The organism is Mycobacterium marseillense (assembly GCF_010731675.1).
In the GTDB taxonomy this organism is placed as follows: domain Bacteria; phylum Actinomycetota; class Actinomycetes; order Mycobacteriales; family Mycobacteriaceae; genus Mycobacterium; species Mycobacterium marseillense.
The window spans coordinates 171,315-286,657 of the sequence record NZ_AP022584.1; the positions used below are offsets into that span (position 1 = coordinate 171,315).

General features: G+C 67.3%; 93 protein-coding genes, 1 tRNA gene and 2 pseudogenes (2 of these 96 cut by a window edge). 51 read left to right on the forward strand and 45 right to left on the reverse strand.

Annotated elements, in window-relative coordinates:
* A protein-coding gene (locus tag G6N26_RS00740; protein ID WP_232067633.1) for a cytochrome P450 crosses the window boundary here: on the forward strand, window positions 1-117 show its 3' portion. It extends 1,098 nt beyond the left edge of the window; the window shows 117 of its 1,215 coding nt (coding positions 1,099-1,215); its start codon lies off the left edge, out of view; the stop codon is at window positions 115-117.
* A 279-nt stretch (window positions 118-396) separates the two neighbouring features.
* Here G6N26_RS00740 and G6N26_RS00745 read toward each other — a convergent pair whose 3' ends face one another.
* On the reverse strand, window positions 397-576 hold the full coding sequence (locus G6N26_RS00745) for an aromatic acid exporter family protein (RefSeq protein ID WP_067166674.1): 180 nt from the start codon (window positions 574-576) through the stop codon (window positions 397-399).
* Window positions 577-928: 352 nt separating this feature from the next.
* Window positions 929-1,861 carry a LysR family transcriptional regulator gene (locus tag G6N26_RS00750; RefSeq protein WP_083016420.1) on the reverse strand — a complete coding sequence of 311 codons (933 nt, stop codon included), beginning with the start codon at window positions 1,859-1,861 and terminating at the stop codon, window positions 929-931.
* A gap of 1,021 nt (window positions 1,862-2,882) precedes the next feature.
* Here G6N26_RS00750 and G6N26_RS00755 point away from each other — a divergent pair.
* From G6N26_RS00755 to G6N26_RS00780, 6 genes are all read left to right on the forward strand, one after another.
* A complete protein-coding gene (locus G6N26_RS00755) occupies window positions 2,883-4,076 on the forward strand; it encodes a PucR family transcriptional regulator (RefSeq protein WP_232067518.1) in 1,194 nt (397 codons plus the stop codon).
* A gap of 528 nt (window positions 4,077-4,604) precedes the next feature.
* Window positions 4,605-4,940, forward strand: a complete 336-nt coding sequence (locus G6N26_RS00760) for a hypothetical protein (protein ID WP_067166665.1) — start codon at window positions 4,605-4,607, stop codon at window positions 4,938-4,940.
* Window positions 4,941-5,088: 148 nt separating this feature from the next.
* The gene (locus tag G6N26_RS00765) at window positions 5,089-5,511 is read left to right on the forward strand and encodes a hypothetical protein (RefSeq protein ID WP_225323238.1); all 423 of its coding nucleotides are present in this window, start codon (window positions 5,089-5,091) and stop codon (window positions 5,509-5,511) included.
* 184 nt (window positions 5,512-5,695) lie between these two features.
* Complete coding sequence (locus tag G6N26_RS00770) at window positions 5,696-6,850, forward strand: NAD-dependent formate dehydrogenase (RefSeq protein WP_067166661.1); 1,155 nt, start codon at window positions 5,696-5,698, stop codon at window positions 6,848-6,850.
* 136 nt (window positions 6,851-6,986) lie between these two features.
* Window positions 6,987-8,441, forward strand: a complete 1,455-nt coding sequence (locus tag G6N26_RS00775) for a catalase (protein ID WP_083016427.1) — start codon at window positions 6,987-6,989, stop codon at window positions 8,439-8,441.
* Window positions 8,442-9,187: 746 nt separating this feature from the next.
* On the forward strand, window positions 9,188-10,954 hold the full coding sequence (locus G6N26_RS00780) for a GMC family oxidoreductase (protein ID WP_067166650.1): 1,767 nt from the start codon (window positions 9,188-9,190) through the stop codon (window positions 10,952-10,954).
* A 341-nt stretch (window positions 10,955-11,295) separates the two neighbouring features.
* Here the strand turns inward: G6N26_RS00780 and G6N26_RS00785 are convergent, their stop codons facing one another.
* Complete coding sequence (locus G6N26_RS00785) at window positions 11,296-11,445, reverse strand: hypothetical protein (RefSeq protein ID WP_155524101.1); 150 nt, start codon at window positions 11,443-11,445, stop codon at window positions 11,296-11,298.
* A 96-nt stretch (window positions 11,446-11,541) separates the two neighbouring features.
* Here G6N26_RS00785 and G6N26_RS00790 point away from each other — a divergent pair, with 96 nt between their 5' ends.
* Window positions 11,542-12,738 carry a cytochrome P450 gene (locus G6N26_RS00790; RefSeq protein ID WP_067166644.1) on the forward strand — a complete coding sequence of 399 codons (1,197 nt, stop codon included), beginning with the start codon at window positions 11,542-11,544 and terminating at the stop codon, window positions 12,736-12,738.
* Here G6N26_RS00790 and G6N26_RS00795 read toward each other — a convergent pair.
* Complete coding sequence (locus tag G6N26_RS00795; RefSeq protein ID WP_083016431.1) at window positions 12,735-13,772, reverse strand: Acg family FMN-binding oxidoreductase; 1,038 nt, start codon at window positions 13,770-13,772, stop codon at window positions 12,735-12,737. The two genes, G6N26_RS00790 and G6N26_RS00795, sit on opposite strands and share 4 nt — an antisense overlap.
* Before the next feature lie 276 nt (window positions 13,773-14,048).
* Here G6N26_RS00795 and G6N26_RS00800 point away from each other — a divergent pair, with 276 nt between their 5' ends.
* Entirely contained in the window at window positions 14,049-15,458 is a 1,410-nt protein-coding gene (locus G6N26_RS00800) for a WS/DGAT/MGAT family O-acyltransferase (RefSeq protein WP_083016525.1), read from the forward strand.
* Between the two features lie 52 nt (window positions 15,459-15,510).
* Here the strand turns inward: G6N26_RS00800 and G6N26_RS00805 are convergent, their stop codons facing one another.
* Window positions 15,511-16,233 (reverse strand): helix-turn-helix transcriptional regulator, encoded by a 723-nt coding sequence (locus G6N26_RS00805; RefSeq protein WP_083016435.1) that lies wholly within the window; start codon window positions 16,231-16,233, stop codon window positions 15,511-15,513.
* A 97-nt stretch (window positions 16,234-16,330) separates the two neighbouring features.
* Here G6N26_RS00805 and G6N26_RS00810 point away from each other — a divergent pair, with 97 nt between their 5' ends.
* Entirely contained in the window at window positions 16,331-17,101 is a 771-nt protein-coding gene (locus G6N26_RS00810) for a DUF2249 domain-containing protein (RefSeq protein ID WP_083016439.1), read from the forward strand.
* 31 nt (window positions 17,102-17,132) lie between these two features.
* Here G6N26_RS00810 and G6N26_RS00815 read toward each other — a convergent pair whose 3' ends face one another.
* From G6N26_RS00815 to G6N26_RS00835, 5 genes are all read right to left on the reverse strand, one after another.
* Complete coding sequence (locus G6N26_RS00815) at window positions 17,133-17,324, reverse strand: ferredoxin (RefSeq protein WP_067166628.1); 192 nt, start codon at window positions 17,322-17,324, stop codon at window positions 17,133-17,135.
* A gap of 39 nt (window positions 17,325-17,363) precedes the next feature.
* Window positions 17,364-17,837: a hemerythrin domain-containing protein gene (locus G6N26_RS00820; RefSeq protein ID WP_083016442.1), complete on the reverse strand. Its 474-nt coding sequence runs from the start codon at window positions 17,835-17,837 to the stop codon at window positions 17,364-17,366.
* 33 nt (window positions 17,838-17,870) lie between these two features.
* Window positions 17,871-18,311 (reverse strand): OsmC family peroxiredoxin, encoded by a 441-nt coding sequence (locus G6N26_RS00825; RefSeq protein WP_083016445.1) that lies wholly within the window; start codon window positions 18,309-18,311, stop codon window positions 17,871-17,873.
* A gap of 94 nt (window positions 18,312-18,405) precedes the next feature.
* Entirely contained in the window at window positions 18,406-19,542 is a 1,137-nt protein-coding gene (locus G6N26_RS00830) for a mandelate racemase/muconate lactonizing enzyme family protein (protein WP_083016449.1), read from the reverse strand.
* A gap of 20 nt (window positions 19,543-19,562) precedes the next feature.
* Window positions 19,563-20,543: an Acg family FMN-binding oxidoreductase gene (locus tag G6N26_RS00835; protein WP_083016453.1), complete on the reverse strand. Its 981-nt coding sequence runs from the start codon at window positions 20,541-20,543 to the stop codon at window positions 19,563-19,565.
* 130 nt (window positions 20,544-20,673) lie between these two features.
* On the opposite strand from G6N26_RS00835, the gene G6N26_RS00840 reads away from it, so the two are divergent.
* Window positions 20,674-21,411 (forward strand): helix-turn-helix transcriptional regulator, encoded by a 738-nt coding sequence (locus tag G6N26_RS00840; RefSeq protein ID WP_083016457.1) that lies wholly within the window; start codon window positions 20,674-20,676, stop codon window positions 21,409-21,411.
* Window positions 21,404-21,841, forward strand: a complete 438-nt coding sequence (locus tag G6N26_RS00845; RefSeq protein WP_067166610.1) for a group III truncated hemoglobin — start codon at window positions 21,404-21,406, stop codon at window positions 21,839-21,841. Before G6N26_RS00840 ends, G6N26_RS00845 begins: the two co-directional genes overlap by 8 nt.
* A gap of 76 nt (window positions 21,842-21,917) precedes the next feature.
* Here G6N26_RS00845 and G6N26_RS00850 read toward each other — a convergent pair whose 3' ends face one another.
* Complete coding sequence (locus G6N26_RS00850; RefSeq protein ID WP_232067519.1) at window positions 21,918-22,325, reverse strand: cupin domain-containing protein; 408 nt, start codon at window positions 22,323-22,325, stop codon at window positions 21,918-21,920.
* Window positions 22,326-22,377: 52 nt separating this feature from the next.
* Here G6N26_RS00850 and fdxA point away from each other — a divergent pair, with 52 nt between their 5' ends.
* On the forward strand, window positions 22,378-22,725 hold the full coding sequence (gene fdxA / locus G6N26_RS00855) for a ferredoxin (RefSeq protein ID WP_067166603.1): 348 nt from the start codon (window positions 22,378-22,380) through the stop codon (window positions 22,723-22,725).
* 135 nt (window positions 22,726-22,860) lie between these two features.
* On the opposite strand, the gene G6N26_RS00860 is transcribed toward fdxA, so the two are convergent.
* From G6N26_RS00860 to G6N26_RS00875, 4 genes are all read right to left on the reverse strand, one after another.
* Window positions 22,861-23,328, reverse strand: a complete 468-nt coding sequence (locus G6N26_RS00860) for a GreA/GreB family elongation factor (RefSeq protein WP_067166600.1) — start codon at window positions 23,326-23,328, stop codon at window positions 22,861-22,863.
* Between the two features lie 72 nt (window positions 23,329-23,400).
* Window positions 23,401-24,675, reverse strand: a complete 1,275-nt coding sequence (locus G6N26_RS00865; protein WP_083016464.1) for an NAD(P)/FAD-dependent oxidoreductase — start codon at window positions 24,673-24,675, stop codon at window positions 23,401-23,403.
* Between the two features lie 241 nt (window positions 24,676-24,916).
* A complete protein-coding gene (locus G6N26_RS00870; RefSeq protein WP_083016466.1) occupies window positions 24,917-25,546 on the reverse strand; it encodes an Rv1733c family protein in 630 nt (209 codons plus the stop codon).
* A gap of 182 nt (window positions 25,547-25,728) precedes the next feature.
* The gene (locus tag G6N26_RS00875; RefSeq protein ID WP_083016469.1) at window positions 25,729-27,252 is read right to left on the reverse strand and encodes a PucR family transcriptional regulator; all 1,524 of its coding nucleotides are present in this window, start codon (window positions 27,250-27,252) and stop codon (window positions 25,729-25,731) included.
* A 327-nt stretch (window positions 27,253-27,579) separates the two neighbouring features.
* Between G6N26_RS00875 and G6N26_RS00880 the strand changes: the two genes are divergently transcribed.
* Window positions 27,580-28,677 carry a 3-keto-5-aminohexanoate cleavage protein gene (locus G6N26_RS00880; protein WP_083016472.1) on the forward strand — a complete coding sequence of 366 codons (1,098 nt, stop codon included), beginning with the start codon at window positions 27,580-27,582 and terminating at the stop codon, window positions 28,675-28,677.
* Between the two features lie 34 nt (window positions 28,678-28,711).
* Here the strand turns inward: G6N26_RS00880 and G6N26_RS00885 are convergent, their stop codons facing one another.
* From G6N26_RS00885 to G6N26_RS00935, 11 genes are all read right to left on the reverse strand, one after another.
* Window positions 28,712-29,467: a slipin family protein gene (locus tag G6N26_RS00885; RefSeq protein WP_120312636.1), complete on the reverse strand. Its 756-nt coding sequence runs from the start codon at window positions 29,465-29,467 to the stop codon at window positions 28,712-28,714.
* A gap of 11 nt (window positions 29,468-29,478) precedes the next feature.
* Entirely contained in the window at window positions 29,479-30,105 is a 627-nt protein-coding gene (locus G6N26_RS00890) for a hypothetical protein (RefSeq protein WP_067166582.1), read from the reverse strand.
* Window positions 30,106-30,107: 2 nt separating this feature from the next.
* Window positions 30,108-32,432: a nitric-oxide reductase large subunit gene (locus tag G6N26_RS00895; protein WP_067166579.1), complete on the reverse strand. Its 2,325-nt coding sequence runs from the start codon at window positions 32,430-32,432 to the stop codon at window positions 30,108-30,110.
* A 130-nt stretch (window positions 32,433-32,562) separates the two neighbouring features.
* Entirely contained in the window at window positions 32,563-33,048 is a 486-nt protein-coding gene (locus tag G6N26_RS00900) for a hemerythrin domain-containing protein (RefSeq protein ID WP_067166577.1), read from the reverse strand.
* A gap of 61 nt (window positions 33,049-33,109) precedes the next feature.
* A complete protein-coding gene (locus G6N26_RS00905; protein ID WP_067166574.1) occupies window positions 33,110-33,436 on the reverse strand; it encodes a hypothetical protein in 327 nt (108 codons plus the stop codon).
* Entirely contained in the window at window positions 33,436-34,827 is a 1,392-nt protein-coding gene (locus G6N26_RS26310; protein ID WP_083016475.1) for a PPE family protein, read from the reverse strand. Before G6N26_RS26310 ends, G6N26_RS00905 begins: the two co-directional genes overlap by 1 nt.
* A gap of 350 nt (window positions 34,828-35,177) precedes the next feature.
* Window positions 35,178-35,507: a hypothetical protein gene (locus tag G6N26_RS00915; RefSeq protein ID WP_067166565.1), complete on the reverse strand. Its 330-nt coding sequence runs from the start codon at window positions 35,505-35,507 to the stop codon at window positions 35,178-35,180.
* 217 nt (window positions 35,508-35,724) lie between these two features.
* Window positions 35,725-36,972, reverse strand: coding sequence for a hypothetical protein (locus tag G6N26_RS00920; RefSeq protein WP_083016477.1), 1,248 nt, complete (start codon window positions 36,970-36,972; stop codon window positions 35,725-35,727).
* A complete protein-coding gene (locus G6N26_RS00925; RefSeq protein WP_083016480.1) occupies window positions 36,972-38,318 on the reverse strand; it encodes a condensation domain-containing protein in 1,347 nt (448 codons plus the stop codon). The genes G6N26_RS00920 and G6N26_RS00925 overlap by 1 nt, the downstream gene beginning before the upstream one ends.
* The gene (locus tag G6N26_RS00930) at window positions 38,318-39,961 is read right to left on the reverse strand and encodes an ABC transporter permease (RefSeq protein ID WP_083016483.1); all 1,644 of its coding nucleotides are present in this window, start codon (window positions 39,959-39,961) and stop codon (window positions 38,318-38,320) included. The genes G6N26_RS00925 and G6N26_RS00930 overlap by 1 nt, the downstream gene beginning before the upstream one ends.
* Window positions 39,962-39,994: 33 nt before the next feature.
* Window positions 39,995-41,386, reverse strand: coding sequence for a condensation domain-containing protein (locus tag G6N26_RS00935; RefSeq protein WP_067166556.1), 1,392 nt, complete (start codon window positions 41,384-41,386; stop codon window positions 39,995-39,997).
* Window positions 41,387-42,322: 936 nt separating this feature from the next.
* Between G6N26_RS00935 and G6N26_RS00940 the strand changes: the two genes are divergently transcribed.
* Window positions 42,323-43,990, forward strand: a complete 1,668-nt coding sequence (locus tag G6N26_RS00940) for an NAD-dependent malic enzyme (RefSeq protein ID WP_083016485.1) — start codon at window positions 42,323-42,325, stop codon at window positions 43,988-43,990.
* Here the strand turns inward: G6N26_RS00940 and G6N26_RS00945 are convergent.
* Window positions 43,984-45,625 (reverse strand): annotated as a pseudogene (locus G6N26_RS00945) (diflavin oxidoreductase). The gene G6N26_RS00940 and the pseudogene G6N26_RS00945 overlap by 7 nt on opposite strands.
* 103 nt (window positions 45,626-45,728) lie before the next feature.
* On the opposite strand from G6N26_RS00945, the gene G6N26_RS00950 reads away from it, so the two are divergent.
* The 4 genes from G6N26_RS00950 (at window position 45,729) to G6N26_RS00965 (ending at window position 49,707) form a co-directional block, all read left to right on the forward strand.
* Window positions 45,729-46,520, forward strand: a complete 792-nt coding sequence (locus tag G6N26_RS00950; protein WP_083016487.1) for an iron reductase — start codon at window positions 45,729-45,731, stop codon at window positions 46,518-46,520.
* A 260-nt stretch (window positions 46,521-46,780) separates the two neighbouring features.
* Window positions 46,781-48,103, forward strand: a complete 1,323-nt coding sequence (locus G6N26_RS00955; RefSeq protein ID WP_083016489.1) for a PPE family protein, SVP subgroup — start codon at window positions 46,781-46,783, stop codon at window positions 48,101-48,103.
* A 144-nt stretch (window positions 48,104-48,247) separates the two neighbouring features.
* Window positions 48,248-48,994, forward strand: coding sequence for a maleylpyruvate isomerase family mycothiol-dependent enzyme (locus tag G6N26_RS00960; RefSeq protein ID WP_083016491.1), 747 nt, complete (start codon window positions 48,248-48,250; stop codon window positions 48,992-48,994).
* A gap of 95 nt (window positions 48,995-49,089) precedes the next feature.
* Window positions 49,090-49,707: a TetR/AcrR family transcriptional regulator gene (locus tag G6N26_RS00965; RefSeq protein ID WP_083016493.1), complete on the forward strand. Its 618-nt coding sequence runs from the start codon at window positions 49,090-49,092 to the stop codon at window positions 49,705-49,707.
* On the opposite strand, the gene G6N26_RS00970 is transcribed toward G6N26_RS00965, so the two are convergent.
* Both G6N26_RS00970 and G6N26_RS00975 read right to left on the reverse strand, forming a co-directional pair.
* Window positions 49,704-50,069, reverse strand: coding sequence for a cupin domain-containing protein (locus G6N26_RS00970; protein WP_083016495.1), 366 nt, complete (start codon window positions 50,067-50,069; stop codon window positions 49,704-49,706). The two genes, G6N26_RS00965 and G6N26_RS00970, sit on opposite strands and share 4 nt — an antisense overlap.
* Window positions 50,070-50,111: 42 nt before the next feature.
* On the reverse strand, window positions 50,112-50,822 hold the full coding sequence (locus G6N26_RS00975) for an SDR family oxidoreductase (RefSeq protein ID WP_083016527.1): 711 nt from the start codon (window positions 50,820-50,822) through the stop codon (window positions 50,112-50,114).
* 106 nt (window positions 50,823-50,928) lie between these two features.
* Between G6N26_RS00975 and G6N26_RS00980 the strand changes: the two genes are divergently transcribed.
* On the forward strand, window positions 50,929-51,789 hold the full coding sequence (locus G6N26_RS00980; RefSeq protein ID WP_083016498.1) for a LysR family transcriptional regulator: 861 nt from the start codon (window positions 50,929-50,931) through the stop codon (window positions 51,787-51,789).
* 308 nt (window positions 51,790-52,097) lie between these two features.
* A complete protein-coding gene (locus G6N26_RS00985; protein ID WP_067166532.1) occupies window positions 52,098-53,156 on the forward strand; it encodes a 3-deoxy-7-phosphoheptulonate synthase in 1,059 nt (352 codons plus the stop codon).
* A gap of 23 nt (window positions 53,157-53,179) precedes the next feature.
* On the opposite strand, the gene G6N26_RS00990 is transcribed toward G6N26_RS00985, so the two are convergent.
* Window positions 53,180-54,826: a (2,3-dihydroxybenzoyl)adenylate synthase gene (locus tag G6N26_RS00990; protein ID WP_083016501.1), complete on the reverse strand. Its 1,647-nt coding sequence runs from the start codon at window positions 54,824-54,826 to the stop codon at window positions 53,180-53,182.
* Window positions 54,827-54,921: 95 nt separating this feature from the next.
* On the opposite strand from G6N26_RS00990, the gene G6N26_RS00995 reads away from it, so the two are divergent.
* The 10 genes from G6N26_RS00995 to G6N26_RS01040 all read left to right on the forward strand — a co-directional run bounded on the left by G6N26_RS00995 (window position 54,922) and on the right by G6N26_RS01040 (window position 77,655).
* On the forward strand, window positions 54,922-58,425 hold the full coding sequence (locus G6N26_RS00995; RefSeq protein ID WP_083016505.1) for a non-ribosomal peptide synthetase: 3,504 nt from the start codon (window positions 54,922-54,924) through the stop codon (window positions 58,423-58,425).
* Between the two features lie 8 nt (window positions 58,426-58,433).
* Window positions 58,434-59,192, forward strand: coding sequence for a thioesterase II family protein (locus G6N26_RS01000; protein WP_067166521.1), 759 nt, complete (start codon window positions 58,434-58,436; stop codon window positions 59,190-59,192).
* Entirely contained in the window at window positions 59,189-60,529 is a 1,341-nt protein-coding gene (locus tag G6N26_RS01005) for a beta-ketoacyl [acyl carrier protein] synthase domain-containing protein (protein WP_372460803.1), read from the forward strand. The genes G6N26_RS01000 and G6N26_RS01005 overlap by 4 nt, the downstream gene beginning before the upstream one ends.
* Window positions 60,529-63,582: a mycobactin polyketide synthase MbtD gene (gene mbtD, locus G6N26_RS01010; protein ID WP_083016508.1), complete on the forward strand. Its 3,054-nt coding sequence runs from the start codon at window positions 60,529-60,531 to the stop codon at window positions 63,580-63,582. Before G6N26_RS01005 ends, mbtD begins: the two co-directional genes overlap by 1 nt.
* Window position 63,583: 1 nt before the next feature.
* On the forward strand, window positions 63,584-70,159 hold the full coding sequence (locus G6N26_RS01015) for a non-ribosomal peptide synthetase (protein ID WP_083016512.1): 6,576 nt from the start codon (window positions 63,584-63,586) through the stop codon (window positions 70,157-70,159).
* Window positions 70,156-74,586, forward strand: coding sequence for a non-ribosomal peptide synthetase (locus G6N26_RS01020; protein ID WP_083016515.1), 4,431 nt, complete (start codon window positions 70,156-70,158; stop codon window positions 74,584-74,586). Before G6N26_RS01015 ends, G6N26_RS01020 begins: the two co-directional genes overlap by 4 nt.
* Window positions 74,583-75,872, forward strand: coding sequence for an NADPH-dependent L-lysine N(6)-monooxygenase MbtG (mbtG, locus tag G6N26_RS01025; protein ID WP_120312720.1), 1,290 nt, complete (start codon window positions 74,583-74,585; stop codon window positions 75,870-75,872). The genes G6N26_RS01020 and mbtG overlap by 4 nt, the downstream gene beginning before the upstream one ends.
* Window positions 75,853-76,068: an MbtH family protein gene (locus G6N26_RS01030; RefSeq protein ID WP_083016529.1), complete on the forward strand. Its 216-nt coding sequence runs from the start codon at window positions 75,853-75,855 to the stop codon at window positions 76,066-76,068. Before mbtG ends, G6N26_RS01030 begins: the two co-directional genes overlap by 20 nt.
* Before the next feature lie 248 nt (window positions 76,069-76,316).
* On the forward strand, window positions 76,317-76,853 hold the full coding sequence (locus G6N26_RS01035) for an MTB12 family secreted protein (protein WP_067172068.1): 537 nt from the start codon (window positions 76,317-76,319) through the stop codon (window positions 76,851-76,853).
* Between the two features lie 283 nt (window positions 76,854-77,136).
* Window positions 77,137-77,655 carry an MTB12 family secreted protein gene (locus G6N26_RS01040; RefSeq protein ID WP_067172054.1) on the forward strand — a complete coding sequence of 173 codons (519 nt, stop codon included), beginning with the start codon at window positions 77,137-77,139 and terminating at the stop codon, window positions 77,653-77,655.
* On the opposite strand, the gene G6N26_RS01045 is transcribed toward G6N26_RS01040, so the two are convergent.
* The 3 genes from G6N26_RS01045 to G6N26_RS01055 form a co-directional block, all read right to left on the reverse strand.
* Window positions 77,649-78,554, reverse strand: a complete 906-nt coding sequence (locus G6N26_RS01045; protein WP_067172069.1) for a sigma-70 family RNA polymerase sigma factor — start codon at window positions 78,552-78,554, stop codon at window positions 77,649-77,651. The genes G6N26_RS01040 and G6N26_RS01045 overlap by 7 nt on opposite strands.
* Window positions 78,551-79,147, reverse strand: a complete 597-nt coding sequence (locus tag G6N26_RS01050; RefSeq protein WP_067172056.1) for a carboxymuconolactone decarboxylase family protein — start codon at window positions 79,145-79,147, stop codon at window positions 78,551-78,553. Before G6N26_RS01050 ends, G6N26_RS01045 begins: the two co-directional genes overlap by 4 nt.
* An 84-nt stretch (window positions 79,148-79,231) precedes the next feature.
* Window positions 79,232-79,546, reverse strand: coding sequence for a type II toxin-antitoxin system VapB family antitoxin (locus tag G6N26_RS01055; protein ID WP_064933122.1), 315 nt, complete (start codon window positions 79,544-79,546; stop codon window positions 79,232-79,234).
* Between the two features lie 217 nt (window positions 79,547-79,763).
* Here G6N26_RS01055 and hrcA point away from each other — a divergent pair, with 217 nt between their 5' ends.
* The 8 genes and pseudogenes from hrcA to era all read left to right on the forward strand — a co-directional run bounded on the left by hrcA (window position 79,764) and on the right by era (window position 88,041).
* Complete coding sequence (gene hrcA, locus G6N26_RS01060) at window positions 79,764-80,795, forward strand: heat-inducible transcriptional repressor HrcA (RefSeq protein WP_067172058.1); 1,032 nt, start codon at window positions 79,764-79,766, stop codon at window positions 80,793-80,795.
* A gap of 57 nt (window positions 80,796-80,852) precedes the next feature.
* On the forward strand, window positions 80,853-82,001 hold the full coding sequence (gene dnaJ, locus G6N26_RS01065) for a molecular chaperone DnaJ (RefSeq protein WP_067172060.1): 1,149 nt from the start codon (window positions 80,853-80,855) through the stop codon (window positions 81,999-82,001).
* A 13-nt stretch (window positions 82,002-82,014) separates the two neighbouring features.
* On the forward strand, window positions 82,015-82,776 hold the full coding sequence (locus G6N26_RS01070) for a 16S rRNA (uracil(1498)-N(3))-methyltransferase (RefSeq protein ID WP_083016519.1): 762 nt from the start codon (window positions 82,015-82,017) through the stop codon (window positions 82,774-82,776).
* 146 nt (window positions 82,777-82,922) lie between these two features.
* Window positions 82,923-83,980: pseudogene (locus G6N26_RS01075) on the forward strand (PhoH family protein).
* Between the two features lie 20 nt (window positions 83,981-84,000).
* Window positions 84,001-84,534, forward strand: coding sequence for an rRNA maturation RNase YbeY (ybeY, locus tag G6N26_RS01080; RefSeq protein WP_008255587.1), 534 nt, complete (start codon window positions 84,001-84,003; stop codon window positions 84,532-84,534).
* A gap of 50 nt (window positions 84,535-84,584) precedes the next feature.
* A complete protein-coding gene (locus G6N26_RS01085) occupies window positions 84,585-85,799 on the forward strand; it encodes a hypothetical protein (protein ID WP_263643845.1) in 1,215 nt (404 codons plus the stop codon).
* A 42-nt stretch (window positions 85,800-85,841) separates the two neighbouring features.
* Window positions 85,842-87,149 (forward strand): hemolysin family protein, encoded by a 1,308-nt coding sequence (locus G6N26_RS01090; protein WP_083020481.1) that lies wholly within the window; start codon window positions 85,842-85,844, stop codon window positions 87,147-87,149.
* Window positions 87,142-88,041 carry a GTPase Era gene (era, locus tag G6N26_RS01095; protein WP_083020480.1) on the forward strand — a complete coding sequence of 300 codons (900 nt, stop codon included), beginning with the start codon at window positions 87,142-87,144 and terminating at the stop codon, window positions 88,039-88,041. Before G6N26_RS01090 ends, era begins: the two co-directional genes overlap by 8 nt.
* A 176-nt stretch (window positions 88,042-88,217) precedes the next feature.
* Here the strand turns inward: era and G6N26_RS01100 are convergent, their stop codons facing one another.
* Both G6N26_RS01100 and G6N26_RS01105 read right to left on the reverse strand, forming a co-directional pair.
* A complete protein-coding gene (locus G6N26_RS01100; protein WP_083020479.1) occupies window positions 88,218-89,675 on the reverse strand; it encodes an aminotransferase class I/II-fold pyridoxal phosphate-dependent enzyme in 1,458 nt (485 codons plus the stop codon).
* Between the two features lie 78 nt (window positions 89,676-89,753).
* A complete protein-coding gene (locus tag G6N26_RS01105) occupies window positions 89,754-91,256 on the reverse strand; it encodes an amidase (protein ID WP_083020478.1) in 1,503 nt (500 codons plus the stop codon).
* Between the two features lie 61 nt (window positions 91,257-91,317).
* Here G6N26_RS01105 and recO point away from each other — a divergent pair, with 61 nt between their 5' ends.
* The 3 genes from recO to G6N26_RS01120 all read left to right on the forward strand — a co-directional run bounded on the left by recO (window position 91,318) and on the right by G6N26_RS01120 (window position 93,518).
* Window positions 91,318-92,115 carry a DNA repair protein RecO gene (recO, locus tag G6N26_RS01110; RefSeq protein ID WP_067170309.1) on the forward strand — a complete coding sequence of 266 codons (798 nt, stop codon included), beginning with the start codon at window positions 91,318-91,320 and terminating at the stop codon, window positions 92,113-92,115.
* 105 nt (window positions 92,116-92,220) lie between these two features.
* Window positions 92,221-93,090 (forward strand): decaprenyl diphosphate synthase, encoded by an 870-nt coding sequence (locus G6N26_RS01115; RefSeq protein WP_083020477.1) that lies wholly within the window; start codon window positions 92,221-92,223, stop codon window positions 93,088-93,090.
* Window positions 93,090-93,518, forward strand: a complete 429-nt coding sequence (locus G6N26_RS01120) for a hypothetical protein (protein ID WP_067170284.1) — start codon at window positions 93,090-93,092, stop codon at window positions 93,516-93,518. The genes G6N26_RS01115 and G6N26_RS01120 overlap by 1 nt, the downstream gene beginning before the upstream one ends.
* A gap of 91 nt (window positions 93,519-93,609) precedes the next feature.
* On the opposite strand, the gene G6N26_RS01125 is transcribed toward G6N26_RS01120, so the two are convergent.
* Entirely contained in the window at window positions 93,610-94,005 is a 396-nt protein-coding gene (locus G6N26_RS01125) for a Fur family transcriptional regulator (protein WP_067170281.1), read from the reverse strand.
* On the reverse strand, window positions 94,002-94,403 hold the full coding sequence (locus G6N26_RS01130) for an ArsR/SmtB family transcription factor (protein ID WP_067170278.1): 402 nt from the start codon (window positions 94,401-94,403) through the stop codon (window positions 94,002-94,004). Before G6N26_RS01130 ends, G6N26_RS01125 begins: the two co-directional genes overlap by 4 nt.
* Window positions 94,404-94,610: 207 nt before the next feature.
* On the opposite strand from G6N26_RS01130, the gene G6N26_RS01135 reads away from it, so the two are divergent.
* The 3 genes from G6N26_RS01135 to G6N26_RS26485 all read left to right on the forward strand — a co-directional run bounded on the left by G6N26_RS01135 (window position 94,611) and on the right by G6N26_RS26485 (window position 98,272).
* Window positions 94,611-96,002 (forward strand): glycine--tRNA ligase, encoded by a 1,392-nt coding sequence (locus G6N26_RS01135; RefSeq protein ID WP_083020482.1) that lies wholly within the window; start codon window positions 94,611-94,613, stop codon window positions 96,000-96,002.
* 252 nt (window positions 96,003-96,254) lie between these two features.
* Window positions 96,255-97,484 carry a PPE family protein gene (locus G6N26_RS01140; protein WP_067170274.1) on the forward strand — a complete coding sequence of 410 codons (1,230 nt, stop codon included), beginning with the start codon at window positions 96,255-96,257 and terminating at the stop codon, window positions 97,482-97,484.
* A 500-nt stretch (window positions 97,485-97,984) separates the two neighbouring features.
* Window positions 97,985-98,272 carry a hypothetical protein gene (locus tag G6N26_RS26485; RefSeq protein ID WP_372460802.1) on the forward strand — a complete coding sequence of 96 codons (288 nt, stop codon included), beginning with the start codon at window positions 97,985-97,987 and terminating at the stop codon, window positions 98,270-98,272.
* Between the two features lie 48 nt (window positions 98,273-98,320).
* Here the strand turns inward: G6N26_RS26485 and G6N26_RS01150 are convergent, their stop codons facing one another.
* Window positions 98,321-100,297: a TPM domain-containing protein gene (locus G6N26_RS01150; RefSeq protein ID WP_083020476.1), complete on the reverse strand. Its 1,977-nt coding sequence runs from the start codon at window positions 100,295-100,297 to the stop codon at window positions 98,321-98,323.
* 87 nt (window positions 100,298-100,384) lie between these two features.
* Here G6N26_RS01150 and G6N26_RS01155 point away from each other — a divergent pair, with 87 nt between their 5' ends.
* The 3 genes from G6N26_RS01155 to dnaG all read left to right on the forward strand — a co-directional run bounded on the left by G6N26_RS01155 (window position 100,385) and on the right by dnaG (window position 104,330).
* Entirely contained in the window at window positions 100,385-101,662 is a 1,278-nt protein-coding gene (locus G6N26_RS01155) for a deoxyguanosinetriphosphate triphosphohydrolase (protein ID WP_083020475.1), read from the forward strand.
* 67 nt (window positions 101,663-101,729) lie between these two features.
* On the forward strand, window positions 101,730-102,347 hold the full coding sequence (gene sodC, locus G6N26_RS01160; protein ID WP_082991422.1) for a superoxide dismutase[Cu-Zn]: 618 nt from the start codon (window positions 101,730-101,732) through the stop codon (window positions 102,345-102,347).
* A gap of 30 nt (window positions 102,348-102,377) precedes the next feature.
* Window positions 102,378-104,330 (forward strand): DNA primase, encoded by a 1,953-nt coding sequence (dnaG, locus tag G6N26_RS01165; RefSeq protein ID WP_067170259.1) that lies wholly within the window; start codon window positions 102,378-102,380, stop codon window positions 104,328-104,330.
* Here the strand turns inward: dnaG and G6N26_RS01170 are convergent.
* Window positions 104,314-104,592: a hypothetical protein gene (locus tag G6N26_RS01170; RefSeq protein ID WP_067170256.1), complete on the reverse strand. Its 279-nt coding sequence runs from the start codon at window positions 104,590-104,592 to the stop codon at window positions 104,314-104,316. The two genes, dnaG and G6N26_RS01170, sit on opposite strands and share 17 nt — an antisense overlap.
* Window positions 104,593-104,789: 197 nt before the next feature.
* Between G6N26_RS01170 and G6N26_RS01175 the strand changes: the two genes are divergently transcribed.
* Window positions 104,790-104,862 (forward strand) — tRNA-Asn (locus G6N26_RS01175).
* A gap of 157 nt (window positions 104,863-105,019) precedes the next feature.
* Here G6N26_RS01175 and cysE read toward each other — a convergent pair.
* From cysE to G6N26_RS01200, 5 genes are all read right to left on the reverse strand, one after another.
* Complete coding sequence (gene cysE, locus G6N26_RS01180; protein ID WP_067170253.1) at window positions 105,020-105,703, reverse strand: serine O-acetyltransferase; 684 nt, start codon at window positions 105,701-105,703, stop codon at window positions 105,020-105,022.
* Window positions 105,704-105,705: 2 nt separating this feature from the next.
* A complete protein-coding gene (cysK, locus tag G6N26_RS01185; RefSeq protein ID WP_067170249.1) occupies window positions 105,706-106,638 on the reverse strand; it encodes a cysteine synthase A in 933 nt (310 codons plus the stop codon).
* Between the two features lie 494 nt (window positions 106,639-107,132).
* Window positions 107,133-107,936 carry a trehalose 2-sulfotransferase gene (stf0, locus tag G6N26_RS01190; protein ID WP_067170246.1) on the reverse strand — a complete coding sequence of 268 codons (804 nt, stop codon included), beginning with the start codon at window positions 107,934-107,936 and terminating at the stop codon, window positions 107,133-107,135.
* Between the two features lie 163 nt (window positions 107,937-108,099).
* Window positions 108,100-108,354: a hypothetical protein gene (locus G6N26_RS26010; protein ID WP_372509318.1), complete on the reverse strand. Its 255-nt coding sequence runs from the start codon at window positions 108,352-108,354 to the stop codon at window positions 108,100-108,102.
* 150 nt (window positions 108,355-108,504) lie between these two features.
* Window positions 108,505-112,749, reverse strand: a complete 4,245-nt coding sequence (locus G6N26_RS01200; protein ID WP_083020523.1) for a bifunctional nitrate reductase/sulfite reductase flavoprotein subunit alpha — start codon at window positions 112,747-112,749, stop codon at window positions 108,505-108,507.
* Window positions 112,750-113,079: 330 nt separating this feature from the next.
* On the opposite strand from G6N26_RS01200, the gene G6N26_RS01205 reads away from it, so the two are divergent.
* Together G6N26_RS01205 and G6N26_RS01210 are read left to right on the forward strand one after the other, a co-directional pair.
* The gene (locus tag G6N26_RS01205) at window positions 113,080-113,547 is read left to right on the forward strand and encodes an LppP/LprE family lipoprotein (protein ID WP_067170239.1); all 468 of its coding nucleotides are present in this window, start codon (window positions 113,080-113,082) and stop codon (window positions 113,545-113,547) included.
* Window positions 113,548-113,876: 329 nt separating this feature from the next.
* The gene (locus G6N26_RS01210; protein ID WP_067170236.1) at window positions 113,877-115,295 is read left to right on the forward strand and encodes an MFS transporter; all 1,419 of its coding nucleotides are present in this window, start codon (window positions 113,877-113,879) and stop codon (window positions 115,293-115,295) included.
* On the opposite strand, the gene G6N26_RS01215 is transcribed toward G6N26_RS01210, so the two are convergent.
* Window positions 115,285-115,343: the 3' end of an acyl-CoA dehydrogenase family protein gene (locus tag G6N26_RS01215; RefSeq protein WP_067170233.1), read on the reverse strand. Its footprint extends 1,894 nt past the window's final position; the window shows 59 of its 1,953 coding nt (coding positions 1,895-1,953); its start codon lies beyond the right edge, outside the window; the stop codon is at window positions 115,285-115,287. The two genes, G6N26_RS01210 and G6N26_RS01215, sit on opposite strands and share 11 nt — an antisense overlap.

Genomic DNA, 115,343 nt, shown 5'->3' on the forward strand with positions numbered 1-115,343 from the left:
ATTGTGCTGAGCACCCTGCTTAACCGCACCAGCTGGTTCGATGTGACGGACATCGGAATGTGGTTGCCTAGCATCTTGGTTCGTCGTCTCGAGCGTTTGGAGCTTGTCACGCAGTAACTTGTTCCGGCTGGCGGTTACCGGGCGCCGAGTGTCGCTACCCCGCAACGGGATCAACGTCGACCAAGGGATCAACCTCTTATGGCTTCGATCGTCCACGCCGGCAGAAGTGGCGCTCGGGTCAGAAAGTGATCGCTTTGTCCGATGGCGCGAAGTAGTGCCTGTGTCCGCAGGATGCAACACCCCATGCGCACCATCGCCAATATTTCGTACCAGTCGAGTTCGACGAGCGGTCGACCGACCATCTCCTCGTAGCGTCGACTGGCTTCGGCACAGGTATCAACACCAGTTGCGGGTGGCGCCAATAGGCACCGCCGCACACACGGAGACGAACACCGCAGCGGTGATGGCAATCGGGCCACTGCCGAACAGACGATGCGCGCCGGTGCCTAACGCGATCCCCAGCGTCACGCCGATCATCATTTCGACGGCGAGTTCGGCCCGTACCACGTCGCTCACCCACAGGCACACCGCCGCGGCAATTGGTGCGAAGAATGGCTACTCATGGCCAAGGACATAGTGGGCGCGATACCACGCGAGGCCGCCGGCAACTGCCGATTGCGCAGCCGGCCACAGTAGGCGTCCCGATCGCTTCATCCCCGACAGTCCGACCGCAGGGATCAATGCAAACAATTTCATGATGTTGACAGCCCCGTTCGGAGTCGATGAACTCGTGCTAATGGTCCCTGGAAGTTGTCGCCGAAAAGCGGTCTCAGCTGTCGTGCGTTGGTGCCGTCAGTCGCAAGGCGGCGCCACTGTCACATCTGCGCTATCGTGCTGTGCTGCACCGCCGTTGGGGGCCTACATCCGGTTAGCGGCGATTGACACCCCCGAGTCGTTCGGTGAAAAACTGGTCCAACGCAAGAGCTTGTGCGCTTTGCATGAACGCAGCCACCAACGGGGATGCATGTCCAGCGGAGTTGCTAGCGACCACGATAGGCGTTGTGACGATAGGGTCGATGAGCTCGATGGCGCGTAGGTCGGCACCCATCAGCGTTGTCCATAGCCAAGTGTGCGGAACGATGCAGGCCCTGTCGCCGCTGGCTGCTTGCGCGAGCAGTGTGCTCACCGAGTCGGTTTCAACTCGAGGAGTCAGACTGATGCCGAGGTCGGCGAAGGTTCCATCGACGATCTGGCGGACGCGTATCTCTGGTGTGAGCAACGTCAGTGGCAGCTTGGCCGCATCCGACCACGGCAGTGTCGTGGTGCTGGCGGGCACCATGCCGATCGGTGCGATGAGGAAATATCTCTCTTCATATAGGGGCAAAAAATCTAACCCGGCGATCTCCTCGTCCTGGGCGCCGGGAACGATCGCGGCGTCGAGTTCGAAGTCGCGCAGCCGGCGGTACAACTCTGAGGTTGCAAGGTGTGAGCGGACTTGAACCCGAACCATCGGATGCTGTGAACAAAAGCCTGACAGCACCAAAGACGAGGTAGTTGAAGCAGTCGGTATGGTGCCCAAGCGAAGCATTCCGGTGACCCCGGATCGCATGCCTCGCATTTCGGCCTTCAACGCCGCATGCTCAGCAACCACCCGCTTCGCCCATGGCAGCAACCGTTCCCCTTCGGGAGTCAGTCCGACAAAGTTGTTTCCACGCTCGATGAGTGTGACATCGAGTTCGCGTTCGAGTTTGGCGATCGCGGCCGACAGCGCAGGTTGCGACACGTGGCAGCGCAAAGCCGCCCGGCCGAAGTGGCGCTCCACGGCGACCGCCACAAAGTACTCCAGCTGACGGAAAAGCACCGGCGCCTCCTTGCAAACTGCGCTGTTGAGCTTGCCTGCTGGTGTGGCAACAAGGCTAGCGTGACGGGATCAACTGACGCTGAGCACTTAAACTTTCTGGGCTTGGGCTAGGGATAGCTACGGAGCCGTATCCAAGATTTCTGGCTGCCCATTCGCCGCGATTTGGCGGCGGCTACAAAGGCGAACGAAGTCAAGCGTCGCGGCCGGTTGCACGCGGCAAAAGGCCTTGAGACACCCCAACGGCGACGGCGCGGTCGTTGGGGCCATCTGGGGCGACCAGGACGGCGTCGGTTGAGGTGAGGGCGGATCGTGGCTTTCCTGGGGGTGCTGGCTGACCACTTGGTTGCTGTCTGCGGACGACTGCAGCGTGCGACCACTTCAAGTGAGCACCGAAAGCCGAAACCGTTGCCTCGCTTGGCAGTACTCCGATTACTGTGTTCAAATACGCGCCGTGCCGTTTTTATATGCCTAAGGCCGCTTGCGGCTCGCCATTCTGGAATGGAATTCGTTGACCTGCGAGCGATAGACCAGATCAATCGCCATCATCCAAATGATCAATCGTGGATAGCCGCATTTTCCTTGAGACCTTGCTCGGCCTAAGCGTAGTAAGGAAAAGCGACATCTAGGTGCGCGAGCATGCTCGACCTGATGACCATCAATGACAGGGTGGTGGGGGTTGCAATAGTGCGTCCTCGGCGCCACGGATGAGTACTTTGCCGGCTGGGAGCCAGTCGGAAATGACGTTCATTTGCGGGCTTTACGGAATTGTCCAAGGGGGGCAGGTTGCGGCGATCGACGGACTCTAGCCGGATGTACCCGGTTGGCTACTCGCCGCTGGGAAAATTGGCACGTCGCGACTCATTACCTGCGCGCAAAACATCACCCACGTGCGACTTTGCTCGGCGGTGTGTGGCCGTGCGAGGCGAATCCGGCGATGGCATGCGCGTTGGCGCAACCGGGTGACGTAAGCGGGTCCCCGGGACCCGGACAAGAGGTCGAGGCGGAAAATGAGGATGACGCGGTGGTCGAGGTCCAGTCGTCGACGGTAGGTGCTGCGGACGCGCTAGGCGGCATCGCGCCGGTGGTGGTTTCGCATGCATTCATCGATGCGTTGCTCGGCGAACAGGATGAGCTCCACCGGTGGCTTGGCGCGGCAGTACGGCAACGCCTCGTGTCGTATTGCCTGATACCGGCCGAATCATTTGACTTCGAGATGGGCGTCGTGCTCCGCCAGGTCTTCGCGGCGGCGAGCAGCCGCCAAGCAACATTGAACGAACAAGACGAAGCGGACCTGGCAGCAATCGGTGAGCAGCGAGCGCGCCAAGGCGTCCCCGTTGACGACATGCTTCGCGCATGGCGAGTCGCCACCGAGGCAGCTGTAAATTATGTGCGCAAGCTGGCGCAACGCGACGACGTCAGCGAGTCGAGGGCGCTGGAATTCCTTGAGTGCGTATTGCGGTGGTCCGATCTGGCCCTCGTCGTAACGACACGGGCGTACCGGCGCGCGGAGCTCGCGCTGGAGCGTGCGGCCGACGAGCGTGATGTGCGGTTCGTCCGCGGGACCCTGTTAGGCACGATTCCCAGCGTCGAGTTGCGCATGAAAGCCGAGGTATACGGGCTGGACCCTGATGGTGAGTATGTCGCTTTTCGCGCTCGAATCGATGACGACACTTCTCGCCGCCAGCTGGAAAAGGCGGTGGGCTTTCATGATCCGCTGTGCGAAAGGCGCGGACTGTGCGCCGATGTCGACGGCGAAGTCGTTGGGTTCATGACCGAGGCACCGCCCACAGACCTCGACGGCATCATTGGATTCGGGCACCCAAAGCCACTGGAACAGCTCGTTGAGTCCTACCGCCTGGCGACGCGCGCATTGGTGACCGCACAGGCGTGCGGACGTCGCGGAACCTACGACATCGTCGCGTTGGGTCTGCGCCCAGCCGTCGCGATGGACGTCGACGTAGGCGAATCGCTGCGCAGGCGCTACCTCGAACCGCTCGCTGCGGCGAGTTCGCCTGGTGAACTGATGGCTACCCTGCGGGCGTACTTGGCGTGCGGAATGCACGTGGAGCGAACCGCGACGCGGTTATTTGTTCACCAGAACACCGTGCGCTATCGCATCGCGCGTTTCGAGGAACTGACGGGCGCGGACCTCGGCAGTACCGAGGTTGTGCTCGAACTCTGGTGGGCACTCGAGTTCTCGGCGATGCGTTTGTAGCTGATCGCCGAAAGCCAGTCCTACATCCCCCAAACGGTTCGCGTCGCGCGCAATTCGCGTCAGCACCAGACACCGCTGGATGCGAAAAGGCTGTCGTATAGGGCGAAGCGGTTACGAGAAAGCCTGGCGCCGTATGCCAGCACCGCCGAACGGCAGGCGAGGAACTGATGGCCACTACGAGTCAATTGCCACCCACATTGGGTCGTGCACGCTGTGGTATGGGCCTTGACATTCGATGTTGTAGCGCCCACCAAAGCCGAGCAAAGAATCAGCGAGAAATCTTGGAAACGGCTCCGTAGCCATTGGCGCTCCGTCCACCGACAGTTAGAGGCGAGACCGCGATGAGTGACCGCAGGCAGGGTGCGGCTCGTCGCACTACCTGCAGGTAGCTATCGCGTCTGAACGGGAAGTCTCGGCGCTCTGGGGTGGTCACGTGGATGACATCGAAGGCATCGCGTGCGCGAATGCCCAGAGTCTGCCCCGCCTCACCGACAAACGGTTGTATTGTCACGGCGCTGGGCCGCGGCCATGAACCGGCGGCATGCGCGGCCGGCCCGGGCGGCTGTGTTTGTTTTCGGCGTCCTGGGATTCAACCAAGCCATCGCCCATGCTGACCCTGTCGAGCCGAACGTCCTCAACTATGCGGTCGTTGCGGCGCCAGTGGTTTGCCGCACTCTCAACGAGGATCCGACCATCCTTGGGGTCGCCGGGCTGATGCAAGCCGTGATCGTGAAGACGGGATTAACGGCGTACCAAGCTGGTGAGGTGGTCACTCTGTCCGTGATCAATGAGTGCCCTTGGCACACGGCACTTCTGAATCAAATCGCAACCGATTACGCTCCGCAAAGACTGCGATCGGCATGACTGCCGCTGGCATCGTTCCGCACGCCACCCGCACTACGGCGTCACACCAGGAGTCGCTGCGATGCACTGAGACCCGACCATCTGCCACAACGGGCATTTGCCGAACGACACCGTCATGGTTACTCGCGAGGAATAGGAGGCCTAGACAATGAGCACAGCACGCGAGATGGTGCGCCACGGGCTACTGTTGGACGCCCTCGGCGATCCCGTCGATCTCAATGCCGTCGATTGGCATGTCAAACAACACAATCCGACGGCAACAGCGACAGAAGTGCAAAACGAGACCTTGGAGGTCATTCGCTCGCTGGTCAGCGATGGGCTGTTCAGACTGGGCAAAGAGACTGTGCTCGGCGAACATCTGGGCGGAGTGGCCACCGAAGGGGAACGCTTCGTTGCCTGGAACCAGTCTCTGGACCATGCACTGCACAAGATTTCCCACGTTTACGTCAAACACTACGACGATCCCGAGAAGTGGATGTACACCGCGTTTTTGCAACTCACCGACAAAGGCGAGCAGCTCGCACGATCCCTTGAACGCAACGACATCGAGTCCTACCGAGGCCTCGAATGACGGCGGCGAAGCTGCCGCGAGGCGGTTCCCGCGAGGTCGTTTAGCCGTGCACACTGTGAGGCCCTTGTAGCTGCGACCAAAGCGGCGGCGGGGAATCTCAGAAGTGGCTCTATAGCCATTCAGCGCCATGTCCGCAGATGCTGGTAACTGCGAGTCCGCGACCAGCCGCTCGAGGAGGATGCGAATGGCGAAATGTGTGATGGTGCTCTATCCGGACCCCCTTAATGGCTATCCACCCAAATACGCCCGGGATGGTATTCCGGTGCTCGCGAGTTATCCCGACGGCAGTTCGTTGCCAACCCCGTCCAAGATCGATTTCACGCCCGGCGAGATGCTCGGCTGTGTGTCCGGGGCGTTGGGGTTGCAGGAGTTTTTTGAGGACGGTGGACACGAGTTGGTGGTGACCTCGGACAAAGATGGGCCGGATTCCGAGTTTGAACACCACCTGCCTGACGCCGATATTGTGATCTCCCAACCCTTTTGGCCCGCATATATCACCAAGGAGCGGTTCGCCAAGGCCCCCAAGCTCAAGCTGGCATTGACCGCGGGGATCGGCTCAGATCACGTCAATCTCGACGAAGCCAGGGCCAGGGGCGTCACGGTCGCAGAAGAAACCTACAGCAACAGCATCAGCGTGGCCGAGCACGCCGTCATGCAGATTCTGGCGTTGGTGCGAAACTTCATTCCCTCGCACCGCTGGGCCGCCACCGGCGGCTGGAACATCGCCGACTGTGTGTCACGCGCCTACGACATCGAAGGCATGGACGTCGGAGTGATCGCCGCCGGACGGATCGGGCGGGCGGTGCTGCAACGGATGAAGCCGTTCGGAGTTCACTTGCATTACTTCGACGTTCACCGCCTGCCGCTCGAGGTGGAAAATGACCTCGGCGTCACCTACCACCGCGATGTGGAGTCACTGGCGGCCGCGGTGGACGTGGTGTCCATCCACTCTCCGCTGATTGCACAGACCCATCACATGTTCAACGAGAAGTTACTGAGCAAGATGCGGCGCGGCTCTTACATCGTCAACACCGCACGCGCGGAAGAGACCGACCAGAAAGCGATCGTGGCGGCGCTCGAGAGCGGTCAGCTCGCCGGTTACGCCGGTGACGTCTGGTACCCGCAGCCGCCGCCTCCGGATCACCCGTGGCGGATCATGGCCAACAACGCCATGACGCCTCACGTTTCGGGCACCACGTTGTCGGCACAGGCCCGCTATGCCGCCGGAACCCGGGAAATCCTCGAAGACTGGTTCGCCGGTAGACCCATCCGGTCGGAATACCTGATCGTGGAGGGGGGAAAATTCGCCGGCACCGGGGCTGCCTCCTACGAGCAGTAGGCGCCCATGCCGAAACACGTCGGATGGACGGCGGCCCTCCCAGCCGCTCCGCCGATCCCAACCCAACACCGAGCTAAACGCACTGTGTGCGAATCACCGTAATTTCCACAATGTTTGAAGACGAGGGGATAGGCAGATGACGGAGAACTTCACTACGACGAATGCGGGTGCTCCCGCACCTAGCGACGAACACTCTTTGACGGTGGGTCCGGATGGTCCGGTCCTGTTGCAGGATTTCTACCTGATTGAGCAGTTGGCGGCGTTCAACCGCGAGCGGGTTCCCGAGCGTCAGCCGCACGCCAAGGGCGCCGGCGCGTTCGGCCGATTTGAGGTCACCAATGATCTGAGCGCCTACACCAAGGCCGCGGTGTTTCAACCTGGTACGACGACCGAGGTGTTTGTGCGACTCGCCACAAATGCGGGTGAGCGCGGCAGCGCTGATACCCTCCGCGACACTCGAGGGTTTTCGGTCAAGTTCTACACTACCGAGGGCAACTTCGACCTCGTCGGTAACAATGTGCCGATCTTTTTCATCCGCGATCCGATCAAGTTTCCGCAGATGATCCGCTCAGCCAAGCGCCGCGCGAACAACGACTGCCACGACCACAACATGCAGTGGGATTTTTGGACTCTGTCCCCGGAGACTGCGCATTTGGTGACGCTGGTGATGGGGGACCGCGGCATCCCCAAGACGTTTCGAAACATGAACGGCTATGGCCTGCATACGTTCAGCTTGCTCAACGCCGCCGGTGAGATCTCTTGGGTGAAGTTTCACTTCAAGACCAATCAGGGCGTCGAGTGGTTGACCCAGGAAGAGGGTGATCGGTTGGCCGGTACCGACCCGGACTGCTGCTTTCGCGATCTGTATGACGCGATCGAGCGCGGGGAGTATCCGAGCTGGTCGCTGAAGGTGCAGATCATGCCGTTCGAGGATGCGAAGACGTATCGGCTCAATCCGTTCGATGTGACCAAGGTGTGGCCGCATGCCGACTATCCGCTCATCGATTTAGGGACAATGACCCTGGACCGCAACGTGACCGACCACCACACTGAGGTCGAGCAGGCAACCTTCGCGCCCCACGCGCTGGTGCCCGGCATCGGACTAAGCCCGGACAAACTGTTGCTGGGGCGCAGTTTCGCTTACGCCGACGCGCATCGTTACCGCGTCGGGGCCAACCACAACCAGATCCCGGTCAACGCCCCGAAGTGTCCGGTACACAGCTATTCCAAAGACGGGCAGATGCGCTTCGTCAACTCCACCGATCCGGTGTATGCACCTAATTCCTATGGCGGGCCGCATGCCGACGAGGACCGGGCATCCGTGGTGAAATGGTCTGTCGACGCAGGAATGATGATGCGCGCCCCCTACACCCTGCGACCCGATGACGACAATTGGAGCCAGGCCCGCGCCCTGGTGCGTGGCGTGATGGACGACGCGCAGCGGGAACGTCTGGTGCACAACGTCGTTCACCATGTATCTGATGGGGTCAAAGAGCCAGTGCTCTCGCGAGTGTTTGAGTACTGGCACAACATCGACCCCGATATCGGTGACCGAATCGAGGAAGGTGTGCGCGCTGCCTTGAGTGAGTAGGCGATCTCGGCGAGCCGGAAACGGGAGAAGCGAGCAAGGGCTGCAGCGCTCAGGCCCAGGGCGACAACGGTCATCGTCGTCGGCCGCGGTTTCGTCGGTTTCGGCTGCTCACGCTGCCTGGCTCACCAGGTATGCAAGTTGAAGGCATCCGGCGTCGGGGCGACGCCTCTCTCATCCAGTTGAGGGGTGCCCCGGCGTCGACAACCGTAACCATGACGGGAAGTATTGCGGTGCAACGTGGTTGGGATATTTTGAGATGGCTCGCGCCCTGCCGATGACACCTGGCGTTCGACGAGCATTTGGACGATCGTCGGTGCACCCGGGTAGGGGCCAACCACTGCCGGTGCCGCGGTGCTGTGCGCGCGACGCAGTTAGCGCGCCGGGGAGGGTCGGACGCTGCGGTGAGTTCCCCAGCTAGGTAACGGTTCTGCGAGGGTTACTTTTCAGCGGCACCCATGAGGACTCGATTGCGTGTCTGGCGGTTGACGGACTTGGCAACGGCGACTTGGCCATACGATGCATGCGCAGAATGATCGGACTCATTTCTCAGGGATACGACACGCTTCCCGCACCCCTTGTACTGGATCCCAAACACGGGTCCGGGTATCTCAGAGCCGGCTCCATAGACATCGAAATTCCTTGGAATAACACTGATGTGCGGGGCCGAACGCCGCGCTTGTAGCAGGCCAGCGCTGTGTTGAGTGGCCCGGCCAGCTGCACACCAAATCCATTTATAGGAGGAACTCATGTTAGAGGAGCAACTCAGCGCCCAGCATGACGGAGCGCGCTTTGACTTCGTCGTCGTTGGCGGCGGCACGGCGGGTTGCGTCGTGGCTGGCCGGCTCGCCGAAAACCCCAACGTCAGTATTTTGATCGTGGAGGCGGGTGTGCCGAACCCGTGGGACGTTGACATGGTCACCACGCCGTCGCGGGCGATGGAGATTCGAGGCACCGAATCAGACTGGAATTACAAGGCCACGTTCGTCAAACGCGACGTCTGGGAGCGCACCGACAAGCAATGCACCCGCGGCCGGGCTCTCGGTGGCAGCTCGGCGGGGAACTACTTCAGCTGGATCCCGGGGTGCAAGCCAACCTTTGACCGCTGGGGCGAATACGGTGGCCAAGAATGGACCTGGGAACCGCTGGTGCCGTACCTGCGCAAGAGCGCCACCTACCACGGGGACCCCAAGGACGCCACCCGCTACCCGGCCGAGCTCGAGAAAATCGGCGCCGGTGGCCCCCTTCCCATTTCGCACGCCGACATCCCGGAGTTGCAGAACTTCCGTGATGCTCTCATTCAGGCCTGGACGTCGCGTGGTTTGCCTGTTACCGAGAACATTTACGACGGTGAGATGAACGGGCTCACTCATTCCATCAACAGCATCTACAACGGCCAGCGATCTGGGGCTTACCTATTCGTCAAGGACAAGCCCAACATCACCATCTTGGGTCACACTCGCTCCAAGCGTCTGATCATTGACTATGCGGATCGGACAGCCAAAGGAGTGACAGTCGTTGACTCCTTGGGCAACGAGCGCAACTTCTATGCCAACCGGGAGGTCATCCTTTCTCAGGGCGTCTTTGAGAGCCCAAAGCTGCTGATGCTCAGCGGTATCGGTCCCGCCCGCGAGCTGGCCAAGCACGGGATTCCGGTGATTGTCGATTCACGACACGTCGGCCAGCACTTGCTCGACCACCCCGGCGTCCCCTTTGTGCTGCGTGTCAAGGATGGATTCGGTATGGACGAGACCTTGATCCGGCACGGGGCCAATTACAAGGACGCGGCGGCGGCCTACCAGAAAGACCACTCCGGCCCCATCGGCTCGGGCTTATTGGAGATGATCGGCTTCCCTCGCATCGACGAATACCTGGAAAAGGACCCTATCTACTGCGAGGCCAAGGCTGCTAACGGCGGGGTCGACCCCTTCTCGCCGGAGGGACAGCCGCACTTTGAACTCGATTTCGTTCCCATGTTCGGCAGTGCATTCCAGTGGCAGTACCCGACCCCCGAGGAAGGCGACCACCTGACGGTGATGGTGGACCTAGTCCGTCCGGTGTCCGACGGCGGCACGGTGACGCTCAACAGTGCTGACCCCCTCGTGCAGCCCAACATCAACCTGAACTTCCTCGCCAACGAGCTCGACATCATTGCCTTGCGTGAGGGCATCAGGTTCGCTTATGACGTGCTCACCAAGGGTGAGGGCTTCAAAGACCTTGTGATCAGCCAATACCCCTGGGACATGCCTTTCCACTCCAACGAGCTGATGCGAACGTCCGTTCAGGACCGGGTCCAGACCTCATTCCACCCATGCGGCACCAACCGGCTGTCCAAGAACATCGACCAGGGTGTGGTCGACCCACAGCTCAAGGTCCACGGCGTCAATAAGCTCCGGGTCATCGATGCGTCGGTTACTCCCGTAATCCCCGACTGCCGAATCCAAAACCACGTCTACATGATCGGGGAGAAGGGCGCGGACGCCATCAAGGCGGACCATAAGGATTTGTTCAAGTAATACTCGCGCCCTCCTCGGCTTAGGGTGCTGCAGTAATCCGGAGCCGGGCCAGTCGATGCCGCCGCCCCACACGGCGTCGCGGCCCGGTTCTCCGGATAGCAATGCGATACAGCGGTTTCCATCACCATTGAGTGCTCGATCCGAGGAGGGCGAGGGGCTCTTCTCTGCGCCCGGCAGAAGCACCTGCGACCGCAGCTACCAGTTTTCCGGCGCCCAGGCCGGCGGCAGTATTAGAGGGCGCTTGTAGCGGCTCGGTGACGGGGGCGATGTCGATGCTCAGAACGGAGTACGGGCACCTGCTGCCGGGGTGACCACGAGGACGGGCGTTACATTTGTGTGTGCTAGTGTAACTGCGTTCGCAACAGCCCGACGGGAAAATGATGACCGCTGAGGTAGTCGTGCGTGCCGGGATCGCCGCATTGAGCAGCAACGATGCCGACGAAGTCTTTTGTCGGCGTTGATGTGGTGACGATGCGCCACCGGCCGGTCATAGACGCATATCAGGTGCGGAGCGAATAGATGCGTCACTCGCTCGTGGACACCTGCGTGCTGCCCCTCCCGTTCAACCACGCCCCGATGGAGTTCTGATGACCGCGCCCGCAGCCCCCACCGAATCCGACCTGTACTACGACCCGTACAACGTCGACCTCAACATGAATCCCTATCCGGTCTTCGCCCGGATTCGGGAAGAGGCCCCGCTGTATTACAACGAACAGCACGACTTCTACGCGCTGAGCCGCTACGACGACGTCAACAAGGGCGTGATCGACCACGAGACGTTCATCTCCGGGCGCGGGGCACTGCTCGAGATCATCAAGTCCGGCATGGAAATACCGCCGGGCACACTGATTTTCGAGGATCCGCCGATCCACAACATTCACCGCAACCTACTGTCGCGGGTGTTCACACCGCGCAAGGTGCTCGCACTCGAGCCGCAGATCCGCGAATTCACCGCGCGCTGTTTGGATCCGCTGGTCGGGTCGGATCGGTTCGACTTCGTCAACGACCTCGGCGAGCAGATGCCGATGCGCGTCATCGGCATGCTGCTGGGGCTCCCCGAAGACCGGCAGCGCCAGATCACCGACCACGGCGAGGAGACCCTGCAGGGCAAGACCGTCGACGCGCTGGCCACCGGTGAGGTGTTCGCGGAGTTCATCGACTGGCGCGCCGAACACCCCTCCGACGACATCATGACCGACCTGCTCAACGCCGAGTTCGAGGACGAGAACGGCACCGTGCGCAAGCTGCGCCGCGACGAGCTGTTGATGTACCTGACGGTCATCGCCACGGCCGGTTCGGAGACCACCACCCGCCTGATCGGCTGGGCCGGAAAGACGCTGGCGGACTACCCGGATCAGCGCCGCGATCTGGTGGAGAATCCCGCATTGATTCCCCAGGCGATCGAGGAGATCCTGCGCTGGGAGCCGCCGGCCCTGCAGATGGCCCGCTACGTCACCCGTGATGTCGAGTACTACGGCCAGATCGTGCCGGAGGGTTCGGCGATGCTGATGCTCGTCGGCGCCGCCAATCGCGACCACCGCAGGTTCGCGCCGGACGGTGACGTCTTCGACATCCACCGGGAACAGCGCTCCCACATGACCTTTGGTGCGGGCACACACTTCTGCATGGGCAACGCGCTGGCCCGGCTCGAGGGCCGGATCGCGCTGGAGGAGATCCTCAAGCGCTTCCCGGCCTGGGAGGTCGACTGGGCCAACGCGGTTCCGTCGGAGACCGCCGCGGTCCGCGGCTGGGCCGCCATGCCCACGCTGGTTTCCCGCTCCTAACGCGAGGCCAACGTCGCCTGTGCGCCTGACCACTGCACGACGTCGGCGAGAGCGCGCCGCGGTGTTGGCGGCAAGGGGGCCGCGCCGTCGGCGGCCCACCCCACCCGCAGCAGCATCTGGGGATAACCATCCGCAGCCCACACGTCGGCGCGGATGGCCTCGCGTGTGGCCGGGATTTCGAGGGGTTCGGTGATCGGGCACGTCGCCAGCCCCATCGCCGTCGCCGTCAGCAGCACGGCGCTGGTCGCCTCGCCGACGCGCAACTGAGCCAGGCGGTCGTCGGCCGCACCGCCGAGCATCAGGATGACGGCACTGTCCTCGGCCGGTGAGGCGTCCGGCGGCTGCGCCAGTCCCGGCCCGGCAAAGATGCGGCCGGGTATCGGTGCGCCACAATCGTGTTCGGGAACGTTGCGGGCGGGCACCCCGGCTAGGGAACCGTAACGGCCGCTCCACCGTGCGAGCTCGACCAGGTAATCGCGGTCGGTCGCATGTGTCAGCGCGGCGCGTTTGACGATCTCGTGTAGCTTTTCCGTGGCATCGACCTTGCGCAGCGTCACTCCCATGCGCGCGGCCACAGCGGCCATCGAGGCGATATCGCTCGCCGCGACCGGGCGCGCACTGTAGGTCCGCCGATCGGATCGGCGCCGCGGGATCGCCTCCGACAGGAGGAGGTCGGCGCGATCAGGGGTGTGTGGAAACACCTCGATGGCGGCGAGGTGGCTGGGGTCGGCCGGATCGGGGAGGCGGTGCACGTCGGCCCGCCAGCCTGTCGCCGCCAAAGCGGCGACGCAATGATGAAGCGCCGCACCGCAACTCAGGATCAGGTCCCGGCCGTCCGGGTCGGTGTTGGGTAATCGCATGCCCGGATCGGTGTAGAGGTGCAGGCTGGTGCGATCCACTCGCCATCGCCACGGCTGCGTGTTGTCGATGGAGGGCGCCCGGGTGGCCGACGCGAGAACGGCGTCAACGACCCGCGCATCGGGGAAGGGCCGGGCGTTCCCGGCAGTGGCGTGCTTTTCCGCCGCACTCGGCATGGCTGCCTCCGATTGTCGACGGCCCAGCCCCTTGCGTCCAGGCCAGTATAAATGAATAATATCCGTTAAATAGGTGGCGAGCAACCGGGCGGAAGAATAGGCGGGTCGACCGTTGATCCACGGCGCCAAAACGCCTTTGGGTCGCGAGGCGCGCTGCTGCCGTCGCCTATTCGGGAAGACCGCCTCGGCTTGGGGACTTTTGGCCCTGCTGTCGTGGCGTTCCGCGATCGAGAATGGTGTTACGACTAGTTGCAGATAAGGTTGGAGGTGGCGGCCGTGGATCAACTGACAACCCTTGACGCCGGCTTTCTCAAGGCGGAAGACGCCGATCGGCACGTGAGTTTGGCGATCGGCGGCCTGGCGGTCATCGAGGGTCCGATCCCGGACCGGGCTGCGCTGATGGCGACCCTTGCCGAGCGGATCCGCTTGTGCCCGCGGTTCGGCCAGCGCCTGCGGACGCGCCCGTTCGACCTCGGTGCACCCGTATGGGTGGACGATCCGGACTTCGATCTCAGCCGCCACGTGCGGCACATCGCCTTGCCGCGGCCCGGCGACGATCGCGAGTTGTTCCAGTTGGCGGCCGACGTGATTTCGCGTCGCCTCGACCGGGATCGTCCGCTGTGGGAAATCTGGATCATCGAGGGCCTCAGCGACAACCGGTGGGCAATGCTCACCAAGATCCACCACTGCATGGCCGACGGAATTGCCGCCACCCATATGCTTGCCGGTCTGTGTGATGACGGCATCGGCGAGAGCTTCGCGAGTCATATCCGTGCCGGCAAAGCGACTGGCCCGCAAGGTCCTTCACCGAGCGCACGCGGGGTCAACCCCTTGAATATCCTCGGCGGCCTGTGGAACGCGTCAACGGCCATCACGGCGACCGCGGCTCGTACGGCGTTGGGTGCCGCCGAGATTGCCGCCGGCTTGTTGCGTCCCACGACGACGTCGCTGAACGGGCCGATCACCACGTTGCGCCGCTACGGGGTCGCTCGGGTTCCCCTCGCCGACATCGCGCAGGTGTGCCAAAGCTTCGATGTCACCATCAATGACGTTGCCCTGGCCGCCATTACGGAGAGTTACCGTGACATCCTCGTGCAGCGGGGTGAAGCGCCGTTGCCGGATGCATTGCGCGCGCTGGTGCCGGTGTCGATGCGGTCTGTCGACGCGATGGACAGGACGGATAACCGCGTGTCGGTGATGCTGCCGTATCTGCCGGTCGACGAGGAGCACCCGATAGAGCGGCTGCGGGCCGTCCATTCCCGCTTGGACCGCACGAAGTCTCACGGACAGAGCCAGGCGGGTCACGCCTTCGTGTCGATGGCCAATCGCATTCCATTTCCCCTGACCGCGTGGGCCGTCCGGTTGTTGACCCAGCTTCCGCAGCGCGGTGTGACCACCCTGGCGACGAACGTCCCGGGGCCTCGTCAGCCGCTGCGACTCATGGGCCAACGGGTGCTCAGCGTATTCCCGGTTCCGCCGATCGCGATGCAATTGCGAACCGGGGTGGCGATGCTCAGCTATGCCGAGGACCTGTTCTTCGGTGTATTGGCTGATTACGAGGCCGTCGCCGACATCGACGCACTGGCCCGCGGGATCGAGCTGGCGGTGGCACGTCTGGTAGCGATCAGCAAGCAACGCAAACGAACGCGCGGTCGCCGCGGGCTGTCACTGGTCGTCAACGTCTAGCCGTCGCACGCAAGGTTATGCCTTGATTGCCGGCCGGCGCCGGGAAACTCGGTCAATGATGATGCCGCACAACGGGATCAGGCAGGAACAATCGGCAGGCGCCGGGCTCGGCGAAGGGTATGAGGTCGAGGCCCGGTGTGTCGGTGACGCCGAGCCGCTCCAGCATTCCCTCGACGATCCCGAGGTGGACCTGGCAGACGATCGTCGGGTAGCGGCGGGCCGCGTCCAGCAGCGGGCAGCGTCGCAGCGCGATCCCTCGGCGCCCGCCCGCGCCGTCAACGTCGCCGGCGGCGTCGTCGTCGGGCGCAAACCCGAGGCGAGCCAACGCCTCGAGTACGGACTGCCGGGCGTCGCCGCCGGCGACGCTGCGCTCGCCGATGAGGTCGCGTCCCCACTCGACGCCGGCGGCGCGCGCGTCGCGCTCCGGGTGGGCGCTGGTGCGCGCCAGTTGTCCGGCCAGCGCGGTCGCCAAACCCGCGTAGTCCCGCATCGCCACCGCGGGGTCGGCGGCCGACGCCCGGTACACCGTCGCCGGGCGTCCGCGTCCAGGTGACCTGGCGGTGGAGCGTTCGACGAGCCCAAGCTCGACGACCGCGTCGAGATGTTCGCGAACGGTGTTGGCGTGCAAGTCAAGAGCCGCTGCGGCATCAGTGACCCGGGCGGGGGAGTTTGCCCGCACGTAGTCGAGCACCCGCAGCCGCTGGCCGGACAGCGCCACCGGAGCCTCCAGTACCGGTGTCGGCCGCGGGCCCAAGGCGACGGGCTCTTTTTTCACGGAATTTATTGTAGTAAATTATTGGGCGATACACCTAGTGCAATGAGCCAGATTCGCTCGGTGAAGCGATCGGGCTCGACCCCGAAAGGAAGCCAACATGCCGGCCAACGATGTGATCGTGGCGTCCACAGCTGCCGATGCCGGCGCGGTCGAAGCCATCACCAGCCACCGCGCGCAGCTGGCCGGGCAGCTCGCGGTGCTCACCGACGCGATGGTCTCGGCGGTCGAGCGCGGTGCGGACTTCGAGCCGGCGCGTGTTGCGGCCCTGGGCTTTTTGGCCGGCGAGTTGCTGCCGCACGCCGCCGCCGAAGAGGAGCGCCTGTACCCGGCCGCCACTCGCACGCCGCGCGCGCGGCCCCTGATCGAATCGATGATCGCGGCGCACCGCGTCATCGGCTCCCTCGTCGACAGCATCCGCACGGAACCGCCGGTGCGCGCGGCCGGTTCCGGCCAAGCCCTGCGGGTGCTGTTCGACGCGCACCTGGTCGACGAGAACGAGCGGATCCTGCCGATCGTCGCCGCCGACCCGGACGTCTCCCTGGTGGAGGTGACCGAGGGCATGCATGAACTCCTCGGCCACGCGCGCGCGGCCGCCAATGGCGCGGAGCCATCGCACAATTGCGGCTGCGGCGAAACCGATTCCGACGATCCGGTGCTCGACGTCCGCGAGGTGCCGCATTCGATCCGGCACGCGACGGTGTTCGGCGCGTTCGACGCCGTTCCGGCCGGCGGCGCCCTGGTGCTGGTGGCTCCCCATGACCCAGTCCCGTTGCTACGCCAGCTCGACCACCGAGTCTCGGGTCGGCTCGACATCCACTACGAGCAGCGCGGCCCGGAGGCGTGGCGGTTGCGGCTGGTCAAGCGGTAAGGGGTAAGTCGCCGAAAACCGCGCTGCGCGCCTAGTCTTCGCGGGAGAGCGCCGCGCGGGGGCACGCGGCGACCGCCTGCTCGGCGAGCGCTTCCTGCTCGGGGGGTACGGGGTCGGTGAGGACCACGGCGTACTCGTCGTCGTCGAGCTCGAACACCTCGGGCGCGATGTTCACGCAGAACGCGTTGCCCTCACAGCGATCACGGTCCACTATCACGCGCATTGAGAATCCTCCTTCGATACCTCGGCCAGGCTGCAACCCTCACGCATTGGCCTGCTGGCACACCCATCCCTCGGGAGTGCGTCCGGCCTGGATGAACCGGATCAGCTCCGCGGTCGTCTGCGGCGGCAGCTCGGTGTCGGCGTTCGGATAGATGACCGGCTCCTCTTTGGAGTTGTGCTGGTGAAGTTGATCCAGCAGCTGTGTGCACGTATCCCTCAGTCGCTGACTGTCGTTGCCGTCGGCGAGCAGATCCGCGAGCGTGCCCATGGTGTGCCAGAGCTGACCGTGCTCGCGCATCATGACGAAGATCGGCATCACAATCCCGGCTTCCCGCAGCGGAGGGAACAGGAAGACTTCCTCGAGATAGATGTGCCGTCGCAGCGCTTCCAGCGTGCCGGTCAACAGTTCGCGCTGCACGCTGCCGCAGTCGAGCTTTTCGATGAAAGCCTCTATCGCGTCGTCGATTTCGCGGTGTTCCCGCGTCAACTCGGCCGATAGCGTCAAGCTGGTCATTCGTCTCCTCCGCCGCGTCAGGCAGGTTCTGTTCTAGTCGAGTTTGGCATCGACACTGATCTCCGCACCCGCGAAAAGGCGCGACACCGGGCACAGCGCGGCGGCCTGATCGACCACGGCGGCAAACGATTCGGCATCTAGACCGGCAACGCTTGCCGTGACCTTCAGCTGCGACGTGGTGATCGTCGGAACTCCATCGACGGCATCCAGGGTCACGGTGGCGGTGACCTCGAGCCGCTGTGGCGGCGTGTCGTTCTCGCCCAACTTCAAGGCCAATGCCATCGAAAAGCACGACGAGTGCGCCGCCGCCGCGAGTTCTTCCGGACTCGTCTTGCCGCCGGGCTGCTCGGTGCGCGAGGCCCAGGTCAGCGGCAGGCCATCCAGGGCACCGCTGCTGCCCTGCGACAGCTTGCCCTCGCCCGACGCCAGCGGGCCTTCCCACGTGGTCCGCGCTGCCCGTTCCGCAATGCTCATGATTCCTCGATCCCTTTCTCCACGCTCTCGGAATTTATACAAGCCGCGTTTGTGTAAACCCTAGAGGCCGCCGCGCCCGTTGGCCAGAGTGCCGTCATGGTTCTGTGTGCCGACGGTGAGTGCTGATGACGTCGGGATCGGGGTCGATGCCCAGGCCGGGACCCTGCGGGACCGAAATCCGGCCCGCCCTCGGGGTGAGGGCGTCGCCATAGATGGACGCTTCCAGTTCGAACCAGCGCCACTCGATCATCGAGTTGACGCCGCCCAGCGCAGCGGTCGCGTGCAGGGCCGCGAGGAATCCCGGACCGTCGTAGAAGGAGTGCGTCATCACCGCGGTGTTGTGGACGGCCGCGAGGGGAAAGACCTTGCGCAACTCGCTGATGCCTCCCATCTTGGCCGGGCTCGGCTGAACAAAGTCCACCGCCCCCACGGTCAGCATTCGCTCGAATTCCAAGAGGGTGGAAGCGTTCTCGCCGGACGAGATCGGAAGACCGGTGGTTTGTCGCAGTTCGGCCAGACCCTCGAAGTTCTCCGGCGGCCACAGCGGCTCCTCGAGGAATTTGAGCCCGACCGCGTTGAGTTCGTCAGCGACGGCGGTGGCTTCGGCCAACGACCAGGGGCAGCCGGCGTCCACGATCAGCTCGATGTCGGGGCCGGCCTCCTCGCGGGCCGCCCGGATTGCCGGCATGCCCGCCTCGTGCAGCTTGAGCACCGCAAAGCCGGCGTCGATCGCCCGCCGGACCGCGACGCGGACCAGCGTTGGGTCGGAATAGCAGGCCAGGCTCGCGTAGCACGGCATAGTGGCGACCCCGCCGCCCAGGAGCTGGGACACCGGAGCGTCGGCGAGCTTGCCGGCGATGTCCCACAACGCGATGTCGACCGCCGAGAGGCCGTAGGTCAACGCACCGCCTCGCCCGAACACGTGCAGCTTCTTTTGAATCTCCAGCATCAGCGGGCCGATTCGCGTGGCGTCCCGGCCCACGCACAGCGGTGTGATGAGTTGGTCGACAGCAAGTTTGGCGGAATCGACGGCGCTGAACCCGAAGGCTTCCCCCCAACCTTCGACCCCGTCATCGGTTGTCACCTTGACGAGCAGCGAGTCGGCGGCGATCAGCGGGTCTCCCCACAGCGACGCTCCGGGTGTGCTGTCCGCCTTGAGTGGAATGCGCAGGGGGACCGTTTCGATCTTGGCGATCACGGCGGCGCGGTCAGCGGCGATCGGCGCAGTCATCGCTGCCATTGAACCCCGACTCAGCTCGTCGATCGCAATACGTCGGCGAGCGCGCGCCGCGGCGTGGGCGGTGGCGCCACGTCGAGTGCCGGTGCGACACCCACCCGGATCAACACCTGGGGGAGGTCGGTGTGACCGGTGAGTGCGGCGAGCAGTTCACGGCTGACCGACAATTCGGTCAGTTGCGACACCGGGCAGGTGGCCAAGCCGGCCATCGTGCATTCCAGCAGCACGCTCGACAGTGCCTCGCCGCACTCGAGCGCGTTGGCGTGGCTGTCATCCTCGGTGGACAGCATCAGGATCTTCGCGAAATCCCGCGTCACCCCGGCCCGCCTGTCCAGATTGCGGGTGAAGGGAAAGTGACGATTGACGCCCACCCGATTCGACTCGGCCGCCGAAATCAACGAGCTATAGGGGATCCCCTCTGATGCTTCGAACGGCGCTGTCCACCAATCGAGTTCGAGATGGTAGGCGGAGTCATACAGGCGCAACGACTCGGTGAACTCGGCGGCCTCGGCAAGGCGCGGCCGCATCGCTTCCGGCAGTACGTCCAATCGCACGACGCCGGTGCCGATCCTGCCGCGGAGCGAGGCCTCCACCGATTCCCAGTCGACGGGCGCGAGGAACGGGAGTCGATCCGTCCGACGCTGCAAAATCGCGTCGGCACGGCGACGCTGCTCGCCGGTCACGCCGTGGGCGGGGGCGAATGTCACCCTGGCCAGGTGCGCGGGATTGTCTTTGTCGGGAAATCGGTCAACCTCGGCGACCCAGCCCGCGGCCGCCATCGCCACCCGAAGGTGTTCGAGCGCACCGCCGCAACCGAGATGGGCGTCGCGCATCGACCGATCCGCGTGCACGACACGGCTCACATCGAGAAACAGGTCCACGGCGGCGCCGTCGGACACCCACCGCCACGGCTGGGTGTTGTACAGCGACGGGGCGCGGCAGGCCAACTTAACCGCGTTCTCGATGACCTGGGTTTCCACCATGGCGTTCAACACGGCGCACCTCCGGTTTCTCTGCTGCCCCAATATCGTTCGCTGTCGGAGACATCTGGGACGTGCGGTGCTATTATTAATGAATAATATCCTCGAAATAGCTGGAAGGCAACCGGACGAGAGGACGGATGGGGTGGGCGAGCAGCAGATCGGAGTCGAGGCCGGGCGGCCGCATCGCGCAGCACAGAACCGGCAGCGCCAACGAGTTCTTGAGCTGGTACGCGAGCACGACGAACCGGTCGATGCGGCGGAACTCGCCGCACGGCTTGGCTTGCACACGACGACGGTGCGTTTTCACCTTGACACGTTGTGCGCCGAGGGACTGGTCGAGCGGACGCGGATTACGAGGGCCGGCGTGGGTCGTCCCCGCACCGGCTACCGCGCGGTGCGCGAGCGGCTGGACTATCGAATCCTGGCCGAAATATTGGCCTTGGAGCTCGGCGACACCGCCGACAAGAGGCGCCGCCGCGCCGAAGCCGCCGGCCGGCGCTGGGCCGAGCGGATTACCGACGAGGGCCCAGACGAAGACGCTGCGGGACAACATGTTCCAGCCGGCACAGCACCGAAGAAGGCCGCTGAGCAGCGATCGGCGATGATCACCACGGTGTTCGAACGGATGGGATTCGGTCCCGAACTGGTTCCCGCACAAGAATCGTCCCGCGGCGACCAGCGGACGATTCGCCTGCACAGCTGCCCGGTCCGTGATCTGGCTCGCGATCACCCCGAGGTGGCCTGCGCGTTGCACCGGGGCCTGTTGCAGGGCCTGGCAGACCCGGTGAAGTCAATCGGTCCGGCGCCGGAGATGCAGGTCGAATTGGAGCCGTTCGTCGAACCCGAATTGTGTCTGGCCACGGTGATCGCGCATGACTGAGATGTGTGCCCCGGCAGGTCAAGTGCTCGCAGATGTGGCAAACCGCGGGGACATCGAGGCGCTCTTACGGCGGTTTTATGGCCGGGTAATGGTCGACGACGTCCTCGCCGAGCCCTTCGCGGAGCTGCGGAGCAAGGGCCTGGAGTCGCACATCCCGGTGATGGCCGACTTCTGGGAGACCGCGCTGTTCCGGGCCGGGCTCTACCGCGGCAGTGCGTTGCACGTTCACCGACAGCTCCATCAACGAATTCCGTTGGGCGGAAGCCACTTTATCCGCTGGCTGACGACGTGGAACGACACCATCGATGAGATGTTCCGGGGGCCCATCGCCGAACGCGCGAAGATCCAGGGTTCCCGGATCGCGTGGGCCATGCACCGACGGCTGACGGGCGCGGACTCGCCGGATCTCGATACCCTGATCGCGCGCTGAAGCCCCGGAGGAGCGCCTACTGCCGGAAGGGCTTGCCTTCCGGGCGGACCGTCGGCGGCGTGGTCCGTGCCGTGAGCTACGGGGGCAGAATCCTCCACTTTTGGTTCACGGTCAGATAGCGAAGTCCGTCCGGGCCGGCGATGAACCGCGGACGCGCCCGACTGGGTAGCCACAACACGGCGCCGGCCGTCAATGGGATCGTGCTCGTGGCGGTGGTGAGCCGACCGCTTCCGGACAGCACGCGGATCACGGCGTCGACGTCAGTTCCGGCAGTATCGAATTCGCCGTTGGGCGGCAGGGTGACGACGTTCCAGTCCAGGTCGCGTTCGCGCGTGCCGGACCTCCTGGTCACGCGGGCGGTATCCGACAACCGTCGTGTCGGCCGACGGGTCTCAGCGGCCACGAGCGTCGATTGTTTGTCGAACGCGGGCAGCCGCGCCGCGTCGAGTTCGTTGTCGGCCAGGGGTCTCGACTGGTCGGTCATCGGAGCCCACTCCATCTGGTTTATACAACCTCACTTGTGTAAACTCTACGGCATGGCATACGTGATAGGAAAGCCCTGCGTAGACGTGATGGACCGGTCCTGCGTCGAGGAGTGTCCGGTCGACTGCATCTACGAGGGCGGCCGGGCGCTTTACATTCATCCCGACGAGTGCGTCGATTGCGGGGCGTGCGAGCCCGTTTGCCCCGTCGAAGCGATCTACTACGAGGATGACCTGCCCGACGAGTTGCAGCCGTATCAGGCGGACAACGCGGCGTTCTTCTCCGAAACGCTGGAGGGCCGCGACGAGCCCCTGGGGTCACCGGGCGGCGCCGCCAAGATCGGCCCACTCGGCGTCGACACACCGTTGGTGGCCAACTTGCCCAAGCAAGAACCTGAGTGAGCGTGAGCGTGGCCGGCCCGCTTACTCGGGCATCACATGCGCCCGTACGCGACGGCCATCAGGAGGAAAATCCCCGCAACCAGAAGGAACATCGTCGCCAACGGGTCGATCACATCGAAAATCATGGGATCGCCGTCAGCTGAGGCCCGCCAGGTGAACTCCGTAGGGAACGGCCTTCAGCAGTGTGACGGTGAGTGTGACGCCGCTGGGCAGCGTGTAGGTGCGCTGCTCGCCGGGACGCGCGCCGGCGATCGCGGCGCCCAGCGGCGATCGGATCGAATACACCTCCATGCCGCCGTATTCGGCCCCGCGCACACTGAACAGGAATGTTTCGATCTCGCCGGTGTCGTCGTAGCGGATGGTCAAAACCATGCCCGGCTCGGCGATTCCATCGTCGGGTGGATCCTCACCGACAACCGCATCGACCAGCAGCTCATGGATCCGTCGAATGCGAACCTGCCACGCACGCTGGACAGCGACCGAGTTTTCGTCGTTGGCACTGCCAACGGCGTTGGTGTCACACAATTCCCGCAGCGTCGCCAGTTCTCGTTGGAGGCGCTCGTAGGCCTGCGGTGAAATCCATGCGGGTTGAGTGCTGGTCATATCTGTTCCCTTTCCTGACAGCTTTCGAGTGCGCCTGAGATATGGGCACCGTTGTGGCGACACGATTTCGGGTTATCGGGCGGCCTTGCGGAGCGTTCTGTGCCGCGGGTCGAATTCGGCGAGAGGCTGGGGCTGCTTGCCGGTGGTGATTTGTTCGGCCAGCAGGCGACCGGTCACCGGCCCGTGTGCCAAACCCCACATGCCATGCCCGCCGGCCACGTAGACGCCCCGCACCAGCTCACCGATCAGCGGACGGCCATCGGGCGTGACCGTGCACGCACCGACCCATACATTGCTGCGCGCGGCCCAATCCACCCCGTCCAGCAGGGAACTGGCGGCGGCGGCGATGGCCTCGACCCGCTCGCGGGGGTGCGGCTGGTGGCGGCGGCGGAGTTCCAGTGCGCCTGAAACACGCAGCGCGCCTTTGTAAGGCGTGCACGCCACCCGAATGTCCGGCAGGTAGATGGGCGCCAGTATCGGCCGGTCCACCGGCACGGTGAACGAGTAGCCGCTCTGGGCCTGGACCGGGACGCGCAGCCAGCGACCGGCCAGCCGCGACAACCGGTCACCAGTGGCGATGACCGCGGCGTCGGCGGTGAGCGGGTCGCCGCGGCGCGGGTGCACCACGGCACCACTATCGGAGCTGTGGACGTCGTCGATGTCCAGCCTGTGCATCGCCGCCCCGCGCGCCATCACCGAGCGGCCCAGGGCTGCGACGAACCGCCGGGGGTCGACGAACCGCTGGCCATTGACGTTCAGGCCGGCGGTGACTGCCGGCGAGGCCAGAGGTACTTGCTCGCGAAGTGCCGCGCCGGAGAGTGCGGTGACATACATTGGCTGTCCGGCGTTTTCGAGCTGGTGCAGCATTTCCAGCATGCGTTGCGCTTCTTTGGTGTCGCGAAACAGTGCGGTGATCGGCGCGTCGGTGACCGGTGCGTCGACGCCGTTGGCGATCAGCACGTCGAAGGCTTCGATGCAGTCTTCATTGAGCGCCACGCCGGCCCGCAGGGCGCGGCGCGACGACGAACGCCGATGGGACGGTGACAGCTGCATGAAGAAGGCGCCCAGGTGCACGCCTACGGTCGACGGCGTCAGTGTCGGTGCGGAGGGATCGCGGCGGGCCTGCGTGTCGGCCAGCACGCCGGAGGGCTGAAGCGGAAGGGTCAATGCCGGAGCGATCCAGCCCGCGTTGCCCCACGACGCGCCCGCGGCAACGCCCGTGCGATCGACCACCGTGACGTCGACGCCGCGTTCTTGGAGGAACCATGCCGTGGACAATCCGACGATGCCGGCACCCACGACGATCACCGATCTGGGTCCGCCGTCAATAGGCTCGACGCCACCCATCGCGCACCTCCGCAGCCGCTCGTGTTGGTGAGATCCATGGTGGTGGGCGCGGTTGCCGCGGTGTTTGCCGGAACTCGACAACGCGGGGGTGAGCCGTTGTTCCGAACCGACAACACCATTGCTGCGGCTCTCTGCACCTAGGTGCCCTGGCGGAGCCGTGCGCCCGCGCGGCACAAGCAAATCCCCGCGGCCGTCGACCGCGGGGATGGGTGGTGAAGACGTCGATACGGCTGCCGTTGCCTCATCGATGCCCGACGAGGCTGTCGAAGTCGCGTTGCCAGGCGGCGTGGCGCGACCGGTCGAGCGCGACCCGGACGGCGCCGAATAAGCCTGCCGCCAACAAACTCAGGGTGGACCAGGTCGCGACGGCGAACGCCACGCCCGCGTCGACGGCGGTCCGTACCGGCGGCCGAACCGGGACGCCCTTGTCGTCGACCCAAATCTCAATCGCATCACCGGTCTTCACGTTGAGTGGCGCGGCGACATCGCCGGTGTGTTCGGTCCCGGCGACCGACCATCGTGCAGGCACCATCACCGTTGGACTTTCGAGGTTCCTGCGCGGGTGGCTGTCCCCGACGGACGTCGCGGTCACCTGCCGGCGAGCCTGGACCTGCTCGGCGTGCACGCGGCTACCGGACTCGTGGACCGCGGTACCCACGGCCGCCCCGATGGGAATCGCCACCAGCGAGATCGCGATGGCCAGCACCAACATCAGTGCCTCCACCCGGTCGCTGGCGCGTATCAGCGGGTTGCGCCCGAACAATCGCGAGGACAGCCGCCGAGGCAGGGTTGGCACGGTGAAGCTCTCCATGGCGGCGCCATCGTCCGGTTCGCCGGCGGGCCGAAGATGATCGGGACGTTGGGTGCTCATCGGATGTTTCCTATCGACGGGTCGGCGCGGGTTCGAGGTTCGCACACGGCAGCCGGAAACACGCCGCCACTGAAACCGGCCACGGTGGACAACTTCATGATGGCGGGGATGCACTTCGCAAGCTTTGCCGCAGCAAGACAACCGCGCCGCGGCGCTTTGTCGGATCCCGACAGCGCCGCCGGTCAGTCGGTGTCGGCGGCCGCGAGTTCGATCATCATCGCCAGCCGCTTTCTGGCATCGTCCAACGACAGGGTCGTGATCTCAGCCATTTTGCGCAGCCGGTAACGAACGGTGTTCTCGTGAATTCCCAGCCGTTCGCCGGCCTCGGTGGGGTCGCCCTGGGCCTGTAGCCACGCCCGCAGCGTGAGCACGTAGTCGGTGCCGTTGGCCTGGTCATGGCGGCGCAATTCGGCCACCGGCCCGCGGGTCGGCGCGCGCCCCGAGCGTGCGGCGGCGCGCAGCCGTTGCAGCAGGATGTCGTCCCACGACTCGTCGTAGGCCGGAGGTGCGGCCGCCGGTGATATCTCGTGCAACGCCAGGCATTCGTCGGCCTCCTGGCGTGCGGCGGCGAGGTCTGCCACCTCGGCCACACCGCTGACTCCGGCGATCACGGTCGCCTGCTCGGGCAGGGCTGCCTGCAATGTGGTCACCCAGCGTCGCGCCGTCACCGCGTCCTCACCGGGCAGCACGGTGTAGACGATGTTGCCCGCCAAAGCGCTGCGCCCCGGCCGTGACCAGCCGAACCCCGTGGTGGCGCGCTCGAATGCCAACAGCAGCGCGGCATCGCGGTCGGCGCCGACGAACGCCTGCACCGCGATCACGCGCAAACCGTTGTGCGCCAGGCCCAGCCTGCTCGCCACCGTGGCCGCGTCGGCGGCGCCCTCCAGCAACCGGATCACCAGTTCGGACTCGACCTGGCGCTCCAGGTCGGCGCTCGCGCGTGACCGCAGCAGGTGCAGGGCCACGGTGTGCGCGCCGTCGGTCAGGGCCCTGCGCGCCGCGTCGTCCAGCGGTGCCGGGCAGGCCACCCACACCGACCCGATCAGTTCCGCGCCGGATCGCACCGCGACCACCATGCGCCCGGTCAAGCCCTGGTCAGGGGCCTTGGCGATAAACAGCGGCTCGTCGGAGGCCGCCAGGTGCGCGAGTACCCCCCGCGACTCGAACAACGCGCGGAGCGGTTCCGGCGTCTGCCGTCCCAGGATCGTCTCGACCCGTGCCGGGTCCGCATGCTGCTGCAGCCTGGAATACGCCAACACCCGCAACAGCCGATCGTGGATGACGACGGCGCTGCCGATCGCGTCCGCCAAACTGTCGGCCAACGCGAACAAATCGGTTGGGCCGCGGCCGGATTCGGTCTCGCGGCCCTCGAGCACCAGGCCGTAGACCACGGCGGCCACCGCGCTCCAGGACACCGTCTCATCGATGACCATCACCGCGCCCACTTCAGTGCTGCTGTCGAACGTCACCGGTGTCTCACCGTCGCGCAGCACCACCACGACCGCGCGCGCCGACGCGGCCCAGCGCACGGCCTCGTCGAGTGAGGCGGCGCCGATGGCCAGCAAGACGTCGCCCACTACGGCGCGTTCGGTGGGCGGCTCGTGGACGACCACGCTGCGCAGCTCGGTCGACCGGGGCACCGACGACCACCGCAATCGGACGCCGTACCCACCCAGGACGTTCACCAGGCGGTCCAGTGTGATCATGCGCCGGCTCCAACGATGTTCGGAAACGAGAGGTTAGGTGCTTGTATTGTGCCCCCGGATCTCGGGAAACACGGCGATTGTGGCCGCAGAGTCAGAAGCCCCGGTACCTGTCGTGGGGTTTCGCTCGTCATGCCGCCGGCGGTCAGCCGTAGGGACGCAAGCCATTACGCCGCGCCAGGCGTGCCTTTCGACCCGTTCTGGTCAACGCGCACGACGGCGTCTAGACTTTTCACAATATCATTTGTAAAAATACAAGCGGACATTGCCACGCGGGCCACGATCAGCCACCGGCCGGCCATGGGCATGCGAAGAAAGGGCAGCGACGCAATGAGTTTTCGCGACGACGGCAAGGTGTACCTCGAAGTCGGGGTCAACGAGGACGTCAGCAAGGACGAAAACGCGAACGTGCCCTACGGCGCCGAAGAGACGGCCCGCGATGTGGTCGAGTGCATTCAGCACGGAGCCACGGCCGTCCAATTCCATGCCCGCTACGACGACGGCCGGCAGGCGTGGGCCGACGACGAGATCTCCCGCACCATCTTGGCTACGGCGGCCCGTGACGTCGACCCGCTGGCCTATCCCGGCTACGCCGGCAATCTCGACCACATCTGGGCGCTGGCCGAGCACCCGCCGGCGGGCACGGCCTTGCTGCTCGCGCCGTTCGACCCCGCTCAACACGTCAAGCGTGTGCTGTGGCAGGAGGACGAAAACCAGTTCAAAACAATCGATTCCGACGATTCGAACGGTTCGCACCCGTCTTACCCGCCCGAGCTCGACAGATTTACCAAGCTGGGCCTGGTGCCCAGCATCTCAGTGTTCAACGACGTCGACTTACGCTGGGTGATACTGGCCGCCCGCATCGGTATCTTGCGACAACCGCTGAACATCAAGTTGTTCTTCTCCGATCGGTGGGTTTCCTATAGCGATCCCGACCCCGACGTTCTCGACTACCTGGTCTCCCGCATCCCGAAGTGGGTCGACCACGAGATCGTCGTCGTGCCGTATGCGATGAGCTCCGCCGAACGGCGCCAAGAGCTTTGGGAGCATGCACTCAACCGCGGGCTCGGCATTCGGGTGGGCATCGGCGACTGCCCCTCGATATCACGGACCACCACCAACGCCCAGCTGGTGGATCGCGCGGTCAACCTCGTGACCAAACGGGAACTCACGCCTGGCACCCAGGCTGACGTGCGCGACCGCTTCGCCGCGGCCGAGGTGGACGAAAGCGAGTTGGTGAGGGTGGTCGTCAACCGGAATCGGTGTATGGGATGGGGCGTCTGCTATTCGCACGCGCCGGAGATCTACCAACCCGATGCCGAGGGTTACTGCGTCGTCGTCAAGCCGCACGTCGACCCCAGCCTGCTGGAGAAGGCCATCGAGGGCGCGGCGAGCTGCCCGGAACGGGCGATCCGCGTCGAGTTGTGACCCCACCTCGACGCCAGCCGATGCCCAGCGTGGGTTACGACGGCGGTGTTGGCGAGCGTTGCAGGAAGGGCGTGAGTATGTCGACGGGCAGTGGGAACACCACGGTCGAGTTCTGGTCGGCGCCGAGCTCCAAAAGCGTTTGCAAGTACCGAAGTTGAAGCGATGCCGGATTCTTCGACAGGGTCTCGGCGGCCTGGCGCAGCTCGTCGGACGCCTGTAGCTCGCCGCGGGCGTTGATGACCTTGGCGCGGCGTTCACGTTCGGCTTCGGCCTCGCGGGCCATCGCCCGCTGCATGGATTCGGGGATTTCGACGTCCTTGATTTCCACGACCCGGACCTCGATGCCCCAGGGCTGGGTCTGCGCCTCGATGATGGTCCGAAGATCGTTGTTGAGATCCTCGCGTTGGGCCAACAGGGTGTCCAGGTCCGCGCGGCCCAGCAGCGAGCGCAGGGTGGTTTGCGCGATCTGGGAGGTGGCCACCGCGTAGTTCTCCACGGCGAGAATCGCTTTGAGGGGCTCGACCACCTGGAACATCACCACCGCATTGACCCGGGCGGGCACATTGTCGCGGGTGATCACTTCCTGGGGCGGGATGGTCAACGTCACCACTCGCTGATCCACTCGGATCATCTTGTCCACCAGCGGAATCAAACACCGCAGCCCCGGCCCGTACAGCGGGCGGGCATGCCCCATCCGGAACACCACGCCACGCTCGTACTCGCGCACCACCGCCAGCGAAAACAATGCCAGCACGATCAGCAGCACCGCTATCGTCACCCCGGCGACCATCAGCAGCGTGCTCACGACGCGGTGTCCTTCTCCGATCGGCCTGCGCCCCAGCGGGTCGAATAGCGGTCGACCGCGAGAGCCACCTGATCTTCCATCCCGGAGCGGTGCGGCAGGTGCTCGGGGGCGTTTGACGGGGTACGCCACAAATGGCCCGCCAGCGGCAACCCCGCGGCCATCACGATGGCTATGACGCCGATCAGCACCAGCAGGTCGGCGGGGGAGTGCAGCCTGGCAAGCATCACCAGCGGCATCACCACCCCTAAAGCTGCTACGCAGCAAGCTATGCCGCGATGAAAGCGTCCGGCTTCGGAGTGCGGCCAGGGGTCGATCTCGCGGCTGATCTCGCGCCCGTGCTCGGAGGCCGTACAGGTCGATTTGACTGGACAGCTGTTGCACACGCTGGGCTTGGCCCGATAACGCATCACCCGGTGCTTGGGATCGAAGGAACTCGGCCACAACCAGTGGTCCTCGGGGCACACCCACGCGTCATGGTCGGCGTGGTAACGGAACTGGCCGCTACGCCACTGCGCGGCGCGCTGCGACACGCGCCGTGCCATCACGTCGACACCCCAGGCGGTGGCCACCAGTGCCAGTGCGTACCCGGCAACCAGCCACGCCGCGGCGGTGGGGGATGCCATCGTCAACCTTTCTGCGATGCCGCGGGAGCCGGGTCGAGTTCGGTGTAGAGCGGGTGTTCGTGCAGCTCGTCGCTGGCCGGCGCGCGGCGGACGTTGCGTATCGCGGTCCAGGCGACCCAGACGAACGGCAAGACACCACCGAGGATGAAGACGAAGTCGCCGGGCAGGCGCAGCCATTCGATCAGCGAGTTGCCGGGGCGGGTGATGTAGCCCAGCGACCGCGCCTCGAAATACCCTGTGCTCACGGAGTGATACAGCTGCAACACCCCCAGCGGCAGCAGGGTGGCGAACACCATCCACGCCAGCCCGATGTTCATGCACCAGAAGGACAGCCGCGCCCACTTTTCCGGCCACTTTGCGGCGGGAATCGCGTAACGGAAGGCGAACATCGCCAGCCCGACGGCGAGCATGCCGTACACGCCCATCATCGCTCCGTGGGCGTGGTTGGCGGTTAGGGCGGTGCCGATCTGGTAGTAGGACACGATGGGCAGGTTGATCAGGAACCCGAATATGCCCGCTCCCAGGAAGTTCCAGAATCCGACCGCCACCAGGAACATGACCGCCCAGCGGTGCGGGAACGGTGTTTCGTGGCTTTGTTGGCGAGATCCCAGCTGCAGGAACGCCCACGCCTCGACGGTCAGGAAGGTCAGCGGGATGACCTCGGCGGCCGAGAAGAACGCGCCCAGCGCCATGTGCTCCACCGGCGTTCCAGAGAAATACAGGTGGTGCATGGTGCCGATCACACCGCCGGCCGAGTACAGGATGATGTCGAGGAAAATCACTCCGAGCGCGATGCGCTCGCGCACCACCCCGAGCAGGACGAAGATGTAGGCCACCATCACGGTGGTGAACAACTCGAGGAAGTCCTCCACCCACAGGTGGACCACCCAGAACCGCCAGAAGTCGGCAACCGAGTAGTGGGTGTCGTGGCCCGCCAACAGGCCCACGGCGTAGAAGGCGGGAATCGCCAGCCCGGTGAAGAAGAACATCCACGGCAGGTTCATCTTCGACGTGCCCTTGAGCTTGCCGCGGATGCCGCGCCAGATGATGACGATCCACAGGAACAGGCCGACCGTCAGCAGGATCTGCCACAGGCGCGGCAGGTCGAGAAATTCCCACTGCTGCGAGAACAGGCCACCGGCGGGGATCACCCCGTAGATCGAGAGGGCCTCGCAGATCAGCGAGCCGACCACCACCAAGACCAGCGCGCCGAGCAGGCCGTAAACCAGCCAACTCTGCCGTCGCGGTTCGCGGCGGCTGATGAAGGGCACCAGGAAGATTCCGCCCGCGAGAAACGCTGCCGCTGTCCAAAACAGCGACAGTTGCACATGCCAGGTACGGGCGAGGTTGAAGGGCAACAGTTTTGCCAGATCCAGCCCGTAAAACGCCGACAGGTCGGCGCGGTAGTGCTCGACGGCGCCACCCATCAGGGTTTGCGCCAAGAACAGCACCGAGACGATCGCGAAGATCCAGATCGCGGCGCGCTGCGAGGCGGTCAGGCCGACCTCGCCGGGCTGGCGGAACGACAACGTGGACGCCTCGGCGCTGTGCCATCCGATCTTCTGGCTCCATCGCCCGTACACGGCGAACATGATGCCGGTCCCGCCGAGCAACGTGACCAGCGACAACACCGACCACACCACGATCGATGCGGTGGGCCCGTTGTCGACCCGCGGCTCGGCCGGCCAGTTGTTGGTGTAGCTGTAGCTGTGACCCGGCCGCTCGGCCGCCGACGCCCACGCCGTCCACGCGAAAAACGCAGTGAGGTCATGGATGTCGGCCTTGCTGGTGATCATGCGCGGCAGCAGCCCGTACTTGGTCGAGTTCTCACCGAAATACTCCGCGTAATGCTGTTGGATGCGGTCGAACGCGGCGGTCTGCTTATCGGTGAACACCAACGCCTTGGTGTCCGCGTTGAAACGGTTGGTGCGAAACTCGGCCACCACCCGCTCCTTGGCGTCGGCCGCGCCCTGCGCCCGCCATTGCGCGGCCACATCGTTGGTCGACATCCGCAGATACTCCGCGGTGTAGTCGGGTCCGAGATAAGCGCCGTGCCCCAGCACCGAGCCGTACTGCATCAGGCCTCGCGCCTGATAAAGCTCCTGGCCGCGGGTGATCTGAGCGCCGGTGAACAGCACTTGGCCCGACTCGCTGACGACCTTGGCCGGCAACGGCATTGAGGCCGTGTAAGTCCGGTACACGAGAATGCCCATCACCAGGAACCCGAAGATCATCACCAGGGCCACGCCCTGAGCCCAGCCCTTGCCGATCAACGACGTGGCGGGTGCCGGTGTGGAAGTTCGTGGCGGTGCTGATCGGATTGCCATGTGCCGGTGCGCTCCTCGGGCTGAGTGAAGGAGGGAAACGTGTCCGGGTAATTACACAATGGCGATTGTAGAAATTCACTATGAGCTGCATCACGCCCGGCCGGCTGGGTCGCACGACCCAGTTAGCCGGCTACCAACCGCGTTTCGTGCCCGCCTGCTGGCAAACCCAGCCATCGGGAATGCGGCCGGTAACGACGAACCGGGTCAGCTGCGCGCTCGTCGGCGCCGGCAAATCGTAGTCGGCGTGCAGATAGACCACCGGCTCCTCTTTGAAGTTGTGCGCGTGCAGTTGGTCCAGCAACTGGTCGCAGGTGGCGTCGAGCCGCGGACCGCCGGTCCGGTCGGCGAGCAGCCGCGTCAGGGCTTCCATCGTCCGCCACAGCTGGCCGTGCTCGCGCATCATCACGAAGACGGGTTTCATGATCCCCGCCTTGCGGATCGGCGGGAACACGAAGGTCTCTTCCAGGTAGATGTGCCGGCGGAGCGCATCCATCGTCGCTCTCAGGAGCTCAGGTTGCCGCTCGCCGCCGTCGAGCTTTCCGACGAAACATTCGATTACAGCGCCTATTTCGCGGTGCTGCCGCATGAGTTCGGCGGATAACACCCGGTCGGGCATCACGTGCTCCTCTACGTCGGTCTGCGGGTCGGCCAGGTAGTTCTCGTGGAAGTCGGGTAAGTCAAGCCGAGGGCTTTGCCGGCGACGAGGCGATGTTCGGTTCCCGTTGTCCGACAACAAGTCCCTGCTGTATTCCGCCGATGAGCTGCTGCCGTTGGCCGGGGCTGCCGGCGGGGGCGGTCTGTGCGCAGCTGCAGCTGAGGCCGCCGAAGGGATTGGGCCCGCCGTCACCCGGATCCGGGTCGGCTCCGGCCCGCGCCGGTGCCGACGCCCCGAACGCCACGATGACGGCGGCGCACACCACGGCGTTTGTGAGGAACGCCAGCGACTTTCGGCCCGGCGGCCTGCGGATGCGTGCCGTGAAGGCCTGCGGGCGAAGTCGGCGCATCAGCCGGCTACCGGCGAATGCGGGATGAGCGAGACGCGCAAACCGACGCGCTGCACCGCACCCTCGGACTCGCGCCCGACCATGCCGCCCAGCGGCAGCTTGGACACGGTAGGGCCGGGGGTGGGCGCCGCGGCCCATCCGCCCGGCATGGCGCCGGAGTGGAGAGCCTGCAGCGGCGTGACCGACGAAACGGTGGCGGCCCAACTCGGCGGCACGGACAACGTGCTGAGCGAGCTGGCTTGGCCCACGCCCGCCGCGACTCCGTGACCCAGTCCGGCGACCGGCGGGAGACTTCCCAGACCCGCTGCGGCGCCCAAACCGCTGATGCCCTCCACGCCGCCCGCGCCCTCGGCGCCCAAGATGGAACCGGCGCCCGCGTAGTCCAGCGCCAATCCCTGGTAGTCCAATCCGAGCCCCTGGTAATCCAAATCGAGGCCGTACAGGTCGATGCCGATTCCTCCGGTGTCGGCGATCAGGCCGGCACCGTCGGCGCCGAACCCGGCCGCCTCTCCGGCTAGGGCGCCCGTACCGCCGTCGAGCGCGGGTGCGGCGGCGAGCGTCGAGGCCAGTCCCGTCGCGGCGCCCGCGCCGGTGCTCGCGCTCTTCGTCGCACCCTTGCCGGAGGCGTTGGTCAGACCCGACAGCGCGCTGAGCGGGGCGGTAGCCCCCGAAGATCCCAGCGAGGCGCCCGTGCCCATCGCCGCCTGCGACAGCCCCGTGCTCGAGGATGAGCCGGGCGTCGAAAGGCCTTGCAGGGTCTGTGGCACCGAGGAGGCCCACTGCGTCGCCGTCGCGTGCGCGGTGCTGCCGGACTGCAGCGCTGCGTGGGTGACGACCCCGAGGTGGCCGGCGACGGCGCTCGACGTGGCGGTCTGCGGCGGCGGCGCCGCCACGGGCGAAAGCGCCGAGGCCGATGCCGAACTGGCGGCGTAGCCGTACATCGCGGTCGCGTCTTGCGCCCACATTTCGCTGTACTCGGCCTCGGTGGCCATGATCGCCGGCGTGTTCTGCCCGAAGATGTTGGTCTGAATCAGGGCCAGCAGCCGAACGCGGTTGGCCGCGACCAGCGGAGGGGGGACCGTCATCGCGTACGCCGTTTCGAAGGCTGCCGCGGCGGCTGTGGCCTGCGCGGCAGCCTGCTGACACTGCTCGGCGGTCGCCGTCATCCACGCGATGTAGGGCATGACCGCGGCCGTCATCGACATCGATGCCGGCCCCGACCAGGACTCGTCGGTAAGGCTGGCGATCACCGCTTGATAGCTGCTTGCGGCGTCGGTCAGCTCCGCCGCCAGGGTGTCCCATCCCGCCGCGGCGGCCAGCAAAGTTGAGGGACCGGGCCCCAAATACATCCGACCAGAGTTGATCTCTGGTGGTAACGCGCCAAAATCCATGCCTATCCCTGTCCCTTGTTGACTCTTTATGGCGGACCTCGCCGGCGCCCTCGCGGTCGCGCACGGCATCTGGTCCGCGGTCGAAGTGGTGATGAAAAGTTCAAGTCCTCAACGCATCACGCGCTGCGGCCTAATGGGGCTGCATACCCGGCGTTCCGTGGATTGACCTCGCTATTCCGCGGAACTGGCATGCCGGCATCCCGGCATCGCGGGGTGTGATAGCCACGAGGCATCGCTGAAGCAGCCGAGACAAGCCGATCAGCAGATGCCGAGGGCATTGGAGCTAATGAGCGGCTAGCGTCTGACCCGTCGCGCAACGGTGTTGTGCGCCGAGGGGCTGACGTGCTCGATCAGCAACGGGCGACGCAGAATTGAATCAAAATATTGTGCCCGGCAGGGCTGGATGCCGGCGGGCGCGCCGGCGTCTCGACCCGCTGCTGCGACCAGATTATTCCGAGCGTCGGCGGGGCCGACGAGCCGGACTGCCGCGGTGTGGAGAGAGCGAAAGTGCTTCCACGATCACGCTTTACCGCCGCGCTCTTGAACGCCTTGTCGTCGTTCACAGTGGAGCCGACGCCGAGGCGACGTACCGGAACCGACTCGTGGTCGGAGTGGATCGGGTTGGAAATCGGGCTGACCGACGAGGCCGCCACCTCTGGCGGCGCGGCGTTGGCGGCCATTTCGGCTCGCAAAGCACCGCAACCGAGTACAGCTGCGACGAGGGCCAACGCAGCAACGATGGCCAACGCAGATTGTCGTCCCGACCACCGTGAAAACATTCCAACTCCGAAATCCACAGTGCCATGCACTCTACCAGCCGCGATACATCACCAGCCAACGCGTCAGTCCAGCAAAACCACGATCGAACGTGCGCCACAGCCGGAAACGGAGGCGCCCTCACACCATCCGCGGCCCGCCGAAACCCGGAACCGCGCCGACCGGGATCAGCGCGAACGCGATGACAAGAAGGATGAACACACGCAACGTTTTTGGTGCGGGATCCTGATCGATCTCCGGCCTGCGCGCTGCGAAAAGGAGGAAGACGACGGCAAGGTCGAGCGCCACGATGGTCAGCCAGCGGGTCCAGTCGAAGCCGGTCAGAAAGACCGGGATGACCAACAGCAGGCCGGCGGTCACCCAGGGAGTTCGCCCCCGCAGCGTCTCGACGAACGCGCGCAGCGGTACTCCCGAAAGCTCGCTGAGGCCCCACAGCGTCACCGCGGCGGCACAGGCACCGAAGATCAACGAAACCGTGAGGCCGAGCGCGCCGATGTGGCCGACGGTTCGGATGGCGTCGGCGATTCCGTTGTCGTAGTTCGGCATCACGTTGCGGCACACCCAGTCGTGGTAATCGGTTTGACTCGGTTGTCCCGCAAGCACATAGCGAATCAGCGTCGCCGGTGATGTGACCGTGGCGAACGGGTTGGGCACCAGGTGGTGCGGCACTGCCGCACACAGTTGAGGGGCGATGTCATGGCGACCGAAGGCCGCCACGACGGCGGTGGTGAGGACTCCCGGCAGCACGGCCAGGAGCATGCCCCGGCGCTGGGTGGTTTCCAGCGCTGCGCCGAGGACGATGACGGCCAGGAATGCTCCCAAGGCGAACTGCAGCCCGATCGCCTCATGCACCAGCGTCAACGCCGCGATAACGACGCCGTAGGCGGCGCACCATGCCGTCGCGACGGTCCGGGACCGGGTGAGCGCCAACGCCGAGCTGAACGCCGCCAGCGCAGCCCCGCCGAACAGGTCCGGCCGAGCCGAAAAGGCCGCGAACGGAACGCCGAACGGCAACAACGGCATCACCGTCGCGACCATCACCCTGCGTTTAGACCGGCGGCCATTGGCGAGCACCACACCGGCAACCGTTGCCAGGCCACACAAATAGACCGCCGTGGACAGCCACCGCAAGCTCAGAGTGGCCCCGAAGTAGTGGCGTGGGGCCAACCGAACCAGCTCACCGGCGAGCCCACGACGGACGAAGCCGTGCGTGTAGTCGGCGGTGTAATACGACATCCAGTACACGTCGAGGGGGACGACCTTGATGGCGAACCACAGCACGACGGCCGCCCACGCCGCGATCGCGACGGCGATACCCACGTAGAGGCGGTGCGCGCGTTGATCGGCCTCGAGGACGAGGTCCACCATCACATTCCGTCCTCATAGACCGTGGCGGCGGACAACTGCAGGTCGGCCAGCGCGTGATGCGCGATCTCCCGTGTGGTCGCGACGGCGTCGCCGCCGCCACTGCGATACGCGACGATAGTGAGAAATCGGCTGTCGTTGACCGTCCCTGTGCCGCAGAATAATTGACCGCGCATTTGCTCGATGCGCGACCGGGTGATGCCCTGCTCGGCCAGGCGCATCGAGAACTCGGTCGCGTCCGCACCGTCGATGCGTCCGACGGCGGCGTCGAGGCTGCCAAGGTTGGAGCAACCCACCGGCAGTTGGCCGGACGACATCGCGATGCCTTCGGCGCGACGGACCAGCCATCCTGGCGTGAACGGAATGAGTGGCAACCCGGCGAGCATCTCGTTGGGTTCGTGAGCCAGGGCGCCCAGCAGCCCTTTGACATCTGCACGCACACCGCTCAAATCGTCAGCCACCGCGCGGCCGTCGACGGTGAGCGTGATCGAGGTCAGCGCGTTGGCGCGGTCGTCGTCGACGGTGCGATCGCTGACCGGAAGCACCACCGTCACCGACTTTCCGTCGGGGAGCACCCTGCCCATCCGGTGCGCCAGGCGAGCGGCGAAGGCGACGAACAGCGTGTTGCTGCTTCCGCCCAGGCTGCGCGCACGCGCGTCCCATGCCGCGGCGTTGGTTTGTATCGTCACCGACCCGGACCCGTTCTGGCCCTGGTTCATTCGGTCGGGCGCCCGGGGGGCCCGCTTCTGCGGGTGACCCTGGCGGTCCGACGAGGCCTCGCGCAGTATCGCAAGAGTCGCGATAAGCGCCCTGATCACCGCGGGCACGGCGCGAAGGGCATCGAATAGGTCCTCACGAATCGCGCGCCACCGGCGACGCGAATTCGGTTGTGGGTAGCCGTGATTGCGTCGTTCTCCCTTGACCGCTTCGGTGATGGCCGCTGCTATCGCAAGCCCGTCGACAACGCAGTGTGACGCCACCAGGGTGACCGCCGCCCCACCGTCGTCCAACGGCAGCACACCGAGGTGAAACGTCGGGCCGTGCTCGGGGTCGACGCGCACCCGCGCGCGTCTTTCGATCCACGCGCCGATCTCCCGGCGCGGTTGTGGCGGCTCGCACGCGATGTCCGGTGAGCGGCCGTCGAGCACCCAACGATGACGTCCGAACGGCAGTGGCGAACGCTCGATCCGGCGTCCGAGCAGACCGGCAGCGAGATTGTCTCTGAAGGACCGCAATTCGTCGATGTCGACGGCGCGGTCGTAGAGCCACGTGCATTGCACCGTGCTGCCTTGACCGGTCGCGCGTAGCCGCAGAAACGCGGCCTGGTCCAACAGCGCCAGCCTCGTCACTAGCACCCCGCCTCGGCCGCGGCGCGATACCCGCGCACGGCCGCCGGTGCGAACACCGCGACCAGGACGCCGGCCCACAGGCCCGCCTGCCACAGCGGCGAGAGCACCGGGCCGCCCTCCGCGAGCGCGCGCATCGCCTCGATCGTCGGTGATATGGGCGAAAAACGCACCACCGGTTGCAGCCAGCCCGGAAACACCGCGGCGGGCGCAACACCGGTGTTGAGGAACAGCAGTAGCACGCACCCCGCACCCAGCCAGGTCACCATCGCTTTGCCGTCCGCGCGGGCGGCGATCGCGATGACCAACGTCGCCATCCCGGCCGAAATCGCCACGGGCAGCAGCACAAAGGCCAGCGCCGCGATCCAGCCGTAGCTGAATCGCAGACCCAGGGCGACCCCGAAGAGGGTGAGCACGACGGCGGACGCGGTGGTACGCGCGGCCTCGGCGACCAGCCGGCCCGCCACCGTGCTGGCCCGATGCACCGGCTGCACCCACAACCGCGTCAGCACGCCCGACTCCCGCTCCGCCGGCAAAGCCAAACCGGCGCCAAGTGTTCCGAACACGGCGCCCACCACCGCGCACATGGGGACCAGTCCGTACAGGCTGTCGTGTCCCGTGACAGCCAGAACGGCTTTGCCGATCAGCAATTTGTAGACGATGAGGAGAAAGGTCGGGAACAACAGCGCCTGCACCGCGACGATCGGATCGCGCCGCCAGCGGCGCAGGAGCCGCCCCGCCTCCGAAGCGCTGTGACTGACGAAAGACGTCAACGACGGTGCGTACGGAATCCCCTGCGCTGCATGAGTGGTCACCGAATCTCGCGGCTGCTCCGCAGACGCATCTTCCTGTCGGGCGTCCTGAAATGGAATCAGGGCGGCTCGGGGCGCGCGGAATCGTCCTCCGTCGGCGCGTCGTTGCGTCCGCACCGCCAGGGCGCCGAAGAGTGCCAACAGCCCAAGGCACCACGCCGCTGCCACCACCAGTTCCCGCCCTGTCGCGTGACCCGCGGCGAGTCCGCGCAACGTGTCGGTGACCCGGGAGACCGGCTGGTGACGGACGAAGGGCCCCAGCCACACCGGAAACGATTCCGCGGGAGCGATACCCGTGGACAGAAGGACCAGGACCAGTTGGGGCAGCAACAGCAATTGGCTCGACGATTCGACGGAGCCGACCCGCGAGCCGAGGGCGTCGGCGCCGAGGCACACCGCCATCGCGAATGCCACGACGATGATCACGAACACGCCGGTGTCACCGGGTCCGCCGGTCATCCGGAAGCCGAACGACCACCCGACCGCGAGAGCGGCGACGAGCGCGACGGCCGAGCGTATCAAGCAATAGAGCATCCGCGCGGCCAGCGGCACCGCCGCGGGGACCGGCAGAGTCCGAAGCCGAGACCCGAAGCCGGACAGACGGTCTCGTGCGGCGCGGTCGGCGGTGGTCATCGCCCCGAACAGCATCGCCTGCACGATGACCACCGGAAGGACATATTGTGGGTAGGTCATCGAATCGGGATGGATCAGACTCCCCAACACCAAGGTGAACCCCAGGAAACACCCCACAGGTGCCAGCGCCGCAAACAGTAAGTCGGCATCGCGCCGGGAGCCTGACACTGTGCGCAAGGTAAGTGCCACCAGGGCACTCATGCCGCGGCCTGCCGCGAGGGGGCTAAAACCTCATCAGGCATCGTCGTCCAGCCCGGCGTCGGCCACGCGGGTGAACTCGGCGCGCATCGTCTCGACGTAGCGCAAGATCGACCTGCGGGCGACGTCGGTGCCCGGGTAGGCGACCACCACCTGCGTTTTGTCGTGCATGCGGTTGACCCACATGCACACCGTCTCCGACAGCCGATTATCTCCCCACACACCGGCGCGCAGGCCGTCGAAGTAGTCGCCGAACGGCAACTTGCGAATGTCGATGTAGGACAGCATCGGGACCGGGCGGTCCGGAACCTCGATGGGGCCCGACGATCCATCCGGCGACTCCAGCAGGTGGTAGTACGGCACGGCGCCCAGGGCCGTGTTCGCGTCAAACGATGCCTGGGCGGCGCTGACGACCTCGTCGAACGAGGCATTGGCGGTCGGAATGGCCAACGGGACGAAACTCGCCAACCATCCCACCGCGGTGGCGTGGGCGGGATCCCGCCGGTTATCGAACGGCGTGAGACCGAAATATGTTGCGGCTCCGGTCAACCGATGCTCGGCCAAGGCGGCGCAAGCGAACACGCCGCCGCTGAAACGCGCCCCGGCCGCACGGCATGCCGCTTCGAACCGCCGGCCCTGGTCGTCGTCGATCAGGTCGAACACGTCGATGGCCCCCGGTGTATCCGCGGCCGCCTCGCCCAGTTCGAGCGGGAATTTCGGCAGCGACCCGTTGTTCGCCGCGAGAAAGGCTCGCCACGAACGGATCTCGGGCGACTCTTCGTTCAGACTCCTGGTGTACGCATGCTGATTCGCGCTGTATTCGCGATGGCTGGCGGCCGGCGCCAGCGGAATCTGTGCCTGCTGCAGCGCACTGAAGTACATCGTCTGGATATCGAGGAAGATCACCCCCGCCGACATACCGTCGGCGCGCAAATGGTCTACGGCGATATACATCGTGAACCGGTCGTCACCCTGGATGACGCCGAAGGTGAAGCAGTCCCATTGCAGCGGATCGGGCGTATCGAGAAGTAGCTTGCGGATCTGCGGTGGGCCCATTCTTCCGAGATCCGTGGGCGCCAAGGTGATGGCTTGCGGCTCGGCGATGACGTAGCGAAGGACCTCGTCGTCGTCGCCGAAGGCAAAACGGTCGTGGTAGGTGTCGTGTCGCCGCAAATGCATATTCACGGCGTGCGTCATCGCATCGATGTCGCAGACACCGCTGATTTCCCAGGCGCCAATGCACAACCGTGGGATATCGCGGCCCCGGCTGACCTGGCGCCGGTAGTACCGAAGATGCTGCGACTGCTGATAACTCACCGGCGCCGGATGGTATTGCGCTTCGGCCGCGCGTCGATAGGTGGTCGCGGTGGGGTACCAGGATACGACGGTGCCCTCGGCCGTCCAGTCCTCAACCGTTCCCAGGAACATGCGCTACCTTTCGTCCGTCAGCTGGTGACGCCAGTTCGGATGACCTTAACGGCACCGGCCATGAGTTGCTGAACGAGTTGAGGGCTCGACGAGCCCCGCTACGCGGGCCCGGCAATTGCCGCACCGACGGATGCGTCGACCAATGCGTGCGAGGGATTAAGTTCACAGTGATGTGGGTCGGTGACCCGCATGCTGTCAAGTGGCGCAAAGTAATGACTCGCCGGCGCACCTGCGGCGCAATCATGAATTCCCCTTTCGGGCCCGAGCAATTCCCCAGGAACTTCTGACAACTCGTCGCGTGCCCGTGTGAGGTCGTCGACGACGGGGGTCATTAAATCGCGTGCGTTAACACAGAACTGCTGCCCGAACAAGCATTTATCTCGGCGCGATGACCCAACCTGTCGATTCCCACCCACAGAGCGCTGTCTTGGCGAGGCCACCCGAGACGATGCTGGGCCTGCCGAAACGGCGCTTTGGTTACCATATCGTGATGTATGGCCGTATTGGAATAGTGTCAGCCGAACCTTTCCGGCACGGATGGTACGGGCAAACAAGATAGCCGTGCTCAAAAGTGCCGTGGCACTGGGTCGCACGCTCCCGCCGATACGAAGCCCCGCACGTGATTGGGCAGGATCCTCAACACTGTCAGCAAACTGCGCGTCAGTTTCGTCCAAATATTAGGCGGCGCTCAAGGGCCATTAACGCGTCGGTTTCCCTGGGGCATTCAACAGTTTCAATGAACCCAGCCTCGGCGAACCGGCAGACCGAACGCTTCGCACGTGGATTCGAAGGCGACCGCGAGGTTTTGGCAGCGCACTGACATTTGACAGTGTTGACTCCGGGTTACGCGCAGACAAACAGCCGGGGATCATCGAGGATGGTCTTCCGACACCCGTCGTTTCCCTCCCGCGAGAGTCCTACAGAAGGGGGCTGACGATGCCCGATGAGCCCCGGGGACCGGCCAGGCTGTTCGATGCCCTGACGACCAAGGGCACCGCCTTCACCGAGGACGAGCGCCGGCGCTTCGGTCTGTTGGGTCTGCTGCCGACGACGGTGAAGACGCTCGAACAGCAAGCCGAGCATTGCTGGCACGAATTCTCCACTCGCCGCGATGATCTGGACAAGCACATCTATCTTCGGGCGTTGCAGGACCGCAATGAGACTTTGTTCTACCGGGTTCTGCTCGACCACATCCCCGAGGCTTTGCCGATCGTCTACACGCCCACAGTGGGGGAGGCATGCCAGCGTTTCAGTGAGATCTACCGGCGGCCGCGGGGACTGTTCGTGTCCTACGCCGAGGGGGACTGCCTTGACGAGGTGCTGAACAACCGGCCCCAGCGTGAGGTCGACGTGATCGTGGTGACCGATGGACAGCGGATCCTCGGCCTGGGCGATCAGGGCATCGGCGGCATGGGCATCCCGATCGGAAAGTTGTCCCTCTACACGCTCATTGGTGGTATCGACCCCGCTCGCACCCTGCCGATCGTGCTCGATGTGGGAACCGACAACAGCGAACTGCTCGATGACCCTCGGTATCTGGGATGGCGGCACCGACGTATCGACGACGACGATTACTACGCGTTCATCGATAAGTTCGTCGCCGCGGTGCGCAAGCAGCTGCCCGACGTGCTGCTGCAGTGGGAGGACTTCGCGACCGCACATGCGCTGCCGATCCTTGCCCGCTACCGCGACGAACTCCTCACCTTCAACGACGACATCCAGGGGACCGCCGCGGTCACGGTCGGAGCGCTGCACGGTGCCGCCAAGGTCGCGGGCCGCCCCCTGTCGCAGCAACAGGTCGTCATGCTCGGCGCCGGTTCGGCCGGCATCGGTGTGCTCGACATGATTCGGCGCCAGATGGTGAACGAGGGATTGTCCGAAGAGGCTGCCTCGGAGCGCATCTGGGTCGTCGATGTGGACGGGCTGCTCACCGATGATCGCACCGACCTCTCCGCCGCGCAGCGTAGGTTCGCCCAGCCGGCCAGCCGGGTGGCGGGCTGGGGTGTGTCCGGGCGCGCCCGGCTCGCCGACGTGGTCCACCATGTCGATGTCGGTGTGCTGGTCGGCCTGTCCACCGCCGCGGGCGCATTCACCGAAGCCATCGTGCGTGAACTCGCGGGCAAGACCGACCGACCGATCATCTTTCCGTTGTCCAACCCGACGAGCCGGGCCGAGGCGCATCCGGCGGAGTTGGACCAGTGGACCGACGGACGTGCCCTGATCGCCACCGGATCGCCATTCGCGCCGCTGCACCGGGGCGGGGTGGAACGCCCTGTTGCCCAATGCAATAACGTCTACATCTTCCCGGCGATGGGCCTGGCCTTGACCGCGGCCCAGGCGACCCGAGTCACCGACGAGATGATGCGCGTCGCCGCGGAGACCCTGGGTGAGGCGTCGCCCGCCCTGGCGGACCCCGACCAACCGTTACTGCCCGCATGGTCGGATGTGCCCGAGGTCGCCGTACGCATCGCTCACGCCGTCGCCGTGCAGGCGGTGGCCGACGGTGTCGCCCCGATGCGCAGCGGTGCGGAGATCTCCGACCGCATCGCCGAGGTGCGCTGGCGCCCGGAATATCCCACCGCGGCGAACACCGGCCGTCAGTAGACGTCGCGCACGTACCGGTGGTTCTTGATCAACTCGTTGACATACGCGTGAGCGGCCTCGGCCTCCATCCCGCCGGCGCGGGCAACCAGGGCGCGCAACGTCTCGTCGACGTCCTTGGCCATGCGCTCGGCGTCGCCGCACACGTACAGGTGCGCGCCCTCTTCGAGCCAGTCGAAGATTTCCGCGGCGTTCTCCCACATGCGGTGTTGCACATATTGTTTCATGGCGGCACTGTTTCCGTCGCGGGAGAACGCCAGGTCGAGTCGCGTGAGCACGCCCGTCTCGCGGAAACTCTGCAGTTCGTCCGCGTAGAGGAAATCGACGGCCCGGCTCCGCGCACCGAAGAACAGCCACGCCCGGCTCGGCGCTCGGGTCACCTCGCGTTCCTGCAAAAAGCCACGGAACGGTGCGATGCCGGTCCCCGGACCGACCATGATGATCGGGACGTCAGCGCCCGGCAGGCGAAACGAGTGATTCGGTCGCAGGTGCACGCGTGCCGTCGCGGCGCGGTCGGCCAGGAAGGTCGAGGCCACTCCGCCATACCGGCGATTGCGGGCGGTGTAACGCACCGTCGCCACCGTCAAGTGCACCCGATCGGGGTTGACCAGCGGGCTCGACGCGATCGAATAGTCGCGGAATTGCAAGGGGCGCAAGGTGTCCACAAGTTCGTCGACCCCCAGTCCGCCCAGCCTGATCAGGTCGAGCACGTCCCTGCCGTACAACCACGACCCGGGCTTCAGGGGGGGCATCGGCGGCGAGGCCACTGAGGGCGGCGACCGCGTCGGCGTCCCTTGCGCGCGATGCCACGAGCGCCTGCAGCGCCCGCGACGGTGCCCGAATATCGAGGTGCTGGGCCAGCAGGACGCCGAGCGGCTCGTCGTAGCCGGCCACGGCGTGGTCGGGGCCCACCCCGAGTTCGCTGAGCACTTCGTCGACCACGGCGGGATCGTTGGTGACGTGCACAGCGATTGAATCGCCCGCGCTGTAGGCGATTCCGGCGCCGGTGAGGTCCAACTCGTAGTGACGAACCTCCTTCTCCGACCCCGCCGCGCTGAGCAGCCGGTTCACGACTATTGGCGCGTCAACAGGCTGGTGGCGCTCCCGGAGCGGTGGGGAAGGATCGGCCAGCGTCTCCTTGGCGATTGTCACGACCCGCGGGCCCGTGGGAGCGTGGTCGGCGGCCAGCAGCTTGACCAGGTCGGTCGTCCACGCCGCCGCGAGTTGCGTGTAGGCGCCGTCGACATCGACCCGCGTGGTCAGCCTGTCCGCTCCCAATGCTTCCAGGCGTTCGTCGAGGAGCCGGCCCGCGTTGCAGAAGAGTTCGTAACTGCTGTCGCCGAGGGCGAGCACGGCGAACTTCAAATGGTCGAGCCGGTCGGCGTTTTCAGCGCTGATCGCCTCCCAGAACAACGCGGCGCTGTCGGGGAACTCGCCTTCGCCGAACGTCGAGACGACCACGATGAAATGGCTCGCCGATTGCAGGTCGGTGATTTCGACCTGGTTGAGCTCAACGGCTTCCGATTCGATGCCGAGGGCCTCCTGGACGGCCTCGGCGAATGACATTGCCGCGTCTTCGGCGTTACCCATGTCGGTGCCGTAACCCACGATCAGTGCGAACTTCGGTTGGGCGGTCATGGTCGCTTCCTCTGTCTGCGCGAACCTGCGGTCGGGCGCTGGCCGTTGCCCGGACATCGCATTAGGGTAGCCTACCCTAATCAGATACGGGGAGGTTGTCCATATGCGCGCCGCGATTCACCATCCGCTGATATCGGGGATGGACATCCGCCGGGAGTTGCCGGTGCATGACTCCAGCCGTCGCCTGCGCGGACTCTTTCCCGCGTGCCCCTTGGTGTATGGCATCGCCGTGCTCGACGATGTCGTGCGACATCGCTGGTGGCCGCTCGATTCCCGCCGGACCGACACCCTGCTGCGGGCGATGTTCGACGATGCCGCGGACAACATCGGTCACCATGCCGCCGCGCGGCAACTGGCGGCCAGCCTGGTCCACGAGATCATCGGGCGGATGCTGCCCTTGGTGTTGCTGGAAGGAAGGGCCTGGGACGTGGGCCTGGAGAATCTTTGGCTGCACCGGGATCGGGATGGTGCGATCGATTGGGCCGCCGTGGTGGACCCCACGTTGCGGGTGTTGCCCGACGATCCCTGCGTGGCCTCGTCCGGCGGCGCTGCCGCGGGATGGCGGCCGCGCCAGGAGGGGGTGCTTACCCTGCCGAATGAAGCGGCGCTGGCGATTTGGGTGGCGCATCGCTCCCACCGAAGTCTGACGCGGCTGTTCGAGTCCGTGTATGTAGTCAGCGGCGGCGTGCTGGCGATCACGGCGATGTGGCACATCGTGGGGTCGGCGATCATCGGGATCGCCGCCCAGATTCCGCGCCCGCCATCCGCGGACGACCACGTGATCATCCGCCGAAGCCAAGCCATTCTCGACGCAATGGTCGGATTCGGCCTACCGGTACGCCGATCACGCTGCACGGCAGTACCTTTGCTCGCCGCGCACGTCGGCTCGAGTTGATCGATACAGTCCCGACCCGGAACATCGCGGCGGTGTGAACATGAACACTATCGAGCGGTCCGTCGGTAGGACAGGACAGTGCCGTGCGACGCGCGTGGAAATGCCAGCGCAGCAGCATGATTGGCAGAGCCCGGTCAGCGGTACGCGGGGCCTGTGCGCTCTCGTTCATGCAGGATTAAGAATCGGGATCACGTGGTATGAGGAGGAGCGTGTCCCGGGGGCGGTCGGACGGACGCCCCCACGATCCCAAGGGAAGGTGAATGGATTTCGCGGTATTGCCGCCGGAGGTCAACTCCGGGCGCATGTACGCGGGCCCCGGTTCGGGATCGATGCTGGCGGCGGCAACGGCGTGGGAGGAGCTGGCCAACCAGCTACACGCCACGGCGGCCAGCATCGAATCGGTGATCTCGGGGCTGACCAGTGAGCCATGGCAGGGACCGACGGCCGCGACGGCGGCCGCGGCGGCCGCGCCGCAAATGGCATGGCTGAACGCCACCGCCGAGCGGGCCACGCAGGCCGGCGCCCAAGCCAAAGCGGCTGCGGCGGCCTACGAATCGGCCCACGCGATGACCGTGCCCCCACCAGAGATCGCGGCGAACCGTTCCCAGCTGACGTCCCTGGTCGCCACCAACTATCTGGGCCAGAACATGCCGGCGATCGCGGCCACCGAAGTCGCCTACGGCGAAATGTGGGCCCAAGATGTCGCCGCGATGTATGGCTATGCCGGTGCCTCGCGAGCCGCCTCGCAGGTCACACCCTTCACCCCGCCGGAGCAGACGACCAATCAAGGCGGACTCACCGCGCAAAGCGCCGCCGTCGCCCAGGCCGCCGGCACCTCGGCCGGACAGGCGCAATCGGGATTGCCTACCAGCAGCGCGATGTCGGCGGTGCCGAACGCGCTACAGAGCCTGACGTCGTCGTCCGCGGGCCTCAGCGACTTTTCGAGCTTCGCGAACCCCTACAACCTGGTCTCGCTCGGGTCCGGGTTTTTGGGGGACGGCGTCGGTCTGATCGGTGTATCGGGTGCCGCGGGCTTCATTTCGGAGGCCGAACACGAACTTGCCGAATCTGGTGCCGGCTCGAAGACGGTCGCGGCGCCGGACAAGGTGGGAACTCCGGGGGCGCCGCGTCCACCGGGAGCGGCGACGACGGTGTCGGCGGGACTGGGCCGCGCGTCATCTCTGGGCGGCTTGTCGGTGCCGCAGGGCTGGTCCACGGCCGCCCCGGAAATACGCCTCACCGGGCTCGAGGCACCCAGCGCCACTCCCGCGAGTCGCCCCGGTCCTGGACTGCTCGGGCAGATGCCCCTGCTGGGCGGTGCGCCGCTGATGACGATGTCCGGGGGTGCAGATTCCAGGGACCGCCGCTCGGCAGACGAAGGCCAAGCTGGTGATCGGCGGGCGGTTGCCGCCGCGATCGCGCCGGGGCGCGGAGCGCTGAGGCGCGAGGTGTCCACCGGTGCCGCTACCGAGCTGCGTGAAATCACCGACGTGCTGGGCAAACTCGCCGACCTGCGGGCCAGCGGAGCGTTGACGGACACCGAGTTCACCGAACAGAAGCAACGCCTTCTCGGCACGCGTTAGCTCAGCCGCGTACAGCGGCTCTCGGGCGGTTCGCGCTGCTGGCGCTAATCCTCTACGCGATGAACTCCTGCTTCGATTATCGCTTGAAACACATACATACCGCGTGTATGTTAATACATACTGTATGTATGTGGAGGTGGAGACATGGGTGCCGTGCTTGAAGCCATAGCCGAAGAACGCACAACCGTTCTGGAGCTTTGCTCGCAGATGCCGGATTCGATATGGGCGATGGACAGTGGATGCTCTGGCTGGTCGGTGCAGGATCTGGTGTCGCACATGGCCTGCAGCTTCTGGTTGGCTGTCGATCCGTCGGCTCTGCCCGATCCTGGAGGATTGCCCGCTGAGCGCGCGGCGGACATTTATATTGAGTCGCGACGCTCTATGACGCCCGACGAGGTTGTGGCCGACTATGAATCGGTGAGCGCACGCGGTCTAGAGGTGCTCGCCGCGATTGAAGGCCAAAATGTCGACATACCGATCGGCGATGTTGGCACCTATCCGGCATCGGTCGTGCCGACAACCTTCGTCTTCGAAGCCTTCGTTCACATCCGGTACGACCTCTTTGCGCCGGACGGACCGCTGCAAGGGGACCCGCCACCGGTCGACGAGCTACGGCTTATCCCCACCCTTGATTGGATCGAAGCGGCACTCCCGCAGCAGAACACGAGTCTGCTCAACGAATTACGGACAGGCGTGGAGCTTCGCCTCGAGGGGCTGTGTCCTCGGATCCTGCGCATCGGCGACCACGACGATGTCGCCGCGCGCATCACGTCCGATTCGCAAGCCTTCGTGCGGTGGGTTACCCAACGCGGTACGTGGGAAAGCTTGGGCGTTCGGGCAGAAGGGGATCCATCAACTCTGAACATAGTGCGCCAGATCAGGGTGTTCTGAGTCCACTGCGGGCCCCGACCCGACGCCCTGCGGCAGGGCATCCCGCGATCTCTGCGCGGTATGTATGAGAATGCACACGTGAGAGGTAGGGATTGATGGCGAAGGGCGATCGCCGCACACAGGCCGAGCGGGCTGCCGGCACGCGTGAAGCGCTGGTCGCTGCCGCCCGCCCGTTGTTCGCGTCGTTGGGGTTTACCGAGGCATCACTGGAGACGATCGTTCGCGACGCCGGGGTGACCCGCGGCGCCCTGTATCACCATTTCGCCGACAAGACAGAGTTATTCGCGGCGGTGTTCGAACAGGTGGAGGGGGAGATGGCCGCCCGGATGGCAGAGGCCGTTGCCGCCGCGGGACAGTCCGATCCCGTCGAGATCATGCGGCTGTGTGCAGGCCTCTGGTTGGACGCGTGCGCCGACCCCGAGATTCAGCGCATCGTCTTGCTCGAGGCGCTGGCGGTGCTGGGATGGGAACGCTGGAGCGCCATCGGGCACCGATACAACATCGGATTTGTCACGGGGCTGTTGACCGATGCCATTGAGTCCGGCAGCATCCCGCGCCAGCCCGTCGAGGCGACGGCTCTGACGATCATGGGGGCGCTGCGCGAAGCAACGCTCTACATTGCGCGCGCTGCCGATTATCACCAGGCGCGGGTGGACGCCGGCGTGGTGATGGACAGGCTGCTTAACGCGTTGCGCACCAACGCTGTTGACTAGTCGGTCGCCATGTGTGGCGGGTCGTAGATGACCAGGAAAACGAGTTCGTCAGAACCCAGATTCGTCAGACTGTGCACGACGTTGGCGGGCACCTTGACGAAGGTGCCCGGCTTGGTCTCCCAGCAATGTTCGCCGAGCTGGACCACGCCGGCCCCGCTGAGGAAACAGAACGCATGGTTGTAACGGTGATGATGCGGCGAGGATCCCCCGCCGGGGCCGAACTTCGTCAACTGCGCACTGAATCGTGCGGAGTAATCATCGCCGGCGAGCTCGTCACTGACCCAGAAGCTCGGCCCCAGGTCGGTCTCGTGCCAGATGATTTCCGCCGGTGCGATGACATTCTGTAACACGTTGTGGCTCATGGGATTAGCCTTCCTCGTCGCGAGACTTCGCGCCCAGCATCGTCACGCGGCGATGCTGCCGCCGCCGTCGGCGCGAATGATCTGACCTGTGATATAGCCGGCGTCCTCGTCCAGAAGAGCGCAGATGGCGTGTGCGATCTCGCGCGGTGTGCCAAGCCGGCGCAGCGGAATAGCTTGCAAGAGACGGGCTTCGCGCTCGGATCCGGCCGGACTGAGCTCGCGGTACATCTCGGTTTCGATCGGCCCGGGCGCCACCGCGTTGACCGTGATGCCGGACTGTGCGAGCTCGCCCGCCCAGATCCGCGTGCACGCTTCCAGCGCCGCCTTGGTCGCGGCGTAGGGCGTGCGCTCCGCGGTGCCCAGCGTCGTCATGCTCGTGACGTTGACGATGCGGCCCCACCCGGCGGCCACCATCCCGGGCAGCACCGCCTGGACGACCTGCACGGCGGTGCGCACGTTCAGGTCGTAGGTGGTGAACAGGTCATCCAACTCGATCGAGCCGATCCGCCCGAACCGCGCTACGCCGACGTTGTTGACCACGGCGTCGACGCGCCGATCCCGCAGGGCTCGCCCGAGCACCGCGCCGGTGTCGGCACGGTCGGTGAGGTCCACCGCGTAGAACTCACCCGGGAAGTCGTCCGGCCTGGTGCGCGCGAGGCCAACGGGCATGTCGCCCGACGCCGCGAGACGGTCGGCGACGGCCCGGCCGATTCCCTTCGACGCCCCGGTGATCAGCACTCGCTTTGCGGTCATGGTGTCCTCCTTCGAACGCATTCGTATGATTACTCAAACGTTTTGGAAAGCCAATCGGACATAACGTTGTTGATATGGCTGATGACCTTGACCTTATGGAGGTTGGATGACGACGTTGTCACAGCTCAAGACGTTTATTGCGGTGGTCGACCAAGGCGGTTTCACGGCGGCGAGCCGGCGGCTGGGGCTCTCGCAGCCGGCCGTCAGCCGCACCGTCGCCACGCTCGAAAAGGAATTGGGGTTGCCGCTGTTCCTGCGTCGAAGGGACGGCCTCTCGCTGACCGAGGCCGGGGCCGTGGCACTAACGCATGCGCGGGAGGCGGTGCGGCAGTTGGCGTTGATGCGCACCGAGGTCGCCGGATTGGCGGGCGACATCACCGGGACGCTGAATCTGGCCAGCCTGCCGACCGCGACCGCCACGCTCGTCGCGCCGCAACTCCGGACCTTCGCCCAGCGCCATCCGGCCGTCACCATCCGGCTGCTGGAGGGGAGCAAGGAAGAAATCTTGGATTGGCTCGACCAGGGCGCCGCCGAGGCCGGGGTGGTCAGCCTCCCGAGCAAGGGCCTCGACGTGGCGGTGCTCGGCGTCCAAGAAATGGTCGCGGTGGTGCCGGCCGACAGCTGGCTGGCGTCCAATGCCATCGTCACCTACGCCGACCTGGCCAAGGAGCCTTTTGTTCGCGGTACCGGCGGCTGCGCCGACGTGTTCATGCCGATTGCGCGGCGGGAGGGCATCGAATTCGACCTGGCCTTCGAGGCCCGCGAAATCGGGGCGACGCTCGAAATCGTGCGGGCCGGGTTGGGCGTGAGCATCCTGCCCAGCGCCGGCCTCCCCGAGCTGCCCGGTGTCGTGGTGCGGCCGCTGTCGCCTCTGACCGAACGGCGTCTGGGCATCGCGGTGTCCGCGAGTGCGTCCGCACCCGCACGGGCGTTTCTCGAGCAGGTCGCCGCACTGGCTCTCGATTAGGTTCGGCGACAACGACTTTGCGGTCTCTGCTGGGTTCACGCCTGTCGATGACCCCTCGGATGCCGTGACGGGTTGTCAAGCGGCCCGGTACCACATGGTATGTTCGCCGACGTGAACACCGGCGTGCGCGCGTATTGGCGCTTTATCGAGGCTCCGGGCGGAGCCGGCGATGGGGCGTCTGGTTGACGCACCCGCACGACTGAGACCCGGAGCCCAGCAGTGACCACAAGGTCGCTGCTTTTCGCTTTTCAGGGCATCGGGAACCAGCGGGCGTGCCCTGGCAGCCAACACAGAAAGACACACCCACCATGTCCCTCACCGAATTCACCCCAGCTGTCGACACGTCTGACCATCGGATCGTCTCGTTCCGGGAACTTTCGGCCCCCGCCGCGATTCGCACCGAACTGCCGCTGACCCCGGCGCGCGCCAAAGCCGTCCAGCGCGACCGCGACGAGGTGTCGGCTATCCTGGCCGGCCACGACGACCGACTTCTCCTCGTGGTCGGCCCCTGCTCGGTGCACGATCCCGTCGCCGCGCTCGACTACGCGCGCCGGCTCGCCCCCCTTGCCGCCCAGTACGCCGAACGACTGAAGATCGTGATGCGGGTCTACTTCGAAAAGCCGCGCACCACCGTGGGCTGGAAGGGGCTCATCAACGACCCCGCCATGGATGGCAGCTTCGACGTGGAACGCGGCATCCGCACCGCACGAGGGTTGTTGCTCGACATCATCGACGTCGGCCTCCCGGTGGGGTGCGAATTCCTGGAACCCACCAGCCCGCAGTACATCGCCGACGCGGTCGCCTGGGGCGCCATCGGCGCCCGGACCACCGAGTCGCAGGTGCACCGCCAGCTGGCATCGGGGTTGTCGATGCCCATCGGATTCAAGAACGGCACCGACGGCAACATCCAAGTCGCCATCGACGGTGTCAAAGCCGCAGCGGCGGCGCACCATTTCTTCGGAACCGATGACGTGGGTCGCGCGGCCGTCGTCGAGACCATGGGCAATCCCGACTGCCACGTGATCCTGCGGGGCGGCACCGCCGGCCCGAATTACGATGCGGCCTCGGTGATTACGGCGATCGAGCGGTTGCGCAAGGCCGGCCTGTCCGAGCTGGTCATGATCGACTGTTCGCACGCCAACTCCGCCAAAGACCATGCGCGACAGGCCGAGGTCGCCGCCGAGGTGACCGCTCGCATCGCGGCGGGCGAGCGCGGCATCGCCGGCCTGATGCTGGAAAGCTTCCTGGTGGCCGGCGCCCAATCGCTCAGCGGCGAACTCACCTACGGCCAATCCGTCACCGACGCCTGCATGGACTTCGCGACCACAGCTGACCTGCTGGCGGAACTTTACGCGGCGCTGGGCTGATCGGGTAGCGCGCGGTGCGGCGCTTAGCCTGCCGAAATCTGGCCGGCGATCGCCTTTTTGTCGATCTTGCCGATCGGCGTGGTGGGCAGCGCGGTCATCGGGACCAAGACGTCGGGCCGCGCGTGCCTGGCCACGCCGCGCTCGTCGAGGTAGCCGTTCAGCTCCGCCAGCGTTAGCTCCTGGCCCGTGAAAACGACTGCCGCGCAGACTTTCTCGCCCAGGTAAGGATCGGGCAGCGCCACCGCGGCCGCCGAGAAGATCGCCGGGTGGCTGTGCATCTGCTCCTCGAGGTCTGCCGCGGAGATGGTTTCCCCGCCGCGGCAGATGACATCTTTGACGCGGCCGGTGACCACCACGTAGCCGTCGTCGGTGAGCCGAACCAGGTCGCCACTGCGGAAGAAGCCGTCGGGGTCAAAGCAGCGCTCGTTGTCGCGCTCGGCGCGAAAATAGCCGTTGAACGTGTAGGGCCCGCGGACCAGCAATTCGCCTTCCGCACCCGCGGGCACCGGCCCACCGGCCGCATCGACGACGCGCAATTCGTCGGCGGCAGACAACGGCCGCCCCTGCGTGTGCTCGGTGAGTTCGGGTGGATCATCCAGGCGCGTGTAGTTCAGCAACCCCTCGGCCATCCCGAACACCTGCTGCAGGCCCGGCGTCAAGGCGCCGCGTACCAGGCGGGCGTCCTCGGGCTCCAGCTTGGCGCCCCCAACCTGCAAGAGCCGCAAGGTTTTCGGGGTCACCGGTTCCCACTCGCAGGCCTGCGCCCACAGTTTCGCCAGAGCCGGCACCAGGGCGGTGACCGTGACGCCATGGCGGTCGATGGCGGCGAAGGCCGCCTCGGGGCTGGGGTCGGTGCCGAACACGGTGGTGGCGCCCACCGTCATGGCGCCGAGCAGACCGGGGCAGGCGAGCGGAAAATTGTGGCCGGCCGACAGCACCGCCAGATAGACGTCGTCGCCGGTGAGTCCGCAGAGTTCGGCGCTGGCCGTCGCATTCAACACGTAATCGTCATGGGTGCGGGGGATGAGTTTGGGGGTGCCGGTGGTGCCACCGGAAACCAGAAGCAGCGCAGGCGATCCCGGGTCGCGTGGCGGGGGCGGCGGGGTGATGGGCGCCTGCTCGCACAACCGCGCCCACGAGGTGAAGGGCCCCGGGTCGCCGTCGACGAGGACGTGCCGCAGCGTTGGGTGTTCCTCGACGAGTCCGAGCGCCATCGTCCGATAGTCGAAACCGGCTGCGGTATCGGGAATCAACAACCCGGTGGCGCCGCTGACCGCGGCGAAATGCCCGAGTTCGGCGGCCCGGTGTCCCGGCAGGCACATCACCGGGATCGCCCCCGCCCGCAGCAGCCCGAACAGCGCCACCGCGAACTGGCAGCCGTTGGGCAGCTGCAGCAGCACCCGGTCGCCGGGTGCGATACCCAGTGCCCGCAGCCCCCCGGCGGCGCGGTTAGCCTGGTCGTCGAGGTCCGCATAACTGAAGCCGGTACCGCCCACGGCGTCGAGCACGGCGATTCGGTCGGGCCACTGCCGTGTCGCGTCGGTCAGGATCGCGTCCAGGGTCCGGCCCGTCCAATAACCGGCCGCCCGGTAGGCGGCTGCGCGATCAGCGGGGAATGGCACGAACCCGTCGACGGCGTCGGCCGAGGGCTGCGGTGTGTTCGGGCTCATGGCTCCTTAGACGGGGGCTTAGTAGCGGGGATGCAGGGAGTAAGGATAGGGTAACCAAAAAATTAGGGCAGCCTGTGCTAATTCAGGGAGGGTCTGTGGTGCACGCCCCGGCACGCTCGGAGGACATCCGGGCGGAGGTGGCCGAATTGCTCGGCGTCGACGTCGATGCAGTTCAGCCGGGCAGCAACCTCATCGGTCAGGGCCTGGACTCCATCCGGATCATGACCCTGGCCGGGCGCTGGCGCCGCCAGGGCATCGCTGTCGACTTCGCCACGCTGGCCGAAACGCCGACGGTCGACGCCTGGGCGCGATTGGTCACCGCCGGCGGGCCGAGCGACGATCGGCCGGCCGAGCCCGCCGCTGGCCCCTCGGATGCCGCCCCGCCCGGGGAGGACGAGCCCTTTTCGCTGGCCCCGATGCAGCATGCGATGTGGGTCGGCCGCCAGGACAACCAGCAGCTCGGCGGGGTGGCGGGCCACCTCTACGTCGAATTCGACGGCGGACCGATCAATCCGGAACGCCTGCGCACGGCGGCCACCGCGCTGGCCCGGCGCCATCCGATGCTGCGGGTGCGGTTCCTGCCCGACGGCACCCAGCGCATCTCCCCGGCCGAGGAGTGCGGTGCCTTCGCGGTGCACGTCGAGGACCTGCGCGAGCTGAACAGCGCCGAGGCCGATCAGCGGCTCGCCGCCATCCGCGCCGCCAAGTCACACCAGCAGCTCGACGGCGCCGTGTTCGAGCTGGCGGTGACGCTGCTCCCGGACCAACGGTCCCGGCTCCACGTCGACCTGGACATGCAGGCCGCCGACGCGATGAGCTATCGCACTCTGATGTCCGACCTGGCGGCGCTCTACCTCGGCCGCGACCTGCCCGCCCTGAACTACACCTACCGGCAGTACCGCCAAGCCATCGAGGCCGAAGAGGCACGGCCGCAACCCACCCGTGACGCCGACCGCGCCTGGTGGGCGCAGCGCCTTCCGGAGCTGCCGGACCCGCCCGGCCTGCCGACCGCGGCGGGCCGCGCCGGCAACCAGAGCACCCGGCGCTGGCACTGGCTGGACCCGCAGACCCGCGATGCGCTCTTCGCCCGCGCCCAGGCGCGCGGAGTCACCCCGGCGATGGCGCTGGCCGCGGGCTTCGCCAACACCCTGGCGCGCTGGTCGACGGCCTCGCGCTTCCTGCTGAACGTCCCGCTGTTCGGGCGCCAGGGGCTGCACCCGGACGTCGACTCGCTGGTCGGTGACTTCACCTCCTCGCTGCTGCTCGACGTCGACCTGATCGGCGCCGACACCGCCGCGGCGCGGGCACAGGTGGTGCAGGACGCGATGCGCACCGCCGCCGCCCATTCGGCCTATCCCGGGCTGTCGGTGCTGCGTGACCTCAGCCGTCATCGCGGTACCCAGGTGCTCGCACCCGTCGTCTTCACCAGCGCGCTCGGACTCGGCGAACTGTTCAGCTCCGAAGTGACCGGCCAATTCGGCACACCGGGATGGATCATCTCGCAGGGGCCACAGGTGCTGCTCGACGCGCAGGTCACCGAGTTCGACGGCGGCGTCCTGGTGAATTGGGATGTGCGCGAAGGCATCTTCCCCGCCGGGGTCATCGACGCGATGTTCGCCTACCACATCGACGAGCTGCTCCGGCTGGCCTCGGCCGCCGACGCCTGGGACGCGCCGGGCCCGCCGGCGCTGCCCGAGGCTCAGCGCGCGGTGCGCGCGGCGACCAACGGTCGCACCGCGGAACCGAGCGGAGAAGCCTTGCACGACGGGTTCTTCCGGCAAGCCGAGCGCCAGCCCGACGCGCCGGCGGTCTTCGCCAGCACCGGTGACCTCAGCTACGCGCAGCTGCGCGACCAGGCGCTGGCGGTCGCGGCCGCGCTGCGAGCGGCCGGCGTCACCGCCGGCGACACCGTCGCGGTCATGGGACCCAAAACCGCCGAGCAGATTCCGGCGCTGCTGGGCATCCTGTCCGTCGGTGCCGTCTATCTGCCGATCGGCGTCGACCAGCCACGCGACCGTGCCGAGCGCATCCTCGAATCCGGCGGGGTGCGCCTGGCCGTGGTGTGCGGCGGACAACGGCTGTCCATGCCGGTGCCCGAGGTGGTGCTCGCCGACGTCCTTCGCGACGCCCCGCCGAGCGCCGAAATCGCATCCGCGAGAATCGATCCCGCCGGCCTCGCCTACGTGTTGTTCACCTCCGGCTCAACCGGCGAGCCCAAGGGCGTCGAGGTCACCCACGACGCGGCGATGAACACCGTGGAATTCATCGGCCGCCACTTCGAGATCGGCCCCGCCGATCGATGCCTGGCCCTGTCGACCCTGGAGGGTGACATCTCGGTGATGGACGTGTTCGTCACCCTGCGCACCGGCGGGTCCATCGTGGTGGTCGACGAAGCGCAGCGACGCGATCCCGATGCCTGGGCCCGCCTCATCGACACTCACCAGGTCACGGTGCTGCATTTCATGCCCGGCTGGCTCGAGATGCTGGTCGAGGTCGGCCGGGGGCGGCTGTCCTCGGTGCGGGTCGTGCCCACCGGGGGCGACTGGGTGCGGCCCGAGGTGGTGCGCAGGCTGCGGGCCGAAGCCCCCAACCTCCGGTTCGCCGGCCTCGGCGGCGCCACCGAAACACCGGTGCACAACACCATTTTCGAAGTGACCGAGCCGATACCGGACGACTGGACGGCGCTGCCCTTCGGCGTACCGCTGCCCAACAACGCCTGCCGCGTCGTCGACGACACCGGCGCCGACTGTCCCGACTGGGTTCCCGGCGAGTATTGGGTGTCGGGCCGCGGCATCGCGCGCGGCTACCGCGGACGCCCCGATCTCACCGCGGAACGCTTCGTCCAGCACGACGGCCGAACCTGGTATCGCACCGGCGATTTGGTTCGCTACTGGCCCGACGGCACCCTCGAATTCGTCGGCCGCGCCGACCACCGCGTCAAGATCAGCGGCTACCGCGTCGAGCTCGGCGAGATCGAAACCTCGCTGCGGCGCGTGCCCGGGGTACGCACGGCGGTGACGGCCCTGGTCACTGTATCCGGGGAATCCGACGTGCTGGCCGCGCAGGTGTGCACGGACGACGCTGCCGTGACCGCCGAGGGAATCCGCCGGTCTCTCGCCAAGCTCGTTCCCGCGCATATGATCCCGCGCCACATCACGGTGGTGGAGCGGATCGGCTTCACCGACGCCGGAAAGCTCGACCGGCGCGCCGTGGCGCGCGAATTGGAAAGCGCCGTCTCGCAATCGCGGCGACCCGGCCACCGCGCGCCGACGACGCCCCTGCAATCCGCGCTGGCCATGATCGTGGGTGACCTGCTCGGCCGGCGCAACATCGGTGTCGACGACGACTTCTTCGCCCTCGGCGGCGACTCGGTGCTCGCCACGCAGGCGGTGGCCCGAATCCGGGCCTGGCTGGACGCACCGGACATCATGGTCGCCGACATCTTCGCGAACCGCACCGTGTCGGCGCTGGCCACGGTCCTCAGTGCCGGCGAGCAGGACCCCGGCCGCCTCGACCAGGTCGCCGAGCTGTACCTGGAGGTTATCGGCATGGACGCCGAGTCGGTTCTGTCAGCCTCTCAGCAACTCGCGAAATCGTAAACGGCGCAATGACATTGAATAATCTGATCACCGTGGCTTCCACATTCCCGTCCTGGATCAAGCTGACCCGGGGCCGCACCGACGGGTCAGCCGGCGCCACGGTGGTATTCCCGCACGCCGGTGCGGCCGCCGCGGGCTATCGGGTGCTGGCCGCGGCGCTGGCCGCGGGCCGCGACACCTACGTCGTGCAGTACCCGCAGCGGGCGGACCGCCTCAGCGAGCCCGCACACGACAGCGTGCACGACCTGGCCGTCAGCCTCTTCCAGGCCGCGCCGTGGCCCGGCGTCGCACCGCTGACGTTGTTCGGTCACAGCATGGGTGCCGTCGTCGCCTTCGAATTCGCCCGCGTCGCCGAGGCGCAGGGCGCGGCCGTCCGCAAGCTCTGGGTATCGGCGGGCCCGCCGCCGTGCGTGGTCGCGGACATGCCCGAACTGCCGACCAGTGACGACGGGCTGCTGGCGGACATCGCCGATCTGGGCGGCACCGACCCGGAACTGCTTGCCGACGAAGAATTCTCGGAACTGCTGACCACCGCGGTGCGCGCCGACTACCAGGCCTTCAACCGCTACGACCCCAGCCCCGACGTGCGCATCGGCGCCGACATCCACGTGTTGGGTGGCCATGACGACCACCGCATCGGGACCGGCGTGCTGCGCCAGTGGGAGAGGCACACCGCCGGATCCTTTGCCATGTCGCTGTATGACGGCGGGCACTTCTACGTCTACGACCACGTCGACGCGGTCGCCGCGCAGGTGAATGCCGGGTGATGTCGATGTCCGAGAACGGGTTTGGCGGCCACCCCGCGCCGGGGGGCGCCGACCCCGTGGTGATCGTGGGGATGGGCGTCGAGGCGCCCGGCGGCATCGAAAACGCCGAAGGCTACTGGGATCTGCTGGCCCACGGCCGTGAGGCGCTGGGCCCGTTTCCCACGGACCGCGGCTGGGCGGTGCGTGAACTGCTCGCCGGCTCGCGGCGGAGCGGTTTCAAAGAGATTCATGACCGAGGTGGATTCCTCAGCGGGGCAACGACATTCGATCCCGAGTTCTTCGGCATCTCGCCCCGCGAGGCCGTGGTGATGGACCCGCAGCAGCGGGTTTCGCTCCGGGTGGCCTGGCGTGCGTGCGAGAACAGCGGCATCAATCCCGACGAACTTGCCGGGCACGACGTGGGCTGCTTCGTGGGCGCCTCCGCCACCGGCTACGGGCCCGAGATGGCCAGGTTCTCCGAACACAGCGGCCATCTGCTCGCCGGAACCGCACTCAGCGTCATCTCCGGCCGCATCGCCTACACGCTGGGATTGGCCGGTCCGGCACTGACCCTGGATTCCTCGTGCGCCTCCGCGCTGGTGGCCTTCCACGTCGCGGTGCGCTCCCTGCAGAACGACGACTGCGACATGGCCATCGCGGGCGGGGTCAACGTGCTCGGCTCACCGGGATTCTTCGTCGAGTTTTCCAAACAACACGCCCTCTCCGATGACGGGTACTGCCGCCCCTACAGCGCGCAGGCCAGCGGAACCGTGTGGGCCGAGGGGGCGGCGATGTTCGTGCTGCAACGCAAGTCGGCCGCCCTGCGCGCCGGCCGCCAGATCCTGGCCGAGGTGCGCGCGACCGCCATCAACCAGGACGGGCGCAGCGCCGGGCTCAGCGCGCCCAGCGGCGACGCCCAGGTTCGCCTGTTCCAGCGGGCCATCACCCAGGCCGGGATCAAGCCCGCCGAGGTGGGCATGATCGAGGGCCACGGCACCGGCACCCGGCTCGGCGACCGCACCGAATTGCGCTCGCTGGCACAAACCTACGGCGACACCGAAGCCGGCGCCGGGGCGCTGCTGGGTTCGGTGAAGTCCAACGTCGGCCACTCGTTGGCCGCCGCCGGTGCGCTGGGACTGGCCAAGGTGCTGGTCTCGGCCGAACACGGGGCCGTTCCGCCCACCCTGCACGCCGACAACGCCAGCCCCGAAATCGAGTGGGACAAACAGGGTTTGCGGCTTGCGCAGACGCTGACGCCGTGGCCGGCCATCGACGGGCAGCGGATCGCGGCCGCGTCCGCGTTCGGGATCGCCGGCACCAACGCGCATCTGATCGTTTCCGTCCCCGAGGTCGCGTGATGCTCACCCACCATCTGCCCGACGGGCGTATCCCGGTGCTGCTGAGCTCCCACGACCCGGAGCTGATCCGACGCGACGCCGCGGCGATCCTCGATTACCTGGGCCGCATCGACTCGCCGAGCACGACCGCCGCGGTCGCATCGACCCTGCTGCGGCTGCGGCGCGCGCGACGGCACCGCACCGTGCTGCGGGCGTCCGGCGACGCCGAGCTGGTCGCCGGGCTGTCGGCGATCGCGCGGGGCGAAGAACACGAACTCGTCACGCAATCCGCGAAGACGACGCCGCCGCGCGTCGCGTTCGTGTTCCCCGGCCAGGGCAATCAATGGCAGGCGATGGGCGCCGACGCCTACCGGCGGCTGCCCGCCTACCGCGAGGCGGCCGACCGCTGCGCGGAAGAGTTCGTCGTCGCCGGATTCGCCTCTCCGCTGCCGTATCTGGTGGGAGAAGAAGAGCGCAGCTGGTCACGTCCCGAAATTCAGGGAGCGCAGTTCACCCACGCGGTCAGCCTGGCCGAGGCATGGCGATCGTGGGGGGTGCTGCCCGATATCACCATCGGCCACAGCCTCGGTGAGGTCGCGGCGGCCTATGTGGCGGAAGCCATCTCGCTGCCCGATGCCGTCGCCCTGGTGGTCGCCCGCGCCACCGTGGTCGGCACGCTGACGGGCCGCTACGCGATGGCGGTGCTGGGCACCGGCCTCGACGTCGCCGAGTCGCTGCTGGCCGAATCGCCCGGCTGGGTGGAGGTTTCGGCCGTCAACGGGCCGTCGTCGACCGTGGTCGCAGGCGATCACGACGCGGTCGCCGCCGCGGTGCGGCTGGCACAGCAGCGCGGCATCTTCACCCATCAACTGTCCGTCGACTACCCCGGCCACACCAGTGCGCTACGGCCGTTACGTGCCAGCCTGGCCGAGCTGACGCCGCGGTCGGGGTTCCGGGACGGGCCGGTGCGATTCGTCGGCTCCACCCTCGGCGCAGAGTTGGGTGCGGCAACCGATTTCTCGGAATACTGGTATGAGAACCTCTGCGGCACAGTTCGATTCGATCTCGCCGTGCAATACGCCCGCAGCTGCGGGGCCGACACGTTCGTGGAGCTCTCGGCACATCCCTCCCTGCTCTATCCGCTGGGCGACATCGTCGACGACGAGTCGGTCATCGTCGGCTCGGGGCACCGCGACCGACCGGTCACCGAGTCGCTCGCGGCGAGCATCGCCGCCGTCGCGACCGCCGACCCCGGCTGTCGCTGGGCCGACGCCGTCCCGGCGGGTGACCAGGCTCCGTTGCGAGGCTTCCCGAACGCGCCGATGCGCGCGGTGCACCTCTGGGCGGCGCCCGAACGAGTGACCGAAGCGGCGTCGGCGCCCGCGCTGACCGTGGCCGTCGAGGACTGGCAGCACACCGCCCCGCCCACCGGTCTGAGCGCGGCACGCCCCGACATCGGCTTCTTCGGTGATGACGCGGTGACCCGCCTGCTCGCTGATGCCGTTGCGGCACAAAGTGATTGTCGCGTGGTAGCGCCGCACGAGGCGGAGGTCCTCGCGATAGTCGCGCTGGGTCTCGACCAGCTCGACGCCACCGCCGCGTTCGAGCAGATCGCCGCGCGGCCCGATGCCGGCCTACCCGATTACCCCGCGCTCATCGGCCCGCGGTGCCGGGCCGTGTGGCTGCTGACCGTCGGCGCCGAACACGTCGATCGGGATGACACCGACGTCTCGCCGGCGCAGGCGGCCCTGGCGGCGATGCATCGCAGCGTCGGGTTCGAATTCCCGGACCAAGCCTTCGGGCATCTTGACCTCGGGGGCCGCGACGTGGACGCCGCGATCGCGCGGGCCGTCGTCGACGTGCTGTCGGGCGAGGCGGCCGAGGTGGCGTTGCGGGGCGGCGAATCACCGAGAAGCGAAGTTCGGCGCCATGTCCGAACCTTCCGCGCGTGCCGCGAATCGGCGACCGGCCGGCCCTTCGATGCCGCCGCGCTGGACGACGTGGTGATCACCGGCGGGAGCGGGGCCATCGGCCTGCAGTATGCGCGGTACTGCCTCGAACGCGGGGCGCGGACCGTCACCCTGTTGAGCCGCACCGGCGTGGACCCGGCCGCACTGCGCGAGCTCGCCGACCGGCACGGCGCCGAAGTGCGTGCCCCGCACTGCGATATCACCGACCGCACCGCACTGGCCTCGGCGGCCGCGACGCACGCGGGTGCGGGGGCGTCGCTGCTGATCCATACCGCGGGCATCGCGCAGGCGCGCTCGCGCTCCGACCTCACCGGTGCTGATGTGGCGGCCGTGTGCGCGGCCAAGGTCCGCGGACTGGCCCTGATGGCCGAGGTGTGGCCGCTGCGACCGGAGTGCCGAATCCTCGCCTGCTCGTCGGTGTTCGGGGCCTGGGGCGGCCACGGCCACGCGGCCTATGCGGCGTCGAACCGGATGCTCGATGTGCTGGCCGCCCAATTGCGCGCCCAAGGCCGCGACTGCACGGCGATCCGGTGGGGACTGTGGCAGGGCGCCGGGGTGGTGGTCGGCAACGAGATCACCCGCACCGAACGCTCCGGGCTGGTGGCGATGGAGCCGGAGGCGGCGATCGAGGCCAGCCTGTACCGCTACGACGGCGACCCGCTGATTTTCGACGCCGACTTCGACCGGCTGCAGGTGTTCTTCGAAAGCCAGGGAATGCCAATGCCGTTCAGCGCTACGCCGAACGGTGACGCCAGTCCATCCGAAGGCGTCGCCGCTGCGAAGCCGCTGGCCGAGGTGGTACGGGCCGAACTGGCCGCGACACTGCATTTGGGGGATTCGCTGTCCATCGACCCGGGTACGTCGCTCATCGACCTCGGGGTGGACTCCTTGCTCGCCCTCGATTTGCGTAAGCGGCTGCGCCGGACGGTGGGGAACTCGGTTCCGGTAGCCCGCATGCTCGGCGGCATCACCGTCGACGAGCTGATCGACGCGCTGCGCTCCGACACACCCGGCGGCCCCACGCCGCCCCCCATCGAGCGCACCGGCGCCGCCAGCGGTGCGCACCACTCAACGCTCGCGATGCTCGAAAGGTTGGACTCCTAGCGTGACAGACCCCACCGGCGCCAGCACCCATCTCGACGATGAGCGCTTGGAACTACTGCGCCGCAAGCTCGCTGAACGCGGCCTGGCCAGGTCGACGGGCGCGGCGTCCGTGGCCACCTACGACGAGCCACGCATGTCCGTCGGCCAGCACCGGATGTGGTTCGTGCAGTCGGTCGATCCCGATGGCGCGCTGCTCAACATCTGCGTCTCCTATCGCCTCACCGGCGCCGTGGACGCCGCGCGGCTCCATCGCGCCGTCGACGCCGTCGCCGCGCGACACCCCGTACTGCACACGACATATGACACCGACAGCGAGGGCGACCCACGGCCCGTCGTCCGCGACGACCTGCAACCCGAATGGACCGAGCACGACCTGTCCGGGTTGGCCGACCAAGCCCGCCGGCTGCGGCTGGATGTGCTGGCACAGCGGGACTTTGGCCGGTCCTTCGACCTGAGCAAGGATTCGCCCCTGCGCGTCACCGTGGCCCACCTGGGCGCCGACGACGTGATACTGCTGATCACCGCGCATCACATCGCCTGGGACGACGGCTCGTGGGCGCCGTTCTTCGCCGACCTGACCCGGGCGTACACCGACCCGGACGGCTTCGCCGCCGCGCCCGCGCTGCCGGATCTTGCCACCGACCCGACCGCGATCCGACAGGCGGACCTGGACTACTGGCGGCCGCTGATGGCCGATCTGCCGGAGCCACTGGAACTTCCGGGACCCAACGGTTCGGTGGTGCCCAGCACGTGGCGCGCGCAACGCATCACCGCGCCGCTGTCGGCGGACGTCGTCGACCGGGCGGCCGCGCTGGCCCGCGAGACCGGCGCCACTCCCTACATGGTGTTGATGGCCGCGTTCGGCGCCCTGGTGCACCGCTACACCCAATCGACCGACTTCCTGTTCGCGGCCCCAGTGCTGAACCGCGGCGTGGGAACCGAGGATGTCATCGGCTACTACGGCAACACCGTGGTGGTCCGGCTGCGCCCGCAGCCGCACCAGACGTTCCGCGAACTGCTGGCCCAGACCCGTGACGGCGCGGTGGGCGCCTTCGCTCATTCGCGCGCCGACCTGGACTGGCTGGTGCGTGAGTCGAATCCGGACCGCCGGCACGGCGCCGACCGGATGACCCGGGTCAGCTTCGGACAGCGCGAGCCCGACGGCGCCGGCTTCTGCCCGCCGGGCGTGCGCTGCGAGCGCGCCGAGTTGCGCGGTCATTTCAACCAGCTGCCGCTGAGCCTGATGGTCGAGCTGGACCGCACGCCGGATGGCCCGGGCGGCGGCGTGCTCGAGGCCGAGTACCTCGTCGAGGTGCTGGATCAGCAGTTGGTGGAGCAACTCCTGCGCCACTACGCCGCCCTGCTGGACAGCGTGCTGTCCGACCCCGACGCGACGCTGTCGGCGTGCGCGCTGATGAACGACGAAGACGCCGAGTGGCTGCGGGCCATGTCGACCGGCGAGGAATTCGTCACCCCGGCCAGCACCCTGTGCGCGCTGGTCAGCCGGCGCGCGGCGCGCACGCCCGATGCCGTCGCGGTCGTCTACGAAGGGCGCGCCTACACCTACCGCGAAATCGATGAAGAGTCGAACCGGGTGGCACACTGGCTCATCGAGCGAGGGATCGGCACCGAGGACCGCGTCGCGGTCCTGCTGGACAAGTCACCCGAACTGGTCATCACCGCGCTGGGCGTGCTCAAAGCCGGCGGCGTCTACCTTCCGGTGGACCCCACCTATCCCGAGGACCGGCTGAGCTTCATTCTCGGGGACGCCGACGCCAAACTCGTGCTGCGCGAACCGATTTCCGACCTGGCGGACTATCCGCCCACCGAGCCCACCGCGTTGCTGCGGCCGCTGAGCCCGCAGAACACCGCGTACCTCATCTACACCTCGGGCTCGACCGGACTACCCAAGGGCGTCCCGGTGTCCCACGCGCCCATCGCCGAGTACTTCGTCTGGTTCGGCGACGAGTACCGGATCGACGAAACCGACCGGCTGCTGCAGGTCGCGTCGCCCAGCTTCGACGTGTCGATGGGCGAAATCTTCGGCACGTTGATCATGGGCGCCCGGCTGGTCATTCCGCGACCCGACGGGCTGCGCGACATCGGCTATCTCACCGATCTGTTGGCCCGCGAAGGCATCACCTCGATGCACTTCGTGCCGTCGCTGCTGGGGCTGTTCCTGTCGCTGCCCGGCGTCAGCCAGTGGCGGACGTTGCGGCGCGTGCCCATCGGCGGGGAGGCCCTGCCCGGCGAGATCGCCGACAAGTTCCACGCCACCTTCGATGCGTCGCTGCACAACTTCTACGGACCGACCGAGACGGTCGTGAACTGCACCAGCTACCCGGTGGAAGGCGCCCAGGGCACTCGGGTGGTGCCGATCGGCCGGCCCAAGATCAACACGCAGGTGTACCTGCTCGACAACGCCCTGCGGCCCGTCCCCGCCGGGGTGATCGGTGAGATCTACATCGCCGGAACACATGTCGCACACGGATACCACCGCAGGCCGCAGCTGACGGCCGAGCGCTTTGTCGCCGACCCGTTCACCCCGGGCGGGCGGATGTACCGCTCCGGTGACCTGGCAAGGCGCAACGCCAGCGGGGACATCGAGTTCGTCGGCCGCGCCGACGAGCAGGTGAAGATCCGCGGGTTCCGCATCGAGCTTGGCGAAATCGCCGCCGCCATCTCCGTCGACCCCAGTGTCGGACAAGCCGTCGTGCTGGCCATGGACCTGCCTCAGTTGGGCAAGAGCCTGGTGGGATACGTGACTCCGGCCGAGGGCGCCGGCACGGAAACCGTTGACGTCGAACGCATCCGCGCCCGGGTTGCCGCCGCGCTGCCGGACTACATGACCCCGGCCGCCTACGTGGTGCTCGACGAAATCCCGATCACCGCCCACCAAAAGATCGACCGCGCCGCCCTGCCACAGCCGCAGCTCGCCGCCGGCACCGAGTACCGCGACCCGACCACCCCCACCGAAATCCGTGTTGCTCAACTGTTTTCTGGCCTGCTCGGCCACGATCGGGTGGGCGTCGACGACTCGTTCTTCGATCTGGGCGGCCACTCACTGGTCGCCACCAAACTGGTCACCGCGATCCGCGCCGAGTGCGGCGTGGAACTCGGCATCCGCGACGTGTTCGAGCTCGCCACGGTGGGCCTGTTGGCCGAGCGCATCGACCAGCTGAGTTCGGGCCAACTGGTGCAGTCGCGCCCCAGGCTGATCGCGACCGCCCACGACGAGCCGATGCCGCTGTCGGCGTCGCAGCTGCGCAGCTGGTTCGCCTATCGCCTGGACGGGCCCAGCCCGGTCAACAACATTCCGTTCGCGGCCAAGCTGACCGGACCGTGGGACATCGATGCGCTGATCACCGCCGTCGACGATGTCCTCGCCCGGCACGAAATCCTGCGCACCAGCTACGTCGAGCTCGACGGCGTGCCCTATCAGGTCGTGGGCCCAGCCGGCGTCGAGGTCCCGGTGCGCCGCGCGGAGGGCGCCGGCGAGGCGTGGCTGGCCGAGCAGCTCGACATCGAGCGGCGCCACTGCTTCGAGCTGGACGCCGAACTGCCGATCCGGGTCGCGGTGCTGCGCACCGAGAACGCCGCCGAGCACGTGCTGTCGGTGGTCGTGCACCACATCGCCTCTGACCATTGGTCGGCGGGCGTGCTGTTCTCCGACGTGATGACGGCCTACCGGGCGCGGCGCGGCGGCGAAGCGCCGTCCTGGGCACCGCTGCGCGTGCAGTACGCCGACTACGCGGCATGGCAGCGCACGTTCCTGGGTGACACCAGCGGCCAGGAGTCCGCCATCGCCGGCGAGCAGCGGGAGTACTGGACGCGCAAGCTGGCCGGGCTGCCGGAGGACACCGGGTTGCGCCCCGATTTCCCGCGCCAGCCGGTCCCCAGCGGGGAGGGCGAATCCGTCGACTTCCACATCGACTCGGCCACCCGCGCCAAGCTCGGCGAACTGTGCCGCGAACTGGGCATCACCGAATTCATGCTGCTGCAAACGGCTGTGGCCGTGGTGCTGCACAAGGCCGGTGGCGGCGTGGACATTCCGTTGGGCACCCCGGTCGCCGGTCGTACCGAAGCCGAATTGGACCAACTGATCGGCTTTTTCGTCAACATCCTGGTGCTGCGCAACGACATGGACGGCAACCCGACGCTGCGCGAACTGCTGAAGCGGGCCCGGGAGACGGCGCTGGCCGCCTACGCCCACCAAGACCTGCCGTTCGACCGGGTGGTCGACAGCGTCAGCCCGGTGCGTTCGCTGTCGCGCAACCCGCTGTTCCAGGTCGTCGTCCACGTCCGGGATCACCTGTCCGCCACGCGGGTCATCGAGACCGCACCCGCGGGCGGCGACGGACGCGACACCGTGTGCACGTCACTGGACCCCATCTTCGACATGGCCCACGCCGACCTCAGCGTCAACTTCTTCGGTACCGACGGCACCGATGACATCGGCTACAACTGCAATGTCATCTTCCGCACCGAGCTCTACGCCAGAACCACCATCGAGCGGCTGGCGCACTGGCTGACCCGGGCGGTCACCGCGTTTGCCGACGACCTCGATCAGAGCCTGCGCGACGTTGCGCTCATCGATGCAGGAGAACAGCGCCGCATTGTGCAGGACTGGAGCCGCGGCGCGCCCGCGCCGCAGGACCGGCCGCGCACCATCCCCGAGCTGCTGGATCCCAGTCGGACATGGGGAGCGGATCGGATTGCGGTGCGCTGCGGGGACGAGCAGATCGATTACCCTGCGCTGCACCGCCGTTCGGACAACCTGGCCGCGCTGCTCGCCAAGAACGGTGCGGGCCCGGGCGTTTTGGTCGGGCTGTCGACCCGCCGCAGCATCGACCTGGTGGTGGCGTTGGTGGCCATCATGAAGGCCGGCGCCGGTTACTTCCCCATCGACCCCGGCTACCCGTTGGCGCGCAAGCAATTCATGCTCGACGACGTCGCGCCGCCGGTGGTGGTCGCCACGACCGAAGCGGTGGCGACCATGCCGGACGTTGCGGGAGTCGAGTTGATTTCGCTGGACGATCCCCAGGTGCGCGCCCTGGTGGACAGCGATGACGTCGATCCCCAGTCGCGGGATTTGCGCCGCCCCCACCCCGACGACCCGATGTATCTGGTATTCACCTCCGGATCGACCGGCAAGCCGAAAGGTGCGGTGGGCACCCATCGTTCGATGACAGCCCGGCTGGATTGGCAACTGCGGCACTACCCGCCGAGGACCGAGGATGTGCGGTTGGCGCAGGCGTCGATCACCTTCCTCGAAGGCGGAATGGAAATGCTGGCCGGCCTGGCCGCCGGCGCGACCATGATCCTGGCCGACGACGCCGAGCACCGCGACCCCGAGGCCCTCGGGGAATTGATGAACCGGCACTCGGTCGCCCAGGTGACCGCCGTGCCCAGCCTGGTCTCGGCGCTGGTGGACAGCCGGCCCGACGCCGTGCGCGCACTGTCACGGCTGGTGTGCGGTGGCGAGCCGGTCAGTTCGTCGCTGCTGCAACGGCTGGTGTCGGTGTGCGCCGACGACAGTGCCACCGAGTTGCTGAACAACATCGGCTCAACCGAGACCTCCGGCGCGGTGTCCCGCGGGCGGTTGGGCCTGCCGAATCCACTTGTCGGAAAGCCGGTCCCGGGCGCGCAGGCCTACCTCCTCGACGATGGGCTGCGCGCGGTGCCGGTTGGTGTGGTGGGCGAGCTGTACTACGCCGGTGACCAGCTGGCGCGCGGGTATTGGAAACGACCCGGCCTGACCGCGACACGGTTCGTCGCCAACCCGTATGGCGGCGAGCCCGGTTCCCGCCTGTACCGCAGCGGCGACCTGGCCCGGTGGACCGAGGACGGCCAACTGGAATTCGTCGGACGCTCCGACCACCAGGTGCAGGTCCGCGGTTTCCGGATCGAGCTGGCCGAGGTCGAGGCGGCCCTGGCGGCCGCCGACGGCGTCGCGGCCGCGGCCGCCCGCACCTGGGAGGTGCACGGCGGCACGTCGCTGGCCGGATATGTTGTGCCGCAACAGCCGATCGTCGACGACGTCGACAAGGCGGCGTTCGCGGGGGAGGTGCGCGCCGCGATCGCCACGACCCTGCCGGGTTACATGATGCCGTCGTCGCTGACCGTTCTCGACGTCCTGCCCAAGACCGACTCCGGCAAGTTGAACCGGCCCGGGCTGCCGCGCCCGGCGGTCAGCACCGGCGGCCTGACCGAACCGACCCGCACGGACACCGAGCGGGCGCTGGCCAAGGTGTTCGCCGAACTGCTGTCGACCCCCGAAGTGGGCCGCTTCGACGACTTCTTCGCCCTCGGCGGCGACAGCATCCTGTCGGTGCAGCTGGCCTCCCGCGCGCGGGCCGTCGGCCTGGCCGTCAGTCCGCGCATGATCTTCGAGAATCCGACGGTGCAGCAGCTTGCCGCCGCCCTGGACGCCCTGGGAGACGGGGAGACTGACGCCGAACGGGACGACCAGGAGACCGACGTCCGCTTCGAGCCGATGAGCACCTCCGGTCTCTCGTCTACGGATCTGGCTGCGGTGACCCAACTTTGGTCGTCGTCACGTGAAGGCACGACATGACGGCTGCCGACACCGACGTGGCGCCCGACATCGAGGACGTGATGGCGCTGAGCCCCCTGCAGGAGGGCTTGTACTCGCTGACCACGCTCGCCGAATTCGCCGACGCCGAAGCCGCGGACGACCCGTACGTGATCGGCATGGCGGCCGACATCTCCGGTGCGCTCGATGTCGCGTTGCTCCGCGAGTGCGCGGAGAAGATGTTGGTGCGCCACCCCAACCTGCGGGCCAGCTTCTTCAGCCGGGGCATCCCGCGGCCGGTGCAGATCGTGCCGTCCCGCGTCGAGTTGCCGTGGCGATCCGTCAGCGCCGCACCCGAGGACGTGCCGGCACTGGAAACCGGGGAACGCCGCCGGCCCTTCGACCTGGAACACGGGCCGGCCATCCGCTTCCTGCTGATCGAATTGCCTGGCGCGCAATGGCGTTTGGTGCTCACCGCCCATCACATCGTGATCGACGGCTGGTCGATGCCGGTGTTCATCAACGAGATGATGATCCTGTACCAGGCGCGCGGCGACCTCTCGGCGCTGCCCGTCGCGCCGCGGCCGTACCGCGATTACATCGGCTGGCTGGCCGGCCGCGATCCGGCGACCAGCCAGCAGGTCTGGCGCCGGCACCTCGACGGCCTGCCCGGCCCCACCCTGCTGGCCGCCGCCCTGGGCTCGAGGGACACGGCCGAGGGGCAACAGGCGACACTGCCGCGCACCACCGAACTGCGGCTGCCGGCCGAGGCCACCGCGCGGCTGGTCGACGAAACCCGTTCGCGCGGCATCACCGTCAACACCCTGATGCAGATGGCGTGGGCGCTGGTGTTGTCCCGGCTCACCGACACCGACGATGTGGTCTTCGGGGTCACGGTGTCCGGCAGGCCGCCCGAGCTGACCGGCGTCGAGACCATGGTGGGGCTGTTCATCAACACCGTGCCCTTGCGGGTGCGGCTGGACCCGGGCGCCGGCGCCGGCGAGCAATGCCGCGCCGTGCAGCGCGACGCCGCCCTGCTGCGCGAGCACAGCTACCTCGGGCACGCCCAGTTGCGCGCCCTCGGCGGGGTCGGGGAGATGTTCGACACCCTGCTGGTCTACGAGAACTTCCCGATGAACGGGCTGTCCTCCGGTGGCGAATTGACCGCCGGCGGTGCGACATTCCGGCCGTCGGCCCTGCAAACCCTGTCGCATTTCCCGATCGCCATCGCCGCCCACATGGACGCCGGCGAACTGGTGGTACTGATCGAAGTGATCGACGGCGCGCTGGGCGCTATTCCCGCGGCCACGTTCGGTCAGCGGGTGCTGTGCACCGCCGAGCGCCTGCTGCGGGATTGGGAGCGTCCACTGCGCGAGGTCAGCGTCCTCTTCGAGGACGAGGCGGCCCCGCTGCAGGCCGCCGACGCGTCCGCCTCGATGTCGCCGGGGTGCATCCACGCGCGGTTCGCCGACGTCGTGGCCAGGGCACCGGACAGCCCGGCGATCAGCTGGGCGGGCGGCACGCTGAGCTATCGCGAGCTGGACGACCGGTCCACCCGGCTGGCCGCCGAGCTCGCCCAAAACGGCGTAGCGCCCGAAACACCGGTCGGCATAAGTCTTTTCCGGGGACCGCAGTACGTCATCGCGATGCTGGCGGTGCTCAAGGCCGGCGGCATGTGCGTGCCGCTGGTGCCCGGGATGCCCCCGGAGCGGGTGGCCTCGATCCTGCGGCAATCCGGCGCGTCGATCGTCTTGGACGACGAGTTGACCGCCCGGCTACTCGAGCCCGGCCGGGCGCACGACGGCTTCACTCCGGTCGACGTCCCGCTCGAGCAGGCCGCGTATGTCGTGTTCACCTCGGGCACCACGGGAGAACCCAAGGGCGTCATCGGAACCCATGGGGCGGTGGGGGCGTACGCCGACGACCATCTGGACCGCGTGCTGCGCCCCGTGGCCGCGCGGGTGGGCCGGCCGCTGCGCATCGCCCACGCGTGGTCGTTCGCCTTCGACGCCGCCTGGCAGCCGCTGGTCGCCCTGCTCGACGGCCATGGCGTGCATGTGGTCGACGAGCACACCCAGACCGACGCCGAGGCGCTGGTCGCGCTGATCGCCGAGCACGGCATCGACATGATCGACACCACCCCATCGATGTTCGCCCAGCTGCAGGCCTTTGGCCTGCTGACCCACGCGCCGTTGACGGTGCTGGCGCTGGGAGGCGAGGCGCTCGGCGGCGCGGCGTGGGCCCGAATCCGCAAGGCGTGCAACACCGTATCGATGACGGCGTTCAACTGCTACGGCCCGACCGAAACGACGGTCGAGGCGGTGGTCGCCGCGATCGCCGAGCACGACGAGCCCTGCATCGGGCGGCCGACCCGGCACACCCGCGGCTACGTGCTGGATTCCGGGCTGCGCCCGGTGCCGTGCGGCGCGTCGGGCGAACTGTACCTGGGCGGCGCCCAGCTGGCCCGCGGCTATCTGGGCCGCGCGGCAGAGACCGCCGCGCGCTTTGTCGCCGACCCGTTCGTGCCGGCGGAGCGCATGTATCGAACGGGCGACCTGGTGCGCCGGTTGCCGGACGGCACACTGCAATACATCGGTCGCGCCGACGCGCAGGTGAAGATCCGTGGCCACCGCGTCGAGCCCGGGGAAATCGCCGCCGCCCTCGAATCGCATCCCGCCGTCCGGCACGCCGGGGTGTTGGTGCATCAGCACCGCGGGGCCCCGCGGCTGACCGCGTACGTGGCGACCACCGACACCGCGCCGACGGTCACCGACCTGCGCGCCATGCTCGGCACCCGGTTGCCGCGCTACATGGTGCCGCAGCGCATCGTGCTGGTTGACGAAATCCCCTTGACCCCCAATGGAAAGCTCGACGAATCCGCGCTGGCCGCTCTCGACGTCACCGAGTTCGCCGGCGGCGCGGCCACGCCCGAGACCGCCACCGAATCCGCGCTGGCCGACCTGCTCGCCGAACTGCTCGGACACCCCAGCGTCGACGTCACGGCGGACTTTTTGCAGCTGGGCCTCGACAGCATCATGGCCTTGTCGGTGGTGCAGGCGGCGCGGGCGCGCGGAATCGCGCTACGCGCCAGACTCATCCTCGACTGCACCAACGTCCGCGAACTGGCCGAAGCGATCGACTGCGAAACCGCGGCCGCCGCCCGGCAGGTGGACGAGGCGACCGGGCCGATGCCGTTGCTGCCCAACGGCCGATGGCTCTACGAGCACGGCGACCCGCGCCGGCTCGCCCAGACCGAAGCCATCCGGTTGCCCGAGACGCTGCGCCGCGACCAGCTCGACGCCGCGCTGGCGAGCATCGTCAACGGCCACGAAGTGCTGCGCACCCGCGTCGACCGCGCCACCATGACCCTGGTTCCGGTGCCGGCCGCCGACGTCTGGGGAAACCTCAAAGAAGTTGACGTGGACGGAGACCTGAGCGCGGCGGTGCCGACCCACGTCGCCGAGGCCGTCGACCGGTTGGACCCCGAACGCGGAACGCTGCTGGCCGCGGCGTGGCTGCGGCCCCCGGTCGGCGAGAGCGTGCTGTTGCTGGCCGCGCACGTCGTGGCCCTGGACCCGGCGTCGTGGCGGGTCATCCTCGGGGAACTCGGTGCCGCCCTGACGGCCGCGGCGACCGGTCACGCACCGGCACCCGTACGCGAACACACCAGCTACCGGCGCTGGGCCGAGGCGCTCACCGCGCGGGCGCACGAGCTGGACACGGTGCAGTACTGGGCGTCGGAGTTGGACGGCGACGATCCCGACCTGGGCGCCCGCCGGCTCGACCCGGACCGCGACCGGGCCCGCGACCTGATTGTCCGCAACGTCGCCACCGACGCCGACCTCACCCGGCGGCTGCTGAATTCGGGCCTGCCGTTGCCCACGCTGTTGGTCGCGGCCACCGCGGCGACGGTGACGAGCTGGCGCCGGTTGCGCGGGCAGGCGACCCCGGCTCCGCTGTTGGCGCTCGAAACCCACGGCCGCGCAGACAGTTTGGTCGACGGGCCGGGCGCGCACACCATCGACACCGGCGACACGGTGGGCCTGCTCAGCTCCATCTACCCGGTGCGGTGCGACTCGGACGACCCGCGCACGGTGGCGGAGAAGTTGGCCGCGATCCCGGGCGATGGACTCGACTTCGGGTTGTTGCGCTACCTGCGGGACGACACCGCCGAGCGGCTCGCCGGTTTCGCGCCGCCGCAACTGTTGCTGAATTACCTTGGCGCCGCCCACACCGACGGGGGCACCGGGCTGACGCTCGAACGCGAGCTGCTTGCCGGGGTGTCTCCGGTGCCCGAGCCCGAACTGGCGGTGCGCCACGAGCTCACCATCGCGGCGATGGTGCTGACATACGGCGGGGAGAGGGTGTTGGCGGCGCAGTGGCGCGCGCTGCCCGACATTCTCACTGACGCAGACATAACTGCGCTGCAAGGACTTTGGATCGATTCACTGCGGGAGATGGTGAAATAATGAGCACACTCGCGATCGTGGGCGCCGGCGCCAAGGCGGTGGCCGTCGCCGCTAAGGCGTCGGTGCTGCGGGACATGAGCGTCGAGGTTCCGGACGTGGTCGCCGTGGAACGGATTGGCGTCGCGGCGAACTGGCAGGCCAGCGGCGGCTGGACGGACGGTGCGCACCGGCTGGGCACCAGCCCGGAGAAGGACGTCGGCTTTCCCTACCGCTCGGCGCTGGTGCCGCGCCGCAACGCCGAGCTGGACGAGCGGATGACCCGCTACAGCTGGCAGTCTTACCTGATCGCCACGGCGTCGTTCGCGGAGTGGATCGACCGCGGCAGGCCGGCGCCGCCGCATCGCCGGTGGAGCCAGTATCTGAGTTGGGTCGCCGACCACGTGGGCATGAATGTGGTGCACGGCGAGGTCGAACGGCTGGCCGTCACCGGGGACCGCTGGGCGATCCACACCCACGAGACCACCGTGCACGCCGACGCGTTGATGATCACCGGGCCCGGCCAGGCCGAAAAGTCCTTGCTGCCCGGCAATCCGCGCGTGCTCTCGATCGCGCAGTTCTGGGACCGCGCCGCCAATCACGACCGGATCAACGCGGAGCGGGTCGCGGTGATCGGCGGCGGTGAGACGGCCGCGGCGATGCTCAATGAGCTGTTCCGGCACCGGGTCTCGAGCATCACGGTCATCTCCCCGCAGGCGACCCTGTTCACCCGCGGTGAGGGATATTTCGAGAACTCACTGTTCTCCGATCCCACCAACTGGCCGGCCCTCACCCTGGCCGAACGTCGCGACGCATTGGCCCGCACCGACCGGGGGGTGTTCTCGTCAAACGTGCAGGAGGCGCTGCTGGCCGACGACCGCATCCATCACCTGCGGGGCCGCGTCGCCCACGCGGTCGGCAGGCAGGGGCAGATCCGGCTGACGTTGTCCACCAACCGGGGCAGCGAGAACCTCGAGACGGTCCACGGGTTCGATCTCGTCATCGACGGCTCCGGCGCCGACTCGCTGTGGTTCGCACCGTTGTTCAGCCAGGACGCGCTCGATCTGCTCGAACTCGGTCTGGGCGGACCCCTCACATCGGAGCGGCTGCAGGAGGCGATAGGTTATGACCTGGCCGTCACCGACGTCACACCCAAGTTGTTCCTGCCGAACCTGTCAGGACTCACCCAGGGCCCCGGATTCCCGAACCTGAGCTGCCTGGGACTGCTATCCGATCGGGTGTTGGGTTCCACCGTCAGCCCGTCCAAGTATCCCGTGAGAAGGAGACATGATGAGCGCCAACCCCTTTGACGACGACAACGCGACCTTCGTGGTGCTGGCCAATGACGAGAACCAGCACAGCCTCTGGCCGACTTTCGCCGACACGCCTTCCGGCTGGCGGGTGGTCTTCGGTGAAGCAAGCCGCGCGGACTGCCTGGAGTACGTGGAGCAGAACTGGCCAGATATCCGCCCCAAGAGCCTGATTGAGGCGCTCGCGGGGGAGTAAGAGCCCACCGCGGGTTATCGCAACACGCGGGCGAGGCCCCACTTCTCACCGCTACCCACCTGCGGCACAGCCTATTCGGCGCGTTTTTCCGTGTTGCCGCCGTAGCGTCGTCGTAACGTGACCAAGCTGAGACACAAATTTCGGTGTCACCATGCACACTTACACCATCTTCAACCATGAAGACGTGTGACCGCGTGCGGCGCATCCGCGACATCCCGCCACGGTTCATGTGCATCGAAGGGGGACCTGTGAAAACCGTGAAGTCCATTGCCACGGGCATGGCGGCGCTGGCCGCCATTGGCGGCGCCGCCGCCGGTGTGGCTTCTATTGCAGCACCGATCGGCCTGCATGACGCGCAGCTTGCGGCATTCGGAGCGCCACTGCCGCAAGACCCGCCGCCGCCTCCGCCCCCGCCGCCCGGAGCGCCGGAGCAGTTGCCGACGGCGGATCAATTGGCCAACCTGTGCAACCAAGTAACCGACCCCGGCGTCAACTACAGGGAGAAGGCCAACTTCATTGAAAACGGCGTCAGTCAGAACGAGGGCATGGTGGCCGACCACGACCTGCGAAAGGCCTACCGCAACGGGAACTTTCCCGAGCAGTTCAACGTGACCAACATCGCGCCGGCGGGTCCGAACATGGCCCAGGCCGACGTGGCCATCACGAGCCCCAAGTTCGCCGGCCCGGTCACCAAGCACCTCGCGTTCGTCAACCAGGGTGGGAACTGGGTTCTGCAGCACGACGCGGCGATCGCTCTGATACAGGCCGCGACCGCCACCAACTGAGCACCGCGCGGGTGCCTACCGCGCAAACCCGATGCCAGTCTGGCGGATTCGCCAGATGTTCCGATGCTCGAGGACACCCCATGCGCCGCCTTCGGGAGGCGCATGGGGTTTGGCACTTCACGGCCACCGCCGGACGCTCCCGCACAGCAGGCGCACAGGTTGCTCATGTTGCTTGCACAACGGGTGGCCGTAACGTATCGGTGCCGAGACACGAAATAAAAGGCGCAACGGGCACGCTGACACCACCCGAGCGTCGACATTCGTGCCCACCGAAGGGGGAACCATGAAAACCGTTAAAACGCTTGCCACCAGCGTGGCAGCCCTGGCGATCGTCGGCGGCGCGGCCGCCGGCCTGGCCTCGATGTCGGAGCCCAGCACTGCGGTCGGGGTGCAGCTCGCCACGATCGGCGCGCCCCTTCCGCAGGATCCGGCGCCGGTGCTGCCGGTCGCGGGCGCCAGCGTCCCGACTCCCGATCAGCTGACCGGCCTGCTCAACAGCCTGGCCGACCCGAGCGTGTCGTTCAGCAACAAGAGCAACCTGGTGCAAGGCGGCATCAGCGGCATCGAGGCCCACGTCGCCGACAAGAAGCTGCAGAAGGCCGCGAAAAACGGTGACCTGCCGCTGTCGTTCGACGTGACGAACATCCAACCCACCGCCGCCGGTTCGGCGACCGCCGACGTGTCGGTCTCCGGTCCGAAGCTGACGTCCCCGGTCACCCAGAACGTCACCTTCGTCAACCAGGGCGGCTGGGTGCTGTCGCGGTCCTCGGCGATGGAGTTGCTGCAGGCCGCCGGTCAGTGATCGGCACCGGACGCACCCAGACCTAATTTCGCGATGCGTGCCGGATCCGCCAGCACATCGATCGCCCGGATCCGGCCGCCGCGCACCACGAATCCCATGACGGTCGCCGCGCGTCCCGCGACGAGGATGACGGCGCCTGCGGCGCCGTTGACGGTCGCCGCGCGCACCTCGCGGTCGGGCCCCGCGTAGCCGCGGGCCAGCCTGGCCACCGAGGCCGCACCGTCTGCCCGGAACGCCGCCGCGGCCGGGCCGAAGTCACCCCGCAGCACCACCTCGGGATGCAGTACCGACACCAGGCGCTCGAAGTCACCGCTGCGTCCGGCCGCAAAGAAGGCGTCGACTACCTCGCGCTGGGCGGCGAGGTCGCCGTCGGGAACCGGATCGGCCCGCTCGATCCGTCGGCGCGCCCGGCTGGCCAGCTTGCGGGCCGACTCCGGCGTCCGGTCGACGATGGTGGCGATCTGATCGAACGGCACGCTGAAGACGTCGTGCAGCACGAAGGCCAATCGCTCCGCCGGCGACAGCGTGTCCAGCACCACGAACAGCGCCAGCCCCACCGCGTCGGCCAGCATCGCGCGGTGTTCGGGATCGAATTCGTCGTCGGCTTCCACGATCGGGTCGGGCAGGCGGGCGGTCAGTTCCTCGCCGGCGTGAGTTCGGCGCTCCCGCAACATGTTCAGGCAGATGCGGGCGACCACGGTGGTCAGCCACGCGTCAGGGTTGACGATGGTTTCCGCGGAGCCGGCGCTCAACCGCAGCCAGGCCTCCTGCACGGCGTCCTGAGCGTCGTCGACCGAGCCCAGCATGCGATAGGCCAGGGCGCCCAGCCGTGGCCGCGCCGCCTCGAAGCGCGCCGTCAAGGCCGTCAGTGACGGCGCTGACGCATCCGGCGTTGTCACGGCCGGCCGGGCTCCGGCAGGGCGCACACCCGGTCGCCGGAAAAGCCCGACGACCCGATGCCCAGGGCGATGTTGAAGCGGGCCCGCAAGTTGCCCAACGTGATGACGTGGGTCAGGCCGACGAGCTGGGCGGTGTCGAAGTGCGCGCGCAGGGCGTCGAACAGGTCATCGGTCACCTCGACGGGGGTGCGGCTGAGCGCGGTCGCGTAGTCGAGGATCAGTTTGTCGACGCCGGAAAAGCACGGTGCGTCACGATAATTGGCCATCCCCAGCAGTTCGTCGTCGGTGATGCCCCACTGCCGGGCGATCTGGGAGCCGAGGTCGATGCAGTATTCGCAGCGCACCGTCGTCGCCGACTTCAGCTCCGCGAGCGCGCGGTGGCGCGGGCTCAGGACGTCCAACTTCGATTCGGCCTGCTCCAACTTGCCGTAGGCGTTGAGCAGCCTCGGGATGTGGGCATACATCCGCAGCGGTTCCAGCATTCCCGCGGTTTCCAGCCCGGTCATCCGCGCGAGCTTGCGCCGGGTGAAGAAGAAGGCGATCTTGGCGCCCAGGCCGGCGTCGCGGTCGGAGACTCCCGGTAGCCGTGGCATGGCGATCCTCCTGGCAAGTTGTGGTCGTGAACCAACGTCCTCACTAGGTCGACACGCGGGAACGCCCGAACGTGACCACTCAACTCACCCGGGCTGTCCCAACGGCATATCCATGTCGAACACGCGGGCGTGCAGAACGGTGCGGTTCCGCAGCGCGGCGCGCACCGCCCGGTGCAGGCCGTCCTCGAGATAGGTGATGCCCTTCCACCGCACCGCGTGGGGGAACAGGTCACCGTAGAAGGTGGAGTCCTCCGAGAGCAGGCGGTCCAGCGCGAGGACCGTTGTGGTGGTGACCAATTCGTCGAGCCGGATCTGTTGGGGCGGTATCTGGGACCAATCCCGATAGGACAGGTTGTGCTCGGGGTACGGCTTGCCGTCGCGCACGCCCTTGAAAATCATCGGCCGATCACTTCCGACGCGTTGCCCTGTCCCGACCGGTCCATGGTGGACAAGGCTAGTCGGACACCGCGCCTCCCGGCGAGCAGACGCAAAAGCACCCCGACACGCCGGCGAACAGGGAGCTTTTGCGTCTGCTCGCGCTGCACCAGTGAGGTGGAGGGCGCGCGAGACCGTAAAATGAACCGGGTCAAGGCGGTATCGGAGGAGGTGACGACCAGTGGGAACTGCGGATGACCGTCGATTCGAGGTGCTGCGGGCCATCGTCGCCGATTTCGTCTCCACCAAAGAGCCGATCGGTTCCAAGACGTTGGTGGAGCGCCACAACCTCGGCGTCTCGTCGGCGACCGTCCGCAACGACATGGCGGTGCTCGAGGCCGAGGGCTACATCACCCAGCCGCACACCAGTTCCGGGCGGGTCCCCACCGAGAAGGGCTACCGCGAGTTCGTCGACCGCCTCGACGACGTCAAGCCGCTCTCCTCGGCCGAACGGCGCGCGATCCAGGGCTTCCTCGAGTCCGGCGTCGACCTCGACGACGTCCTGCGCCGCGCGGTCCGGCTGCTCTCGCAACTGACCCGGCAGGTGGCCGTCGTGCAGTACCCGACGCTGTCGTCGTCGACCGTGCGCCACCTCGAAGTGATCGCGTTGACGCCCGCGCGGCTGCTGATGGTCGTCATCACCGACTCCGGCCGGGTGGACCAGCGCGTCGTCGAACTCGGCAACGTCATCGACGACCACGAACTTTCGCAGCTACGCGAGATGCTCGGCCAGGCGCTGGTGGGCAAGAAACTCTCGGCCGCCTCGATCGCGGTGGCCGACCTCGCCGGACAGCTGAGCAGCCCGGACGGCCTGGGCGACGCCGTGGGCCGGTCGGCGACGGTGTTGCTGGAGTCTCTCGTCGAGCACACCGAGGAACGCCTGCTGATGGGCGGCACCGCCAACCTGACCCGCAACGCCGCCGATTTCGGGGGTTCGCTGCGCTCCATCCTGGAAGCGCTCGAGGAGCAGGTGGTGGTGCTGCGGTTGCTGGCGGCCCAGCAGGAAGCCGGTAAGGTGACGGTGCGCATCGGCCACGAGACGGCCGCCGAGCAGATACTGGGCACTTCCGTGGTGACCACCGCCTACGGCACCTCCGACACCGTTTACGGGGGAATGGGTGTGCTGGGGCCCACTCGGATGGACTATCCGGGAACTATCGCCAGCGTCGCCGCGGTTGCCCTTTATATCGGCGAAGTCCTGGGTGCTCGATGAACGCGCACCCGCTGTGTGGGTAGGCGCGGAGAAAGACCAGGTATAGGAGAGTCAGGCGTGGCACGCGATTATTACGGGCTGCTCGGCGTGAGCAGAAACGCCGGTGACGCGGAGATCAAGCGCGCGTACCGCAAGTTGGCGCGCGAACTGCACCCCGACGTGAACCCCGATGAGGCCGCGCAGGCGAAGTTCAAGGAGATCAGCGTCGCCTACGAGGTGCTGAGCGACCCCGAGAAGCGGCGGATCGTCGACCTGGGCGGCGATCCGTTGGAGAACGCGGCCGCGGCCGGCGGCGGTTTCGGCGGCGGTTTCGGTGGCCTGGGCGACGTGTTCGAGGCCTTTTTCGGTGGCGGCTTCAGCGGCGGCGCGAGCTCGCGCGGTCCCATCGGGCGGGTGCGGCCGGGCTCGGATTCGCTGCTGCGGATGCGGCTCGACCTCGAAGAGTGCGCGACCGGCGTCACCAAACAGGTCACCGTCGACACCGCGGTGTTGTGTGACCGCTGCCAGGGCAAGGGCACCAACGGCGACTCGGCGCCGGTGCCGTGCGACACGTGCGGTGGCCGCGGCGAGGTCCAGACCGTGCAGCGCTCCCTGCTGGGCCAGGTGATGACGTCGCGGCCGTGTCCGACCTGCCGCGGCGTCGGTGTCGTCATCCCCGATCCCTGCCACCAGTGCATGGGCGACGGCCGGGTGCGGGCCCGCCGCGAGATCAGCGTCAAGATCCCCGCCGGTGTCGGCGACGGCATGCGCGTGCGGCTGGCCGCCCAGGGCGAGGTGGGGCCCGGCGGCGGGCCGGCCGGCGACCTGTACGTCGAGGTGCATGAACAACCCCACGACGTCTTCGTCCGCGAAGGCGACGACTTGCACTGCACCGTGTCGGTGCCGATGGTCGACGCGGCGCTGGGCGCCACGGTCACCGTCGACGCCATCCTGGACGGCGTCAGCGAAATCACCATTCCGCCGGGCACGCAACCGGCCTCGGTCATCACGCTGCGCGGCCACGGCATGCCGCACCTGCGGTCCGGCACCCGCGGCGACCTGCATGTCCACGTCGAGGTCGTGGTGCCCGCCCGCCTGGACAGCCGCGACAGCGAACTGCTGCGCGAACTGAAGGCGCGCCGCAGCCGCGACGTCCCCGAGGTGCGCTCGACCCACGCCGGCGGGGGACTGTTCAGCCGGCTCCGCGAGACGTTCACCGGGCGCTAGCGCAGGCGCGCCGATGGTCGCGACCCTCTTTTACACCGACGACCTGCCCGAGACCGGCGCGCTGGCCGTCCTGGCCGGTGACGAAGGCTTCCACGCCGCCAGCGTGCGGCGGATCCGCCCCGGTGAGCAGCTGGTGCTCGGCGACGGCGCCGGGGGCCTGGCGCACTGCGAGGTGGAGCACGCCGGGCGCGACGGCCTGAGCGCGCGGGTGCTCAAGCGCTGGAGCGTCGAGCCCGGATCTCCGCCGGTGACGGTGGTGCAGGCCCTGCCGAAGTCGGAGCGTTCCGAGCTGGCGATCGAGCTGGCCACCGAGGCCGGTGCCGACGGGTTTTTGGCCTGGCAGGCCGCCCGTTGCGTGGCCAACTGGCACGGCCCGCGGGTCGACAAGGGGTTGCGCCGCTGGCGTGCGGTCGCCCGGTCGGCGGCCCGCCAATCCCGCCGCGCGCACATCCCGCCGGTCGACGGGGTGGTGTCCACCGCGGCGCTGACGTCGCGGATCCGCGACGAGGTGGCCGGCGGCGCGACGGTGCTGGCCTTGCACGAGTCGGCCACCGATCGGCTCGCCGACATCGACCTCGCGCGGGCGACGTCGGTGTTCCTGGTCGTCGGCCCCGAAGGCGGGATCGCCGACGACGAGATGGCGGCGTTGTCCGACGCGGGCGCCGCGGCGGTGCGGCTGGGGCCGCAGGTGCTGCGGACGTCGACCGCCGCGGCGGTCGCGCTCGGCGCGCTCGGGGTGCTGACGCCGCGCTGGGACCACCCGTCGGGCCTGTGAGCGCCGCCGGTCTTCGTTCTGTTGCGCCGCTGAAGACTCGTCGCGCGCCGCACATTGGGGTCAGCGTCGACCCGGCGGTAGGATAAAAGCGCTAGAAAACGCCGGGATCGGCGAGCACTTCACACAAGGCAGGCATCGAAAACCACGTGACGCCCCGCGAGACCAGCGCTGCTGACGCAGCCGGAGCCCTCCAGGCCGACGCTCAAGTTCGCAGCAGCATCAACGTTCCGCCCGATACCGTCATGGGCCTGCTGGGTTCGGCAGACGAGAACCTGCGCTCCCTGGAACGCACCCTGGACGCCGATCTGCACGTGCGCGGCAACACCCTGACCATTCCGGTGAGCCCGCCGACGTCGCCCTCGCCGAACGCGTGATCTCCGAACTGATCGCGATCGTCGCCAGTGGGCAGCCGTTGACCCCGGAAGTGGTCCGGCACAGCGTCGCCATGCTGGCCGGCACCGACAACGAGTCACCGGCCGAGGTGCTGACGCTGGACATCCTGTCGCGGCGCGGCAAGACGATCCGGCCCAAGACGCTCAACCAGAAGCGCTACGTCGACGCCATCGACGCCAACACCATCGTCTTCGGGGTCGGCCCGGCCGGCACCGGCAAGACGTACCTGGCAATGGCCAAGGCGGTCAACGCTTTACAGACCAAGCAGGTCAGCCGCATCATCCTGACCCGTCCGGCCGTGGAAGCCGGTGAGCGCCTTGGCTTCCTGCCGGGCACGCTCAGCGAGAAGATCGACCCGTATCTGCGGCCGCTGTACGACGCGCTCTACGACATGATGGACGCCGAGCTGATCCCCAAGCTGATGTCGGCGGGCGTCATCGAGGTGGCGCCGCTGGCGTATATGCGGGGTAGAACGCTTAACTCTGCCTTCATCGTGTTGGACGAGGCGCAGAACACCACCGCCGAGCAGATGAAGATGTTCCTGACCCGGCTCGGCTTCGGCTCCAAGATCGTCGTCACCGGCGACATCACCCAGGTCGACCTGCCGGGCGGCGCCAGGTCGGGCCTGCGCTCGGCGATCGAGATCCTCGACAGCGTCGAGGACATCCACGTGGCGGAACTGACCAGCGTGGACGTCGTGCGCCACCGGCTGGTCTCGGAAATCGTCGACGCCTATGCCAAGTTCGAAGAGCCCGACCTGACGATGAACCGGGCTGCGCGGCGGGCGTCGGGCTCGCGTGGTCGCCGATGATGGTGCGGTGAGCGGGTCCCATGAGCATTGAGGTATCCAACGAGTCGGGCATCGACGTCTCCGAGGCCGAGTTGATCAGCGTCGCGCGGCATGTCATCGCCAAGATGGACGTCAATCCGGCGGCCGAGCTGTCGATGGTGCTGCTGGACACCGCGGCGATGGCCGACCTGCACATGCGCTGGATGGACCTGCCCGGGCCCACCGACGTGATGAGCTTCCCGATGGACGAACTCGAACCGGGCGGGCGCCCGGACGCCCCCGAGCCGGGGCCCTCGATGCTGGGCGACATCGTGCTATGCCCGGAATTCGCCGCCAGCCAGGCCGCCGCGGCGGGACACAGCCTGGGGCACGAGCTGGCGCTGCTGACCATCCACGGTGTGCTGCACCTCATCGGCTATGACCACGGCGAGCCGGACGAGGAAAAGGAGATGTTCGCTCTGCAGGACCGGCTGCTCGAGGAGTGGGTCGCCGATCAGGTCGAGGCCTACCGCCAGGACCGCCAGGAAGAGCGCGACCGCCGATTGCTGGACAAGTCAAGGTATTTCGACAATTGAGCCGACTTTGGATTTTGGTGGCCGCAGCCATCGCGTTCGCGCCGATCTCGATGATCGTCGCCACCGACACGGTGGCGCAGGCGGCTCCCTGCGCCGGCGCGGGCTCGAACCCCGTGTCCTGCCAGCACTGCATGTTCTACGTGAACGCCTATCACACGGCGAACGTGTGCAACGAGGACAGGCGCGGTGTCCAGGGGCCACCGAGCAACGCGCCGACACCGGTTCCGCAAGTGCCCATCCCGGTGTACGAGCCGCCCCCACCCCCGCCCCCGGTGCAGCAACCGGTGGTCCTTCCGCCGCCCAATGCGGGGCAAAACACGGTCCCGGTGCTCGAGATCAACCCGCCGGGGCCCGATGCGCCGCGGAACGCCCCGGTGGTCGCGCCGCCCAGAGGGCTGGAGGCGCCCTCGGTGGCGATCGCGTCGGCGAAGGCCGCGCCGGTAACCCGCGCCGACCCCGCCAACCCGCCGAAGCCGCCGACCGAGGTGGACTTCAACCAGCAGGTGCAAAACGTGGTGAACTCGCACCGGCAAAACGTCGACATCCTCAAGATCGACGAGCACCGGTTCGTCCGGCCGCGCCACTGGGACTACGTCGACTACGACGACGCCTACCGCCGCCCGACCCTCTACAACCCGCTCAACCAGCCGATGACGTTCCGCTACTTCTACAACGGCGCGTACCAGCAGCTGTACCTGCCGCGCGGAGCCCGGATGGTGCTCGACGCCGCGACGGTCGGTGTCGTGCCCTTCACCGCGGTCGGCGACAGCTATGTGGCCGCAGGCAGCTTCTACGGCGGGGGCTCGATGCCGCTCAACGGGTACAACGGGCCGCCGCCACCGGACTACAAACCGCCGGCGCCCTCGAAGCTGTACGAGAACGTCGTCGTGTCCGTTCCCGCCAAGGGCGAGACCGTGGAAGTCGGCCACGTGGCGGTGGTGGGTCACGATGGTAGCCAACCCCCGGGCAGCCAGGACACGTTCCTGCTCGACGACTCCACCCTGGCCTGGGGACAGATCGACAATTCCAGCAGCGCCCCCGCCCAGATCCGGGTGATCAAAACCCAGCCGACGCCGGGCGTGGGCCTCACCGACGACGGCGGCTTCTTGGTGCTGCTCGCCGTTCACCACCAGGAGCCCGGTCAACCCCACCAATCCGCGTGGACCATGGCGCTGCGCTTCGGTGGGTTCGCGGTGGTGGTGGGCCTGGTCGCCTGGCTGCTCAATCGCCGGAACCGCAGCGAGGACGACGCCGCTGAGTCCTAGCGAAGCCATTGGGGAGTCAGTGACAACGTCCAGGGATGACCGTTGACCGGCTGGTCTGAGCTGCTCGGCGCCGTCGCGTTGATCGCGCTGGGTGGACTTTTCGCCGCGATCGATGCGGCCATCAGCACGGTGTCGCTGGCCCGCGTTCAGGAAATGGTGCGCGACGAGCGGCCCGGCGCGGTGGCGCTGTCCAAGGTGATGTCGGAACGGCCGCGCTACATCAACCTCGTTGTGCTGCTGCGGATCGCGTGCGAGATCACCGCGACCGTGCTGCTGGTGGTGTTCCTGTATGACAACTTCGGACTGAAGTGGGGGCTGTTCGGCGCCGCGGCCATCATGGTGGTGACCAGCTTCGTCGTCATGGGAGTCGGCCCACGCACCCTCGGCCGGCAAAACGCCTATTCCATTGCGTTGACGACGGTGCTTCCGCTGCAAGCGATCTCGTGGTTGTTGATGCCGATCAGCCGGCTGCTGGTGGTGCTGGGTAACGCGGTCACCCCGGGGCGCGGGTTGAGGAACGGGCCGTTCGCCTCCGAGATCGAGCTGCGCGAGGTCGTCGACCTGGCCCAGCAGCGCGGCGTGGTCGCCGCCGAGGAGCGCCGGATGATTCAGTCGGTCTTCGAGCTCGGCGACACCCCGGCCCGCGAGGTCATGGTCCCGCGCACCGAGATGATCTGGATCGAAAGCGACAAATTCGCCAGCCAGGCGATCAGCCTCGCGGTGCGCAGCGGGCATTCGCGCATCCCGGTCATCGGCGAGAACGTCGACGATATCGTCGGGGTCGTATACTTGAAAGACCTTGTCCAACAGACGTTCTGGTCGGACGGTGGGCGTGCCACGCCGGTGGCGCAGGTGATGCGGCCGGCGGTCTTCGTGCCCGACTCCAAACCCCTGGACGCCCTGCTGCGCGAAATGCAGCGCGACCGCAACCACATGGCGCTGCTCGTTGACGAGTACGGCGCGATCGCCGGCCTGGTCAGCATCGAAGACGTGCTCGAAGAAATCGTCGGCGAGATCGCCGACGAGTACGACCAGGCGGAGACCGCGCCGATAGAAGACCTGGGCGACAAACACTTTCGGGTGTCAGCGCGGTTGCCGATCGAAGACCTCGGAGAGCTTTACGGGGTGGAGTTCGACGACGACCTCGACGTCGACACCGTGGGTGGCCTGCTCGCCCTGGAATTGGGCCGGGTTCCGTTGCCGGGCGCCGAGGTGGTCTCCCACGGTTTGCGGCTGCACGCCGAAGGCGGCACGGATCACCGGGGGCGGGTGCGCATCGGCACCGTCCTGCTCAGCCCCGTCGAATCCGACGGCTCACCCGACGGCGAGGAAATCCCGCAGCATGACTGAATTCCGTTCCGGCTTCGTATGTTTGGTCGGCCGACCCAACACCGGGAAGTCGACCCTGACGAACGCGATCGTCGGGACCAAGGTCGCGATCACCTCGAAGCGGCCCCAGACCACGCGGCACACCATCCGCGGGATCGTGCACCGCGACGACTTCCAGATCATCCTGGTCGACACGCCGGGTCTGCACCGCCCGCGCACCTTGCTGGGCAAGCGGCTCAACGACTTGGTGCGTGACACCTACGCCGAGGTGGACGTGATCGGGCTGTGCATCCCGGCCGACGAGGCGATCGGCCCGGGGGACCGGTGGATCGTCGAGCAGATCCGGGCGACCGCACCCAAGGCGACGCTGGTCGCCATCGTCACCAAGATCGACAAGATGCCCAAGGACCGGGTCGCCGCGCAGCTGGTCGCGGTCAGCGAGCTGGTCGGCGGCGCTGCCGAGATCGTCCCGGTGTCCGCGGTGGCCGGCACACAGGTGGACGTCCTGGTCGACGTGCTGGCCGCCGCGCTGCCCCCCGGCCCCGCCTACTACCCCGACGGGGAACTGACCGACGAACCCGAAGAGGTCCTGATGGCCGAGCTCATCCGGGAGGCCGCCCTCGAGGGCGTGCGCGACGAGCTGCCGCATTCGTTGGCCGTGGTCATCGACGAGGTCAACCCGCGGGAGGATCGCGACGACCTGATCGACGTGCACGCGCTGCTCTACGTCGAACGCGACAGCCAGAAGGGCATCATCATCGGCAAGGGTGGCGCCCGGCTGCGCGACGTCGGCACCGCCGCGCGCGCCCAGATCGAGAAGCTGCTGGGCACCAAGGTGTACCTCGACCTGCGCGTCAAGGTGGCCAAAAACTGGCAGAGCGACCCCAAACAGCTTGGCCGGCTGGGCTTTTAACCCACGTCCCGGCTCGGCGCCCGTCACCCTCGGCGCAGGGCGCACGCCCCAGTCCTCTGACCAATAGGTGAGTTCATTTGTGCTAGCGCCAGTGCGAGCGCAAACGGGAAAGCCCAAATGCCAAGCAGAGGCCACGCATGTGGCTCATGTGCATCTTGATGCGCAGGATCACCGCGTCAGGCGAGCACGCGGATGGTGTTCAGCGACGGATCGGCGGGGTCGGGCAAATTCATGCCGGCGTTCACGCCCGAGCAAAGGTAGTCCAGCACAGCAGCATTGAGACGCTCACCCGGCACGACGGCGGGAATGCCCGGGGGATACGGGGTGATCTGCTCGGCGGCGATGCGACCGGCCGCCTTGTCCGTGGGCACCGCCTCCACCCGCCCGAAGAACGCGTCGCGCGGCAACTCGACCGACTCCAGCTGCATCTCTTCGGGCGAGGGCAGCGCGATGCTCGGCGGCGGGTCGAAGTCCTCGGCCGCGGTGCGCCACGCGCGCAAGGCGTCGGTGAGACGCCCCAGGGTCTCCTTGTCGTCGGCCATCGACAGGGTGGCCAGGATGCGCCGGTGGTCGCTCATGCCCACATCGACATGCGCGTGCGCCCGCAGCCAGTCGGCGGCCTGATAACCCGATGTGCCCGTTGTCGATACGTCGATCAGCACCTGCATCCGGTCCAGGTCGTGGGATGCCTGCGCGCCGAGCAGCTCGTCGTCGAGCACGTCCACATCGGGGATCAGTTCGATCTCCTCGCGCACGCGTCTCGTCAAATCGAGTGCGGTACCCAGCAATTCGTGACCATGATCCACCATCTGCCGGCGCCACCCATCGATCGCCGCGTACAGCAGGACGCTGGGGCTGGTGGTCATCAGTTGATCCGCGCAGGCCGACAGGCGGTCCTGATCGATCAGGTCCCCCTGCAGGTGAAACACCGAACCCTGCTCGAAACCGGCGCCCATCTTGTGCACGCTGACCACACAGAGGTCCGCGCCGGCGTCCATCGCCCAGGTCGGCAGGTCCTCATGGAACGGCAGGTGCGCGCCCCAGGCCTCGTCGAGGATCAACGGCTTTCCCCGCCGGTGGCACACTTCGGCGATCCCGGCGATGTCGGCGCACGTGCCGTACGGGCTGGGGCTGACGACGAGCGCGCCGGAGGCGTCGGGATGCTTGTCCCAGGCCTCTTCGACCTGCTCCGGCGAGGGCGGATGAGAAAAGTGGTGCTCGGCGTCCCAGCGGGGGGTGATCCAGCGCGGCTGCACACCGGAGAAGATCAGCCCCGCCACGATCGACTTGTGGCTGTCCCGGCTGACCAGCAGGCTGCCCCGGCCGCCGGCCACGGCCATCATCGCCGCCCGAACTGACAGTGAGCTGCCACAGGTGGAGAACCAGGCGGTGTCCGCGCCCACCGCTTCGGCCATCAGGTCTTCGGCGCGCTTCAGGTATTTGTTGCTGGTCCTGCGGTCATCCAGGCCGCCGCTGGCCAGCACGTCGTCGAGGAAAGGTTCGCGTCCCAGGACCGCGAGGACGCGCTCGTCGGTGCCGCGGCCCTGCCGGTGGCCCGGCGGCGTGAACCCGTAGCGGTTCTTTTCGCGGTAATCGGCCAGCGCATCGAGGAGGGGGGCTTCGGATTGGTCCATGTCCCACGTGTACCCGCCTCGTCGGCCGGAGATTCACCGCCCCGACCTGCCACGACGCCGGGATGAGGGGCGTGGATCTCAGCCGCTGGGCGCGGGCGCCGGCGGGCTGTCCGCGTTTTGGTGCCACCAGGGCTGAGGCTGCTTGCTCGCCCATCCGCACACGGCCTCCAGCTCGGCAGCCAGCGAGATCAGCATGCCCTCGCTGTTGGCCGGGCCCATCAGCTGCACGCCGATCGGCAAGCCTTCGGAGGTGAAGCCGGCCGGAACGTTGATGGACGGCCACCCCAGGACGTTCCACGGGAACGTCAGTGGGCAGGCCGCGATCATGGCCCGGTCGGTGCCGAAGCCACTCAAGCGGTCGAAGGCGCGCGCCAGCGGTGGGGGCTGGGCGGTGGTCGGCGCCAAGACCACGTCGACGATGTCGAAGATCGAGCCGACCCGGCGCTGGTCGGCCGTCTCGTGGCGGCGGGCGCTGCGCAGGATCGCCTGGCCCAGCGCAGCACCCATGCGCAGGTTGGACAGCGTGCGGGGGTCCAGCACGACGCCGTCGCCCAAGCGCTCCTCCCAGTCCCGCAGACCCGCGGTGGACCGGGCGAGAAAGTCCCACGACAACCGGATGCCGTAGTCGGGGTTGCCGGGCACCACGGTGTGGCCCAGCAGTTCGAGCTGGTTGCCCACGGCGCGCGTCGCCGCCAGGATCTCGGGGTGCAGCTTGGGCCGAAAACCGGTGTAGGGGAACCGGGTTGACAGCGCGATGTTCAGCGGGCCGGGCGCCTTGCCCACATAGTCGGAGGCAGTGATCGAGGGCGGCTTGTGTCGATCTCCCTCGACGTTGCCGGACGCGGCGTCGAGCACCAACGCCGCGTCCGCCACCGTGCGGGCCAGCACGCCGTTGACCGTGATGCCGTTGAACGCCTCCGGCAGCGGCCAGGTCGAGATCCGTCCGCGCTGCGGTTTGATGCCCACCAGGTGCGTCCACGCCGCCGGGATGCGGATGCTGCCGGCGCCGTCGGACCCGATGGCGGCCGTGACCAGACCCGCGGCGACCGCCGCAGCGCTGCCGCCCGACGATCCGCCCGGGGTGTGCCGCCGCGACCAGGGATTGCGGGTATGCCCGAAACCGGGCCCGCTGGTGAACGGCCACTGGCCGAGTTCGCAGGTGTTCGTCTTGCCCACGATCACCGCGCCGGCGGCCTTGAGGCGGCGCACCACCTCGGCGTCGTGCGTGGCGGGCGCGACCGACCCCTCGGTGCCGAACGCGGTGGGCACGCCGGCAACGTCGACGTCGTCCTTGACGGCGATCGGGATCCCCAGCAGCGGGGCGGTGTCCCCGGCCGCGCGGCGGCGGTCGGCCTCGGCCGCGTCGGCGAGCGCCGATTCGGTGAGCACCACCCGGAAGGCGTTCAGCGTGGGCTGGCTGGCGTGGATGGCGTGCAGCGAACGACCCACCAGTGTGGTGGACGTCACCGAGCGGCTGGCCAGCTGATAGAGCAGGTCAGTCAGCGTGGGCAGGCGCCGGCGCCCGGATGCGGAACCCGAGCCGGAAAGGGCCCCGAAACCCGACCCAGAAGCGCCAATCACGGGGTACGAGACTAACGGCGCGGATACCCGCAATGTCGCGGCGGGGTGCAAAACTATGGGGATGCGGCTATACCGAGACCGAGCTGTTGTGCTGCGCCAGCACAAGCTCGGCGAAGCCGACCGGATCGTCACCCTGCTGACCCGTGATCACGGGCTGGTCCGCGCGGTGGCCAAGGGCGTGCGTCGTACCCGCAGCAAATTCGGTGCGCGGCTGGAGCCGTTCGCGCACATCGACGCGCAACTCCATCCCGGCCGCAACCTCGACATCGTCACCCAGGTGGTCTCGATCGACGCGTTCGCCACCGACATCGTCAGCGACTACGGCCGCTACACCTGCGGGTGCGCCATGCTGGAGACCGCCGAGCGCCTCGCCGGTGAGGAGCGGGCGCCCGCCCCGGCCCTGCACGGGCTCACGGTGAGCGCCCTGCGGGCGGTGGCCGACGGCCGCCGGTCCCGGGACCTCCTGCTGGACGCCTACCTGTTGCGGGCGATGGGCATCGCCGGATGGGCGCCGGCGCTCACCGAATGCGCCCGCTGCGCCACACCCGGTCCCCATCGCGCGTTTCATGTCGGCGCCGGCGGCAGCGTCTGCACCCACTGCCGCCCGGCCGGTTCGACGACGCCGCCGCCGGGGGTGCTGGATCTGATGTCGGCGCTGCACGATGGTGATTGGGACTTCGCCGAGAAGACGCCGCAGTCGCACCGCAACTACGTCAGCGGTCTGGTGGCGGCGCACCTGCAATGGCATTTGGAGCGCCAACTCAAGACGTTGCCGCTCGTAGAACGGACGTATCACGTCGACCGCACCATCGCCGATCAGCGCGCGACGCTGATCGGGCAGGATATGGACTGTGGCTAAAGTTCGGGCCGGCGGACGGGCGGTGATCACCTCCGTCACACCCGCATCTGCGTCAGCCGGCATGCACCAGACACATGCCCTCCAGCCGAGGCCAGCGGGGCGCGCGTGACGAAACGCGGTTTCCCGCAGCTGCCCCCCGCGCCCGAGGACTATCCGGTCTTTCCCGACAAGTCGACCTGGCCCGTCGTCTTTCCGGAGCTGCCGCCCTCCGCCGACGGCGGTCCCTGCCGGCCGCCGCAGCACATCTCCAAGGCGGCCGCGCCCAGGATCGAGGCCGACCGGCTGCCCAACCATGTGGCCATCGTCATGGACGGCAACGGCCGCTGGGCCACCCAGCAGGGGCTGACCCGCACCGACGGCCACCGCGCCGGGGAGGCGGTCGTCATCGACATCGTCTGTGGCGCAATCGAAATCGGCATCAAATGGCTGAGCCTGTACGCCTTCTCGACCGAGAACTGGAAACGTTCGCCCGAAGAGGTCCGCTTCCTGATGGGCTTCAACCGCGACGTCGTACGCATGCGCCGGGTGAACCTGAAGACGATAGGTGTCAAGATCCGCTGGGTCGGGTCGCGCCCCCGCCTGTGGCGCAGCGTGATCAACGAACTGGCGATCGCGGAAGACATGACGAAGGACAACGACGTCATCACCGTCAACTACTGCGTGAACTATGGTGGGCGCGCCGAAATTGCCGATGCCACAAAGGAAATCGCGCGCCTGGCCGCCGCGGGCCGACTGAACCCGGAGCGCATCAGCGAGTCGACGGTGGCCCATCACCTGCAGCGGCCCGACATTCCCGACGTGGATCTGTTCCTGCGCACCTCGGGGGAGCACCGGTCCAGCAATTTCATGTTGTGGCAGGCCGCGTACGCCGAGTACGTCTTTCAGGACAAGCTGTGGCCGGACTACGACCGTCGCGACCTGTGGGCGGCCTGCGAGGAATACGCCTCGCGCAATCGCCGGTTCGGGAGCGCATAGTGCCGTCACTGCAGGAGCGTCTGGCCTCGGTCCTCGGCGATGTCGTTGCGCTGCAGGAGGAGACCGACGGCGCGCTGACGGTCCACCATGACGGCACCATCGCCTCGTTGCGGGTGGTGAACATCGCCGAGGGCCTCGACCTGGTGTCGCTCACCCAGATCGTCGCGTGGGATCTGCCGCTGACCAAGAAGGTCAGCGACCACGTGGCCAAGCAGGCGCGCGACAGCAACTTCGGTAGTGTCAGCCTGATCGAGAAGGTCAACGACAAAGCCGTGCAACGCAATTCGGGCAAGGGTGCGGCCAAAAGCGCCGACGTGATACTGCGCTACAACTTTCCCGGCGCCGGCCTGGCCGACGATGCCCTACGGACCCTGATCCTGTTGGTGCTGGACACCGGCGCCCAGATTCGCCGGACGCTGACGGCGTAATCGCTGGCAAGCGCCCAGTGTGCGGCAGGCCGCACACCCGGCGCCGAATGTGCGTCAGGCCGCACACTCGCGGCACGGCGTGCGCGGCGCGTCAGGCCTTGCACTCCGAACAGGTGCCGAAGATTTCGATGGTGTGGCTGACGTCGGAGAAGCCATGCTTGGCGGCCACGGCCGTCGCCCACTCCTCGACCTCGTGGTCGCCCACCTCGATCGTGGATCCACAACTGCGGCAGACCAAGTGGTGATGATGGTGCTCCGAACACCGGCGGTAGACCGACTCACCGGTGTCGGTGCGCAGCGTGTCGATCATTCCGGCCGCGGCCATCGACTGCAGCGTCCGGTAGACGGTGGTCAGCCCGATATTCTCGCCGCGCCGGCGCAACTCGTCGTGCAGGTCCTGCGCCGAGCGGAATTCGTCGAGTGTCTCCAACAGCGTCGAGATCGCCGCGCGCTGACGGGTGGCGCGGACGCTCGCTCCTGACGTCACGGGGTGTCCTCGCTCGCGTGCGCGACGGCGTCCACCACGATGTGCGCGAGGTGATGGTCGGCGAGGCGGTACAGCACTTCGCGCCCCGACCGTTCGCCGGCCACCACACCCGCCGCCTTCAGGATCTTCAGATGCTGGCTGACCAGCGGCTGGGGCACGCCGAGTGCGTCCACCAGCTCGTGCACGCAGCGATGCGACTCGCGCAACTGCAACACGATGGCAATGCGCACCGGCGCCGCCAGCGCGCGCAGCAACTCGCCCGCGGCATCGAGGATCTCCCGCGGCGGCGGGACGGGGTAATCGACCAGTCCGGAGTGCCCGGGGGCGCCGAGACCGCCGTGGTCGTGGGCGACCGCGTCCAAGTCAGTTCCCATGTCGCCGTCGGCGGCGGCCGGCATCGAGGCAGAACGTGAGGGGGACATCATGGGAGCGGCATCACCTCGAGAAGTGCCAGGTAGTGGGAAAGTATCCGCCGTATCGGCTGCCTTCCACTGTCACATGCATGATGACGCATGTCAAAGACCGTGGGGCCGATCGCTACCATGACTGATGCTCTGCGCGCGGCGGTCGACCGCCAGGCGCGCCCACCCAACCCCGGAAAGGGAGTGCACCGCCCCGTGGCGTCCGTCATCGACACCGTAGTGAACCTGGCCAAGCGGCGCGGCTTCGTCTTCCCCTCGGGAGAGATCTACGGCGGAACCCGGTCGGCGTGGGACTACGGCCCGTTGGGTGTGGAATTCAAAGAGAACATCAAACGTCAGTGGTGGCGCGCGGTGGTCAGCGGACGCGACGACGTCGTCGGCCTGGACTCGTCGATCATCCTGCCGCGCCAGGTGTGGGTGGCCTCCGGCCACGTCGAGGTCTTCCACGACCCGCTGGTCGAGTCGTTGATCACCCACAAGCGCTACCGCGCCGACCATCTCATCGAGGCCTACGAGGCCAAGCACGGCCACCCGCCGCCCAACGGGCTGGCCGACATCCGCGACCCCGACACCGGCGACCCCGGGCAATGGACCGAGCCGCGCGAATTCAACATGATGCTCAAGACCTACCTCGGCCCCATCGAGACCGAGGAGGGTTTGCACTATCTGCGCCCGGAGACCGCCCAGGGCATCTTCGTCAACTTCGCCAATGTGGTGACGACCGCCCGCAAGAAGCCGCCCTTCGGTATCGGCCAGATCGGCAAGAGTTTTCGCAACGAGATCACCCCGGGCAACTTCATTTTCCGGACGCGCGAGTTCGAGCAAATGGAAATGGAGTTCTTCGTCGAGCCCTCGACCGCGAAGGAATGGCATCAGTATTGGATCGACACCCGGCTGCAATGGTATGTCGAGTTGGGTATCGATCCGGAGAACCTGCGGTTGTTTGAACACCCGGCCGACAAACTGTCGCACTACTCCGATCGCACCGTCGACATCGAGTACAAATTCGGCTTCGCCGGCAACCCCTGGGGTGAGCTGGAGGGCGTCGCCAACCGCACCGATTTCGACTTGGCGACGCACTCGAAGCATTCCGGCGTCGACCTGTCGTTCTACGACCAGGCCACCGATGCACGCTACGTCCCGTATGTCATCGAACCGGCGGCCGGTTTGACGCGCTCGTTCATGGCCTTCCTGATCGACGCCTACGTCGAGGACGAGGCCCCGAACGCCAAGGGCGCGATGGAAAAGCGCACCGTCCTGCGGCTGGACCCGCGGCTGGCCCCGGTCAAGGCGGCGGTGCTGCCGCTGTCCCGCCACGCCGACCTGAGCCCCAAGGCCCGTGACCTGGCCGCCGAACTGCGCCAATTTTGGAATATCGATTTCGACGACGCCGGCGCGATCGGGCGGCGCTATCGGCGCCAGGACGAGATCGGCACGCCGTTCTGCGTGACGGTGGATTTCGACTCGCTCGAGGACAACGCGGTCACGGTACGGCGCCGCGACGACATGTCCCAGGAGCGGGTCGCGATGAACACGGTGGCCGATTATCTGGCGACACGGCTCAAAGGCTGTTAATCACGGGGACCGGTTTGGGGATGCCCGATCGGGTCCCGTTGCGACGGTGTGCGTCTGGCCGACTCATGCGCGAGTGAATCATCTAACGTCGCCGGGTCGCATTGGCGAAATAAGGTTTGCTTAAAAATCGGGCCGCGGTGGTGGCGGTGCCTTAGGATCTGGCGTGGGGCATAAGTAGATAGCTAGTTGAGCCGCGGGCGGATGTCGGGCCGTCTGACGCTGGAGCCGTTGACTCGGTCGGTTGGGGTGTGAATGATTCCCGCGTTTTTGTTCTTCCCTCCGGAAATCAACTCGGCCTTGATAGTCGGCGGCGCCGGTTCTGGACCTCTATTCGAGGCGGCCTCCGCGTGGGATGGATTGGCGGCTGAGCTGTCGTCCTCGGCGTCCTCGTTCAACACCGTGGTGACGGACCTGGCGGCGGGCCCCTGGATGGGTCCGTCGTCGGTGTCGATGACCGCCGCCGCGGCGCCCTACGTGCAATGGCTGCTGATCGCCGCGGCTGAGGCGGAGGTGGCCGCGATCCGGGCCCGGCTGGCGGCGCTGGCTTTCGAGGGTGCGGTGGTGGCGACGGTGCCGCTGCCGGCGGTGCTGGCCAATCGTGCCCGGTTGCTCCTCCTGATCGCGACCAACTTCTTTGGCCAGAACACCGCGGCGATCGCCCAGACCGAACTCGAGTACGTCGAGATGTGGGCGCAGGACGTGGCCGCGATGGTCGGCTATCACGCGGGCGCCCAAACGCTGGTGGAGACGTTGCCGGCGTTCACCCCGCCGCCCGCGGGTCTCGGCGCCGGCGCGGCGTCCTCGGGCCTGGCCGGCCTGGCCGATCTGGTGACGGCGCCCCTGACCCTGGCCTCGCAGTTCTTTCAGGGCTTGTCCTCGCTGGGGACCGCGTTCGCATCGCAGCTGCAGTCGGTGTTCATGGCGCTCTCGCCGGCCGTGTCGTCGCTGACGTCGTTGATGACGTCGACGCCGGTGGCGACCTTGACGACGGTGGCCCAGGCCGGGATGTACCCGGCCACCGCGCTGATGCCACCCATGGTGGCGATGGCCCAAAGCACCGGCCCGGCGGCGGTCGCGTCCGCGGCGGCACCGGCGCCGGTATTGCTCAGTACTGCCAACGTGGCCGCCGAGGCGCCGCACAGCGCCCACAGCATGCTGTCGGACCTGCAACCGTTTGCCGGCGGTGGGCTGGGCGCCCTCGGCGTCGCGTCGGCGGGCCTGGGGAGCGCGCGGTTCGTCGGGGCGATGTCGGTGCCCGCGGCATGGCAGGGGTCGATGCCGGCGTACGTGCCCGCGCCGGCGATGTCGGGGGCGGCCGCAGGAGCGCCGGCCTCGGTGGCGACGGCGAGCGCGGCCGCCCCGGGCAACGGCGTGCCGATGACGGCCATGCCGGTGGGGGAGAAGGGCCCCGAGGGGGAGGACCGCGGCACCAAAGCGGAGGTGGTGCGGTCCCGGCCCAAAGTGGTGCCGCGGACCCGATAAGCGGCGTTGCCGCTGTTGCGGATGTGCATGGAGTGCACGGCGGTGAAAAACGGAAATGGTTATGCGGGCCCGGAGAGCAACCAACGTCGCATCGCACCACGCGAATTCGTCTAATACGCCCCGTAAAAACTGCGTGCCCGCACGCGTTACCCGCGCCGGAAGCGACGGTTCGGCAGTCGAGTCGCACCCGCGGTTCCCGGCGCGGCCGCGGGCTTCTGATCGCCGGTCACCACCCTAAACTGCTGCGCAGCAAGGCGTTTGGGTGGGTGGTCCGCCGCAGAGTGTCCCGAAGAGCGCCCGGGCTAGCGGGGCGCCTGGCCCGCGCGACCGCCGCCCGTACCGGACCGGTGACGGTCCGCGTCGTCCGATACACGCTCAAATTAAGGAAAATTGGCAATTCCCGCATATTTTCTTCAGTTTGTCTTACGATGTGAACCGGTTGGTGTAAGTAAGTTCGCCACAGCGCCCGAAGCTTAGATTGGCTGTGGAAGGGGGCAGGGGTGCTTTTGCCTCTCGGTTCGCCGTTACCGGATGACACGGTGGCGGCAGTACGCGGTGAGTCCGGTGTGCTCGGTGCTCTATCGGTGCCACTGAAGTGGGGTGTGGCCGTCCCGCCGGACGACTACGACCACTGGGCTCCGAAGACGGAATCCAGCGCCGACACCGCGGAGCAGACACTCGACGCGCCCCGTCCGACAGCCGTCGCCGACGGCGTCTGGAGCGGGTGGGAAGGCGAAGCCGCGCCCCGGCCCGTGGGCGTGATACCGCATTCCCCGGCCGCCGGCTGAACCACGGCAGAGAACCGAAACCCGCTGCGGTAACCGGCGCGGGGCGACTCAGAACCGCCCGCCGCCACCCATGAAACCGCCGTCGGACGAACCCGGGGCGCCACCGAACGACGTCGGGCTCCAGCCGCCGAACCCGCCCCGCATGCCCCCGCTGAGCAGATCGCCGATGATGATGCCGCCGAGCATCGCTCCCATGTCGCTGCCGCCGCGACGGGTGTAAGCGCGCTGCATCGTCTGCACGTCGCTATTGGCCAGCGACTGGGCGTGAGCGGCCAGCGTCGCCGCCGCATTGGCGTGGGCGATCGCTTCGTTCGGGTTCGTCGCACCCTTGTCCTGCGCGGCCTGCAGGTGGCGTTTGGCCTCGGCCAACCGGGTGCGGGCGTCGGGTCCGATGCTGCCCCGGCGTGTGTCGATGTAGTCGGACACCGCACGCACCCGCGATTGCGCGGTGAACAACGCCTGCTCGAGCGATCGGTGGAGTCGCTCGGCGGTGGCCTGCTCTTCAGCCAGGGTGGCCAGCAGCCCGTTGAGCGCGGCGTCGGCCTTGGTCAGCTGACCGAAGACGCCCAGCGGATCCTCGGAACCGCCGGCGCGGGCGCTCTCGACGGCCCTGGTGGCCGCGTCGCGGGCCGCCACCAAATCGCCGGTGTGCGTGGGTTTTTTCTGCAGCAGCTCGTTGGCGCATGCGATGTCATTCTCGAGGTCGGCGATGGCTGACGGCAGCCGGTCGATCGCGTGCGCGATGTCGCCGGCCGCGTTGTCCACCGAGTCGAGCAGCGCCCGCGCCTGCCCGAGGGCCGACTCGGCGGCCCGGACGGCGTCCACCAAGCGGGCCTGCCCACCGGTGACGGCGTGGGCGGCCAGCTCGCGGGCGGTGCCGATGTTTCGGTCGGCGAACGCCAGCCGCTCCTTGGCCGTCGTGACATTGCCGGACACCGAAGTCAGTGCGGCAGCGCTGAAGTCGTGGTGCAGCGCCGCCAGCCGTTGCTCCGCCGGCGCCAGCCGGGTGGTGAGTTCCACGTACCGCTGCGTTAGCGAGTCCAGCCGCGACGGCGCGTTGATCACCAGGTCGCGCAACTTCTCGAATGCCTCGGTTTGTGACTCCAGCTCGCGGTCAGCCCGGGCCGCCGAGACGATCACCTGGGTGAGCAGTTCGCGGCGTTGCGCGGGTGTTTCCGGTGTGTCGTCGTCGAGTTGTTGGCGCACCGTGAACGCTTGGGACAGAGCCGCTTTGGCGTTGGTCACCGCGCTGGTGAAGGGCTGGGTGCGCGCTTCGCCGAATTCGCCGACCGCCAGGTCCAGTTCGTTGGCGCTGGTGCGCAGCGCGTTGTCGACGTCCACCACCAGCGTGCGGGACAGGTCGTCGAGCGTCTGCACCGGCAGCGCGGCCAGCGCGTTGACGTCGGTGGGGTCGACGCGGCGTGCGGCGGCCAACGCCGCGGCCCGTCGGCGCTTGCCGCGATGACGCATCACCAGCAGCAGGCCGGCCAGCGCGATGAGAATGCCCGCCAGTGTGGCCAGCAGGATCACCCGCCCCGACGAACCGGGCGACGCGTCGAGGCCGTTCGCCGCCGCCACCGCGGCGCCGCTCCAGTCGCCGCTGTGCAGGGCGGGTTCGATCTTGTTGCGACGCAAGTTGTCGACCTGTGTGGCGTTGACGCTCTTGACCGTGGACGGCACCAGGAAGGCGTAGGCGCGGCTGGTGGTCGCGACGGCCAGCAGCGCGTCGTAGCCGCCCAGGTCGCTGGCGCGCACGGTGCGTTGCGCCCACGCGGTCGGGCTCTGCCCGGCGAAGTCGTCGACGTAGACCACCCAGAGCCGGATGTGGCGGTCGGTGTAGAGCTTGTTGAGGGCGGCGGTGACGGTTCCGCGACCCGAATCCGACAGCGCCCCCGCGTTGTCGGTGACATAGTCGGCCAACCGGAACGGTGGTTGCGCGCCGGCCGGCGCCGCCACCAGCAGCCCGCCGCTGAGGCCGACCGTGACAAGCGTCGCGAGCATGGCGAGCAGGCGAGCGGTGCGCATAGGGCCAATCTAGCCGTGGCCGACACACGCCAGCAGGCCCGAGTCGAGCCAGGCTTAGGCAGGCATTCCCTGGCAGACTGTGCGTCGGTGACCAGGAATCAGCACGACCCCTACGACGACTTCGACCGTCAGCGACGGGTAACCGAAGCGGCGAAGACTGCGGGTCTGCCGGGCACCGAAGGTCAGCACCGCACCGATTTCGCCCGCGACCGAGCCCGGGTCCTGCACAGCGCCGCCCTGCGCCGGCTCGCCGACAAGACCCAGGTCGTCGGGCCGCGGGAAGGCGACACGCCGCGCACCCGGCTGACGCACTCCCTCGAGGTCGCCCAGATCGGGCGGGGCATGGCCGTCGGGCTGGGCTGCGACCTTGACCTGGTCGACCTGGCGGGCCTGGCCCACGACATCGGTCACCCGCCCTACGGCCACAACGGTGAGCGCGCCCTCGACGAGGTCGCGGAGAGCTACGGCGGCTTCGAGGGCAACGCCCAGAATTTCCGAATCCTCACCAGCCTCGAGCCCAAAGTGCTTGACGCGCAGGGTAATAGCGCGGGGCTGAACCTGACGCGGGCGTCGCTGGACGCGGTCACCAAATATCCGTGGCCCCGCGGCGAAGGCGCGGGAGCTGCGGCGCGCAAGTTCGGGTTCTACGACGCCGACCGCGAGCCGGCGGCCTGGATGCGGGCAGGGGCACCGGAGGGCCGGATGTGTCTCGAGGCGCAGGTGATGGATTGGGCCGACGACGTGGCCTACTCGGTGCACGACGTCGAGGACGGCGTCGTCTCCCAGCGCATCGATCTGCGGGTGCTCGCCGACGAGGACGAGGCCGCAGCACTGGCCAAACTGGGGGAGACCGAATTCTCCCGCGTGCGCGCCGACGATTTCATGGCGGCCGCGCGACGGCTGTCCGGGCTGCCGGTGGTCGCCGCCGTGGGCAAGTACGACGCCACGCTCGCGGCGTCGGTCGCGCTCAAGAGGCTGACCAGTGAGCTGGTCGGCAGGTTCGCCTCGGCCGCCATCGCCACCACCCGCGCGGCGGCCGGACCCGGACCGCTGGTCCGCTACCGGGCCGAGTTGCAGGTTCCCGATCTGGTGCGGGCCGAGGTCGCCCTGCTGAAAATCCTGGCGCTGCAGTTCATCATGTCCGATCCGCGGCATCAGGAAACCCAGGCCGGCCAGCGTGAGCGCATCCACCGGGTGGCGCATTGGCTGTACGGGGGAGCACCCCGAACCCTCGACCCGGTGTTTGCTGCGGCCTTCAACACCGCGGCCGACGACGGCGCCCGATGGCGCGTCATCGTCGATCAGATCGCCTCCTACACCGAGGGCCGGTTGGAACGGATCGACGCCCGCCAGGCCGGCCCGTAGTGGGTCGTGGCCCGCAACTCGTCCGGTCCGGGAATCGCCGCGGCCGCCGCGAGTTAGGCTGCCCGACATGAAGAAATTCAGCGGCTCGCCTTTGATGGCCTCCCTCGTGATGGGGCTTCCCGTCGTCGCCATGACTGCCTGCAGTTCACCGCAGCACGCGAGCAGCCAGCAGGGCACCACCCCTCCGGTGAAGTCCGCGCCGGCATCCACCGGTGCCACGACGACGACCCCGGCACCCGCCGGCGGCTCGCTCAGCGCGGAACTGAAGACGCCCGACGGCCGGACGGCGGCCACCGCGACCTTCGACTTCACCGGCAACTACGTGACCGTCACCGTCAAGACGGTGGCGACCGGCATCCTGACTCCCGGCCTGCACGGCCTGCACGTCCACGAGATCGGCAAGTGCGAGCCGAACTCGGTGGCCCCCACCGGCGGTGCGCCGGGGAACTTCTTGTCCGCCGGCGGCCACTACCAGGCGCCCGGCCACACCGGCAAGCCCGAGAGCGGCGACCTGGCGACGCTCGAGGTGCGCCAGGACGGCGCGGCCTACCTGGTCACCACCACCGATTCGTTCACCCGCGACGACCTGCTGGCCGGCACCAAGACCGCGCTGATGCTGCACGGCGCCCAGGACACCGAGAACGCGATGGATCGCGTCGCATGCGGTGTCATCGGAACCGGCTAGCCTTCCCCGTCGCGCCCTTAGACTGAGCCGATGGCAAGCCCGGCAGGTTCCTGGAGCGAGGGCGACGGGCGCGCCCGGGGCCGCGGCCGCATCCCCGATCGCGACATCGCCGCCATCCGCGAACGGGTGCGCATCGACGAAGTGGTCGGCGATTACGTGCAGTTGCGGCGCGCCGGCGCGGATTCGCTCAAGGGGCTGTGCCCGTTTCATGACGAGAAGTCGCCGTCGTTCCACGTCCGCCCCAACCACGGCCACTTTCACTGCTTCGGCTGCGGCGAAGGCGGCGACGTGTACGCGTTCATCCAGAAGATCGAGCACGTCAGCTTTGTCGAGGCCGTGGAAATGCTCGCCGACCGGGTCGGCCACACCATCAACTACTCCGGCCCCGCGACCAGCGTGCAGCGCGACCGCGGCAGTCGCAGCCGGCTCGTCGCGGCCAACGCGGCCGCGGCGGAGTTCTATGCGGCGGCGCTGGAATCCGACGAGGCGGCGCCCGCGCGGCAGTATCTGACCGAGCGGAATTTCGATGCCGAGGCGGCCCGTCACTTCGGCTGCGGATTCGCGCCGTCCGGCTGGGACTCGCTGACAAAGCACTTGGTGCGCAAGGGTTTCGAGTTCAAAGAGCTGGAAGCGGCCGGCCTGTCGCGCCAGGGGCGCCGCGGGCCGATGGACCGCTTCCATCGCCGCCTGCTGTGGCCCATCCGGTCCTCGTCGGGCGAGGTGATCGGTTTCGGTGCCCGGCGGTTGTTCGACGACGACCCGATGGAAGCCAAGTACATCAACACCCCCGAGACGCTGCTGTACAAGAAGTCGAACGTGATGTTCGGCATCGACTTGGCCAAACGCGACATCGCCAAGGGGCATCAGGCCGTCGTCGTCGAGGGCTACACCGACGTGATGGCGATGCATCTGGCCGGGGTCACCACCGCCGTGGCGTCGTGCGGCACCGCGTTCGGCGACGAGCACCTGTCGATGCTGCGCCGACTGATGATGGACGACAGCTTCTTTCGCGGCGAGCTGATCTATGTCTTCGACGGCGACGCGGCCGGGCGGGCCGCCGCCCTCAAGGCGTTCGGCGGCGAGCAGAACCTGGCCGGACAGTCGTTTGTGGCCGTCGCGCCGGACGGGATGGACCCCTGCGATCTGCGGCTGAAGTCCGGCGACGGTGTGCTGCGCGACCTGGTGGCGCGGCGAACGCCGTTGTTCGAGTTCGCGATCCGGTCGGCGCTCGCCGAGATAGACCTCGACAGCGCCGAGGGCCGGGTGGCCGCGCTACGCCGCTGCGTGCCCATGGTCGGCCAGATCAAGGACCCGACGCTGCGCGACGAGTACGCCCGCCAGCTCGCCGGGTGGGTCGGCTGGGACGACGTCGCGCAGGTCATCGACCGGGTGCGCGGCCAATCCAAGAACGCCAAAACCCCGGCCCGCGGCGGAGCCGGACCCAAGGTGTCGCGGCGCGCGGATCAACCTCCCGCCGCGGCCCAGCCCGCCGCCAGCCGCCCCGACCCCCGCGACCCCACCCTGTGGCCCCAACGGGAGGCGCTCAAGTCGGCCTTGCAGTACCCGGCGCTGGCCGGCCCGGTATTCGACACGCTGACCATCGAGAGCTTCACCCATCCCGGCTACGCGGCCATCCGCGCGGCCATCGAGACCGCCGGCGGCACGTCGAGCGGGGTCACCGGGGCACAATGGCTCGAGGCGGTGCGCGATCGGGCGTCGTCGCCCCTGACGGCCGCGCTGATCAGCGAGCTCGGGGTGGAGGCCATCCAGGTCGACGAGGAGAAAATGCCGCGCTACATCGCCGGCGTGCTGGCCCGGCTGCAAGAGGTGTGGATGGGCCGGCAGATCGCCGAGGTGAAGTCGAAGCTGCAGCGCATGTCGCCGATCGAGCAGGGCGACGAGTATCACGCGTTGTTCGGCGACCTGGTGGCGATGGAGGCCTACCGGCGCAGCCTGCTGGAGCAGGCTAGCGGCGACGAGTAGAGGACTCGAGCTCCTCGTCGGGCAGCCGCTCGACGTCCCGTTCCATGATGGCGGTCTGGTCGTCGATCTCCGCCAACGTGACGAAACCGGCGTCGGGGGAGATGCGATTGGCGATCTTGCGGCGTCCCCCTTCGATCATCGACTTGGCCACGGGGCTGCTGGTCAGCGCTCGATAGGTGCCGACGATCTGCTCGTATCGCCGACGACCGGCTTTCGAGCCCAGCACGTAACCCAGTCCCAGCACCACGACATACCGGATCAAAGCGTTCCTCCCGACGATCGATGGCTCCATCCTGCCTCACCGGGTGGGGTGCGTGCGCGGTCGATCCCGGGGCAGGTTGGGCCGGCCGATGGTGGCGACCCGCTGCGCCCGGCTGCGCCGCGCTGGCGATCGCCACGGCCCGCGCCAGTTGGGCGCGGTCGTGCCAGTACGCTAGAGTCGTCCCGCGATCGGGTTAGTCCCCTGTAGCTCAATTGGCAGAGCATTCGGCTGTTAACCGAAGGGTTCCTGGTTCGAGTCCAGGCGGGGGAGCTAAGGGTGCCGCGTCGCGTACGGATCGATGTCCCCACGCGCGACGACGCCACACGCCGGCGGCCCCCCACCCCATTGGGAAAGCGCTAGGCACACCGAGATCGGTCGGGATTGCCTGTGTCGCAACAACTTTCGTTGTCACCCGCAGCCGATCCGGTCAGATGGAGAAGTCCTCGCCGTGCCAGACGCCGGCCTCGGGCGGCCGGATAACCCGGCCGGATTGCTCCCCGTTGTTCATGGCCTCCAGCTTGTCGACCCTCGTGAGCAACGACTGCAGGCTGACGCCCACGAGGTCGGGCATCATCGAGTCGTCCGGGCTGTTTCGACCGTGGCGGCTGATGACCTGCCCGGGGACCCCGATGACGACTGCGCTGGATGGGACGGGTTTGACCACTACGGCATTGGCGCCGATGCGGCTGTCGTCGCCGATTTTGATCGCCCCGAGGACCTTCGCGCCGGCGCCGATGACTACTCGGTCCCCGACGGTCGGGTGACGTTTCCCGGTATCCGAGCCGCTGCCACCCAGGGTGACGCCGTGGTACAGCGTGACGTCGTCGCCGACCTCCGCCGTCTCGCCGATCACGACGCCGGTGGCGTGGTCGATAAAAAGGCCGTCGCCCAGGACGGCACCCGGGTGGATGTCGACTCCTGTCACGATGCGGGTGAACTCGGCCAACGTCCGCGCCGCCAGCCGCGCGCCGCGGTTCCACAGCCAGTGGCTGATCCGGTGACCCCAGATGGCATGTACGCCGGGGTACGCGAAGATCACCTCCGCCGTAGTGGGGGCCGCCGGATCTCGCTGCTTAGCAGCTTGGATGTCACGGCGTATGGCTGCGAGCATGGTTACTCCGCAAGGTCGGCGTAGAGCGGGGTGCTCAGATACCGCTCGCCGAAATCGGGCAGCACCACGACGACAAGCTTGCCGGCATTTTCGGGTCGCCGGGCCACCTGCAGGGCAGCGACGACGGCCGCTCCCGAGGAGATCCCCGCCAACAGCCCTTCTTCCGCGGCAAGCCGACGGGCCAGCGCGAGCGATTCCTCGTTACCGACGGTGACGACCTCGTCGACCAGATCCTCGTCGAGTACCGGCGGGATGAACCCGGCACCGAGGCCCTGAATCGGATGCGGCCCCTTCTGTCCACCGGACAGGACCGGTGAGGCGGCCGGCTCGACCGCGATGATCTGCGCCGACGGCTTACGTTGCTTGAGGACCTGACCGACCCCGGTGATGGTGCCGCCGGTGCCGACCCCGGCCACGAAAATATCGACCCGCCCATCGGTGTCGCGCCACACTTCTTCGGCGGTGGTCGCGCGGTGGACCGCCGGGTTCGCCGGGTTCTCGAACTGCTGCGGGACGAAATAGCGTTCGTCAGACTTGGCCAATTCCTCGGCCTTCGCGATTGCGCCCGGCATGCCGTCGGCGCCGGGAGTCAGCACGATCTCGGCGCCGTACGCCCGCAGCAGCATCCGCCGCTCGACGCTCATCGTCTCAGGCATCGTCAGCACGCATCGGTAGCCGCGCGCCGCACACACCATCGCCAGTGCGATACCGGTGTTCCCGCTCGTCGGTTCGAGGATGATCGTGTCCGGCTTGATCAGCCCTGCCTTCTCGGCGGCGTCGATCATCGCCACCCCGATACGGTCCTTGACGCTGTTTCCCGGGTTGAAGAACTCGAGTTTGGCGACGACATCGGCGACCGCACCCTCGGTCACCCGGCGTAGGCGCACCAACGGCGTGTTTCCGATCACCTGTGTGACGTCTTCGGCAATGCTCATCTGATTTCCTCAACGATGTCGGAACAGGGCGTTTCGGCCTGCCGGCGGATGCCGAAATTGGCTGCGGGCTCGGATGCCCGGCTGGGTGTGAACAAATCGATCATTTGCTGGTTGAGCTTCCTGAGGGCTGGTGAGTAGCGCCCGATTGGGTTCCGCCCGGCGAACTAGTGATGCTGCTCGCGTCTGGCGCCACAGATGGTTGAGCCTGGGAGGGCGTCAGGAGATCAACAACAACAGTCCACGCTGGGGCGGCGCGTAAGGACGAAGCGCGGCTGCGTGGACTGTGGCATAGCCCCACTATAGGACATTCGTCCTGCACGTCGATCCGGCTCATCTGCGCTGTGACCTCGTTCCCGAGCACTACCTTATTCGAGCTGTTAACCCGGCGAAGCCCGTGGTTAATCCCGGCCAGGCCGTGGCCGGAGCCGCCCGCTGGGCCGGCGAGAAGTTTGCCAGCGGCGTCAGACGTGCGTACGTCGCCGACTCGGCGTTGATCAGGTTGGCAGGCCGTGCTTTTCGGCGTCCCTGCGATAGCGGTCCACCCACTCGTCGGAGCGATGGTCCGCTTGACGCTCCAGCACCGGCTGGGGGGCCAGCGCCGGGTCGAGACCCAACGCCTCGAGGATGGAGCCGACCACCTGAGTCAGGTTGCGCCACAACACCGGATATGGGATCTCCATCGGTTTGACGTTTTCTTCGATGAACCAGTTTCGCCAGCCCTCTTCTTGGGCGCGCAGCATGGTGACGACGTGTGCGATCGCCCCGGCGTGGTAGGTGGCGCGCGCGTCGCGGGCCGGGTCGGGCCGGCCGCGCCAGACGCGAGTCTGCACCGCGCGCCAGAAGGACACCGCCTGCGAAATCACGTCGGGCCGGTAGACGTGAATCAGCAGGGGGTCTTCGCCCACCACGTCGCGGATGGCCGCCAGCAGGCCGTCGCCGCTTCGGTCGGGCAGGTTCTTGGCGCGATTGAGCAGCAGCGGTGTCTGATTCCACATCAGCTTGCCGCCCCACACCCCGTTCGGTGTCCGTCCGACCGTGCGGATGTACGCGCGCCAGATCTCGGGCGGCGCGAGGTCGGGAGTCCCGGCGTCCAGCGGATCAAGCAGATTCAGGATCGACTCGTCCTCGACGCCGGCGAACCACTCCCGTGGTTGCGGCGACTGGCTGGTGGCCGGCAAGTACTGGAAGAACTCCTGCGGTTCGCCCGCCACGCCGGTGGCGCGCAACGATTCGACCAGCAGGGTGCTGCCGCTGCGCTGTGACGCCAATACCAGGTATGACGACGGGCTATTTGTCACCCGCAGAGTCTACCCAGAATCGTCGAATCCCAGTCTGTCATGCACGATTAGGGTCGGCGCGAATGAAAATCTTGCGCTGAACCGGGTTTACCCGCGTGGCGCGATGCGGCTTCACCCATGAAAGGCCACGGCCGCCGTGGATATTCAAGGGGCTCAGGCGCATTCAGGTGGTCTGCAGCGTCTCCGCGCCGTCGGTCGCGACCTCGCACACGCACACGTAGGCAGCGTGCCGCCACAATCCGAACTGGGTGCCACGCCTGCGCCTCAGGTGCTGCGCATAGACCTTGTCGCGTTGATCGCGCGAGAACGCGAAGTCCAGGTTGACGGGCAACCCCGCCCAATCCACCCGCTCGTCGACCGCCCCCTCCGTCGCGTCGACGTGCCGCAGGCGGCATTGCAGCCGGCAGCCGTTCTCGATGACCCGATCGGGTCCATCACACTCCCGAGTCATACGGCGACCCCTTCAGGTGCACGACCTTTTGAGTGCATCGTGCGACGCGGATGTTTCATCGGCGGATGCGCGATGTTTCCGCCGTATTACGAATTCGACGTCGGCGGCGTGACGGCGCTAGTAGACGTCGCGGTGATAACGCTTGTCGGCGCTCAGTCCTTGGACGTAAGCCTGTGCCGCGTCCGGGTCGAGGTTGCCGAATTCGGCCGCGACGTCGCACAGCGCGCGGTCGACGTCCTTGGCCATGGGGTCGGCGGTGCCGCAGACGTAGAGCTGGGCGCCGTCCTGCAACCAGCTCCACAGCTGCGCGCCGCGGCTGCGCATCAGGTGCTGCACGTAGACCTTGTCCTGCTGGTCCCGGGAAAACGCGAGGTCCAACTCGGTGAGGAAGCCGTCGTCACGCATCTGCTCGAGTTCGTCGCGGTAGTAGTAGTCGGTGGCGGCGTGCTGCTCGCCGAAGAACAGCCAGTTGGGCCCGGTGTGGCCGAGCGCGCGCCGCTCCTGCAGAAAGCCGCGGAAGGGCGCGATGCCGGTGCCCGGACCGATCATGATCATCGGCGTGTCCGGGTCGCTCGGCGGGCGGAAATTGCTGGACGCCTGCAGATAGACAGCGACCCGATCGCCGGGGGAGCGGTCGGCGAGGTAGGTCGAACACACCCCGCGGCGTGGGACGCCCTGGAAGTTGTAACGCACCGGCGAAACCGTCAGGTGCACTTCGCCCGGGCACGCTTTGGGGCTCGACGAGATCGAGTACAGCCGCGGCTGAAGGCGTTTGAGCACCCGCAGCCACTCGTGGGCGGACGCGATGACCGGCAGCTGCGCCAGCAGGTCGATGGATTGGCGGCCCCACGTCCAATCCGACAGCGCGCGTTTGTTTTCCGGCTTCAGCAGCTCCGCGAGTTTCGGATCGCCCGTGCGCTCCTGCACGAACCTCACCAGGTCCCGGCTGATGTGGGCGATCTCGATCCGCTCGGTCAGCGCGGAGCGCAACGACATCAGCCCGTGCTCGCCGACCTCGACCGGGGTCTGGCCGTCCAGCCCGGTCACGGCCAGCCATTCGTCGACCAGCTGGTCGCTGTTGCGCGGCCACACCCCGAGCGCGTCACCGGCCTCATAGCTCACGGTTTCTTCCGGCAGGTTGAACACCAACTGCCGCACGTCTTTTGCCGATGTCGGCTGGCTCAGCATCGTATTGCGGACCATGTCGGTGATCAGCGGGTGCTTTTTGTTGTACGTGCTTGCCGCGGGCGGACTCGGGCGCGACGGCGCCACCACCACAGAGCCGCGGGCCGCCGGCTCGGCTGCTTCGCCGTCGCCACCGACGGGTGTGGGCGTGCGGGTCAGGGCGTCGATGATGTCGCCCAGCCACTTCGCCGCGGGGTCGTCGTAGTCGGGCTCGCAGTCCACCCGGTCGGTGATGCGGGTCGCGCCCAGTTCGGCGAGTCGGGCGTCGAGATTGCGTCCATGGCCGCAGAAGTCGTCGTAATTGGAGTCACCCAGCGCGAGCACGGCGTAGCGGGTATCGCTGAATCGCGGCGCGGTCTCTGACGTCAGCGCCCGCCACAGGCCGGCACCGTTGTCGGGGGCGTCGCCGTCACCGGTGGTGCTGGTGATGAGCAACAGCTCCCGCGTCGCGGCCAGCTCGGCCACCGGGAAGTCGTCCATACTGTGCAGGGCGACCGGCAGTTTGGCGTCGCCCAATCGTGCGGCGATCTCGGCGGCGAGCTCCTCCGCGGTCCCGGTCTGCGAGGCCCACAGCACCACGACGGGTGCCCGCTCGGGCGCGGGTGCGGAATCGGCCGGCGCGACGGGCGGTTGCCCGACGGCCGGCATCGGGGCCGAGGGGGGTGCGGTGGGCAGCGCCGCCGGCAGGGGGCCGTCGATGCGCGAGAACAATCCCGCCAGCAGCCCGTCTACCCACAGCCGGGTCCCGGAATCGAACGGCGCGCTGGCCGGCAGGGTGGGCACCCCGGCGGTGCGGCGGCCGGCGTCCGAGCGGAGCCCGGTCAGCATCCCGGCAAGGTAGGCGCGGCCGAGCTCATTGAATTCCGGCTTGGGCAGTGTTGTCACACCGAGCAATTCACCGAGGGCGTCGACTTGAGACACGCTGATTTCTCGTACCTCCGTGGCCTCGGATTCCGGTGCGTCGGTGATCGTCGTTGTCGTGGTGCCCGAATCGGGTTGGGAGACGGCGACCTTCGTCAAGGTGACCGCGCACGCCTTGAATTCCGGTTGGTTCGAGATCGGGTCGACCGCGTCGTTGGTGACCGCGTTGATCGACAGGTATTCGCCGAAGGCGTCGTTCCAGTGGAACGGCGCGAAGCAGTTGCCGGGACGCACCCGGTCGCTGACGACCGCGGGCAGCACGGCACGGCCACGGCGAGAAGCGATTTCGATCGGGTCGTCGTCGCCGATGTGCAGGCGGGCGGCGTCGCCGGGGTGGATCTCGACGAACGGCCCGGAATTGAGCTTGTTGAGTTTGGCGACCTTGCCGGTCTTGGTCATGGTGTGCCACTGGTGCGGCAACCGCCCGGTGTTCAGCAGGAAGGGATAGTCGTCGTCCGGCATCTCCTCGGGCAGCAGGTGCGGGCGCGCGAAAAACACCGCACGGCCGTTCGCCGTCGGAAAGGCCAGCTGCGGCACGGTGCCGTCGTCGCGGACCAACTGCGCTTGGCTGACACCGTCGTTCAGATAGCGGATCGGATTGCGGTCGCCGTCGCTGTCCGGCGCGCATGGCCACTGCACCGGGCTCTGCCGCAGCCGTTCGTAGCTGATCCCGCGCAGGTCGTAGCCGGTCTTGGGGTTCGTGAATTGCTTGATTTCCTCGAAGACCTCTTCGGCGCAGCTGTAACTGAACGCCTCCGAAAAGCCCATCTCACAGGCGATCCGGGCGATGATTTGCCAGTCCGGCATCGCGTGACCCGGTGCGGGGACCGCCGGCTGGAACAGCGTCATGTTGCGCTCGGAGTTGACCATCACCCCTTCGGACTCCGCCCACAGTGCCGCCGGCAACAACACGTCGGCGTACTCGTTGGTCTCCGTCTCGAGGAATGCGTCTTGAGCCATCACGAGTTCGGCGCGCTCCAAGCCGGCCAGTACCGTCTTTCGATTGGCCACGGAGGCAACGGGATTGGTGCAGATGATCCAGCAAGCCTTGATCTGACCCTCGGCCATCCGGGAGAACATGTCGATGGTGCCACCGCCGACTTCGGTGCCCAGCGTTCCACGGGGGATACCCCAAACGTTTTCGACGTACTCCCGGTCATCGTCCGAGACCACCGACCGCTGCCCCGGCAAACCCGGCCCCATGTAACCCATCTCGCGGCCACCCATCGCGTTGGGCTGCCCGGTGAGGGAGAAGGGTCCGCTGCCGGGTTTGCAGATGGCCCCGGTGGCCAGATGCAGGTTGCAGATGGCATTGGTGTTCCAGGTGCCGTGGGTGCTCTGGTTGAGGCCCATCGTCCAGCAGCTCACGAAATTGTCGGCCTCGCCGATCATCTGGGCCGCCGCGCGGATGCCGTCCTCGGGGATGCCGGTCATCGCGGCGACCTTGTCGGGGGTGTACTGCTCCAGGAAGCTGGGCATCACCTCCCAGCCCTCGGTGAACTCGGCGATGAAATCGGGGTCCGTGTGGCCGTTTTCGACGATCAGGTGCAGCAGGCCGTTGAGCAGCGCGAGGTCGGAGCCCGGGGCGATCTGCAGGAAAAGGTCCGCCTTGTCGGCGGTCGCCGTGCGGCGCGGGTCAACGACGATCAGTTTCGCGCCGGCCTTGACGCGATCCATCATGCGCAGGAACAGGATCGGGTGGCAGTCGGCCATGTTGGCACCGATCACGAAAAAGACGTCGGCGTGTTCGAAGTCCTGATACGAACCCGGCGGCCCGTCGGCCCCCAGCGAGAGCTTGTAGCCGGAACCCGCGCTGGCCATGCACAGTCGCGAGTTCGACTCGATCTGGTTGGTGCCGATGAAGCCCTTGGTCAGCTTGTTCGCCAGGTACTGCGCCTCGATGGACATCTGACCGGAGACGTACATCGCGAACGCGTCCGCGCCGTGTTCGTCGATGATCGCCCGTAACCGACTCGCGCACTGGGTGATCGCCTGATCCATTTCGATCGGCCCCAGCGGTTCGCCGCGACCGGTGCGCGCGTACGCCGACTCCATGCGACCCGGCGCGCCGAGCATGTCCGCGGTCGTGGCGCCCTTGGTGCACAGCCGGCCGAAGTTGGCCGGATGTTCCTTGTTCCCAACCGACTTGGCGATGTGACCGCGGCCCGTTTCCGGATCGGTTGTGATCTGCAACACCATTCCGCAACCGACGCCGCAATACGCGCACATGGTGTTCACGGCGTTGTCCTCCGCCATGGACTCCCTGGCCACGCTGACGTCCCTCCGTCGAGTGCGTACGGAGTTAGCTCCGTATCGAGTGAGTTCATTGTGGAGCAGGCATGTTTCGCCATCGCTCCCCGAAATGTCCCCCCGTTTACTTCTTCCTCTCACCGGCCCAAAAGCCGGTGTGAAATCGCTGAAGGAATTCGCGGCGGGGGATCGCGTCGTAGCAGGTCACCATTGACCTTCCGCTCGGCTCGAGGTTACGTCGTGCGCACCGCACGACGCTGCTCAGAACGGGCTTTCCGACCAAACCAACGGAACATTCACAGTCTTCGCTAAGCTCACCGAGTGCCTCGGCTCTTTGTGATCCTGCTGGTTTTGCTGGCCTGCGGTTGCGGCGGTAAGCCGGCGGCGCCGCCGCAGGCCAAACCCGACACCTGCAAGGCCTCCGACGGGCCGACCGCCGACACCGTGCGGCAGGCGATCACCGCAGTGCCCATCGCGATCCCCGGCACCATCTGGGTTGAGATCGGGCGCGGCCACACCCGCAACTGCCGGTTGTCGTGGGTGCAGATCATCCCGACGATCGCCAGCGAGTCGACGCCCCAGCAGCTGCTCTTCTTCGACCACAACAGGCCGCTCGGGACCGCCAGCCCGAACGCAAAGCCCTACATCACCGTGCTGCCGCCCTCGGATGACACCGTGACCGTTCAGTACCGGTGGCAAAAGGGAAATGATCAGCTGTGCTGCCCCAGCGGGATCGGGACGGTGAAGTTCCGGATCGGACCGGACGGCAAGCTGCAGACCGACGGCAAAATCCCGAACCAATAACGGTCCGCGCCAACGGTTTCCAACTCAACGATGTTGCTGTTCAATCAATTGCCGCATCGAGCCCATCACCCGCGGTAAAGGGTGACGGTGGATCCAAACCCGTCGGGCGGCAAGGGCGATTTCGGCCCGACCGCCTAAGTTGCTTTCATTTAGGAAACTATTACCGCAAGATGCATGTTTACTCGGAAAGCCCTGTCATTCTGAGAGACCGGGACTGGTGCACATCTCGGCCGCACGTCCGGGTCACGGCCGGTGAGAGCGGCTGACGGCGTGGCGCAGGGACAATCGGATAATTCAGCACCAGGGGCTCGGTGGGAAAGGCAGGTTTGATGGGGCGGTCACGACGCATCCCGCACTGGGACCCCGAAGACCACGTGGCCTGGGAAGCCGGTAACAAAATCATCGCCCGGCGCAATCTGATCTGGTCCATCGCGACCATGCACGTCGCCTTCTCCATCTGGTACCTGTGGTCGGTGATGGTGCTGTTCATGCCGCAGTCCGTCTACGGGTTCTCCACCGGCGACAAGCTGTTGGTGGGCGCCATCGCCGCATTGGTGGGCGCGCTGGTGCGCATCCCCTACGCCATGGCCACGGCCAGGCTGGGCGGGCGCAACTGGGCTGTGTTGTCGTCGCTGGTGCTGCTGATCCCCACCGCGGGCGCCATTGTCTTGTTGGCGCATCCCGGTCTGCCTCTGTGGCCGTATTTGGTGTGCGCGGCGCTGACGGGATTGGGCGGCGGAAACTATGCCGCATCGCTGGCCCACGTCGAATCCTTCTTCCCCCAGCGTCGTAAGGGCTTCGCCCTGGGCCTCACCGGCGGGATCGGCAATCTCGGCGCGGCGAGCATCCAGGCGGTCGGGCTGTTCGTGCTGGCGGCGGCGGGCAACCGCGCGCCGTACTGGGTCTGCGCGGTCTACCTGGTGTTGTTGGCTGTCGTTGGAGTAGGCGCAGCCGTGTTCATGGATAACCTGGACCATTTCATCGAGGTCGCCCACGTGCGCTCTGTGCTTGCGGTGCCCGACACGTGGGCGATTTCTTTTCTCTACATGTGCGCCTCGGGCTCGTTCATCGGCTTCGCGTTTGCCTTCGGTCAGGTGATAGCGCACAACTTGATGGCGGGCGGGCAGAGCCATGCGCAAGCGGCGCTGCACGCGGCGGAGATCGCCTTCACCGGACCGCTGCTCGGATCCGTGGCCCGGGTGGTCGGCGGCAAGTTGGGAGACCGTTTCGATGGCGGCCGCGTCACTCTCACCATGTTGGTTGCCATGGTCGTCGCCGGGGGATCGCTCGTCGCGGTGAGCACCCACGACGACCTGACCCGTGGCCATGCGGGCTCGATGCCGGTCTATACCACCATCGGCTACACCGCCGGATTCATCGCCCTGTTCATCTTCTGCGGTGTCGGCAAAGGGTCGGTGTTCAAGCTGATCCCCTCGGTCTTCGCAGAACGCAGCCGCGCACTGAACATCCCCGACGTCGATCGTCGCCATTGGGAGCGCGCCAGATCGGCGGCGTTGATCGGTTTCGCCGGCTCGTTCGGTGCGCTGGGCGGCGTGGTAATCACCCTGGCACTGCGGCAGTCCTACGCCAGCACCGGCACCGGGACGCCGGCATTTTGGGCCTTCATGATCTGGTATGTCGCTGCGGCGATCTTGACGTGGGCGAGATATGTGCGGCCACAACGGGCAATCGAGCCGCCGGGGCAGCCGGACCGGGAAGCGATCACCGAGCTGCCCGTCAGCTCGTGACGGCGTCCGCCAGATTCTCCGGGTGCAGCATCTCGGCGTAACGCAGCC

Excerpts from the sequence above, each read along its gene's own strand:
- G6N26_RS00760 (WP_067166665.1), top strand. The coding sequence starts at position 4,605 with ATGAACCGGCGGCATGCGCGGCCGGCCCGGGCGGCTGTGTTTGTTTTC.
- G6N26_RS00765 (WP_225323238.1), top strand. The coding sequence starts at position 5,089 with ATGAGCACAGCACGCGAGATGGTGCGCCACGGGCTACTGTTGGACGCC.
- G6N26_RS00770 (WP_067166661.1), top strand. The coding sequence starts at position 5,696 with ATGGCGAAATGTGTGATGGTGCTCTATCCGGACCCCCTTAATGGCTAT.
- G6N26_RS00775 (WP_083016427.1), top strand. The coding sequence starts at position 6,987 with ATGACGGAGAACTTCACTACGACGAATGCGGGTGCTCCCGCACCTAGC.
- G6N26_RS00780 (WP_067166650.1), top strand. The coding sequence starts at position 9,188 with ATGTTAGAGGAGCAACTCAGCGCCCAGCATGACGGAGCGCGCTTTGAC.
- G6N26_RS00785 (WP_155524101.1), bottom strand. The coding sequence starts at position 11,445 with ATGACCGGCCGGTGGCGCATCGTCACCACATCAACGCCGACAAAAGAC.
- G6N26_RS00790 (WP_067166644.1), top strand. The coding sequence starts at position 11,542 with ATGACCGCGCCCGCAGCCCCCACCGAATCCGACCTGTACTACGACCCG.
- G6N26_RS00795 (WP_083016431.1), bottom strand. The coding sequence starts at position 13,772 with ATGCCGAGTGCGGCGGAAAAGCACGCCACTGCCGGGAACGCCCGGCCC.
- G6N26_RS00810 (WP_083016439.1), top strand. The coding sequence starts at position 16,331 with ATGCCGGCCAACGATGTGATCGTGGCGTCCACAGCTGCCGATGCCGGC.
- G6N26_RS00815 (WP_067166628.1), bottom strand. The coding sequence starts at position 17,324 with ATGCGCGTGATAGTGGACCGTGATCGCTGTGAGGGCAACGCGTTCTGC.
- G6N26_RS00820 (WP_083016442.1), bottom strand. The coding sequence starts at position 17,837 with ATGACCAGCTTGACGCTATCGGCCGAGTTGACGCGGGAACACCGCGAA.
- G6N26_RS00825 (WP_083016445.1), bottom strand. The coding sequence starts at position 18,311 with ATGAGCATTGCGGAACGGGCAGCGCGGACCACGTGGGAAGGCCCGCTG.
- G6N26_RS00830 (WP_083016449.1), bottom strand. The coding sequence starts at position 19,542 with ATGACTGCGCCGATCGCCGCTGACCGCGCCGCCGTGATCGCCAAGATC.
- G6N26_RS00845 (WP_067166610.1), top strand. The coding sequence starts at position 21,404 with ATGACTGAGATGTGTGCCCCGGCAGGTCAAGTGCTCGCAGATGTGGCA.
- G6N26_RS00850 (WP_232067519.1), bottom strand. The coding sequence starts at position 22,325 with ATGACCGACCAGTCGAGACCCCTGGCCGACAACGAACTCGACGCGGCG.
- fdxA (WP_067166603.1), top strand. The coding sequence starts at position 22,378 with ATGGCATACGTGATAGGAAAGCCCTGCGTAGACGTGATGGACCGGTCC.
- G6N26_RS00860 (WP_067166600.1), bottom strand. The coding sequence starts at position 23,328 with ATGACCAGCACTCAACCCGCATGGATTTCACCGCAGGCCTACGAGCGC.
- G6N26_RS00865 (WP_083016464.1), bottom strand. The coding sequence starts at position 24,675 with ATGGGTGGCGTCGAGCCTATTGACGGCGGACCCAGATCGGTGATCGTC.
- G6N26_RS00870 (WP_083016466.1), bottom strand. The coding sequence starts at position 25,546 with ATGAGCACCCAACGTCCCGATCATCTTCGGCCCGCCGGCGAACCGGAC.
- G6N26_RS00875 (WP_083016469.1), bottom strand. The coding sequence starts at position 27,252 with ATGATCACACTGGACCGCCTGGTGAACGTCCTGGGTGGGTACGGCGTC.
- G6N26_RS00880 (WP_083016472.1), top strand. The coding sequence starts at position 27,580 with ATGAGTTTTCGCGACGACGGCAAGGTGTACCTCGAAGTCGGGGTCAAC.
- G6N26_RS00885 (WP_120312636.1), bottom strand. The coding sequence starts at position 29,467 with ATGGTCGCCGGGGTGACGATAGCGGTGCTGCTGATCGTGCTGGCATTG.
- G6N26_RS00890 (WP_067166582.1), bottom strand. The coding sequence starts at position 30,105 with ATGGCATCCCCCACCGCCGCGGCGTGGCTGGTTGCCGGGTACGCACTG.
- G6N26_RS00895 (WP_067166579.1), bottom strand. The coding sequence starts at position 32,432 with ATGGCAATCCGATCAGCACCGCCACGAACTTCCACACCGGCACCCGCC.
- G6N26_RS00900 (WP_067166577.1), bottom strand. The coding sequence starts at position 33,048 with ATGCCCGACCGGGTGTTATCCGCCGAACTCATGCGGCAGCACCGCGAA.
- G6N26_RS00905 (WP_067166574.1), bottom strand. The coding sequence starts at position 33,436 with ATGCGCCGACTTCGCCCGCAGGCCTTCACGGCACGCATCCGCAGGCCG.
- G6N26_RS26310 (WP_083016475.1), bottom strand. The coding sequence starts at position 34,827 with ATGGATTTTGGCGCGTTACCACCAGAGATCAACTCTGGTCGGATGTAT.
- G6N26_RS00915 (WP_067166565.1), bottom strand. The coding sequence starts at position 35,507 with ATGGCCGCCAACGCCGCGCCGCCAGAGGTGGCGGCCTCGTCGGTCAGC.
- G6N26_RS00920 (WP_083016477.1), bottom strand. The coding sequence starts at position 36,972 with ATGGTGGACCTCGTCCTCGAGGCCGATCAACGCGCGCACCGCCTCTAC.
- G6N26_RS00930 (WP_083016483.1), bottom strand. The coding sequence starts at position 39,961 with ATGAGTGCCCTGGTGGCACTTACCTTGCGCACAGTGTCAGGCTCCCGG.
- G6N26_RS00935 (WP_067166556.1), bottom strand. The coding sequence starts at position 41,386 with ATGTTCCTGGGAACGGTTGAGGACTGGACGGCCGAGGGCACCGTCGTA.
- G6N26_RS00940 (WP_083016485.1), top strand. The coding sequence starts at position 42,323 with ATGCCCGATGAGCCCCGGGGACCGGCCAGGCTGTTCGATGCCCTGACG.
- G6N26_RS00950 (WP_083016487.1), top strand. The coding sequence starts at position 45,729 with ATGCGCGCCGCGATTCACCATCCGCTGATATCGGGGATGGACATCCGC.
- G6N26_RS00955 (WP_083016489.1), top strand. The coding sequence starts at position 46,781 with ATGGATTTCGCGGTATTGCCGCCGGAGGTCAACTCCGGGCGCATGTAC.
- G6N26_RS00960 (WP_083016491.1), top strand. The coding sequence starts at position 48,248 with ATGGGTGCCGTGCTTGAAGCCATAGCCGAAGAACGCACAACCGTTCTG.
- G6N26_RS00965 (WP_083016493.1), top strand. The coding sequence starts at position 49,090 with ATGGCGAAGGGCGATCGCCGCACACAGGCCGAGCGGGCTGCCGGCACG.
- G6N26_RS00970 (WP_083016495.1), bottom strand. The coding sequence starts at position 50,069 with ATGAGCCACAACGTGTTACAGAATGTCATCGCACCGGCGGAAATCATC.
- G6N26_RS00975 (WP_083016527.1), bottom strand. The coding sequence starts at position 50,822 with ATGACCGCAAAGCGAGTGCTGATCACCGGGGCGTCGAAGGGAATCGGC.
- G6N26_RS00980 (WP_083016498.1), top strand. The coding sequence starts at position 50,929 with ATGACGACGTTGTCACAGCTCAAGACGTTTATTGCGGTGGTCGACCAA.
- G6N26_RS00985 (WP_067166532.1), top strand. The coding sequence starts at position 52,098 with ATGTCCCTCACCGAATTCACCCCAGCTGTCGACACGTCTGACCATCGG.
- G6N26_RS00990 (WP_083016501.1), bottom strand. The coding sequence starts at position 54,826 with ATGAGCCCGAACACACCGCAGCCCTCGGCCGACGCCGTCGACGGGTTC.
- G6N26_RS01000 (WP_067166521.1), top strand. The coding sequence starts at position 58,434 with ATGACATTGAATAATCTGATCACCGTGGCTTCCACATTCCCGTCCTGG.
- mbtD (WP_083016508.1), top strand. The coding sequence starts at position 60,529 with ATGCTCACCCACCATCTGCCCGACGGGCGTATCCCGGTGCTGCTGAGC.
- G6N26_RS01020 (WP_083016515.1), top strand. The coding sequence starts at position 70,156 with ATGACGGCTGCCGACACCGACGTGGCGCCCGACATCGAGGACGTGATG.
- G6N26_RS01030 (WP_083016529.1), top strand. The coding sequence starts at position 75,853 with ATGAGCGCCAACCCCTTTGACGACGACAACGCGACCTTCGTGGTGCTG.
- G6N26_RS01040 (WP_067172054.1), top strand. The coding sequence starts at position 77,137 with ATGAAAACCGTTAAAACGCTTGCCACCAGCGTGGCAGCCCTGGCGATC.
- G6N26_RS01050 (WP_067172056.1), bottom strand. The coding sequence starts at position 79,147 with ATGCCACGGCTACCGGGAGTCTCCGACCGCGACGCCGGCCTGGGCGCC.
- G6N26_RS01055 (WP_064933122.1), bottom strand. The coding sequence starts at position 79,546 with ATGATTTTCAAGGGCGTGCGCGACGGCAAGCCGTACCCCGAGCACAAC.
- G6N26_RS01070 (WP_083016519.1), top strand. The coding sequence starts at position 82,015 with ATGGTCGCGACCCTCTTTTACACCGACGACCTGCCCGAGACCGGCGCG.
- ybeY (WP_008255587.1), top strand. The coding sequence starts at position 84,001 with ATGAGCATTGAGGTATCCAACGAGTCGGGCATCGACGTCTCCGAGGCC.
- G6N26_RS01085 (WP_263643845.1), top strand. The coding sequence starts at position 84,585 with ATGATCGTCGCCACCGACACGGTGGCGCAGGCGGCTCCCTGCGCCGGC.
- era (WP_083020480.1), top strand. The coding sequence starts at position 87,142 with ATGACTGAATTCCGTTCCGGCTTCGTATGTTTGGTCGGCCGACCCAAC.
- G6N26_RS01100 (WP_083020479.1), bottom strand. The coding sequence starts at position 89,675 with ATGGACCAATCCGAAGCCCCCCTCCTCGATGCGCTGGCCGATTACCGC.
- recO (WP_067170309.1), top strand. The coding sequence starts at position 91,318 with ATGCGGCTATACCGAGACCGAGCTGTTGTGCTGCGCCAGCACAAGCTC.
- G6N26_RS01130 (WP_067170278.1), bottom strand. The coding sequence starts at position 94,403 with ATGCCGGCCGCCGCCGACGGCGACATGGGAACTGACTTGGACGCGGTC.
- G6N26_RS01140 (WP_067170274.1), top strand. The coding sequence starts at position 96,255 with ATGATTCCCGCGTTTTTGTTCTTCCCTCCGGAAATCAACTCGGCCTTG.
- G6N26_RS01150 (WP_083020476.1), bottom strand. The coding sequence starts at position 100,297 with ATGCGCACCGCTCGCCTGCTCGCCATGCTCGCGACGCTTGTCACGGTC.
- sodC (WP_082991422.1), top strand. The coding sequence starts at position 101,730 with ATGAAGAAATTCAGCGGCTCGCCTTTGATGGCCTCCCTCGTGATGGGG.
- dnaG (WP_067170259.1), top strand. The coding sequence starts at position 102,378 with ATGGCAAGCCCGGCAGGTTCCTGGAGCGAGGGCGACGGGCGCGCCCGG.
- cysE (WP_067170253.1), bottom strand. The coding sequence starts at position 105,703 with ATGCTCGCAGCCATACGCCGTGACATCCAAGCTGCTAAGCAGCGAGAT.
- cysK (WP_067170249.1), bottom strand. The coding sequence starts at position 106,638 with ATGAGCATTGCCGAAGACGTCACACAGGTGATCGGAAACACGCCGTTG.
- G6N26_RS01200 (WP_083020523.1), bottom strand. The coding sequence starts at position 112,749 with ATGGCGGAGGACAACGCCGTGAACACCATGTGCGCGTATTGCGGCGTC.
- G6N26_RS01210 (WP_067170236.1), top strand. The coding sequence starts at position 113,877 with ATGGGGCGGTCACGACGCATCCCGCACTGGGACCCCGAAGACCACGTG.